General features: G+C 41.3%; 111 protein-coding genes, 3 pseudogenes and 1 CRISPR repeat array (2 of these 115 running past the window's edge). Of the genes and pseudogenes, 60 read left to right on the forward strand and 54 right to left on the reverse strand.

Annotated elements, in window-relative coordinates:
* Together ACQY1Y_RS17555 and ACQY1Y_RS17560 are read right to left on the reverse strand one after the other, a co-directional pair.
* On the reverse strand, window positions 1–480 hold the beginning of the coding sequence (locus ACQY1Y_RS17555) for a TRAP transporter substrate-binding protein (protein WP_430013240.1). 1,098 nt of this gene lie to the left of the window's left edge; only the first 480 of its 1,578 coding nucleotides appear in the window; the start codon lies at window positions 478–480; its stop codon lies off the left edge, out of view.
* Window positions 481–857: 377 nt separating this feature from the next.
* Window positions 858–1,853: an L-lactate dehydrogenase gene (locus ACQY1Y_RS17560; protein ID WP_409795769.1), complete on the reverse strand. Its 996-nt coding sequence runs from the start codon at window positions 1,851–1,853 to the stop codon at window positions 858–860.
* A gap of 235 nt (window positions 1,854–2,088) precedes the next feature.
* Here ACQY1Y_RS17560 and ACQY1Y_RS17565 point away from each other — a divergent pair, with 235 nt between their 5' ends.
* Window positions 2,089–2,430: a DUF952 domain-containing protein gene (locus tag ACQY1Y_RS17565; RefSeq protein WP_194017411.1), complete on the forward strand. Its 342-nt coding sequence runs from the start codon at window positions 2,089–2,091 to the stop codon at window positions 2,428–2,430.
* Here ACQY1Y_RS17565 and ACQY1Y_RS17570 read toward each other — a convergent pair.
* Window positions 2,407–3,720, reverse strand: coding sequence for a cytosine deaminase (locus ACQY1Y_RS17570; protein WP_430013241.1), 1,314 nt, complete (start codon window positions 3,718–3,720; stop codon window positions 2,407–2,409). The two genes, ACQY1Y_RS17565 and ACQY1Y_RS17570, sit on opposite strands and share 24 nt — an antisense overlap.
* Before the next feature lie 187 nt (window positions 3,721–3,907).
* Window positions 3,908–4,795 carry a 7,8-didemethyl-8-hydroxy-5-deazariboflavin synthase subunit CofG gene (cofG, locus tag ACQY1Y_RS17575; RefSeq protein ID WP_002773761.1) on the reverse strand — a complete coding sequence of 296 codons (888 nt, stop codon included), beginning with the start codon at window positions 4,793–4,795 and terminating at the stop codon, window positions 3,908–3,910.
* A 112-nt stretch (window positions 4,796–4,907) separates the two neighbouring features.
* Here cofG and ACQY1Y_RS17580 point away from each other — a divergent pair, with 112 nt between their 5' ends.
* On the forward strand, window positions 4,908–6,572 hold the full coding sequence (locus ACQY1Y_RS17580) for a transglutaminase domain-containing protein (RefSeq protein ID WP_002737025.1): 1,665 nt from the start codon (window positions 4,908–4,910) through the stop codon (window positions 6,570–6,572).
* On the opposite strand, the gene ACQY1Y_RS17585 is transcribed toward ACQY1Y_RS17580, so the two are convergent.
* The 5 genes from ACQY1Y_RS17585 to ACQY1Y_RS17605 all read right to left on the reverse strand — a co-directional run bounded on the left by ACQY1Y_RS17585 (window position 6,569) and on the right by ACQY1Y_RS17605 (window position 8,975).
* Window positions 6,569–6,835: a hypothetical protein gene (locus ACQY1Y_RS17585; RefSeq protein ID WP_002736422.1), complete on the reverse strand. Its 267-nt coding sequence runs from the start codon at window positions 6,833–6,835 to the stop codon at window positions 6,569–6,571. The genes ACQY1Y_RS17580 and ACQY1Y_RS17585 overlap by 4 nt on opposite strands.
* 204 nt (window positions 6,836–7,039) lie before the next feature.
* Window positions 7,040–7,348: a hypothetical protein gene (locus ACQY1Y_RS17590; RefSeq protein ID WP_430013242.1), complete on the reverse strand. Its 309-nt coding sequence runs from the start codon at window positions 7,346–7,348 to the stop codon at window positions 7,040–7,042.
* A gap of 29 nt (window positions 7,349–7,377) precedes the next feature.
* Window positions 7,378–8,376 carry an IS630-like element ISMae24 family transposase gene (locus ACQY1Y_RS17595; RefSeq protein WP_052275630.1) on the reverse strand — a complete coding sequence of 333 codons (999 nt, stop codon included), beginning with the start codon at window positions 8,374–8,376 and terminating at the stop codon, window positions 7,378–7,380.
* Window positions 8,377–8,455: 79 nt separating this feature from the next.
* On the reverse strand, window positions 8,456–8,713 hold the full coding sequence (locus ACQY1Y_RS17600) for a hypothetical protein (RefSeq protein ID WP_430013243.1): 258 nt from the start codon (window positions 8,711–8,713) through the stop codon (window positions 8,456–8,458).
* Window positions 8,703–8,975: a hypothetical protein gene (locus ACQY1Y_RS17605; protein WP_002736556.1), complete on the reverse strand. Its 273-nt coding sequence runs from the start codon at window positions 8,973–8,975 to the stop codon at window positions 8,703–8,705. The genes ACQY1Y_RS17600 and ACQY1Y_RS17605 overlap by 11 nt, the downstream gene beginning before the upstream one ends.
* Before the next feature lie 296 nt (window positions 8,976–9,271).
* Here ACQY1Y_RS17605 and ACQY1Y_RS17610 point away from each other — a divergent pair, with 296 nt between their 5' ends.
* The 5 genes from ACQY1Y_RS17610 to ACQY1Y_RS17630 all read left to right on the forward strand — a co-directional run bounded on the left by ACQY1Y_RS17610 (window position 9,272) and on the right by ACQY1Y_RS17630 (window position 14,658).
* The gene (locus ACQY1Y_RS17610) at window positions 9,272–9,982 is read left to right on the forward strand and encodes a sirohydrochlorin chelatase (protein ID WP_002737106.1); all 711 of its coding nucleotides are present in this window, start codon (window positions 9,272–9,274) and stop codon (window positions 9,980–9,982) included.
* Window positions 9,979–10,443, forward strand: a complete 465-nt coding sequence (folK, locus tag ACQY1Y_RS17615; RefSeq protein ID WP_430014689.1) for a 2-amino-4-hydroxy-6-hydroxymethyldihydropteridine diphosphokinase — start codon at window positions 9,979–9,981, stop codon at window positions 10,441–10,443. The genes ACQY1Y_RS17610 and folK overlap by 4 nt, the downstream gene beginning before the upstream one ends.
* 157 nt (window positions 10,444–10,600) lie before the next feature.
* A complete protein-coding gene (locus tag ACQY1Y_RS17620; protein WP_002736290.1) occupies window positions 10,601–11,965 on the forward strand; it encodes a GTP-binding protein in 1,365 nt (454 codons plus the stop codon).
* A 139-nt stretch (window positions 11,966–12,104) separates the two neighbouring features.
* Window positions 12,105–12,626, forward strand: a complete 522-nt coding sequence (locus ACQY1Y_RS17625; protein WP_271939591.1) for a hypothetical protein — start codon at window positions 12,105–12,107, stop codon at window positions 12,624–12,626.
* 178 nt (window positions 12,627–12,804) lie between these two features.
* A complete protein-coding gene (locus ACQY1Y_RS17630) occupies window positions 12,805–14,658 on the forward strand; it encodes a peptidoglycan D,D-transpeptidase FtsI family protein (protein ID WP_002738069.1) in 1,854 nt (617 codons plus the stop codon).
* 1,057 nt (window positions 14,659–15,715) lie between these two features.
* Here the strand turns inward: ACQY1Y_RS17630 and ACQY1Y_RS17635 are convergent.
* Window positions 15,716–16,471, reverse strand: coding sequence for a PEP-CTERM sorting domain-containing protein (locus tag ACQY1Y_RS17635; RefSeq protein WP_430013244.1), 756 nt, complete (start codon window positions 16,469–16,471; stop codon window positions 15,716–15,718).
* A gap of 743 nt (window positions 16,472–17,214) precedes the next feature.
* Here ACQY1Y_RS17635 and ACQY1Y_RS17640 point away from each other — a divergent pair.
* The 3 genes from ACQY1Y_RS17640 to grrA all read left to right on the forward strand — a co-directional run bounded on the left by ACQY1Y_RS17640 (window position 17,215) and on the right by grrA (window position 19,761).
* A complete protein-coding gene (locus ACQY1Y_RS17640; protein ID WP_430013245.1) occupies window positions 17,215–18,384 on the forward strand; it encodes a PQQ-dependent sugar dehydrogenase in 1,170 nt (389 codons plus the stop codon).
* A gap of 88 nt (window positions 18,385–18,472) precedes the next feature.
* Window positions 18,473–19,372 carry an extracellular substrate binding-like orphan protein GrrP gene (gene grrP / locus ACQY1Y_RS17645; RefSeq protein WP_430013246.1) on the forward strand — a complete coding sequence of 300 codons (900 nt, stop codon included), beginning with the start codon at window positions 18,473–18,475 and terminating at the stop codon, window positions 19,370–19,372.
* Between the two features lie 14 nt (window positions 19,373–19,386).
* A complete protein-coding gene (gene grrA / locus ACQY1Y_RS17650; protein ID WP_002736677.1) occupies window positions 19,387–19,761 on the forward strand; it encodes a GrrA/OscA1 family cyclophane-containing rSAM-modified RiPP in 375 nt (124 codons plus the stop codon).
* Between the two features lie 285 nt (window positions 19,762–20,046).
* Here grrA and ACQY1Y_RS17655 read toward each other — a convergent pair.
* Window positions 20,047–20,543, reverse strand: a pseudogene (locus ACQY1Y_RS17655) (ISL3 family transposase); the annotation flags it as partial.
* A 293-nt stretch (window positions 20,544–20,836) separates the two neighbouring features.
* Between ACQY1Y_RS17655 and ACQY1Y_RS17660 the strand changes: the two are divergent.
* The 3 genes and pseudogenes from ACQY1Y_RS17660 to queC all read left to right on the forward strand — a co-directional run bounded on the left by ACQY1Y_RS17660 (window position 20,837) and on the right by queC (window position 22,190).
* The gene (locus tag ACQY1Y_RS17660; RefSeq protein ID WP_002736011.1) at window positions 20,837–21,154 is read left to right on the forward strand and encodes a hypothetical protein; all 318 of its coding nucleotides are present in this window, start codon (window positions 20,837–20,839) and stop codon (window positions 21,152–21,154) included.
* Window positions 21,151–21,513 (forward strand): annotated as a pseudogene (locus ACQY1Y_RS17665) (aspartyl protease). Before ACQY1Y_RS17660 ends, ACQY1Y_RS17665 begins: the two are co-directional and overlap by 4 nt.
* On the forward strand, window positions 21,513–22,190 hold the full coding sequence (gene queC / locus ACQY1Y_RS17670) for a 7-cyano-7-deazaguanine synthase QueC (RefSeq protein ID WP_002742134.1): 678 nt from the start codon (window positions 21,513–21,515) through the stop codon (window positions 22,188–22,190). The pseudogene ACQY1Y_RS17665 and the gene queC overlap by 1 nt, the downstream one beginning before the upstream one ends.
* 39 nt (window positions 22,191–22,229) lie before the next feature.
* Here the strand turns inward: queC and ACQY1Y_RS17675 are convergent, their stop codons facing one another.
* The gene (locus tag ACQY1Y_RS17675) at window positions 22,230–22,802 is read right to left on the reverse strand and encodes a manganese efflux pump MntP family protein (RefSeq protein WP_430013247.1); all 573 of its coding nucleotides are present in this window, start codon (window positions 22,800–22,802) and stop codon (window positions 22,230–22,232) included.
* 576 nt (window positions 22,803–23,378) lie between these two features.
* On the opposite strand from ACQY1Y_RS17675, the gene ACQY1Y_RS17680 reads away from it, so the two are divergent.
* The 3 genes from ACQY1Y_RS17680 to ACQY1Y_RS17690 all read left to right on the forward strand — a co-directional run bounded on the left by ACQY1Y_RS17680 (window position 23,379) and on the right by ACQY1Y_RS17690 (window position 25,338).
* The gene (locus ACQY1Y_RS17680; RefSeq protein WP_430013248.1) at window positions 23,379–24,335 is read left to right on the forward strand and encodes a branched-chain amino acid ABC transporter permease; all 957 of its coding nucleotides are present in this window, start codon (window positions 23,379–23,381) and stop codon (window positions 24,333–24,335) included.
* A 424-nt stretch (window positions 24,336–24,759) separates the two neighbouring features.
* Window positions 24,760–25,113 carry a hypothetical protein gene (locus tag ACQY1Y_RS17685; protein ID WP_430013249.1) on the forward strand — a complete coding sequence of 118 codons (354 nt, stop codon included), beginning with the start codon at window positions 24,760–24,762 and terminating at the stop codon, window positions 25,111–25,113.
* Window positions 25,114–25,188: 75 nt separating this feature from the next.
* On the forward strand, window positions 25,189–25,338 hold the full coding sequence (locus tag ACQY1Y_RS17690) for a hypothetical protein (protein WP_176721641.1): 150 nt from the start codon (window positions 25,189–25,191) through the stop codon (window positions 25,336–25,338).
* Here ACQY1Y_RS17690 and ACQY1Y_RS17695 read toward each other — a convergent pair.
* From ACQY1Y_RS17695 to ACQY1Y_RS17705, 3 genes and pseudogenes are all read right to left on the reverse strand, one after another.
* Window positions 25,335–26,100, reverse strand: a pseudogene (locus ACQY1Y_RS17695) (IS1 family transposase). The gene ACQY1Y_RS17690 and the pseudogene ACQY1Y_RS17695 overlap by 4 nt on opposite strands.
* Before the next feature lie 156 nt (window positions 26,101–26,256).
* Window positions 26,257–26,475 carry a helix-turn-helix domain-containing protein gene (locus ACQY1Y_RS17700; protein WP_338010218.1) on the reverse strand — a complete coding sequence of 73 codons (219 nt, stop codon included), beginning with the start codon at window positions 26,473–26,475 and terminating at the stop codon, window positions 26,257–26,259.
* 3 nt (window positions 26,476–26,478) lie between these two features.
* Entirely contained in the window at window positions 26,479–26,658 is a 180-nt protein-coding gene (locus tag ACQY1Y_RS17705; protein WP_080601636.1) for a helix-turn-helix domain-containing protein, read from the reverse strand.
* 240 nt (window positions 26,659–26,898) lie between these two features.
* Between ACQY1Y_RS17705 and ACQY1Y_RS17710 the strand changes: the two genes are divergently transcribed.
* From ACQY1Y_RS17710 to ACQY1Y_RS17725, 4 genes are all read left to right on the forward strand, one after another.
* Window positions 26,899–27,342, forward strand: coding sequence for a helix-turn-helix domain-containing protein (locus ACQY1Y_RS17710; RefSeq protein ID WP_430013250.1), 444 nt, complete (start codon window positions 26,899–26,901; stop codon window positions 27,340–27,342).
* A gap of 100 nt (window positions 27,343–27,442) precedes the next feature.
* Window positions 27,443–28,198 (forward strand): dCTP deaminase, encoded by a 756-nt coding sequence (locus tag ACQY1Y_RS17715; protein WP_430013251.1) that lies wholly within the window; start codon window positions 27,443–27,445, stop codon window positions 28,196–28,198.
* A 22-nt stretch (window positions 28,199–28,220) separates the two neighbouring features.
* On the forward strand, window positions 28,221–28,967 hold the full coding sequence (locus ACQY1Y_RS17720) for an HAD family hydrolase (protein WP_002738227.1): 747 nt from the start codon (window positions 28,221–28,223) through the stop codon (window positions 28,965–28,967).
* A gap of 193 nt (window positions 28,968–29,160) precedes the next feature.
* Entirely contained in the window at window positions 29,161–29,811 is a 651-nt protein-coding gene (locus ACQY1Y_RS17725) for a TIGR04282 family arsenosugar biosynthesis glycosyltransferase (protein WP_430013252.1), read from the forward strand.
* Here the strand turns inward: ACQY1Y_RS17725 and ACQY1Y_RS17730 are convergent.
* The 5 genes from ACQY1Y_RS17730 to ACQY1Y_RS17750 form a co-directional block, all read right to left on the reverse strand.
* On the reverse strand, window positions 29,773–30,285 hold the full coding sequence (locus ACQY1Y_RS17730; RefSeq protein ID WP_002735789.1) for a L,D-transpeptidase: 513 nt from the start codon (window positions 30,283–30,285) through the stop codon (window positions 29,773–29,775). The two genes, ACQY1Y_RS17725 and ACQY1Y_RS17730, sit on opposite strands and share 39 nt — an antisense overlap.
* A 78-nt stretch (window positions 30,286–30,363) precedes the next feature.
* Window positions 30,364–30,669: a DUF6464 family protein gene (locus ACQY1Y_RS17735; RefSeq protein ID WP_069474381.1), complete on the reverse strand. Its 306-nt coding sequence runs from the start codon at window positions 30,667–30,669 to the stop codon at window positions 30,364–30,366.
* 59 nt (window positions 30,670–30,728) lie between these two features.
* Window positions 30,729–31,136: an adenosylmethionine decarboxylase gene (gene speD / locus ACQY1Y_RS17740; protein WP_002781248.1), complete on the reverse strand. Its 408-nt coding sequence runs from the start codon at window positions 31,134–31,136 to the stop codon at window positions 30,729–30,731.
* Between the two features lie 184 nt (window positions 31,137–31,320).
* Window positions 31,321–31,974, reverse strand: coding sequence for a DUF4335 domain-containing protein (locus ACQY1Y_RS17745; protein ID WP_036399963.1), 654 nt, complete (start codon window positions 31,972–31,974; stop codon window positions 31,321–31,323).
* Between the two features lie 2 nt (window positions 31,975–31,976).
* Window positions 31,977–32,603: a DUF3038 domain-containing protein gene (locus ACQY1Y_RS17750; RefSeq protein ID WP_430013253.1), complete on the reverse strand. Its 627-nt coding sequence runs from the start codon at window positions 32,601–32,603 to the stop codon at window positions 31,977–31,979.
* A gap of 98 nt (window positions 32,604–32,701) precedes the next feature.
* On the opposite strand from ACQY1Y_RS17750, the gene ACQY1Y_RS17755 reads away from it, so the two are divergent.
* The 5 genes from ACQY1Y_RS17755 (at window position 32,702) to ACQY1Y_RS17775 (ending at window position 36,129) form a co-directional block, all read left to right on the forward strand.
* Window positions 32,702–33,220, forward strand: coding sequence for an adenine phosphoribosyltransferase (locus ACQY1Y_RS17755; protein WP_002737799.1), 519 nt, complete (start codon window positions 32,702–32,704; stop codon window positions 33,218–33,220).
* A 156-nt stretch (window positions 33,221–33,376) separates the two neighbouring features.
* Complete coding sequence (locus ACQY1Y_RS17760) at window positions 33,377–34,438, forward strand: ABC transporter permease (RefSeq protein WP_002736873.1); 1,062 nt, start codon at window positions 33,377–33,379, stop codon at window positions 34,436–34,438.
* Between the two features lie 361 nt (window positions 34,439–34,799).
* Entirely contained in the window at window positions 34,800–35,108 is a 309-nt protein-coding gene (locus tag ACQY1Y_RS17765; RefSeq protein WP_002737657.1) for a hypothetical protein, read from the forward strand.
* 3 nt (window positions 35,109–35,111) lie between these two features.
* Window positions 35,112–35,990, forward strand: a complete 879-nt coding sequence (locus ACQY1Y_RS17770; protein ID WP_016516421.1) for an SDR family oxidoreductase — start codon at window positions 35,112–35,114, stop codon at window positions 35,988–35,990.
* Window positions 35,977–36,129 (forward strand): hypothetical protein, encoded by a 153-nt coding sequence (locus tag ACQY1Y_RS17775; RefSeq protein WP_002737765.1) that lies wholly within the window; start codon window positions 35,977–35,979, stop codon window positions 36,127–36,129. Before ACQY1Y_RS17770 ends, ACQY1Y_RS17775 begins: the two co-directional genes overlap by 14 nt.
* Window positions 36,130–36,334: 205 nt before the next feature.
* Here the strand turns inward: ACQY1Y_RS17775 and ACQY1Y_RS17780 are convergent, their stop codons facing one another.
* Entirely contained in the window at window positions 36,335–36,715 is a 381-nt protein-coding gene (locus ACQY1Y_RS17780; protein WP_430013254.1) for a hypothetical protein, read from the reverse strand.
* A gap of 627 nt (window positions 36,716–37,342) precedes the next feature.
* Between ACQY1Y_RS17780 and ACQY1Y_RS17785 the strand changes: the two genes are divergently transcribed.
* On the forward strand, window positions 37,343–37,933 hold the full coding sequence (locus ACQY1Y_RS17785; RefSeq protein ID WP_430013255.1) for a Uma2 family endonuclease: 591 nt from the start codon (window positions 37,343–37,345) through the stop codon (window positions 37,931–37,933).
* A 173-nt stretch (window positions 37,934–38,106) separates the two neighbouring features.
* Here ACQY1Y_RS17785 and ACQY1Y_RS17790 read toward each other — a convergent pair whose 3' ends face one another.
* From ACQY1Y_RS17790 to ACQY1Y_RS17815, 6 genes are all read right to left on the reverse strand, one after another.
* Window positions 38,107–42,744, reverse strand: a complete 4,638-nt coding sequence (locus ACQY1Y_RS17790) for a sacsin N-terminal ATP-binding-like domain-containing protein (RefSeq protein ID WP_008204589.1) — start codon at window positions 42,742–42,744, stop codon at window positions 38,107–38,109.
* Window positions 42,745–43,218: 474 nt separating this feature from the next.
* Window positions 43,219–43,491: a PIN domain-containing protein gene (locus tag ACQY1Y_RS17795; protein WP_008204591.1), complete on the reverse strand. Its 273-nt coding sequence runs from the start codon at window positions 43,489–43,491 to the stop codon at window positions 43,219–43,221.
* The gene (locus ACQY1Y_RS17800) at window positions 43,484–43,756 is read right to left on the reverse strand and encodes a hypothetical protein (RefSeq protein WP_002737947.1); all 273 of its coding nucleotides are present in this window, start codon (window positions 43,754–43,756) and stop codon (window positions 43,484–43,486) included. The genes ACQY1Y_RS17795 and ACQY1Y_RS17800 overlap by 8 nt, the downstream gene beginning before the upstream one ends.
* A gap of 111 nt (window positions 43,757–43,867) precedes the next feature.
* Window positions 43,868–45,424 (reverse strand): AAA-like domain-containing protein, encoded by a 1,557-nt coding sequence (locus ACQY1Y_RS17805; RefSeq protein WP_430014690.1) that lies wholly within the window; start codon window positions 45,422–45,424, stop codon window positions 43,868–43,870.
* 79 nt (window positions 45,425–45,503) lie between these two features.
* On the reverse strand, window positions 45,504–45,923 hold the full coding sequence (locus tag ACQY1Y_RS17810; RefSeq protein ID WP_002756819.1) for a type II toxin-antitoxin system VapC family toxin: 420 nt from the start codon (window positions 45,921–45,923) through the stop codon (window positions 45,504–45,506).
* The gene (locus ACQY1Y_RS17815) at window positions 45,920–46,204 is read right to left on the reverse strand and encodes a hypothetical protein (protein WP_002755003.1); all 285 of its coding nucleotides are present in this window, start codon (window positions 46,202–46,204) and stop codon (window positions 45,920–45,922) included. The genes ACQY1Y_RS17810 and ACQY1Y_RS17815 overlap by 4 nt, the downstream gene beginning before the upstream one ends.
* Before the next feature lie 76 nt (window positions 46,205–46,280).
* Here ACQY1Y_RS17815 and ACQY1Y_RS17820 point away from each other — a divergent pair, with 76 nt between their 5' ends.
* On the forward strand, window positions 46,281–46,871 hold the full coding sequence (locus ACQY1Y_RS17820; protein WP_430013256.1) for a Uma2 family endonuclease: 591 nt from the start codon (window positions 46,281–46,283) through the stop codon (window positions 46,869–46,871).
* Between the two features lie 259 nt (window positions 46,872–47,130).
* Here ACQY1Y_RS17820 and ACQY1Y_RS17825 read toward each other — a convergent pair whose 3' ends face one another.
* Together ACQY1Y_RS17825 and aroC are read right to left on the reverse strand one after the other, a co-directional pair.
* On the reverse strand, window positions 47,131–48,333 hold the full coding sequence (locus ACQY1Y_RS17825; RefSeq protein WP_430013257.1) for a glycosyltransferase family 4 protein: 1,203 nt from the start codon (window positions 48,331–48,333) through the stop codon (window positions 47,131–47,133).
* 13 nt (window positions 48,334–48,346) lie between these two features.
* On the reverse strand, window positions 48,347–49,447 hold the full coding sequence (aroC, locus tag ACQY1Y_RS17830) for a chorismate synthase (protein ID WP_430013258.1): 1,101 nt from the start codon (window positions 49,445–49,447) through the stop codon (window positions 48,347–48,349).
* A gap of 256 nt (window positions 49,448–49,703) precedes the next feature.
* On the opposite strand from aroC, the gene sfsA reads away from it, so the two are divergent.
* Window positions 49,704–50,423: a DNA/RNA nuclease SfsA gene (gene sfsA, locus ACQY1Y_RS17835; RefSeq protein ID WP_130757550.1), complete on the forward strand. Its 720-nt coding sequence runs from the start codon at window positions 49,704–49,706 to the stop codon at window positions 50,421–50,423.
* Between the two features lie 128 nt (window positions 50,424–50,551).
* Here the strand turns inward: sfsA and ACQY1Y_RS17840 are convergent, their stop codons facing one another.
* The 5 genes from ACQY1Y_RS17840 to ACQY1Y_RS17860 form a co-directional block, all read right to left on the reverse strand.
* Window positions 50,552–51,163, reverse strand: a complete 612-nt coding sequence (locus ACQY1Y_RS17840) for an NYN domain-containing protein (protein WP_016516428.1) — start codon at window positions 51,161–51,163, stop codon at window positions 50,552–50,554.
* A 22-nt stretch (window positions 51,164–51,185) separates the two neighbouring features.
* Entirely contained in the window at window positions 51,186–51,854 is a 669-nt protein-coding gene (locus ACQY1Y_RS17845) for an energy-coupling factor ABC transporter ATP-binding protein (RefSeq protein ID WP_430013259.1), read from the reverse strand.
* Between the two features lie 492 nt (window positions 51,855–52,346).
* Window positions 52,347–52,616, reverse strand: coding sequence for a hypothetical protein (locus ACQY1Y_RS17850; protein ID WP_123229920.1), 270 nt, complete (start codon window positions 52,614–52,616; stop codon window positions 52,347–52,349).
* Between the two features lie 259 nt (window positions 52,617–52,875).
* A complete protein-coding gene (locus ACQY1Y_RS17855; RefSeq protein WP_430013260.1) occupies window positions 52,876–54,489 on the reverse strand; it encodes an HsdM family class I SAM-dependent methyltransferase in 1,614 nt (537 codons plus the stop codon).
* A complete protein-coding gene (locus tag ACQY1Y_RS17860; protein WP_430013261.1) occupies window positions 54,482–55,627 on the reverse strand; it encodes an AccI family restriction endonuclease in 1,146 nt (381 codons plus the stop codon). Before ACQY1Y_RS17860 ends, ACQY1Y_RS17855 begins: the two co-directional genes overlap by 8 nt.
* Window positions 55,628–56,027: 400 nt before the next feature.
* Here ACQY1Y_RS17860 and psbD point away from each other — a divergent pair, with 400 nt between their 5' ends.
* The 4 genes from psbD (at window position 56,028) to ACQY1Y_RS17880 (ending at window position 58,523) form a co-directional block, all read left to right on the forward strand.
* Window positions 56,028–57,083 carry a photosystem II D2 protein (photosystem q(a) protein) gene (psbD, locus tag ACQY1Y_RS17865; RefSeq protein WP_002737445.1) on the forward strand — a complete coding sequence of 352 codons (1,056 nt, stop codon included), beginning with the start codon at window positions 56,028–56,030 and terminating at the stop codon, window positions 57,081–57,083.
* 145 nt (window positions 57,084–57,228) lie between these two features.
* A complete protein-coding gene (locus ACQY1Y_RS17870) occupies window positions 57,229–57,756 on the forward strand; it encodes a DUF3011 domain-containing protein (protein ID WP_430013262.1) in 528 nt (175 codons plus the stop codon).
* A 280-nt stretch (window positions 57,757–58,036) separates the two neighbouring features.
* Window positions 58,037–58,264: a hypothetical protein gene (locus tag ACQY1Y_RS17875; protein WP_430013263.1), complete on the forward strand. Its 228-nt coding sequence runs from the start codon at window positions 58,037–58,039 to the stop codon at window positions 58,262–58,264.
* Entirely contained in the window at window positions 58,245–58,523 is a 279-nt protein-coding gene (locus ACQY1Y_RS17880; RefSeq protein WP_271935460.1) for a type II toxin-antitoxin system RelE family toxin, read from the forward strand. Before ACQY1Y_RS17875 ends, ACQY1Y_RS17880 begins: the two co-directional genes overlap by 20 nt.
* A gap of 334 nt (window positions 58,524–58,857) precedes the next feature.
* On the opposite strand, the gene psaK is transcribed toward ACQY1Y_RS17880, so the two are convergent.
* Window positions 58,858–59,124 (reverse strand): photosystem I reaction center subunit PsaK, encoded by a 267-nt coding sequence (gene psaK, locus ACQY1Y_RS17885; protein ID WP_002736399.1) that lies wholly within the window; start codon window positions 59,122–59,124, stop codon window positions 58,858–58,860.
* 120 nt (window positions 59,125–59,244) lie between these two features.
* Between psaK and ACQY1Y_RS17890 the strand changes: the two genes are divergently transcribed.
* Window positions 59,245–59,883: a phosphoribosylanthranilate isomerase gene (locus ACQY1Y_RS17890; RefSeq protein ID WP_430013264.1), complete on the forward strand. Its 639-nt coding sequence runs from the start codon at window positions 59,245–59,247 to the stop codon at window positions 59,881–59,883.
* Between the two features lie 63 nt (window positions 59,884–59,946).
* Here the strand turns inward: ACQY1Y_RS17890 and folE are convergent, their stop codons facing one another.
* The 3 genes from folE to ACQY1Y_RS17905 all read right to left on the reverse strand — a co-directional run bounded on the left by folE (window position 59,947) and on the right by ACQY1Y_RS17905 (window position 62,665).
* Entirely contained in the window at window positions 59,947–60,645 is a 699-nt protein-coding gene (gene folE, locus ACQY1Y_RS17895) for a GTP cyclohydrolase I FolE (protein ID WP_002751379.1), read from the reverse strand.
* A 49-nt stretch (window positions 60,646–60,694) separates the two neighbouring features.
* Window positions 60,695–61,423 (reverse strand): SDR family oxidoreductase, encoded by a 729-nt coding sequence (locus ACQY1Y_RS17900; protein WP_287700162.1) that lies wholly within the window; start codon window positions 61,421–61,423, stop codon window positions 60,695–60,697.
* 336 nt (window positions 61,424–61,759) lie between these two features.
* A complete protein-coding gene (locus tag ACQY1Y_RS17905) occupies window positions 61,760–62,665 on the reverse strand; it encodes a hypothetical protein (protein WP_430013265.1) in 906 nt (301 codons plus the stop codon).
* A gap of 44 nt (window positions 62,666–62,709) precedes the next feature.
* On the opposite strand from ACQY1Y_RS17905, the gene ACQY1Y_RS17910 reads away from it, so the two are divergent.
* The gene (locus ACQY1Y_RS17910; RefSeq protein ID WP_002737932.1) at window positions 62,710–63,117 is read left to right on the forward strand and encodes a hypothetical protein; all 408 of its coding nucleotides are present in this window, start codon (window positions 62,710–62,712) and stop codon (window positions 63,115–63,117) included.
* Between the two features lie 273 nt (window positions 63,118–63,390).
* Window positions 63,391–63,750, forward strand: coding sequence for a hypothetical protein (locus tag ACQY1Y_RS17915; protein WP_002735775.1), 360 nt, complete (start codon window positions 63,391–63,393; stop codon window positions 63,748–63,750).
* Here ACQY1Y_RS17915 and nblS read toward each other — a convergent pair.
* From nblS to ACQY1Y_RS17930, 3 genes are all read right to left on the reverse strand, one after another.
* The gene (gene nblS / locus ACQY1Y_RS17920) at window positions 63,731–65,722 is read right to left on the reverse strand and encodes a two-component system sensor histidine kinase NblS (protein ID WP_002735697.1); all 1,992 of its coding nucleotides are present in this window, start codon (window positions 65,720–65,722) and stop codon (window positions 63,731–63,733) included. The two genes, ACQY1Y_RS17915 and nblS, sit on opposite strands and share 20 nt — an antisense overlap.
* Window positions 65,723–65,837: 115 nt before the next feature.
* The gene (locus tag ACQY1Y_RS17925) at window positions 65,838–66,185 is read right to left on the reverse strand and encodes a DUF4359 domain-containing protein (RefSeq protein WP_002737573.1); all 348 of its coding nucleotides are present in this window, start codon (window positions 66,183–66,185) and stop codon (window positions 65,838–65,840) included.
* A 75-nt stretch (window positions 66,186–66,260) separates the two neighbouring features.
* Entirely contained in the window at window positions 66,261–66,440 is a 180-nt protein-coding gene (locus ACQY1Y_RS17930; RefSeq protein WP_002738058.1) for a hypothetical protein, read from the reverse strand.
* Between the two features lie 293 nt (window positions 66,441–66,733).
* Here ACQY1Y_RS17930 and ACQY1Y_RS17935 point away from each other — a divergent pair, with 293 nt between their 5' ends.
* The 4 genes from ACQY1Y_RS17935 (at window position 66,734) to ACQY1Y_RS17950 (ending at window position 74,247) form a co-directional block, all read left to right on the forward strand.
* Complete coding sequence (locus ACQY1Y_RS17935; RefSeq protein ID WP_002737899.1) at window positions 66,734–67,867, forward strand: glycosyltransferase; 1,134 nt, start codon at window positions 66,734–66,736, stop codon at window positions 67,865–67,867.
* Window positions 67,868–68,115: 248 nt separating this feature from the next.
* On the forward strand, window positions 68,116–69,315 hold the full coding sequence (locus ACQY1Y_RS17940; protein ID WP_002735644.1) for a proton extrusion protein PcxA: 1,200 nt from the start codon (window positions 68,116–68,118) through the stop codon (window positions 69,313–69,315).
* A 6-nt stretch (window positions 69,316–69,321) separates the two neighbouring features.
* Complete coding sequence (locus ACQY1Y_RS17945) at window positions 69,322–72,624, forward strand: efflux RND transporter permease subunit (RefSeq protein ID WP_430013266.1); 3,303 nt, start codon at window positions 69,322–69,324, stop codon at window positions 72,622–72,624.
* A gap of 57 nt (window positions 72,625–72,681) precedes the next feature.
* Entirely contained in the window at window positions 72,682–74,247 is a 1,566-nt protein-coding gene (locus ACQY1Y_RS17950) for a cation:proton antiporter (protein WP_002751399.1), read from the forward strand.
* 18 nt (window positions 74,248–74,265) lie between these two features.
* Here the strand turns inward: ACQY1Y_RS17950 and ACQY1Y_RS17955 are convergent, their stop codons facing one another.
* Window positions 74,266–75,015 (reverse strand): amino acid ABC transporter ATP-binding protein, encoded by a 750-nt coding sequence (locus tag ACQY1Y_RS17955; RefSeq protein ID WP_002751401.1) that lies wholly within the window; start codon window positions 75,013–75,015, stop codon window positions 74,266–74,268.
* A gap of 12 nt (window positions 75,016–75,027) precedes the next feature.
* The gene (locus ACQY1Y_RS17960; RefSeq protein ID WP_430013267.1) at window positions 75,028–75,483 is read right to left on the reverse strand and encodes a DUF29 domain-containing protein; all 456 of its coding nucleotides are present in this window, start codon (window positions 75,481–75,483) and stop codon (window positions 75,028–75,030) included.
* A 205-nt stretch (window positions 75,484–75,688) separates the two neighbouring features.
* Between ACQY1Y_RS17960 and ACQY1Y_RS17965 the strand changes: the two genes are divergently transcribed.
* The 4 genes from ACQY1Y_RS17965 (at window position 75,689) to ACQY1Y_RS17980 (ending at window position 80,337) form a co-directional block, all read left to right on the forward strand.
* Window positions 75,689–76,828 carry a type I restriction endonuclease gene (locus ACQY1Y_RS17965; RefSeq protein WP_430013268.1) on the forward strand — a complete coding sequence of 380 codons (1,140 nt, stop codon included), beginning with the start codon at window positions 75,689–75,691 and terminating at the stop codon, window positions 76,826–76,828.
* A gap of 244 nt (window positions 76,829–77,072) precedes the next feature.
* A complete protein-coding gene (locus tag ACQY1Y_RS17970; protein WP_430013269.1) occupies window positions 77,073–78,254 on the forward strand; it encodes an AAA family ATPase in 1,182 nt (393 codons plus the stop codon).
* The gene (locus ACQY1Y_RS17975) at window positions 78,251–79,033 is read left to right on the forward strand and encodes a DUF3226 domain-containing protein (RefSeq protein ID WP_130758450.1); all 783 of its coding nucleotides are present in this window, start codon (window positions 78,251–78,253) and stop codon (window positions 79,031–79,033) included. The genes ACQY1Y_RS17970 and ACQY1Y_RS17975 overlap by 4 nt, the downstream gene beginning before the upstream one ends.
* A 239-nt stretch (window positions 79,034–79,272) precedes the next feature.
* Complete coding sequence (locus ACQY1Y_RS17980) at window positions 79,273–80,337, forward strand: sugar transferase (protein ID WP_430013270.1); 1,065 nt, start codon at window positions 79,273–79,275, stop codon at window positions 80,335–80,337.
* A gap of 359 nt (window positions 80,338–80,696) precedes the next feature.
* On the opposite strand, the gene ACQY1Y_RS17985 is transcribed toward ACQY1Y_RS17980, so the two are convergent.
* Complete coding sequence (locus ACQY1Y_RS17985; protein WP_002773425.1) at window positions 80,697–81,530, reverse strand: photosystem II manganese-stabilizing polypeptide; 834 nt, start codon at window positions 81,528–81,530, stop codon at window positions 80,697–80,699.
* A 346-nt stretch (window positions 81,531–81,876) separates the two neighbouring features.
* Between ACQY1Y_RS17985 and ACQY1Y_RS17990 the strand changes: the two genes are divergently transcribed.
* Together ACQY1Y_RS17990 and ACQY1Y_RS17995 are read left to right on the forward strand one after the other, a co-directional pair.
* A complete protein-coding gene (locus ACQY1Y_RS17990; RefSeq protein ID WP_130756285.1) occupies window positions 81,877–82,221 on the forward strand; it encodes a hypothetical protein in 345 nt (114 codons plus the stop codon).
* Window positions 82,222–82,281: 60 nt separating this feature from the next.
* Entirely contained in the window at window positions 82,282–83,715 is a 1,434-nt protein-coding gene (locus tag ACQY1Y_RS17995; protein ID WP_288125754.1) for a phosphoglucomutase/phosphomannomutase family protein, read from the forward strand.
* 44 nt (window positions 83,716–83,759) lie between these two features.
* Here the strand turns inward: ACQY1Y_RS17995 and ACQY1Y_RS18000 are convergent, their stop codons facing one another.
* Window positions 83,760–84,779 carry a methyltransferase gene (locus ACQY1Y_RS18000; RefSeq protein WP_430013271.1) on the reverse strand — a complete coding sequence of 340 codons (1,020 nt, stop codon included), beginning with the start codon at window positions 84,777–84,779 and terminating at the stop codon, window positions 83,760–83,762.
* A 250-nt stretch (window positions 84,780–85,029) separates the two neighbouring features.
* Window positions 85,030–85,952: a CRISPR direct-repeat array (repeat unit 36 nt; unit sequence GTTTCCATTCAATTAATTTCTCTAGCGAGTAGAGAG).
* Window positions 85,953–86,272: 320 nt separating this feature from the next.
* Between ACQY1Y_RS18000 and ACQY1Y_RS18005 the strand changes: the two genes are divergently transcribed.
* The 8 genes from ACQY1Y_RS18005 to ACQY1Y_RS18040 all read left to right on the forward strand — a co-directional run bounded on the left by ACQY1Y_RS18005 (window position 86,273) and on the right by ACQY1Y_RS18040 (window position 97,068).
* Window positions 86,273–87,526 (forward strand): helix-turn-helix transcriptional regulator, encoded by a 1,254-nt coding sequence (locus ACQY1Y_RS18005; protein ID WP_430013272.1) that lies wholly within the window; start codon window positions 86,273–86,275, stop codon window positions 87,524–87,526.
* A gap of 117 nt (window positions 87,527–87,643) precedes the next feature.
* Window positions 87,644–90,655 carry a type III-B CRISPR-associated protein Cas10/Cmr2 gene (gene cas10 / locus ACQY1Y_RS18010; RefSeq protein ID WP_430013273.1) on the forward strand — a complete coding sequence of 1,004 codons (3,012 nt, stop codon included), beginning with the start codon at window positions 87,644–87,646 and terminating at the stop codon, window positions 90,653–90,655.
* Window positions 90,655–91,779: a type III-B CRISPR module-associated Cmr3 family protein gene (locus tag ACQY1Y_RS18015; protein ID WP_430013274.1), complete on the forward strand. Its 1,125-nt coding sequence runs from the start codon at window positions 90,655–90,657 to the stop codon at window positions 91,777–91,779. Before cas10 ends, ACQY1Y_RS18015 begins: the two co-directional genes overlap by 1 nt.
* A gap of 6 nt (window positions 91,780–91,785) precedes the next feature.
* A complete protein-coding gene (gene cmr4, locus ACQY1Y_RS18020; protein WP_002751432.1) occupies window positions 91,786–92,565 on the forward strand; it encodes a type III-B CRISPR module RAMP protein Cmr4 in 780 nt (259 codons plus the stop codon).
* Window positions 92,566–92,574: 9 nt separating this feature from the next.
* Complete coding sequence (locus ACQY1Y_RS18025) at window positions 92,575–93,138, forward strand: Uma2 family endonuclease (RefSeq protein WP_430013275.1); 564 nt, start codon at window positions 92,575–92,577, stop codon at window positions 93,136–93,138.
* A gap of 20 nt (window positions 93,139–93,158) precedes the next feature.
* On the forward strand, window positions 93,159–93,554 hold the full coding sequence (locus tag ACQY1Y_RS18030) for a hypothetical protein (protein ID WP_016515600.1): 396 nt from the start codon (window positions 93,159–93,161) through the stop codon (window positions 93,552–93,554).
* Between the two features lie 63 nt (window positions 93,555–93,617).
* The gene (gene cmr6 / locus ACQY1Y_RS18035; protein WP_430013276.1) at window positions 93,618–95,615 is read left to right on the forward strand and encodes a type III-B CRISPR module RAMP protein Cmr6; all 1,998 of its coding nucleotides are present in this window, start codon (window positions 93,618–93,620) and stop codon (window positions 95,613–95,615) included.
* Between the two features lie 4 nt (window positions 95,616–95,619).
* A complete protein-coding gene (locus ACQY1Y_RS18040) occupies window positions 95,620–97,068 on the forward strand; it encodes a hypothetical protein (RefSeq protein ID WP_430013277.1) in 1,449 nt (482 codons plus the stop codon).
* A 462-nt stretch (window positions 97,069–97,530) separates the two neighbouring features.
* Here ACQY1Y_RS18040 and ACQY1Y_RS18045 read toward each other — a convergent pair whose 3' ends face one another.
* Together ACQY1Y_RS18045 and ACQY1Y_RS18050 are read right to left on the reverse strand one after the other, a co-directional pair.
* On the reverse strand, window positions 97,531–97,803 hold the full coding sequence (locus ACQY1Y_RS18045; protein ID WP_002751442.1) for a lipopolysaccharide assembly protein LapA domain-containing protein: 273 nt from the start codon (window positions 97,801–97,803) through the stop codon (window positions 97,531–97,533).
* Between the two features lie 406 nt (window positions 97,804–98,209).
* Window positions 98,210–98,662 (reverse strand): hypothetical protein, encoded by a 453-nt coding sequence (locus tag ACQY1Y_RS18050; protein WP_002737059.1) that lies wholly within the window; start codon window positions 98,660–98,662, stop codon window positions 98,210–98,212.
* Between the two features lie 231 nt (window positions 98,663–98,893).
* Here ACQY1Y_RS18050 and ACQY1Y_RS18055 point away from each other — a divergent pair, with 231 nt between their 5' ends.
* From ACQY1Y_RS18055 to ACQY1Y_RS18075, 5 genes are all read left to right on the forward strand, one after another.
* A complete protein-coding gene (locus ACQY1Y_RS18055; RefSeq protein WP_002736085.1) occupies window positions 98,894–99,745 on the forward strand; it encodes an alpha/beta fold hydrolase in 852 nt (283 codons plus the stop codon).
* A gap of 337 nt (window positions 99,746–100,082) precedes the next feature.
* Window positions 100,083–100,391, forward strand: coding sequence for a DUF6679 family protein (locus tag ACQY1Y_RS18060; RefSeq protein WP_002735547.1), 309 nt, complete (start codon window positions 100,083–100,085; stop codon window positions 100,389–100,391).
* 159 nt (window positions 100,392–100,550) lie between these two features.
* Window positions 100,551–101,012: a cupredoxin domain-containing protein gene (locus tag ACQY1Y_RS18065; protein WP_002735338.1), complete on the forward strand. Its 462-nt coding sequence runs from the start codon at window positions 100,551–100,553 to the stop codon at window positions 101,010–101,012.
* Window positions 101,009–102,094: a calcium/proton exchanger gene (gene cax / locus ACQY1Y_RS18070; RefSeq protein WP_002735957.1), complete on the forward strand. Its 1,086-nt coding sequence runs from the start codon at window positions 101,009–101,011 to the stop codon at window positions 102,092–102,094. Before ACQY1Y_RS18065 ends, cax begins: the two co-directional genes overlap by 4 nt.
* A gap of 43 nt (window positions 102,095–102,137) precedes the next feature.
* On the forward strand, window positions 102,138–103,757 hold the full coding sequence (locus ACQY1Y_RS18075) for a S8 family serine peptidase (protein ID WP_042790774.1): 1,620 nt from the start codon (window positions 102,138–102,140) through the stop codon (window positions 103,755–103,757).
* A 94-nt stretch (window positions 103,758–103,851) separates the two neighbouring features.
* On the opposite strand, the gene ACQY1Y_RS18080 is transcribed toward ACQY1Y_RS18075, so the two are convergent.
* From ACQY1Y_RS18080 to ACQY1Y_RS18105, 6 genes are all read right to left on the reverse strand, one after another.
* Window positions 103,852–105,114 carry a DNA cytosine methyltransferase gene (locus tag ACQY1Y_RS18080; RefSeq protein WP_002737923.1) on the reverse strand — a complete coding sequence of 421 codons (1,263 nt, stop codon included), beginning with the start codon at window positions 105,112–105,114 and terminating at the stop codon, window positions 103,852–103,854.
* 85 nt (window positions 105,115–105,199) lie between these two features.
* Window positions 105,200–105,838: a HEPN domain-containing protein gene (locus tag ACQY1Y_RS18085; protein WP_430013278.1), complete on the reverse strand. Its 639-nt coding sequence runs from the start codon at window positions 105,836–105,838 to the stop codon at window positions 105,200–105,202.
* A 14-nt stretch (window positions 105,839–105,852) separates the two neighbouring features.
* Window positions 105,853–107,094 (reverse strand): DUF262 domain-containing protein, encoded by a 1,242-nt coding sequence (locus ACQY1Y_RS18090; protein ID WP_430013279.1) that lies wholly within the window; start codon window positions 107,092–107,094, stop codon window positions 105,853–105,855.
* Between the two features lie 88 nt (window positions 107,095–107,182).
* Window positions 107,183–108,808, reverse strand: coding sequence for a glutamine-hydrolyzing GMP synthase (guaA, locus tag ACQY1Y_RS18095; RefSeq protein WP_430013280.1), 1,626 nt, complete (start codon window positions 108,806–108,808; stop codon window positions 107,183–107,185).
* Window positions 108,809–109,166: 358 nt separating this feature from the next.
* Window positions 109,167–110,294, reverse strand: a complete 1,128-nt coding sequence (gene cbiD, locus ACQY1Y_RS18100; protein WP_430013281.1) for a cobalt-precorrin-5B (C(1))-methyltransferase CbiD — start codon at window positions 110,292–110,294, stop codon at window positions 109,167–109,169.
* Window positions 110,295–110,665: 371 nt separating this feature from the next.
* Window positions 110,666–112,903 (reverse strand): sensor histidine kinase, encoded by a 2,238-nt coding sequence (locus ACQY1Y_RS18105; protein WP_002773364.1) that lies wholly within the window; start codon window positions 112,901–112,903, stop codon window positions 110,666–110,668.
* A gap of 296 nt (window positions 112,904–113,199) precedes the next feature.
* Between ACQY1Y_RS18105 and ACQY1Y_RS18110 the strand changes: the two genes are divergently transcribed.
* Both ACQY1Y_RS18110 and ACQY1Y_RS18115 read left to right on the forward strand, forming a co-directional pair.
* Entirely contained in the window at window positions 113,200–113,832 is a 633-nt protein-coding gene (locus ACQY1Y_RS18110) for a response regulator (RefSeq protein WP_002737320.1), read from the forward strand.
* Window positions 113,833–113,951: 119 nt separating this feature from the next.
* Window positions 113,952–114,704, forward strand: a complete 753-nt coding sequence (locus ACQY1Y_RS18115; protein ID WP_430013282.1) for a Uma2 family endonuclease — start codon at window positions 113,952–113,954, stop codon at window positions 114,702–114,704.
* A gap of 78 nt (window positions 114,705–114,782) precedes the next feature.
* Here ACQY1Y_RS18115 and ACQY1Y_RS18120 read toward each other — a convergent pair whose 3' ends face one another.
* Window positions 114,783–115,343: the 3' portion of a pentapeptide repeat-containing protein gene (locus tag ACQY1Y_RS18120; protein WP_430014691.1), read on the reverse strand. The gene runs 504 nt beyond the window's last position; only the last 561 of its 1,065 coding nucleotides appear in the window; its start codon lies beyond the right edge, outside the window — the gene reads right to left on this strand; it ends in the stop codon at window positions 114,783–114,785.

Here is a 115,343-nt window from a genome sequence, read left to right on the forward strand (position 1 = left end):
AGCCGTCCCAGTCGCAATGGCTGTAGCCGTTCCGATAGCTGCATACACAACAGTTCTACGGCTTACAGGTATAGGTTGTTTCGGTTGTTTAACCGGTGGTGGAGCTTCTCCATTTTCTGTAGCAATATTGACTGCAAGTGCTTTAAATCTGCCACCAGTAGTTGCAATTGTTTTAATATCGCTATCGTCTTCAGGAGTATTATTTACAATTGCTTCTAATAGCAAGGATAGCTCTTTTTCTTTATCTTCACCTATAGATTTACTAATGCTTTTGGGAAAATTTCTAGCATATTCCTGAAGTTCGCCCCACCTGCCATGATAGGGGTTGCCATTTCTAAGTTCCTGTTCAATACCCAGAAGGCAATCCCCTACTTGCTCAAAATACTTTATAACCCGTTTTCGATCTTCATCCTCAGATTGCTTCAAGCGATCGCTGACTTCAAATAATTTGGTTACAATTTCAACTAATTCTCCTAGCATTTCTGTATCTCAATATACTTTTTGCACAATTCTGCCGACTGTATAACACTGCTGAGAGTAAAGATAATTGGAAACTCTCGGCATATCACCCCATTTTAGCGCCATCGCCAGAACTTTTCCGCGTATCATAACCAAAAGCGTATTAGCCAGATTAAACAACCTCTTTTAAGTAGATTCCTAACAACAAGCTGAAATAAAATAGACTTTTCGGGAAGTCTAGCACTAATTGCTTAGTCCACCCCACAATTACCTAATTTTCGGGGAAAAAGTGCCTAAATTTTCCCCTCGATCGCTCTTATGTTCGGCACTTTTTCAGGGCAAAAAAATCTAAAAATCTTAGCCAACAATGTTTTTAGATTTATTCAGCCAACCCTAAGTTAAATTTTGAGTTGATCGATTAAATCGCGCATGATTTTGGCCGAATTATGTAACTGTTCCATTTCTCTGGGACTGAGAGCAAGATTCAGAGTTTTAATCACTCCTTTCTCGTTAACCACCGAGGGAATACTTAAACACACATCTTTGAGACCGTATTGACCATCAAGGAGAGTGCTAATAGTGAGAATTCTTTCTTGGGAACGTAAAATCGCTTTAACGATATCTGTGGTAGCTAAACCGATCGCATAGCTAGTATAACCCTTGCGTTTGATAATTTCATAGGCGGCGTTTTTAACCTGAAGAAAAATTTCTGTTAAGCTTTCTTGGTCGGCTGCGCTTAAATCCTGCCAATCTCCTTCGAGTAACCTTGCTCCTCCGATATTGGCCGAACTCCACACAGCAAGCTCACTATCCCCGTGTTCACCGATAATATAAGCGTGGACGTTACGCGCATCTACATGGAGTTGGGTGGATAAAAGAGAGCGTAAACGGGCAGAATCTAGCACCGTACCCGAACCAATCACCCTAGAAGGCGGAAAATGGGTGATTTTAAGGGTAACATAGGTCATGATATCGACGGGATTACTCACCACCAAAATCAAAGCACTGGGGCAGTAAACAGCCACATCCTCCAGAATACGGCGAAAAATCGCCACATTTCGCTCAAGGAGATGTAATCTGGTTTCTCCCTCTTTTTGGGCAGCCCCAGCAGTAATAATCACCACATCGGCATTTTGTCCCACATCGGCCACGGTTCCCATTTTCAAGTCTGTGGGTTCAATAAAAGGCATTCCGTGCCTTAAATCCATCACTTCCCCTTCGACTTTATCCGTGGCGATATCTTGCAGAATTAATTCATCAAAACAGTCTTGAATTAACATCGAGTAAGCGCAGGCCATCCCCACCTGACCAACACCGATAATCACCCCCTTGCGAGGACGCAGAGGAGCGGGTTTTTCAGCGTAGGGATTGGGAGTAAATATTTTATCTAGCATAGATTTTTGCAGTTATTGCCTCGGTAAGCTCATTTTAAGGGGAAAAGGTTAATATCAGGTAAAAAGAGACTATCAAGAGATTTTGAGGCCGTTATCGGCAATTTTGTTCTGGTCAGTGGTCGGACAAATTTCTTGTCTTTATTCCCTGACCCCTAGTTTAAGAGAATTGAGGGACGCTGACAGCTTCAGGCTATATCCTAAAATTAGGAATAAGGTAACAGTAGGAGGCGAACCGATGATCTATCACATCACTACAGAAAGAGGTTGGCAAATAGCTCGTGAAATGGGGGAATATCGGGCGTATTCCCTAAAAAATGAGGGATTTATCCATTGCTCCACCTTAGAACAAATTCCGAAAGTTGTGGCCGCTTTTTATCAAAATCAGCCAGATTTGCTGGTTTTAGCCATTTCTCTCGAACAATTGCAGTCCCCGGTTAAATGGGAGCAGCCCCAACATCCTAACCCAGAAAATGCCACTCTAGAGCTAGAAAAAGAGACCTTTCCCCATATTTACGGTGCTATCAACCTAGAATCGGTGGTTTTTGTCAAACCCTTACAGGAGTTGCTCAATTCCTAGAACTAAATCATCTAACTCTTGGTAATCGGGGAGAGTAGTATCGATGCTCAACCCGCGCCGAATCACAAGGCGATCCCACTGTGGTCGCGATAATAGCTCGCTAAAGTATCGCGCCTTGAAAATTAACAAATTTGCCTCTAGACCCGTCTTAATGCGCCCTAAATGGGGCAATCCGAGCAGATTTGCCGGGGTGAGGGTGACACTATTTACCCAGTCAGCGTAGGGTGTGTCGAGATGGGCAATCCGCACCGCTTGGGTAAAGACTTCTAAACCATCGTGATCCCCAAAACCATAAAAGGGATCGCGACAGTTATCGCTGGCAAAAGCTACCGGAATTCCCGCTTTTTTCATCTCTTTTATCTTAGTTGTCCCGCGCCAAAAAGGGGTTTTTTCCTCTTGACGATCCTGTAGGTAGAGATTGCACATCGGCAAGCTAACGATAGCAATGCCCGCATTTTTGACTAAATTTAGGGTTTCTTGGATTATTTCAGGGGATTGTACTGCTAAACTGCAACAGTGACCACAGATGATTTGTCCGTCAAATTGCTCTTTGATAGCAGTACGCGCGATCGCTGCTAAACAGGTAGAATCGGAATCGCCGTTTTCATCCAGATGAAAATCGAGATTTAAACCCCTTTCTTGGGCTAATTTGAAGGTAATATCAATTTGTGCCTGTAAATCGGGATTTGTGTAGGCTACTCCCCCTAATATGCCCCCAAATTCGGCAATTTTATCGGCTAAGGCCGCTCCCTCGGAGGTTTGATAGTAGTCAAGGGAAACTAGAGAAACCGCTTGCAGGGTGATTTTACCGGCCCATTGTCGTTGCAATTCTCCCAAAGCAGTTAAGCTAATCTGTGCCTGTTGACCAAAAGAGTCGATATGGGTGCGAATAGCGGCGGTTCCGTGAGCATAACTGCATTTAACGCCGAATTCCATGCGACGATACACATCCTCTAAGCGCCACTCCCGTCGGGAATCCTCTAGGGCCATTTTTAAGGCACTGTCAAAAGTGCCATCATGGTTAGGACAACGATGCCAACTATGACCTTTATCGAGATGGGTGTGCATATCGACAAAGCAAGGAAAAACAATCTTTTTTTTGAGGTCAATAACGGGAATATTATCTTCGGGGGGGATGGTTGAGGTGATGCGATTAATGTTACCGTCATTAATTTCCAGATTAACTAAGGTTAATCCCTCGGCGGTTTGGGGAGAAAAACCCTCATTTTCTAGCAGGGAAACGGGAATATGAGCATTTTTGAGCCAGTAGCGCTCGCTTGAGGGAATCATAAGACCTCTGGTAAAAATCAAAAATTGTTGTTAGGGTTAGGAGTCGGTCGTCAGGCGCTAGGAGTCGGTCGTCGGTCGTCGGTCGTCAGGAGAATTAAGAATGAATAATAATCAATTATGCGGTATTAAGTAAGGCGTGTTAAATGGCATTAACAGTGCTATCTTTTCCCTGATTACTGGTCACTGATTACTGATAAACCGGCAGACGCGGCTTTAATTCCCAGCCATAAACTGCTAAAAATTCCTTTAATTTATCGGGGTGTAAATGGAGGTAATCGGGATTAACTTCATCGATCAGGCCAATACCGCCTAAATCCCGCGCTCCTGCCGCTAAACAATCCAAGAGAAAAAGAGGATCAGGGACTAGATTCGGGGGAATTTGAATGACAATATCTGGGGGCAAAATTTCCCTAGCTTGTCTAACCAGATCGGGTAATTTTTGCAGATCAAAAGGGTTATTTTGCCACTGTTCTCTTTTACCCGGATTGTAGGGTTGTAGGATCACTTCTTGAATATGTCCCCAACGTTGATGAATAGTGGCAATAGTTTCTAAGGTCACTAAGCGATCGTATTCTGTTTCACCAATTCCTAATAATAAACCCGTGGTAAAAGGAATTCCTAATTCTCCCGCCCATTGTAACTGTTCTAAACGCAGGGATGGCACTTTACTGGGGGCATGACGATGGACAGTATCTAATAAAGTCACCGTCATTTGTTCTAACATTATGCCCATAGATAGATTGACATTTTTCAGGTTTTCCATCTCAGCAAAAGTTAAAATCCCCGCATTGGTATGGGGATAAAAACCCATATTTAAAGCCAATTCTCCCAAATTATAAATATGCCGAAACCATAACTCTCGATTGGCTGCTAAAGGATGAACTTCGCCGCTAAGAATTAAAATTTCCGTAATTTCCGAACCCTGCAAAGCAGTTAAAATCTCTTTGGCTTTTTCCAAACTTAACCAGCCATCAGTGCCTAAATCCCTGCGAAAATTACAATAACTGCAACGATTGAAACACTCGTAGGTAGGTACAAGGGTATGAGAGGGACTATAGGTGACAATTCTTGACATTTTTTTCGGGATTGCAGTTCATTACGAGCATTCAAGGGCGAGAAAATTTGCTATCGTGGGGAGAATTGCTGTTTTATTCACCTAAAAACGCTCTCCCTTTTCGTTTCCTCCTATGATTTTCGATCCTGCCAGTCTTCCCTCCCATCGTCAAACGATTCGTCCGATTAGCGCCACGGCTCTGCACGGAATTGTATTTCAAGATGACAAATTAATCGCTATCGACGCAAAAAACGGCTATTTATACCAAATTGCCCTCGATACTGGTCATACAAGCGTACTTAATTCCCATCGCTGGCAGGAATTCGTCGGGACGACGGGATTGGCAATCGATGATCAAAATAACCTCTGGTTTACTACTCGCGAAAATCTCTACTGCTGCACTCTCGAAGATTTTACCCCGAAATTTTTTACCCGTCTTCCCTACACCGCTAACGGAGTCGCCGTAACTGGTAACACAATTTATGTCACTTGTCAACGTTCTGGACAAATCTTTATATTTGATCGCCAATCGGGACAGGAAATTACTCGTTTATACGCGCCTGGTATCGGCATCGAAAATATCACCATTCGCGGGGAAGAACTTTGGTTAACGGATACCCTAGAACAAACGGTTTACTGTCTTGATCGCGCCACGGGAGAACAGCTTTTTAGCATGATAACTCCTTTTGAATCGCCGACGGGATTAGCATTTTATCGCGATGCTAACAGTGGCAAGGATATATTATATGTGGCCTATGCTTTCCAAGAACCCTGTATCCGCGATAATCCCAATTCTGAACAAGTTCACGAACTTAGTTATCGTCCGCGTACTTTTGTCCATCCTCTATATTTTCACTACGATCCCGCTAAAAAATACACCCTTTCTAACGGTTATCTGATTGAATTATCCTACGTCGAGGAATTAGAACCCCTCTATAATATCGAACTCAAAAATGTGGAATGGCGCATCGCTTTACCCTTAGAAACACCGCGGCAAAAAATTCGCAGCGTCGAAGCGGTGGGATTGCCTTTTATTGAAGAAATTCAGGACGGGCAGCGGGTAGCAGTATTTAAGTTCGAGCAAATAACCGGCAAACAACGTCATATTTTTGGTTGGAAAGTCGTATTAGAAGTATGGGGTATTAAATACCAAATTACCCCCCAAGATTGCGAAGATTTACCCACCTTACCCGCCGATTTTCCCGATCGCTATTTGATCGATAATGATGATCTGGCCATGAGTACAGAAATTATCCTCAATGCTGCCGAAGAAGCGACCGGTCGGGAAACCAATCTGCTCCGAAAAGTTTATAGTATTCGTAATTACGTCTATGATCAGCTTTCCTACGGTATCAAACCCAACATCGACACCCCTGATATTGCCCTGCGGCGCGGAGTCGGTTCCTGTGGGGAATATGTGGGTTTATTATTGGCTTTGTGTCGTCTCAATGGTATTGCTTGTCGCACGGTAGGACGTTATAAATGCCCACCCCATCCCCTCGAACGTAATTTACCCCTCGAACCAGATTACAATCACGTCTGGATGGAATTTTATCTTCCCTCTATCGGTTGGGTTCCCATGGAGTCCAATCCCGATGATATTTTTGAAGGTGGTCCCTATCCCAATCGTTTCTTTATGGGTTTAGCTTGGTATCACACGGAAATTGCCAAAGATATCCCCTTTGAACGAATGCTCAGTGAAGGACAACCGGTGTTAAAAACCCAAGTTCCCATCGGCGATTTAGCGATTAATCACGTTCAATTCATCATTCTTGAGGAATTAGCCCCAAAAGACTAGAATTCTGACCCATCATCTAGGATGCCCATTTCTCTATCTCTGGCTTCTTTGAGTTCTTTGACCATTTGTAAACCCGCACCCACACAGAAGCCCAGGGCTGCCCCGGCACCGGCAAAATAACGTCTATAGATGATTTGATAGTTATAGGGATTTCTATAGTTGACTTGGCTGGGATTGCGTTCAATGCGGCTAATGCCATAACCGATACCAGCACCAACTAAAGCCGTTACTAGGCCTGAAAATAGAACTAGACGAAGGTTCATGATCTTATCTCCCGATAGACTCTGACTTTAGATTATCGCTGAAAATTAGTTAATGGCAAGCTATCGCAATAATTCGTTATCAAGTGAACCAAATCGCCCACAAAGCTAGAACTGTGGATAGGAAACCATAGGATTTATCGAATCGTCAAAAAACCAATCTTTCCCTATAGGTAGTTATTGGTAAAAGTTAAGGTGATTTATCTATTACCAGACTTTTTTTACTCCTGTAGGTAAACCAACTCGCATAAAAAATCTAGCGAAAGCTTGAGATAAATGTTCACGATAGGGAGGACGTAAACGAAGTCGAGGTTGCTGTTTATTTTGCAAGAAGGATTCCAAAAAAGTCCTCGGTAAAGTGTACACATCATGAAAATCAACTATTCGATGAGTTAATTTTAGGTTGCCGATTTCCCCTTCGTTGAGCATAGAAAGATTCCATATATAACCATTTTTAATATCATCACAATATCTCCCCCACGCCTTGGCCGTAGGATTTTGTTTCATATTGTTCATTGTCTGTTCCCAATATTCTTGATAAGTACCTAGGCAAAATTAATTACATACTCGCCTCCAAAATTGTCCAGCACTTTTTTAACGTAAGCGAGGAGGCTCTTTCGGTCTTTATAGGCGCTAAATTCAATCCATTCATATTTTAAAAATCTCCATAATATTTCAATTAAATTTAAATGAGGTGAATAAGTGGGCAACCAAAATATTTTCAAATTTTTCTTTTCCCATTCCTCAAGTTTCTCCATAAATGCCTCGCTGGTATGAATGGAAGCTTGGTCAATTATTATGACAGTTTTTTTCTGTATATTTTGGCAATATTTATCCAGAAAATTAATAACTATCTCGCTAGTAACCGTTCCGACCTGTGTCTCATAAAATAATTGATTATCTCGTTTCATTATTCCTAAAATATTTAGTCTTTTACCTTCAATTGGTGGTAACTTTATCGTGGTTTTTTCTTCTTGCCAAGCGTAAGGAATACAAGGCTTTGAATCCCATCCCATTTCATCCAAATATCCTATCTCAATCTCTCCTCTTTTTTCCTGTTTTTTTAGTTCTTCTAAAATAGGTAGTTTGACCTCAAGCTCCCACTCATCAGGGGTTTTGGCGACCCCTCTTCTCACCCTTTTCCACCTCATGTTGATTTTTTTTATGAGTCTTTTTATCGTGTCTTTGCTTACGGTTAATTTCCATTCTTCTACAATTTTTATCTGGATTTTTTTTAAGCTTTTCGGTTCTTCTTTTACCCAGTCAATAACTTGTTGACCTTGTGCTTCTGTCAATTTAGGTTTTCTCCCTCTTCCTCGACGATTATAAAAACCAATTAGTTTTCTATCTTCCCAGGCCGTCAACCAATTATAGATGGTCTTTCTCGTAACTCCAAATATTCCGCTCAATTCTTCTATCGTGGTTCCCTGAAAACTTAAGAGTATACATTTCGCTCGCTCTCTTACTTGATGATGTTTACTAGCTCGATAAATTCTCTCTAGCATTTTCTGGCTCTCGGGGTTTAGGTCTCTAATCAATCTCATTGTATTTTCCTGCTGCTTCGTTTTTTTATGTATTATACTTCTTAATTTTTTATTTGGGTAATTAATTTTGCATGACTACTTATTGACTGAGAGCAAAGTGAGGGGAAAGGATGACATTATTGACTTTCTTGTTTTCTAAGTCGCAGCCTTGGGTGATAACAACCAGATCAATCTCAGCTACTTCCACTAAGGATCGAAGGGTTTCAATTTCTGTTTGATTGCTTACCTCAACAGATTTAGAAGCCCAACGAACCACAGGACAATTAAGAATAATATCCCCTTGGGTTAACTCAACATTTGCATCTACCGCCTCATACCAAAGGTCATTAGTTATCATCTTCGATTCGAGACTTATCAATTATAACACAAGGTTTCCAAGTGGATTTTTCCTGAGATTTAATGTTTACTTCTTCGGAAAATAAGATTTTCGGTTGATGAGAAACTACAAAAACTCCCCGACAATCCAGTTCATCATCATCATCTTCTGCTGCGTCTATCCGGCAAGATTCTGATGATAAAACTGTAGGTAATTTTACCACTTCTATTAGGGGTGGTTGTTCGTAGGAGGGTAATTGTTTACTGTCTGTTTCCACTTTCACGTTAACTGCCTCGTTGACTAAGTTGGGCGATTAATTAGGTTATACCTCAATATCTAGGCTAACTCAAGCCAGCGGGCCGATTTGCTCACACTTTACATCGCGTAAAATGGTAGCACTTCCCACCAATGGGGACGTTTTCCCGCTTACCAGCTAAATCGAGAATATCAGGGGCATTTATGCCTAAAGGGAGAGAAAATGTATTAGGCTAAAAACTAAACTATTTTGGCAAGATTTCTTTGAAGACCTCCTCAGCCTATTTATTGGTTTTCCACGGTAGTCGCGATCCGCGTCCAGCCATGGCGGTGACGCAATTAGCAGCCTTAGTTCAAGAAAAAATCAGTCAACCCGCCGAAAGATTAGGGAGTAAATCGGAGTTTAGCCCATCTCTAGCGGTTCTAGAAGCAGATAATCGGGTATTAGTCGGGACTGCCGCCCTAGAATTAGCGATAACACCGCTCCATCAACAAATAGAAGCTTTTGCCCAACAAGCACAAAGCCAAGGATGTAACCGGTTGCAGATTATCCCCCTGTTTCTCCTGTCGGGGGTTCACGTTAAAGAAGATATTCCCGCGGCCGTGGCCAAAGTGCGATCGCCGATCAAGCTAGAGTTAAAGCCCCATTTAGGCAGTTATCAGGGCATAAAATCGCTGTTATCCCGACAATTTGCTGATTTAAGCCCCCAAGACCGCATTTTACTATCCCACGGTAGTCGTCGCTCCGGGGGTAATCGGGAAGTGGAGAATCTAGCGGCGTTTTTTGGAGCAATTACAGCCTATTGGTCGATAGAACCGAGTTTATCCCAACAAATCGAGAGTTTAATCGCTCAAGGTAGCCAAAAAATCGCTATACTGCCCTATTTCCTCTTTGCTGGTGGAATTACGGATGCGATCGAAGCCCAAGTTTTTGAACTATCACAAAAGCATCCAAATGTCAATATATTTTTAGGTAAATCTTTAGGGGCGACGGGGGAATTAGCCGAGATTATTGTTGAGGAAGGATGTGGATGAAGCGGGCAGCGATCGCTCTGGGCAGTAATTTAGGAGATTCAGCGACAATTTTAGGGCAAGCTTTAGGGGAATTAGAGCGAGTCAAAGGAATTAAACTAGAAGCTCATTCCCAATGGTATCAAACCGCGGCCGTCGGCCCTCCTCAGCCCGATTATCTCAACGGTTGCGCCATTGTGCAAGTGGATTTATCGCCCCTAGATTTACTGCATAAATTATTAGAAATCGAGCAGTTATTCGGGAGAGTCCGACGGGAAAGATGGGGACCGCGTACCCTCGATTTAGACTTAATATTTTATGATGACCTGATCTTAGAAACACCCGAATTACAGATACCCCATCCCCGCTGCCGAGAAAGGGCCTTTGTGCTGCTTCCCCTGGCAGAAATTGCCCCCGATTGGCGAGATCCCGTAACCGGAAAAACTATCCTTCAGCTATTGGGTCAATTGGGATTGGCGGAGTAGGATGTTAGGTGTTAGGGTTTTAGTGGAAAACTTCGCTAATTTCTTTTCACTGATTACTGAAAAGTCTTCCCCTGGCCCCAGATAACCTCATCTCAGTTACCGCCCCGAAACTCTACAATAAAGGCAGCAGCATCAATAAACAGTTAAAAAATCAACCGTGACCAAGACCCCATCCCTCGAGGAAACTCATTACAATCAGGCTAAGGCTAGTTTACAACAGGCCTTAACTTGGTATGCCAGTTTTCGCCGCCATTGGAATTATCCCCCCGATCCCCAACTTCAGGCCGCCGTTAAACAGGATTTGCAGTCCTTAAAATCGGCCTTGGATAAACTGGATGAAACGGTGATTCGGGTGGCGGCCTTCGGGTTAGTCAGTCGCGGTAAATCCTCGGTGGTAAACGCTTTAGTCGGTCAAAAAGTCCTGACAACTGGACCCCTGCACGGGGTGACACGCTGGCCGCGATCGGTGCGTTGGACACCAGCCACGGGTAAAATTCAGATAGAATTAATCGATACCCCCGGATTGGATGAGATTGAAGGGGAAGCGCGGGCGAATATGGCCAGGGAAGTCGCTAAAAGTGCCGATTTGATTTTATTTATCGTCGCCGGGGATATTACCCGCACCGAATACGAGGCCTTAGAAGAATTGCGCCAGGCGAAAAAACCGATTATTTTGGTGTTTAATAAGATTGATCTCTATCCAGAAGCTGATCGCCGTCAGATTTTTCAGCAGTTACAGAGATTAGGAACCAATCGAGACGAAAAAACGTTAGAAGATTTGTTAACTAGCGATGAGATAGTTATGGTAGCCGCCGAACCGCAACCGATTCCCGTCCGGGTGGAATACCCCGATGGGAGCGTGGTGACTGAGTGGGAAACCCCTCCCCCCCAAATTGAGGAGCTGCAAGATAAACTCTTAACGATTTTAAATCGGGAAGGGCGATCGCTGCTGGCCTTAAATGCTTTAGTGCAGGGGCAAGAAGCGGAGGAAAATATCGCTAGAAAAACCCTGGAACTCCGGGACAGTCAAGCGGAGGAAATTATCTGGCAATACGCAAAATATAAGGCTTTAGCGATTGCGGCCAATCCGATCGCTATTTTAGACCTACTAGGGGCTTCAATCGTCGATTTGACTCTAGTTCGGGCTTTAGCTCGTTTGTACGGCCTGCCAATTACCAGTCACCAAGCTGGTCAACTCTGGCGGACTCTACTTTTGAGCAGTGGGGGGTTGCTGGTGGGGGAAATCCTCAGCACTGTGATTATCGGTTTGGGCAAAACGGCAGCGGCAGCGGCGAGTATTTTTGAAAATCCCACCTCTTTAACTCTCTACGGTAGCACCGCTCTCCTACAGGGAGCAATTGCTGCTTATGGAACCTATATCATCGGGAAAGCCGCTAAAATCTATCTAGAACGCGGTTGTAGTTGGGGGGCATCTGGACCGAGTACGGTGATTAATCAAATTCTCGCTCAAGTTCATCCGCAAACTATCTTATATCGTTTACGTCTAGAGCTAGAACAGTGATTTTAAGGTAAAAAGAAAAAAGGAAAAAAGGCGACAGTGATCAATTAAATATTTCCGACTGACTACTGATGACCGACTCCTAATTTTAGAAACTTAATTTTTGACAACGACCACTAGCTAGAAATGTTGAGAGAAAATCATGTCTGCTGCCCATAATTCTTATATTCCCCTTCCCGTTTCTCGCCCAAAAAGCCAAGGCAGTCAGCCTCGTCCCCAGTCAGCAGTAAATCAGACGACCCCAACATTAAAACCGACGACTAAATCGGTGGTGAGAGTTCCCGTGGCCCCAACACAAAAACAATTAGCCTCGCGTCAATTACGTTTCCTTTGCCTCCTAGAAAGAATAGTAGCTGTGATTACTTTTTGTCTGTTGGGTTCGACTCTGGGAATATATGCTTGGACGGTATATATTCCCAAGGTTTGGGACAAAGAATTTGGTAAACTGGAAACACTGCAACGTCACGAGCGCAATCTTTTGGCTACCAATGAAACCCTTAAACATCAACTAGCTGAACAAGCAGAAAAACCCGAAACCGGATTAACTCATCCCCAACCCTTCCAAACTATCTTTTTACAGCGTAAATCTGCTCCTAACCTGAAACAGTATCCCGCTTCTCAATCCCAATCTACCGTCAATTCTCAACCCAGAAGTGCCTATTAACAGTTATCAGTTATCAGTTATCAGTGGGTAAGTTAAAAGTTATCAGATGTGAGTTTTTAAGTGTGCAGTATTAAATAGAAGTTTCCTACTGTCTTTTTACCGATCACTGATTACTATTTACTGATCACTGTTTACTGATAACTGATCACTGTTTACTGATAACTGAAAGATACTGCTCATGACTGACACAAAAAGACCCCAATTTAGAAGCAAAGAAACTCGATCGCCCTCGGGCAGGATTCGGGACAGAAAGTCCTATTTAAACGACAAAAAAAGGCAACAACAGTCAAAAAAAATGCCTGTGAGTAACGGGCGATTGATGGCGGTGTGGTTGGTTTTAGTCATGGGTATTGTGGGTTTAGCTTGGCGCTTGTACCAATTGCAAATAGTACAAGCACAGGAATTACAAAAAAGAGCCAGACAACAGCAAACTACCAGTATTAGACCCTATATTCCCCGGCGGGCGATCGTCGATAGTAATGGTAATGTTTTAGCGACTGATCGCTTGATTTATACTCTTTATGTACACCCAAAACTGTTTGCTATTCCCCCGGCAGAAGTGGCTGATAAATTAGCTCCTTTATTAAATATTCCTACTAATCAACTGATTCAAAGATTTAAAGAAAAAGAAACAGGAATTCGTTTAGCCAATCAATTAACCGAATCCGTGGCTAGGGGCTTAAAACAATTATCTCTTGATGGTGTAGAATTAGAGGAAAAATACGCTCGTTATTATCCCCAAGACGATGTGGCAGCCGACGTGATTGGCTATGTAGATAAAGAACATCGTGGCCAGGCAGGATTAGAGAGAGGTTCCAGTCAGTTATTAGAAAGAGATCCTTTTTCTGTCAATACAAGACGCATGGGAGACGGGCGAATTTTACCGGCTTTTGTTCCCGATGGTATCTTTCAATTTGATGAATTACAGTTAGAAGTAACCCTCGATTTAAAACTACAAAGAGCAGCCCGGACGGCCCTACGAGAACAGCTAAAAAAATTTAATGCTAAACGAGGAGCTGTCATCGTCATGGACTCCCTTGATGGTTCTCTTTTAGCCCTAGTTTGTGAGCCAACTTTTAACCCCAATGAATACTATAAAGCCAATGTGGCTCTATTTAAAAATTGGACCGTAGCCGATCAGTACGAACCGGGGTCAACTTTTAAACCAATTATTATCGCCCTGGCCATGGAAGCAGGGGCAGTTAAAGCTAATACGGTAGTCAATGATCCGGGGGCGATTACTGTCGGTCCCTGGACGATTAAAAATGCCTCTAAACAGGGTAATGGGGCGCTAGATATGGCCCAAGTTCTGCAAACCTCTAGTAACGTGGCTATGGTGCAAATTGCCCAAAAAATGAGGCGAGTTGATTTCTATAAAAGTTTATTAGGATTGAAAATAAATCAAAGGGTTGGTGTAGATTTACCCGGAGAAGTGGCAGGATATCTCAAACCCGAACCAGAATTTCTGGATAATGCCATTGAATCGGCCACCGCTTCCTTTGGTCAAGGTTTATCCCTAACGCCTTTAAAATTAGTACAATTGCACGGTGCGCTGGCCAATGGTGGCACCCTGGTGACTCCCCATGTGATCAAAGGATTAGCCGACGACCGCGGCCGTTTGCACTGGCGGCCCGATTATCCCAGCAAAAAAGTCTTTTCTCCCACCGTGGCCCGGCAAGTGGTGGAAATGATGGAAACCGTCGTTAGCAAGGGGACGGGGGTAGCAGCCCAAATCCCTGGTTATCGCATCGGAGGTAAAACGGGAACCGCACAAAAAGCTAGTCCGACGGGGGGTTATCTACCTAACGCCAAAATTACCAGTTTTGTGGCGATTTTACCGATCGAATCGCCCCGTTATGTGGTTTTGGTGGTGGTGGATGAACCCAAGGGTGCGAATACTTTTGGCTCCACTGTGGCCGCTCCCGTGGCAAAAACGGTGATGAATACGCTCATTTCCCTCAAAGGTATCCCCCCCACCTACAAGGTCGTTCCGGCGGGTTCTGCGACCAATAAACCCCCGCGGCACGATTAATTTAAGTCTTGAGGAGAAAAGCCGCTAAATTGTCCGGTAACTCCCATTCTAAATAGGGTCTGCTGAAAAAGTTTTTCGTGGGTGTGGGGTGTAGGGTTTTACCGATTTTGAGGTAGTCAGTTATCTAATTTGGTTCTTCGGTTTGTGTTATGCAATGGACGGGGGTTATAAGGGATGAAACCCTTATAGAAACAGACATTACCGCAATTTTTGTCAATTGTTTGCGATCTGGAGCGAACTAATCAATTAAGTCTCTTGCCAGATAAGGATTTAGTCGATTTATGCCCCCCTATCGAACCATACCAAGTAACGAAGAACCTCTAATTTTCAGGGAAAAAGTGCCTAATTCTCCCCCCCGATCCCTCCCATATCTGGCACTTTTTGATTTCAAAAAAGCCTAAAGATATTATCCAACAAGGTTTTTAGATTTATTCAGCAAACCCTAAATAGGGTTTAACTATTTTGGGTGTTGCCGATTTCAGAGCCAATGGGAGAGTCGGTGGTCGGTCAAAGAGACACGCTCTCACGCGGTAAACAGCCTAAACTCTGGCCAGTATTGGAGCGGGTGTAGGGGTTCCAAGTTCCTAACTCCCGGGAGGAAGGACCACAAAGATAAGAGCACTCTAAATCGCTCAATACCCCGCAGAGCTGCGAACTGTAACTCGACTTTTTCAAGATAAGAGAATCGAGCAATTATTGGGAGAAGAAATAAAAACCGATTATATCATCATTGATATAATCGGGAGAGTCATGGATGACTTCAGAATTGTTGAATGATAGCTTCATAAAGTAAAAAAGCGACTGTCATATCACATTCCAGTCACATCTAACTTAATAATTGCTATTGTCATGATGCTAAACTCCTTTGGGAGGATTGTCAAAACAATCTTAAGAAGTTTGAGAGGGTTAGGGATAGCTCTCCAGAAGATTTAGTGGGGGAATCAGTGGCCGGAAAGCTTCATACCCCTAATTCGGTTAAATTAAGTACCTAAGCAAAATTAATTACAAATCTAAGCCGTCTCCCGTCCTGACTAGGAAATTAATTTTGCACGACTACTTATTGTTTTTGTCGTAACTTTGAAGCGATTCCCAACAGTCCGAAACCTAGCAATCCTAATATAGCGGAAGGTTCGGGAATGTCGGGAGTAGCGTCAAGGGTTATATTATCGAAACCTACCTGGGATCCATTTGAGGTCAGAACAATTCTTAAGTCCCCGGTCGGAAGAGTGCCGATACCTGCAGTGGTATAGCTAAAGCTGACATCTGCGAAGTCTCCAAGATTGGGAATAATATCATTCTTAGAGGCTAGAAGGTTAGCTCCGGCGTAAAGTTGGATATTGTATAAGCCCGAAAAGGTACTGACGATTCTTCTGCGTCCCACAGACGCGCTCAAAGTATATTTCGTGTCCGCTTGCAAAGTTGTTCCGGTAAGTGTCTGGGAGATAGTTCCCCCGTTACTGTAGGCTATTTGATTTCCATTAGGAGCCCCAACCCCTGGATTGTAAAAAGTGTTATTAAGGACAGTACCATTGGTGAAAGCAAAATTCTGAGCTTGGAATGGATTAAGAAGCCCCGCCAGCGCCGAACCTGTTGGGGTTACCACCCAGCCAGTGATGGTATTATCGTTGGTAAACCCCTGTGGGGCAGTGATGATCGGGGCTTCAAAGCTGTTATTCGCTACGGTAAGAAGTGCAGCCTTAACTTGCCCCTGCGGAACAATTACCAAAAAAGAAGATGCGATCGCTATCTTGAATAATCCTAGCTTATTGCTGCCAGCAAAAGACATTAATTTCGCTAATATTTTTTGAGTCATAATGTTGACACTCCAAAGGAAAAATCGGAAATTACTCTCGGCTCATCATAGCAACACCTCAAACTTTTAGCAACACCAAACAGTAGGGTGAGAGCATCTCAAAAGCTATTGACAATTGGCCAATTTTGTGATCCGCTTGCTGTGTGGGCATTTCAGGTGATACCAGTCAATCAGAGTAGTCACGAAATCCTCACATTTGGTCAATTTTTGCTTAACAATTGAGATGGCCAATTCTCCTCAAATATGCCTGAATCGCTCTCTGGGTAAGCAACTCAGATAAAGTTCATTTTGTTAAGGACTGTTAAGATGCGCTTACCCTGCACCCAACAATGATTGATAAGAGTCAATTTTGACTTTCTGTCTAATCTGCCTTTCTTCCTTGTTGTGACTCGCTTATAAGTTTTTGGGGATGTCTATTGATTGACCATAGAAATACTTAAGAATACTAATAGATTGAACGTTTAGGCTCCACACCCATGAGATTATACTAGAAACAAGCCATAGCCTGTGAAGAATAATGTTCCAAGAACTCGAAGCCATATTTGATGGGACAGTGCTTGAACCTGATGTTCCCTTAGAGCTAACGGTGGGTACGAGGGTAGGAATTCTTGTGGAGAGCGCATTGCCCAATCAAGTCAAACCGCCTAAAACGTTTCTTAAAACTGCCCGGTTTCTAAAATTGTAGGGTGAACCTGATTAGTCGGGGAAAATTGACCAATATTTGTCTGGGGAGTTACCAACTAATGCTTACTTCTCTTAATCGCATTTTCTCGCCTATAGTATCTGGCGTTTTGCTTACCATAATTATCTCCAGTTGTCAAGGTGCAAATGTATTAACTTCGGCGAATAATTCCCAGACCAATCAATGGCAAAAAGTGACCGTAATCGAGGGTTTAGAGCATCCTTGGTCGATGGTTTGGCTACCTAACGGGGAAATCCTGATCACAGAGCGTCCAGGTCGTTTAAGGGTGGTTAGAGAGGGCAAATTGCATCCAAAAGCCATCGCTGGAGTTCCCGAAGTTTTTGCCGTTGGACAAGGAGGACTGCTCGATGTGGCAATTCATCCCCAATTTGCCCAAAATCGCTGGATTTATCTAACTTATGCCCACGGAGACCAGGAGGCTAATCGTACCCGCGTCGCTCGTGCGGTTTATGATGGTGCAAGTTTGCGAGATCTGCGGGTTATTTTTGAAGTTTCCCAGACAAAAACCGGCTCTCAACACTTCGGTTCGCGGTTATTATGGCTACCAGATGGCACTTTATTGGTAGCAATTGGGGACGGGGGTAATCCTCCCCTACAATTAGCGGGAGATTTAATTAGAAAACAGGCACAAAATCGGCAAAGTCATTTAGGTAAAATTATCCGCATCAATGACGATGGTTCTATACCGAAAGATAATCCTTTTGGGGGTTCTAAAATTTGGAGTTATGGTCATCGGAATATTCAAGGAATCAGCTTTGATCCGATGACTAAAAGAGTCTGGGCAACCGAACACGGAGCGAAAGGAGGGGATGAATTAAATTTAATTGAAAAAGGTAAAAATTACGGTTGGCCAGTGGTTTCTGCCAGTCAAGAGTACGGCACTAATAACCCAGTTTCCCGCGAAGAATCTCGACTAGGTCTGATCAATCCGAAAACAATTTGGACACCTGCGATCGCTCCTTCGGGATTGGTCTTTTATACCGGTAATCGCTTTCCTAATTGGCAGGGAAATTTATTCGCCGGTGGTTTAGTTTCCAGGGATATTCGCCGTCTGTCAGTGGATAAATCGGGTGAAATTATCAATCAAGAAGCGATTCCCATCGGTCAGAGGGTGCGGGATGTGCGTCAAAGTCCCGACGGATTTTTATACCTGCTCACCGATGAAGGTAACGGTCAATTAATTCGCCTTGAACCGCCATCTAATTTGTAAAAGTTCACAGAAATTATTATGGAAACCTTGAAGATTTTTTAGCGACTTCTAGTATAGTTATGTTTGTACGGGAGTAAGCACTCGATTTATGAAGAAGATTTTACAGTTAGTGGGACTAGGTTGTATATTACCTATGTTCCTCGCCAGTGCAAGTTTAGCGGAAACAGTGGTGGAAAAAGTGGCTCGCACGGGATTTTTGACCGTAGGAACCCGTTTTGATGCGATTCCCTACTCCTACATCAATGATAAGGGGGAATTAGTCGGCTATTCTATGGATGTGTTGGAAAGAATTAGAAAACGACTGGAAACTCGTCTCGGTCGTCCCGTCACCCTGCAAATGATTGAAGCTAATCAACCCGGAGAGAAAATTAATCTCATTCGTAGCGGGGACATCGATATCGCTTGTAGTACGGCTTTTACTTGGGAAAGGGCGAAAGTGGTCGATTTTTCCATCAGTTACAGCATTTCTGGGATTAGGATTTTAGCCAAAAAAGGTAGCAATCTCTCCACTCCTCAATCCCTAATCGGTAAACGCATCGCCTTGGTTCCCACTTCTGCGGCCGTCGATGTGATTAAATTAGTACAACCGCAAGCGACAATTGTTACTACCTACAGCACCATAGAAGAAGCGATCGAAGCTTTAAAAACCGGTAAAATCGACGCAATAGCGGGGGATAGCATCTCTTTAGCGGGAACAATCCTCAGAGATAACCCTAAAATCTACGAAATCGTCCCCGAAGAAGCTCTAGCTAATTTTGGCATTGCTTGCATGGTTCCCGAAAATAACTCTACTTTTTTGGATGATGTCAACTATGCCATTGTTAAAATGATGCAGGATTACATCACCAATGATACGGCCACCGTTAGTCAAATCGATCGCTGGTTCGGTAGTCAAGGACTGGTTCCCATCCCCCCAGAATTATTAAAGGGGTTTTTTGCCTTCAAAGTTATCGAACACGCCCAAATTAATCCCCAAGAAGCCAAATAGGAGCATAAATTCAGGTGAATATCAGCAATAAAACTGGTTTAGTCGGCTTTCTTCTCGCTTTATCTGCCTTCGGTCTGACTAGCACCGCTCAGGCCGCCTCAGACGAGGCTAATCCCATTGAAGCGCGTTTAAGTCGTCTATCTAGCGCTGTACGCGAACGGGTTAACCAACTGCCGGAAGGTACTGCCGATCCTAGTTTACAAGCTTTAGGCTGGGGAGATGGTGGCAATCGCGGTTGGGGGAATAGTCGTGTCGGTGGTTGGGTAGATGGTCGCGGTGGTAGTTTTGTTAATGCGCGGCCCTGGGGCAATGGTTGGTCTGACCGTGGTGGTTTCTTTAATTCCCGACCGCGCTGGGGTAATGGTGGCGGTTTCTTAAATCGTCGGTAAGTAGGTTGGGTGAGGGGATAACTTTATCCTTATTATCCGGGAGCATCTCATTTATGCAAGTGAGTAATTAGGGTTTGCGGCAAAAAGTACGGGCGAAGCATTCGGATAGAAAATCTCCGGTTTCACCGATAGGTTATTGCCCGAATGCTTCGCCCCTACAGGACTCGGGCCGATGAAGACGCAAGGTTTTGAACGACGATTCTCTCAAAATCTTGCACCTGTTTCGCGAGAAAAGCCATAAAACTCTTACCTTGCCTACATTTCACATTTATTCAGCAAGCCCTAATTACAAATACCAGGCAAATGCTTCCGGATCATACTGGCACTACTTTCATATAATATTCCGCTTTTCCAATTTTCTCTCAGCACCTCTGAACGTTCTACAACTTTGATAAGTTTGTCTAATTTCTTTTTTCATTTCCCAGGCTATTCCTAAGCAGGGATGTTCTTTCAGGATAACTTCTAGTTGTTGTTTTTGCTCGTGCTTTAAGTCCTCTTTATTTTTCCATAATAAATGAGGTAATCCTTTTTCATGCACCCCCATTAACTTTCTCAATTTATTAAGCTCGTGATTGATGATAGCCATTACATAAAAACGGTCATAGATGATTTTAGCATTGGGAAATAATTCCTTGATCACTGCTGTAAATCCTGACCACATATCGACGCTCACTTCTTTCACCTTCTCCCGCACTGTTTCTGGCTGTGCTTTTAAGGATTCTCAATTCATCTTGCTTATGTCCTTTAATCACATCTAGTCAAATTTTCTTGTCCAGATCTACGAACATTGACCACTGTTACATTTGGTAAATCGAGGAGTTGATCAAAATTTATCCACATAACCCACCTCCTGTTCCGTGTTACTATTGTACCATGCTCACACAGAACCTAGAAGAGCCAAATGCGGTTGAGGCACTTTTCAACTTGTTAGCCAGCGAGCGTTCTCCACCTCAAAAAGACTTTGTACTATCTATCTAGGGCTTAAGGATTACTTTATTCTCAATAATCCCTGCTTCTTACTGTGACTAATTACGCCTATCCTAACCAAGAAGTTAATTTTGTCCTATTACTTACTATGTCTAACAACAATTCTGAACGAGTAGTGCGTCGTGGTCGAGTTTTTCCGGAGATTCAATCTACAGAGGAAGAAAAGGCCAAACATCGCGCCCGACAATTAGAATTTTATCATCGTTGTTGGCCGATTTTTCAGAGTTTACAGCCCCGGTTAATGAAACATTACTATGGTTGGTACATTGCGATCGAACCCGATAGCGGCGATTATTTTATCGATCCCGATCAAGAAGTGGCCAGTAAAAAAGCAAGGGCAAAATATCCCGACAAAATCCATCATATCTTTGGCATTAATGAAACTGGAGTTAGTGGCAGAATATGATTGCAGGGAGATTTGGAACCAAAGGACAAATTTATTTTGATATTGATTTAGTTGGCGATGATGGATTGATTCTACCCGCAGAAGTTATGCTGGATAAGGGTTTTACCGAGTTTTTAGCCATAAATAGTCAAGATGCTGACAGTCTTGATTGGCATTTTTTGCGACAAAATAAATTGATAACCGCCCAAGGCGAAGCATTTTTTGATATATATTTAGGCAGAGTAAGAATTGATGGTCAGGAATAGGAAATTCCCGTTTTTGCAGGGGAGGCAATTCAGGAGATTTTGTTAGGTTCGCGGTGGCTAAAACAATTTATCTTAGTAGCTAATTATCAACAAACACAGGTGACATTAGGATAATGACAAAAAAGGCGATTATTTTACTTTCCGGGGGATTAGATTCAGCGACAACAGCAGCGATCGCTATAGCAGCTGGTTATCAATTAATTGCCCTTTCTTTTCGTTATGGACAAAGACACGAGCGGGAATTAGCAGCGGCGAAAAAAATTGCTAATTTCCTCAATATTAAAGAACATCATCTGATCGAAGTCAATCTATCTTTGTGGGGAGGTTCCGCTTTAACGGATCAATCTATTGCTATTCCCCAAGAGGGAATTAACCCGAATATTATCCCGATTACCTATGTGCCGGGGAGAAATACAGTTTTTATTTCGATCGCTCTTTCTTTAGCGGAAGCAAGGGCAGCGGAGGCGATATATCTAGGAATTAATGCAGTGGATTATTCTGGTTATCCCGATTGTCGTCCCCAGTATTTAGAGGCCTTTCAAACTTTAGCTAATTTATCATCGAAAGCGGGTTTAGAAGGTAAAGCACCCCAATTAATTGCCCCTTTGGTGATGGATAGTAAGGTAGATATCGTCCGTCGTGCTGTTAGTTTAGGGGTTCCCATTGCTGATACTTGGTCTTGTTATCAAGGTGAAGTTAAACCCTGTGGTTTATGCGATTCCTGTCGTATCAGAGATCAGGCTTTAATTGAGGCTGGTTATCCCGAATTAGCCACTCGCCTATGGAAATAGTCGGGGAAAATAGGGAGGATAGTGAAAAATGGAGATAATCTAGGCAATTAAATGTTCAATAAGGATTTTACTGCCGATTAATATTAAAACTAAACCGCCGAGAATTTCCACCTTTTGACTAAATAAATTACCGAATTTATGACCGATAAAAACAGCTATAAAACATAAAGCAAAGGTAATGAAACCGATAATAGTGCAAGCTAAAAGTAAGGGAGTTTTAATCATCGATAAACCCAAACCAACTACTAAAGCATCGATGCTAGTAGCGATCGCTAATCCGATTAAAGTATAGGAATCTAGAGGATTAAACCTTTTTTCCTCATCATCATTTTGAACAGCTTCGTAGATCATTTTACTGCCGATCACCCCTAAAATAATAAAAGCGATCCAGTGGTCAAAAGAGGCGAAGAAATCCCGACAGGTTAGACCGATACCCCAACCGATCATCGGCATAATCGCTTGAAATCCCCCAAAAAACAAAGCTATTTTCAAAGCCTTATTAACATGAATATGACGAATCATCAGGCCACTGGTCAGAGAAACGGCCACGGCATCGGCGGCTAATCCCACGGCTACAAAAGAAATGGTCAAAAGTTCGAGTGAAGTAAACATCTATAGTTGTTTATCCTTTAATTTCCCCTTATCTTAACTAATTTTTCCTCAGAAAACTTTCATATTTGTCTCATGATCCTCTCATTTATCTATCATTTCTCTAACCTAAAAATTCACTGCTCGATTAGTGAGAGGAGCGAATTGAAAACGTTTAAAAGCACATTACTGGTTCCTCACCGATCGCCTGTACCTGATGGATTGCTTCTGGGGTAAAACTGATGCTATCCTCAGCTTCTAGGACTTTTTCGCCCGTTACTGCGATTTTATCGGGAAATTCAGCCAGAGGAGTCCGAGGAACCAGTTTGAGGAACCAGTTTTCGGAGTTAACTAACCAATGCTGCTGTTTCGTGAATTCCCCTGAATTTTTTCCCAGACAAAGTTAAGAAAGATACTTTTTCCCATCATCGATCATCCCGTCTGCTTTTCAGGTGGCGAATGCTACCCTATAGGAAAAGTACCAAGTAAAAAATTATGATAATTTCGAGAATTACCAGAGAATCAGAGGGGAGAAAACGGTGATAAAATTAGCTAATTGACTCCAGTAACTTAAACACCCAATAACCGCTCACCGAAAATATGGCTGATTTTTTTAACACCTATGGTTTTTTAATTGTTTCCATGATATTTGGAGCCAGCTTAGGCCTTTCAGTTTATCTGCCCTTAATGGCTGGTCAATTATCCTTAGCAACCCCCGGTTTTTACGCTTTAGGTGGTTATGTAGCCGCCATTCTTTCCACGAAAGTTTTTACTAATACCAGTAGCAATTATCCCCTTACTTTGGTCTTTTTAGAAATGTTAGTTGCTGGCATTATTTCAGGAATATTAGCCATAGTTTTAGGTATTCCTGTTCTCCGTTTGCGAGGTATTTATTTAGCTATTGCCACGATCGCCTGGGTAGAAATTTTGAGAATTATTGCCCTTAATCTCGAGATAACTGGTGGTGCAGTCGGTATTTTCGCCATTCCCCAACCTTTCACCACTCAATTAGCCTACCTTTGGCTGGCTTTGCCCCTCTTATTCCTAACTATGCTGTTTCTCTACCGGTTAGAAAACATCAAAATTGGTCGGGCATTTAATGCCATTCGTGCCGATGAATTGGCAGCTGCGGCTATGGGAATTAATCCCACCTATCACAAAGTTTTATCCTTCACTTTCGGGGCAGTTTTAGCGGCAGTTGTGGGGGCGGTAAGCGCCCATTTTCTCAATACTTGGAATTCCCGTCAAGGCACTTTTGATGCCAGTATTATTTTCTTGGCTTTCGTTTTAATTGGTGGTTCAAGAACTTTTATCGGTCCAGTGGTGGGAGGCATTGTTTTAACTGCTTTGCCCGAAGTTTTACGCGCCCTCGGCGGCGTGAATGGTTTACCAATTTGGTTGGGGAATTTCTTGCGCGATGGTCGTTTGATTATTTTTGGAATTTTAATTGTTTTGGGAACCATTTTTTATCCCCAAGGCTTAATCACACCTGAATTAATCAAAAAACTAATTCCTTTTAAAAGAGGTTCCTCTTCTAGTCAAGAAATTGATTCCTAATTACAGCAGATATAATTGTTAATAAATAAGCGGGAAAATCAAAGGTAATTAATTATGGAACTTCAAGATTATTTCTTATTTTTCAAAACTCATAAATATGTACGCGGATGACTCTTCAGGGAGTCAACCTTAATCTCTCCACATTTTCTCAAGCTAGTCAAATCCGAGAAGGAAGCATCTCACCTTTGTAACTCCTAAATTAAGTTTTGTGTCAAGCTATACCAAATAAGCAAGACGGATCACTACTACTAGCGAATCACTACCCAGTGAGAAAAAAAACGATCCGCCTCAAAACTATGGCAAAATTTCACTTTTTTTATTACAATGACTGGAAGTTAATTTACCCCTTGCAGAAAAATGTTAAAAATTCCTAACAAAGCCGCACTCTTAGTTAGCATCTGTAACCTTGCTTTCCTTGCCTAGCTTGTCCATTAAGCCTGTTTTAGCCGAAGCACCCAGTTTAGGAAATGCCATTCTCTGCGTTGCTAAGGGGGAGACAGACAAAGGAACGAAAATCTATTTTTATACCTCTGTCATTGATAACGCATCGATCCAGAGAAAACGGCCCGTTGCCGTAACAATAGTGGAATCAGTGACGGACATTGCCGAAGGAGACGTGGTGATTATCGACAAAGAACATCAATCTATCACGATTGATGCCTTTGGAGCGGCCACTCCCCCACAAATGCAACCCGTGGGACTAGCTCTTATACTGGGGTTTGCCACTAATCTCGACGAAGTACAGACAGCCTGCTTGCAGACACGAGTTCTGGATTGATTCCCCGTCTTCCCTCCTGACAATAAAAAATGGTTGATGCCAGTGTCAGGCAGATACTAATCAACACCCATTAAGATGACCTTCACAGATACTACAGAAAAAGTAATTGTCCAACCGGACATACTTAACGAAACCGCGGCAATTGTCCCCGAAGCTCACAGGTTTTCCCAGGACTATCAACTCCTTCACTCCGGTGGTGATTCGGTAGTAGTGATGGCGGCTTAATCCTTTGCCAGGTGTGCATTGTAGTCATGGATAAAATACCAAAGGGTTCCCCAACATGATTCTCCATTTTTTTAGAGAAAGATAGACTCTCTCTCACCAACCGAGAAATCCTTTGTCGAAAGGTATTATTTAATCTTTCAATAGGATTAGTTTGACCAGTTTCTTTCCCGACTGGTCGATGACGTTTACTGGGAATTACTGTCTTATATGACTCCCAAAAGTCTGTGTAAGCAACTGCACATTGTCGGTAAACGCCTGGTAAACTGGCACCAAAGTTTTTGGGCTGATTGACGACTCCTATCTCCGCGCATAGCAACCAATAATTTCCCTTGTATTTCTATCAATTAACCGCCAAATATAGACCTTTATCGTCTTAGAAAAAACAAAAGACCACATTTCATCACATTCTATAACCAATTTACCTTTTGGTTTGTCCGAAACCTTTATTTGACCAGGGACAGCCGCCAGTTTATTGTTGACATAATTTTGTAACCATGACCAACTTACCCCTGTTACTCTAGCAATTCCTCGTAAGGAAATTCGTTCGAGCAAGAGTTTATCAATTAATTGTTTGGTTTCGTCAGAGACGGTTTTATTAGTGGGATTGATCACAAACTGACGACCACATTCTTTACATTGACGTTTGGGTTTTCCATTATGAATAGAACCATTCTTGATCCTATGGTGAGAACCACAATTAGGACAGGGGAACGGAGGTGAACTAGGGGGGGTACTTTGTTCGGTGCTAGACTGATATTTCAGTAAGCCAGACAGGAGCCAGAAAAAGATATTTATCAGAAAATTCATGATCAAGCTAGAGGTTTAAAGACTGATCGGGTTCCAATTATTTTTATTAATAAATATTTTACACAATTCATACCAGGTAAGCAACAGAGCTACGCCACTACTACCGAATCATTACCTGACTTGAGAACTACTTAATTCTATACCTGTCTGTTCTGTCAGATAAGTGGCTAATCTTTTGGCTGTCCAACGGCCAAACTCATACCCCATTTCTTGAGGCTCTTTGTCAATTGTCTCTAATAATATTTTGATATACTCATCCGTCGCTTTTCGATAATTTCCCTCCATTCTCTTGTCTTTCAAGCTATCTAAATTATTGGCATCTCTAGGAATACATCAATAAGAGACTGTTCGCAGTGAACACCCAATGAGTTTGGAGATTTGGACTTGAGTTTTCCCGTCATTTAACAACAACAATATCAAAACTCTTTCTCTAATGTAAGGATTTTTTTCTTTTTTTATTGCTTTTTGTAACTTTTCTTTTTGTTCGGAATTCAAGTGATTAGGGGCTGGCATAGCTATTGATATTTGAATAGGTTACTGTTTCTATTATACGCTATTTAGATGCTGAACAGCTTATAATGCTCAAAAAGCATGGGCGACATACACCGTGCTAACTGCCCACCATCTGTTCTAAGAGTATGAGGTAATACCCGTGTCTAATTGATTTATCTCGCAAATACGCAACGCCAAATTTTGTTTTGCAAAGATGTCGCAGATTGTCCAAAATCCTCTAATGCTAATGAGTATCAGCTTATGAAATCATCTCAAACTGGTATTAATTTTCCCAATAACTCTGGTCGATTTCTCAGTGCTTTTCAGAGAAAACACTTAGAAAAAAGCCTAGAAAAAGGGTTGTCTAAGCGCCATTTTCAACGAATTCAAATTATGCTGCTGGCAGATGAGGGTAAAACTCAAACCCAAATTTGCCAAGAGTTGGGCTGTTCCCATAGTACAGCACGCCATTGGATAACCCTCGCCAAGTCTGGTCAGGCTCACCAGTGGAATAGTAGCCCAATTGGCAGCCAGAAAATCGGCAATCTGTTCCAGTTGCTCAATTTCTTCGTCCACTTCCCGCTCCCGCCAATCCCAGGCGACGGAATAGTAATCGCCCTTTTCCCCACTGTGCTTGAGGAAGGATCCTTGGAAGATGCCCAGTGCAGGTTCGCTGACTTTTGGTGTAATTCTAACCAAGTGTAGGAACAGCATAATTGCTATAACTACTGATCTGTTTAGCTTTCATCCACTAAATTTAACAGCCCATGAACGGGTAATCACCCATCATTCAGGAGTTTTTGCAATGCCAGGATTTCTTCCTTATCAAAAGATTAAAGAGCGGATCGATCAGAAATTATTAAACATATCAGACTTTGAACCATCTAACTTAGAAGCTTGCAGCTATGATTTGAGAATTGGAACAATTTTTCAACATGGTCAGATAATTAATAAAGCTCATGATAAACACTCTGAGCAGTTTGTAATAAAACCTGGTGAGGTTATTTATTTGTTGACTTGGGAAGAAATTAAGCTTCCAGAAAATATTTGTGCAACTGTTTTTCCACGAAATTTTGATAGTTCTGAAGGTCTTCTTGTTCTCAATCCAGGTCATATAGATGCTGGCTATGAGGGAGCTATTACTGTTACAGCAATTAATTTAAGAAAAACACCATTAGCTATACAAAGAGGACGAAATATTTTGACTATAGTTTTTGAAGAAATGCTATGTAACACATCAAATCCTTATAAAAGAAATATTAGTAGACAAGAGCGAGAAGATCAGTTTAATGCTGCTTTAGTAGCACAAGATACACACAATTTATCTGAAATTATAGCTCAAGGCTCAGATTCACCTTATCCCACTAAACAAGAAGTAGAATTGATGATTGTGAAGCATTGGATAACTGTGTTGACTCTTATTTTAACCGCTGTCGCAGCTTTAACGGGAATTATTGCAGTTTGGATCAGTATGCAACCGAAATCTGAGAATAATAATCAAAATCCAATTCCCTTAGAGAGTCCAAGTCCAACACCATCTCCAAAGGGAACTCAAGGTTAGTAATAATCAAGGTAATATAAAAATGGCTAAAAGTGGTCTGATTGTATTTGATTTAGATGATACTTTGCTAAATACCAGCAATGTTTATTGGCTTGCAAGAAAGCTTTTTGTGGAAAAATTATCTGAAGAATTACAAATTAACGAAGATAAATTAATTGAAGAATTTGAAAAAATTGATCATCTTCAAATGCAACAACTAAAACATTCTCCTTATCGTTATACTCGGAGTATGATAGAAACTTATAAATCTGTTTCTCATAAGATAAATCATCAAATATCCGAGGAAACTTTAAAAGCTATTAAAGATTTTGGCCGTTTAATTTTAAAAAATACACCAAATACTATTAAGGGGGCTAAAGAAATTCTTGATTGGTCATCTCAAAACTATTCTCTTGCATTATTGACAAGAGGTGAAAATTCATTTCAAAAAAAGAAGTTACACAAAAATGAACTGTATAAATACTTTGATTTTATAAGAGTTGTACCTCACAAAAATGCTGAAGTTTTAAAAAAATTTATCCAAGATATAGGCTTTGATTGTCAAGATGTTTGGGTTATTGGTGATTCACTAAAATCAGATATTAATCCAGGCATTGAAATTGGAGCAAAGTGTATCTTGTACGGCTATCATCATCCACATTATCATTGGATACAAGATCATGAAAGTGTTGCATTAGGCTCTTTTTACAAAGTTGATAATTTATCAGATATTAGACAAATTCTTGAGTCAGATTCTAATTCTAATTCCGAATCGAGGTCGATGACCTGAAAAAATCCGATATTTTGCAGGACTGGCACTTGAAGCCATCGTAGGTTGGATTGACCTAAGGAAACCCAACACAGAATTAAATAACCAACTAAAATAATCTATACTAAGCCAATAAAGCCTGTTTTATTGGGTTTCCTGCCTCCTATTAACAGTAGGCTAAAACTAATAATTAATATCATCGTCGCAATCACTCGTGGACTGGAGACAACAACTAATTATTTTTACCCGTTATCCGGAATTGGGGAAAGTAAAAACCCGTATGATTCCAGCTTTGGCAGCCGAGGGAGCCGAAGAATTACACCGCAAACTGGCCGAATATACTCTCAGTAAATTAGCGGGTTTGAGGAATTTTCTCTCTCTGATCATTTACTACCATGGCGGCAGCGGGGAAAAAATGCGTACTTGGTTAGGTGTGCATTATTCCTATCATTCTCAACGGGGAAAAGACTTAGGAGAAAAGATGCAAAATGCTTTTGCTGATGGTTTTGCTCAAGGGATGACAGCGATCGCTATTATTGGCACAGATTGCCCAGAAATCGGGGAAAAAGAGATTTTAGCAGCCTTTGAAGCCCTAAAAACCCACGATATGGTTTTAGGGCCGGCGTTAGATGGAGGATACTACCTAATTGCTTTAAAACAGGTCTTTCCAGAGCTTTTTGACGGTATTCCCTGGGGGACGGGGGAAGTCTTGGCAAAAACTCAGACAATCGCCGCTAAACTGGCCTTAAAGACCGCTTATCTGCCTAAATTAGCGGATATTGATCGCCCGGAAGACCTGCCCATCTTAAAAAAATATCTGCCGGAATTAAGGTTGAACGATGACGGGGGTTCCCATGCGGACTAAATCAAACAACACTTTCACATCCCGATTCCGCATCCGCACACAACCATGGGAAGCGGCGCTACCGAGGGAATTTTCCGCAGGGGTGCCATGAAAACCGATGGAATTTTTGCCGTCACTCCAAAAACCGATCCATCTTTCCCCTAGGGGACTATTGGGACCGGGGGTGCTGACTTTTCCCGTCCAGGGACTTTTCCAGACGGGATTGCGAACTAATTCCCGCACTTCAAATTTACCTGTGGGGGTTTCCCAGCCTTTTTTGCCGACGGCGACGGTAAATTGTGCTAAAACTTGCTTATCTTGATAAACGTAAACTTTTCTCTCTTTCAGTTTTAGGACCAGATGGGTAGCGAGAGTTTGATTAGCTGCGGTATTCGGGGTGACGGTGCTGATTTGGTTAGCTTGGGCCGGATATACGGGTAAACAAGTTAATCCTAATCCGATGATTAAGAGGGTCAAATTTCGTTTGAACGCCATTATTCCCACACTCCTCAATTGCGATAGCGATAATTTTTAAGGATAGCAAATAGGGAACTTTTTGGAAGCTCAAGCCGCTTACACTGTGCCAGTTTTAGCTTCGTACTGCCGACAACCTTCACAGGGACCTGGGGGATTAACCGCACAACGCAAGTGGGGGGAATAGGCATTAAAACGACAACTAAGATCACCTATAAATGCCGGTTTATTTTCTGTCTCTACAGGGATTGACAAAAAATCACTGGCAATCACCGGGCTGTATTCGTGACGATGGCGAATCCCTCTCAAACGGTTGCTTAATCTCTGTTGGGATCGGTTAATTAACCAGAGACTAAGCAGAGAGGGAAAGAGAGCAAGGATAAAAACAAAGGTTATCCTGATCACGATTTTAGTTTAGGCGATCGCCAGTGCTGCTAACTTATTATCGAGGCCGGCGCTAGAAATTAGGCCATAACCAGGGAAGACTTAAGGGGTTCTTCCTTTTTGCTTTCATAAACTGCCGCAGGACCGGGGAATCCTCTGGTTAGTTCCCGCACTTTAATCTCACCTGCTTGCAGGGATTTGGTCAAAATTTCCATGGCAACCACGGGTTTACCGGCACCACAGAAGAATAAATCGGCGGCGAAATAGCCGTGTTCAGGCCAGGTGTGGATCGCGATATGAGATTCAGCTAAAGTCGCCGTCGCGGTAACTCCGTGGGGACTGAACTGGTGGACACACAAATCGATCAGCGTTGCTTCTCCTGCCGTAATTCCATCGAGGATAGCGCGACGAATGCGCTCGGGATCGTTGAGGAGGTCAGCAGGTACTTGCCAAGCATCGACAATCAAATGGGTTCCCAGTTTGGTCATTTTTTTTTCAATACTCCCTATCGAAAAACCTTCACAGAATTACCAGTATAACACAATTTTTCTAACTTGTGCAAAAAAGATCTGGTTTTTCTCGGTTACTTTCTCTAAAAAACTGGGACAGGGTGGGGGAGAAGGGTGTGGGGTGTGGGGTGTGGGGTGTTGGGAAAAGCGCAAAGGCCTAATTTTATCTAGGAGGGGGGACGGGATTAGTGGGGACGGTGGGACTGGGAGAAGCGGCGGGAATGGGTGGATTTTCGGGTTTACGGACTTGGGGGACGGGTAACAGATAGAAAAGTAGGGCGCAAGCGACAAGACTGCCTAATCCCGCCAAAAAAGGCACTGTTCGACTGGCCACCGATTCATTCACCTTATGGTAGCGACGGGAAACTGGCTGTAATTTCAGGGTTAGGTCAGGTAAAGTGCGAGTATCGGCAAAAAATTGGTCAATCGCTTCTATTAAATCGAATAACTGCACGGTACTGATTTCTATGTTGACTGGACTTTCCGGGATATTCAAGTCCGTTGATGGATACCAGACCAGACGATGGAGATTCTGGTCAATCTTTTCTAGGTACACATGATCTGGTTCATGGACGGGGTCTTGGGGATGACGAACACCACTCAAAAATTCTTGGGCATACTGACTGACCGCTTGTACCAAATTTTCCAAGAAAACCCGACCACCTTGCAGGACTTTATTGGCCCCGACTAACCGACATTCTACGTTAGTCAAAATTGAGAGTAAAGGTCGGCTATCCCCGGGGTTAGCCGGGGCGAAATCATCGCCGAAACCATCGAGAATCAGGGTACAATTGGGCAAGCTATACTGTCTTCTCATTTCTACACTATCTCCCCATCAAATAAACTAATCCAAAAGCGCTGCATTCCCGTCGTACCAGTACAAAATAATAACTGATCGAGGAGGGATAAAGCCAGTTCATTTAGGGCATTTTCATCAGCTAGATAAACCGATACTTTGGCCCGACGGGGGTTCATGCGACTGCGAAAATTGGAGCGAAATCTTTCTAGGTATTCTGATAAAAGAAAATTATTATCCACGGGTAAACCCTTTGATTCCATCTGTTGCCGCGCTAACAGTAATTGTCGGATGGATATAGCCAGGGGTTTGGCCCGATAACTGGCAATGATAACTAAAGCTTTTGCTTGGTCAAGGGTGAGACGGTCGAGGGTGTAGGAAATTCGCCAGGGATTAGTACAGCGTAATCGCCAGAAAATAATCCGGTTTCTGACAATTTTATCAAGTCCTAGTTCTTTACAGAGGGCTAACAGGGCCTCCCCGGCACCGACTTCTAAGGATTCCAACGCTAACAGCATTAAATCGATATGCTGTTGGAGATGTAGGGCGCATTGCTGACTTGCAATCGGAAAATCGGGTAAAACGCTTAAAATAACCGGTTTTTCTGGGGCTGATGCTGTAGATTCGGGCGTTAGGCTAGTAGAGGTCATGATATAGGAGAACTAAAACACAAGGGCGATCGAGTCAGGGTATTGTAAATTGTATTGTATAGATAGCTGTCCCCCATTTTACGAGACACGGAAACCGAATGGATCTGAAATCACTGATTCGCGATATTCCTGACTTTCCCAAACCGGGTATTGTCTTCCGCGATATTACTACCCTACTCAATCATCCCCAAGGATTACGTTACACGATCGATACCCTAACGGCAAAGTGTCGCGATTACGGTTTATCCCCCGATTACATTGTCGGTATGGAATCGCGGGGTTTTCTCTTTGGTGTTCCTTTAGCATACCAATTAGAAGCGGGATTTATTCCTGTCCGGAAACCGGGCAAACTACCCGCCGCCGTTCATAGTATCGAGTATGATTTGGAATACGGAAGCGATAGCCTCGAAATTCATCAGGACGCGGTGGCATCCCATCATAAAGTCCTAATTGTCGATGATTTAATCGCGACGGGAGGGACGGCGAAAGCGACGGCCGATTTATTAGAAAAAATTGGTTGTGAGGTGTTAGGATTTGCCTTTATCATCGAGTTAATCGACCTCGGTGGTCGGGAAAAATTACCCGATTTACCGATTATTACCCTCATCGATTATTAGGTTTTTTTAAGTACCTAAGCAGAATTAATTACACATTTCGCTAACACTCTGGCAAGAGTGCCTATCTCAAAAATGGCAATTAATTCTGCGCGACTATTTGTCTCCTGACTCCTGAATTGGAGTCCCCACTAGGAAATTAACTTGGCATGATTACTTATGACGGCGACCGATGATAATTATAAGGCTAAAACCGCTCGATCGAGTGCTAATGGGTTACAATCTCTCCTAACTAGCGAAACTTTTTTGTATATTGTCAAGCGTGTTCTCCAGGGTTTATTAACTCTGTTGTTGGCCTCGGCTTTGAGTTTCGCTATTATCCAATTAACCCCCGGCGGTTTTCTGGCTTTGCTTGACCTTAATCCCAAGATTAGTCAGGAAACTAAAGAACAATATATTGCCCTTTTTGGTTTAAAAGACCCGCCGATTGTCCAGTATTTTAAATGGTTGTGGCAAGTGGTAACTCAGTTTAATTTTGGTCTGAGTTTTACCTATTTTCGTCCCGTGTCTTCCCTATTATTAGAGAGAATTCCAGCGACGTTATTAATGTCTTTGACTTCCATTATTTTAACCTGGGCGATTGCGATTCCCTTGGGCATTCTCAGCGCCGTCAAACAAAACCAATTTATCGATAAATTTTTCCGAGTTATCAGTTATCTTGGTCAAGGTTTTCCCAGTTTTATCACTGCCCTTTTACTGCTAATTCTCGCCCAAAATGTCTCGCCGCTTTTACCGGTGGGTGATATGACCAGTATTAACTATTCGGAATATTCCCCTATCGGTAAAGTTTTAGATATCGCTTGGCACATGATTTTACCAACTATTGCCCTGACAGTTACCAGTTTTGCAGGATTACAAAGATTGATGCGGGGACAATTATTAGATGTTCTGCGACAGGATTATATTCAAACCGCAAGGGCGAAAGGTTTACCGGAAAATAAAGTTATCTATGTCCACGCTTTACGCAATGCTATTAATCCCCTGATAACTCTTTTGGGCTTTGAATTTTCTAGTTTGTTAAGTGGGGCATTTATCGCCGAATTTTTCTTTAATTGGCCAGGATTAGGTCGCTTAATTTTGCAAGCTGTGACGGCTAAAGATTTGTATTTAGTTATGGGCAGTTTAATGATGGGTGCTACTATGTTGATTATCGGTAATCTTCTGGCTGATTTGCTTCTCAAAGCTGTAGATCCTAGAATTAAATTGGAGGATTTAAAGTAGGGTGATAGGGAAATTTCAGCTAAATTTCCCACTACCCAACGGGTGCATCTCACATTTGCAGAAATAGGGACAATCAGCAATTATCAGTGACCCTTAAATTATTACAGATGTATCAGCAGCTGCGTGTAAGCATCCCACCGAAAAACTAATGCGCGGGGGGTTTGGGGGCGGCGCCACGCCCCCAACGGGGGGTTTGGGGGGTAGAACCCCCCAAAAGCTTGGATTGAGTGGTAAAATCGGAAGTAATGACCAATTTTAGAAGATAGTTTCCCTTTAAAAATCCCAACTCAGTAGATTTACAAAAATGGGATGTACCCCCACCCAACCCCTTTTTTCCTTTTCACTTTTCACTTAATAAACTATGTTAGCAACTACACATTATTTACTCAGGTCAAAACAAGACGGACAATACCTAGTAGCGCGTCTGAGAAAAGGTGAAAGCGAAACTCCGGCCAGTTATCTGCTTCTGTTTAAAGAATCCTATGATGCTTTAAGTTATATCAATACCCATGCTCAGGATTTAGCCAATAATTTTTCTGTGGAAACTCTCTCAGGAACACAATTAAAGGGACTGATGCAGCGATGGGGATTTGCAGGAATTGGTTTAGTTAGTGAACCGTTGGAACCACAGGTGCAGTTTTTAGCCTACGAAAAAGGATTTAATCTCTAAACTATGAAAACGCTGTTAATCACTGGAGTTAGTGGGTTTTTAGGTTGGCATATTTACCAAAAAACTCGCTCATCTTGGGCAAGTTTCGGTACATACCTTAATCACAATGTCAATAGTAATGACCCAAATTTAATTAAAATTAATTTAACAGACTTAGCCGCAGTTAAAGAACTTTTTCAACAGATTAAACCCGACGCGGTAATTCATGGGGCTGCCCAATCAAAACCGAATCTCTGTCAAGAATTTCCCCAAGCATCCGAGGCAATTAATCTGACAGCTTCTCTAGAAATTGCCCGTTTATGTAGTCAATATCAAATACCCCTAGTTTTTACCTCTACCGATTTAGTTTTTGATGGTAAAAATGCCCCCTATTCCGAAAATGATCCCGTTTCTCCAGTCAGTGTCTATGGTGAGCAAAAAGTAGCGGCAGAAAAGGGTATTTTAGCAATATATCCTCGGGCGGCTATTTGTCGAATGCCTTTGATGTTTGGTTCCCCTTCTCCCAGTGCTAATAGTTTCCTGCAACCATTTTTAAAAACCCTCCAAGAAGGAAAAGAATTATCTCTATTCACTGATGAATATCGGACGGCTGTTGGGGTTAATAGTGCGGTGAATGGGTTACTTTTGGCATTAGAAAAAGTGCAAGGGATTATTCATCTGGGGGGTAAAGAAAGAGTTTCTCGTTATCAATTTGGTTTACTAATGGCGGCAGTTTTTAAGCTTCCCAGGGAACAAATAAAACCCTGTTTACAGTGCGATGTTCCCATGAGCGCACCGCGTCCGCAGGATGTTTCTCTTGATAGTTCTCTTGCTTTTTCTTTAGGTTATCAACCATTAAGTATTAAAACCGAATTAGAGGCAATTAGAGATGAAATTATCTGAACAAAAGCGGACTATATTAATCATCTTACTCCTTTTTTTTACCGCTATTCTCATGACTAATTATTTCGAGGTAGGGATGACGGGAGTGTTAGCTTTTTTCGTTGCCTATCTTTCTAAAGGATTGCGAAAAGTTAAGTAGGGTATGTTGAAAAAGCCTGAAATACTGATAAGAAAAAGGTAAAATACCCTAAAAGTCCTGCACTTTTTTTATTCAGGACAGATGTATATAATCTCGGCGGCAACTCCATCAGAACCAGAATCATTTGAACTACCCTTTGCAACTTAATTGGCGTATTTACCTACTTATTTTCCCGAATTCTCTCCTATTTTAGTCTTTTCTTAAGTCATTTTTTAAGCATTTGGTTATAAACTTGTCGTGAAAGAATTGGGAAAAACTCTTTGCCTTGATAAAACTTTTTTTCATCTTCAAAGACAACTAAAATATAATGAGCTTTGTTATCAGGACTGACGATAATAGCCGCATCATTTCGATTATTAAATGTCCAGCCTATCTTAGCATAAAATTGAGTGTTAACGGGGGGAGATTGACCTAAAAAGTCTTGGATAGGATTAAAAGGTTTTTCTTTCCACGCTTGAGGATGTAAATCTCGTTTAATCAATTGTTTAATCGCTTGGCTATAAGCTGGTGAAATGGCTTGTTCTTGCTCAATTTCGATTGGAAATTTTCCAATTTTCACTCTCTTTTTTAAACCAATAAATAACATTTTTGGGTCTATTATACTGATCGTGATAAGTTTAACTAATCAATGATTGGCTGCTAACAGCGGTGAGTACAGATGTTGAAAATTTCTTAACCCATAAGTCTGACGCAAAATTACACGAATACGATTATTTAAAACTTATTTAGATGCTGAACAGCTTATTAACAAGTAATTTAGATAAGTCTCTTGCATAATTAATTTTTGAGGGTTCAAAAACGTCAAAAATAAGGATTAAAGGCTCTTCTAGGTTCTGTGTGATAAGTTTAACTTACTATATGATCGATCAATCTTTGTGTCTTTGTGGTTCGTTCCACCCCCTCGCTAGGAGGAATGTATCTTAGAATACATTTTACCCACTAAACCCAAGAGAGCCGATTAAATGGCATAAAATCTGTAAATAGACCATTTAATTGATTATTATTCATTATTAATTCTCCTGACTACTGACTTCTAATCCTAACAACAATTTTTGATTTTTACAAGAAGTCTGATGATTTGGTATTCTCAAAAGGTTTACTGGCTATGGTATGATTAAGGGGGGTTTGTTAGACTATGATATTTTTCATGATCATCTGTTTTTATCTGATATCATGTTTAGAAAAATTCACTCTCTAGATTTGGGTTTAAATTATGATAACTACACTTATCGAACGAGAAGCAGAACCAATTTTAATTAGTGACTTAACCTGGAGAGAATTTAAAGCTGTTGAACAGCTAATCGATCGCCCAGGGTTAAAGTTATCTTTTTTAGATGGAGTTTTGGAGATTAGAAAAATGCCAGGGAAAAAACACGAAACTATCAAAAAACGTATTGCTTCCTTAGTAGAAATTTATTTAGAATTTTTGGGATTAGATTTTACTCCTACTGGTTCTGTCACCTTAGAAAATGAATTTGAAAAGGTTAAAAGAGAAGGTGATGAATCTTATGAATTGGGAGCAAATAGAAAACATCCTGATTTAGTGATTGAGGTGGTTGTTAGTAGTGGAGGAATTAATAAACTGGAAGCATACAAACGGTTACAAATTCCCGAAGTTTGGTTTTGGATGAATGATGAGTTATTGTTTTATAGTTTAGGAAATGATGGTTATGAAGCTGTTAGTAAATCGCAACTTTTACCGAGTTTAGATGTAGATTTATTGATGCGTTGTATTGGTATAGAAAATCATGCTCAAGCGCTGGGAGAATTTAGAGCAGGGATTAAACCGAATTGCTTGGGTTAATATTGATAGAAAACGATTAAGAAATTATTGCTTCAGTTGCTGTGGATTCGTTGAAGCAGCAAATTATCAATCAGATTTTGGTTGAGAGAATTTCAGTATATTAAGGGGAAGAGAAATGTGAGTGACGAGCTTGTAAAATGGATAAAAGAAAGTTAGTGACTTTCTGAAAACATTCACGATCCCTTTGTAACATTAGGTATCCCTTGTGGATATATATTGACATGGGAATGTTGTATTGATTTAAAAAGCCTTTGCCAGTTGATTAAAATTTCATTAGCGTTTCCGTCCTGATTTTTTTGTAACCCAAGTATCACTTCAACAGTTCCTTGATAATTAGCTTGAGATATACTCTGGTGGTTAAGTTTACTTAAAATATTTTTTAAAGTAGCCCAAACTGAACTTACTCTAATAATTTCTATTAATGTATCTCCTTTATGAATTACTATTACAAGTTCATAGTTATCCTTTCGATTTTCTGAGCATAAAGATTCCCACTGGCTTGTTTTTAAGCGAATGATAGGATTGTTATAACTTATAGTTTTGACTTCACTGTAAATATTTTTACCTTTTGAATCTTTACACAAAAAATCATATCCTAAAGCTAAATAATCACTTTGTTTTTCAGCAAAATAACCTAGTAATTTATACATTCTTTTTGCTTTTCTCTCACCCCATTCTCCCCAATACTCTTTATTCTCACCTGTACCACCAGGAGAATAAACAAATCTAGAGTTATTAGATATATTTTTTTGATTTAGTGGTTCTTGGATATTTTCTGGAGGGGGCGTAAATTTTTCTTCTTCAGTAATATCCCCAATATCATAACCATTTTCTAGTAAGTATTCTTTGATGTCTTCAATCTCATCATCTAGTAACTGTAACATTAATTGCTCTGTAATTTTCACTTTATCTAACTTCAAAGCATCAAGTAAATGTTTACCCAAATTAACATTTTTAATACTATTCCACTTCCTTACATAATAAATAGAATTATTATCTTTATCATAGTAATTATGTAAAGACTCTTTATAGTCTATTAAACTACACATCATGAGAATTTTATGAGGATTATAAAATCGAATGTTATCTACTTTCTCTTTAATTTGCTCCTCTATTAAAATATTACGTTTTCCAGTAAGTAATATACCTATGAATATAGACCTTGCTTTAATTAAACCAGGTAGATAGTTATCAATTTCACTTTTATCCAAATTAATATCCATATCCTCAATAGTGATTTTTTTAACTCTTAAAATATCAAGTATTGTTTCAAATTGAGAACAATTTACACCAGAATCAGCAAATTTTACTAAACTAGAGTTGCGCTTAGGAGGTAATTTCAATGATGTACTAAAATAGAATAAATCATTAATAAAACGAAATTTACCATCATAAGTTAGTAATTTTCCACTATTTATCCAAGTTTTAATTTTTTCTTTATCTTCTTCATTTATTCCTTGTATAATACATCTTAAAAAATGTTCAAAGACTTGATTTAGTCGTCTATCATGTTTGTTGGTATGCTCAGTATATTTTTCAGCAATATCATCTAAGATAGTTAAACAACTTTCTACATTAAGCTCTCGCTTCACACCAATAAAATCTTCTACTTCTTCTTTCAAGCTACATATACATACATTGTAGCAATCTCCTACGAGTTCTCTGATTCGATTAGAGTATATACCCTCAGATGACTTATGGCATTTTTCATCAAAGCAAGGAATTGAGTAGTTATGTTTTACTGAAACTTGAAAATAGGAAATTACTTCTACTGGAATATTATTTCTCCATACTTTTGATTGCTGTCCTAAATTTAATCTATCCCAATTATCATTTATATACCTCCATATTTTCTGAGAAAATCTAAAATTATTAAAGTACAGATAATGGGGGTAATAAATAAAATTTTGAAAAAAGTGTTTTTGCTCATTAGAATCAAGTCCAATAACTCCTAAGTATTCTTTTTCAAATTGCGTTGAAAATTGAATTTCTCGCTTATCATTATATATCCAAAATCTGACTTTCTCTTCTACTCCTATATTTATAAAAAATTCCTTCCATTGCTCTTTATTAGATGATTCATGTTCGGAATATTTAGAACTAACAAATTGATAAAAATCAGTATCTTCATAGAAAGTTTCTAAATTTTGCTGGGGATTATAGTAATTTGATAAGTAACACTTTTTAGCTAGTGCTAAATTATTGTTTCTGACCAAAAGTTTTAATCCACATAATTTCTGAAAGTCTTCTTGAGTTAAATAGGTACGATATGTAAATATTTTTCTGCATATATCAACAGCATTTTCAGATGTTATAATCTCTGGGTTATTGAGGACTTGATAAATTTTCTCTCTAATTAAATCAACACCCTTTAAGTCAGATACTCCTAAGACACCAGTAAAAAACCTTTTCCATTCAATAATAGAATCTCCTTCTTGATAATATTTATTACTGATTAAATTAGGTAATGATACCTCTAATAGTGATATATCTTCCAACTCTTCATTTGTATAAAACTCAGATAAGTTACATTGACTTGCTACTTCTAATCCATTGTTAGTTAATAAAGGTAATTTATGAAGTGATTCAATATCCTCATTACTCAATGATAATGTTTTCCAAACATTAAAAATATATCTGGTAATATTAATGGTATTGGAATCATTAATTGCATTATTGGTAATCATAGGAATTATTGTGTTAGATATAATATCTAATCCATTAGGATCTTTAACACCTATAAATAAGAAAAAATCTTTCCAATTACTAACTGTAGCTGGAGTTTCACAATAATTATGAATAACAAACTTAAAATTTTCAATACCAATTAAATTTGCTACTTCCTCTGTTGGATATTGAGGTTTATAAAAATCGGATAAATAAAAATTACAAGCACAATCAAGATAATATTTATTATCCTTTGGATTACGATAAATTAATTGTAATTCATTTAATTTTTGACATTGTTCAGAATTCAGTTGAGAATAATATTTAAAAATAAATCTGACATAATTTATACAGTTATCTAAGGATAATTCTACATCTGGTTTGTATTTAGCTTGATTTATTCTTTCTTTCAATATTTCGTAACCATTAAAAATCTTAATTCTTAAATTATTTTTTGCCCATGCAAAGAGTTCTTGGTCTTGTCTAAGTTTTTCGTCTATATCAGGATGTATAAAATAAAAAATATCGAAATTTAATATTTCTTTTATTTCTTTCTCTGATTCAATAATTTGGAAATATAATAGATCAGGACTAGCCAAATTACTATTTTCATCCAAAATAAATTTTATAGAAAGTAATTCTCTATTAGATAAGTTTTTTGTTTTTAAATGAGCTAATACTTGAAAAATAAGCTGCGGGTTGCTTTTAACAATATTTTGGTAATGTATGGACTTCAAAAAACTACCAAGGGATTTTACATCAAAAATTTTAACACCAAAATTCTTTAGTTTTGTTTTATTGAGTAATGAATTACTTATAAAGTATCGTTTAGAATCAAAAGATGTTCTTACAGTTTCAACTGGTATTATTTTAGTAATTTCTGTCTCATCTAAAATAGAATTATTTACAGTTAATAATTTATTATCTTGTTCTGAAGGAATAAAAGCAATTAATTCTAGAGCTTGATCAAATTCTTGATTAAATGAGATAAAAGTTTCACTTTTAGCTAAGTTCAAAGAAAATTTAGATGGTAAAATATTAGTAACTTGGTTTCTATATTCTGTCTTTTTAGCAACTTCAGCTATCCATGTTAACGAGTAATAAGCTATATTAGCAAAAAGAAATATATTCCAAGGATTATCATGATGAATTTCTTGTCGGTTAGCTGTAGTTAGAAAATCAGCATTAACTAAAAAAGGTAATTTATATTCTTTTACATTGGTTGGTAAATATGTAAATAAAACAGAATCTTCTTCATTGACAGCAACCAGTTTATTATCTATAAGTTGAGCAGCAAAGGTAATTTTCGAGCGTTCAATTAATTTTAGTTTATCAGGTATTTTTTTATCGCTTTCCATTTTGTCTTTAACTTGTTTAGGCACATTAAAATCAAAATCCTGTACTAACCAATAAGTAATTTGGTTATTTCTACATATTTTGTATTTTCCTCCTTGCTTTTCTTTGGTGATGGAGACATCAACTATGTTGATATTATTTAAGCCTATAACATTTATATTTTGAACATGACGTAAAAATAAAATTAATCTAGGATCTTGAAATAATTTTTCTAACTTTGTTTTATATTCTTTAATTTTAGCTTGTCCCACATAAATAGCAGTTGCAACAGGAAAAGTAAAAAATTGTTGATACTGCTGAATTTCTACAGGATATTCTTTTTTATCTATCCAAATAGGTTTGATTTGCCAAGGAGTTTTCTCAAGGTTTTTATGTCTTTTGTCATTTCTATCAAATTTGAATGAAAAATTACCAGAATTAATATATACACATTCTGAATCCGCAAATACAGATTTAAACCCTATACCTTTATAACCTGTTTGCTCAGAATTATTGACTTTTGTACTTTTGGATATACTCGATATAGCGTCTACATTAGTGCTATCAAAAGGCTTACCATTATGCAAAATCAAAAAATGTTCGCGGAGAATGACAAATAGTACGTTTACTTGACCAGTTTCATTAGGTATATCATCAGCATTTTGCAAGAGTTCAAAGATAAATCGTTCTGTTTCTGTATACAAATCACCTGTAAGTCTTGTTAAAGCATTAGCAAGGTTTTCAGCATCTCTTTCAGACTGACCTGTTTCATTGAATATTTTCTCAATTAGTTGTTTAGGATTTTGCATAATTCTTTATTCGCAGGGAAATTTGGTCATTATTGTTACCTAATAAATCCAGTTCTAAGCAATTACCGAGTATATCGGTTACTCATTGATGATTTTATTGGGTAATATTGCCGTATCTATTTAGCATATCACTTTTTTATCAACTAACAACAATCAAAAATCTGACAGGGGGACAAGAAGGCTGAAATCCATATATCATAAGCTTTTCATGGTTTTAGATCGAAAAAGTCCGCCGCACCATCTCTCACTTATTAATAATAATTCCTAGTAAGCTCGCTCCTATTCCTAATTCTTTCGTTAGCTTTTTGCCTAGAATCGCTAGATCTATTTCTAGAATTTCTGGACTATTTTGTAATAATTCCTTGGTTCTTCGGTTTGTGTTATGCAATGGACTGGGATTATAAAGGATGGAACTCTTATGTAGAAAGGCATTTGGCGATTTTTGTCAATTGTTTTTTATCTAGAGCGAACTCATCAATTAAGTCTCTTGCCAGAGAAGGATTTAGTCGATTTATGCCCCCCTATCGAATCATACCAAGTAACGAAGAGCCATAATCCTTCATCTCTCAATCGTTTAATAATTTCCTCTGCGGATTCTCCTAGGTCAACAATTTTCGATAATACCTCTACCCAATTAATAATACTGATATAACACCCATTAATCAAGGCATTTTCTACAATTTCTGCTCCTGGTTCATCTCTAAGATAAGCTAAAAAGGCAGCAGCATCTAACACAGATTTATTCACTTAAATACTCCTGTCTGCGTTCTTGAATAAGTTCATCTACTAAATTTCTATCAGGTGATTTATCTTTTAATAAACCTCTTAATTTTTTAACTTGGTTTTTGAGACTAACTAATTGTAATATACCATTATCTTCCAGAGTTAAAATTAATCTATATCCAGATTCTAAATTAAGAATTTGTTGGATTTCTTGCGGTAAAGTTAAACGTCCTTCTGGTTCAATATCAAGTATGTATTGTTGAGAAAGTGATGAATTAGCAACTGTCATAACTTTATATTTCCTCGTTTTCTACCTATTTCTAGTTTAGCAAAATTCTCAAAGTTAATCCTGTAGGGTGGGTTAATGAAATGTAACGCAAACAGTAAGTTTTTAAAAGACTCACGCCCGAATCACAGTAATTCTATATTGATTTTCCGTCACCACAACTTCAGTTGATAACCTTTCTTCCATTGGTAAGGCATTTTTCCGCCTATCAAAGATAAATAACCAACCAAAATCTAAACCCAAACGCCCTAAATAAGATTCTAATTGTTCAATTTCATCAGCTTGGGGATCGCGTTTTTTATCCCGCCATACTTTTAATTCAATACCTAAAATTACATCTTTATAACGCAGACATAAATCCATTCTATCACTACCAATTGCATATTCCCTTTCTAAAACTCCCCCACCATTAACCACACGATGTAAAAAAGCCATTAATACAATATGGGGGGCAATTTCATGGTAAGCAGCACTACTTAATAATGGTTCGACCTGTTGTCGCCAAAACTTGAGAAATGCTGTTAATAAAGCATCTATATTTAATTCACCTTTTGCTGTCAACCAACTAGGACTAATTAAAGGTAAACTGTCCTGAGTTCCTTGGACTAAAACGCGGGGAATAACTTCACGATATATGGGGTTAGAAATAACTAATCCCCCCATCGGATCACGTCGTAATAATCCTAAATCTATTAAATATTGCCTATCATCTGCCAGGGTATCGGGTAAGGTTTGCCCTGCTAAAATCGGTTGAATAATGTTTTTAACTCGTTTTTCTCTGAGTTTTTCCGCTAAACTATCTAAATGAGTATCCTGACGATTAATTAATATTTCTTTGGCTGTTAAGATATGTTCTTTAGTAATAGTAATACTTCTATCTTTTACCATTTTTTCTACAATTTCTTTAGCTAAAGCATTGACTAGCCAAGGTTGTCCTTGGGTTAAATCATAAGCTGTTTCTATTGCTTCTGATGTGAAAATTTGTCCAGTTGCTGCTGTATGTTGTTGATATAATTCTCCCACTTCTTCGAGATTAAAATTTCTCATAGTCAGAGAAGCAACTTTGATATTAAAAGGACTGGATGTATTTAATCTGTCACTACCTCCCGATGCTACTTTATAATCTCTCACATCTCGTAAACCAATTAATCCTACTGACGAGGGAAAATTTTCTGGACGTTTAGGAAAACCATCTCTTAACTGTCGTAAAATAGAAATTAATGTTTGGTCTTGTAAAGAGTCAATTTCATCTATAAATAATACTATGGGACGATTGATAGCTTTTGCCCAACCTCTTAAAAAAGCCTTAATTCTGCTTCCTGGTTCTTCCTGTTGCCATTGTTTAGCAGGAGGTTGTAATTCGGTCGGTAAACTATCCTCAATTGTATTATACCATGCCCCTAAAATTGCTAATTCTGCGGCAGTAGGATCATGATTAAATGCACTTCCTACTTCTACAGATACCATGACTGCGGCATAATTTCCAGTATCAGTCAATTGTTTTGCTAGGGATAACATAGCGGTGGTTTTCCCCGTTTGTCGTGGTGCGTGAAGAACAAAATAACTACGTTGTTGAATTAGCTCCTCTAAATCTGGTAATCTGACTGTGGGAGAGAGCATATAGTGGATATCGTCTGAACAGGGATCTGCAATATTAAACCAGCGAGTCATAGAATTTTGGTAATAGATGAACTCTTTAAGTTTAGACATTTTTTATGCTCCCGATACATTATTAAAACCACTAAATTTGCTAATGAGAGTTGGTTAATTCGGCAATTAATTGTTCAGGAGTGATAATTCGTGGTGTGACAATGGGGAAATCTTGAGGATTACGGGTAATAATTGCATCCAATTTATTAACTACCGCAGTAGAGTATTGAATAGAATCTTCAAAATCCTGAAAATTGGTTGTGAAAGCCATTATAATTGCAGCCTGATTTACTGTAGCAATTTGACAAAAAGTAATTAACTGCTTTAAATAAGTAAGCGTCCAATCTCGACCTCTTGCCTTACGGATAATATAATACAAATCACTAAAAGTTGAGGCGGAAATATAACCTGCAATTGTGCCTTTTTCAATTAGTGATAAAACTTGTTCACTTGCATTCCAAAAAGGTTCTCTTTCTAAGGCATTATCAATAATGATATTAGTATCTATCAGGATTTTCACAGGTTATATTTCTCCTTTAAATATTCATATTTAGCTTGATCTGGATCAAAGTCTGCCGGAATGGCAGGGGCATTTTCAAATAAACCCTGAAATGCTTTGATCCTAGATTTTCTTTTTGGTGTTTCTGGTGCTGGTTCAGTGGTTGGGGTTGTGGTATGATCAAGGGTATCTGTGGCTGCCCAAACTACAATTTCCACATTTCCGGGGGGTAAATTCAGGGGTTCGGTAATCAGCAAGTTACCAGATTGATCAATTTTTCCTTTGAGTTTGTATGCTTGCATGATGTTTTTTATGATACTCTGTTTTTATATCATATCATAGTCAACAAAATTCACGCTCTAAATTTGGGTTTAAATTATGATAACTACACTCATTGAACGAGAAGCAGAACCAATTTTAATTAGTGACTTAACCTGGAGAGAATTTAAAGCTGTTGAACAGCTAATTGATCGCCCAGGGTTAAGGTTATCTTTTTTAGATGGAGTTTTGGAGATTAGAAAAATGCCAGGGAAAAAACACGAAACTATCAAAGAACGTATTGGTGCTTTACTAGAAATTTATTTAGAATTTTTGGGATTAGATTTTACTCCTACTGGTTCTGTCACCTTAGAAAATGAATTTGAAAAGGTTAAAAGAGAAGGTGATAAATCCTATGAGTTGGGAGCCAATAGAAAACATCCTGATTTAGTGATTGAGGTGGTTGTTAGTAGTGGAGGAATTGATAAACTGGAAGCATACAAACGGTTACAAATTCCTGAAGTTTGGTTTTGGATGAACGACGAGTTATTGTTTTATAGTTTAGGAAATGAGGGATATGAGGCTGTTAGTAAATCGCAACTTTTACCGAGTTTAGATGTAGATTTATTGATGCGTTGTATTGGTATAGAAAATCATGCTCAAGCACTGCGGGAATTTAGAGCAGGGATAAAAATTATTGAATCAACATAACAATATAAAATGGTAATTTTTTCTGCCTATATAAAGATTATGGGTTAACTTAACAGTTGCAGAATGCCGAGAATTAAATTCTCAATATTCCATCACAAGGGAACAAGTTTTTAACCGTTTCATCGCCTCCGTATTATTAGAAGAAAGACGAGCAGGTAATATTCCTGCTTGGGAAGGAATTAGGATTGTAAGAGAAAGAATTTAATAGCGATATGAATCCTTTGAAAGACAGTATTTTTTTGAAAATGCTCTCATTTGATCAACTCAATAACCAATCTAGATGATTCTGTAAACATTGTTTGAGGTCGTAGCGTTGCTTGATAGTTTCCCTGGCATTTAAACGCAGATTTTGCCAACCCTGGGGATAATCTAACACTTCATCCACGCGATCGGCTATTTGTTGGGGAGAAAAGAAATCCACTAATAAACCATTTTCCCCATCAGTAATTAATTCTCGCACGGGGGGAGTATCGGAACCAATCACCACGCAACCCATGGCCATAGCCTCTAACATTGACCAGGACAGCACAAAAGGACGGGTAAGATAGATATGGGCTGCCGATGCCTGTAAAACCTGTTTATATTGACCGTAGGGCAGAGAACCGGTAAAATGCACCCGGGATAAATCCAAAGAAAGGCTTTCTAACATCAATTGTTTATAGGTTTTGCCGTCCGGTAAAGTTTTCCCATAAGCAACCCGATCCTCCCCGACAATCACCACATGACAGTTAGGCCGACGGGCTAAAATTAGGGAAACAGCCGTCATAAATTGGGGAAAACCGCGATAGGGTTCCATTCCCCGGGTTGCATAGGTGACAATCTCCTTAACACCGGATAAATCTAAACCTATCTCTGGAATGACTAACTGCACATCGGGACGGGGACAGAAATAGTCCGTATCGATGCCATCGTGTAAAACCGTCAGTTTCGAGTGAAATTCTGGGGGAAATTGTTGTTTTTGCCAGATAGTCGGCGATAAACCTCGATCGCAACTGACCAGATCGATGAGGATCGTCGCATTTTTAATTCTAATCCGGGCTTCGGCATCAGCATTGAGGGGATCCGCCGGATCAAAATCAGCATCGGAACCATGGGCATGATAAAACCATTCAAAATAGGCTAAAAACTTAGTTTTCGGGAAAATATCCTTGATAAATAGGCCCGGCCCCCAGCCAGAATGTGCATAGACAATATCGGGATAAAATCCTTGATTTTTCAGTTGTTGGCAAACACCATAAACCGCTTGACCTTGTAAAACCGCACTTTCGAGGGGACGGACATAATGATGGGTTTGGGGAGAAACAGCGCGACTTTCCTTGTAAATAAATTTTTTTACCCCCGCTATCTCTCCCTCTTGCCGGGTAGTGCCGAAAATAACTTGATTTCGGGGGTCTTGAGCCAAAACCGTGCTTAAATGGCGAAATTGGGCGGGAAAATTGGAATGAAGGAATAAAAATTTCATCGCGGGTAAAGGTTTAGAAAAAGCGATCGCTAATCGTACATTGTCCCTGAAAACGGAGCAGATGATCGCATAATACCAAAGCCATCATCGCTTCTACCATTGGGACGGCCCGGGGTAAAACGCAAGGATCGTGTCTTCCTTTGGCTGCCAGGGTGGTTTCTTCCCCGCTGCGCGTCACGGTTTTTTGTTCTTTACCGATAGTTGCGGTGGGTTTAAAAGCGATGCGGATAATAATATTTTCACCGTTACTGATTCCCCCTTGGATACCCCCCGAACGATTGCTCGTGGTGCGAATTTCCCCGTTATCATCGATAAAATACTCGTCATTGTGTTCGCTGCCGGTTAAGAAGGTTCCCGCGAATCCCGATCCGATTTCAAATCCCTTACTTGCGGGTAAGGACATCATCCCCTTAGCTAAATCGGCTTCTAGCTTATCAAAAACGGGTTCTCCTAGACCTTTCGGCACATTTCTGGCTACACATTCCACCACACCGCCGATCGAGTCTTTATTCAGGCGAATTTGGTCGATCAGGGCGATCATTTGGTCGGCCGTTTCCCCGTTGGGACAACGCACTATATTACTTTCCACCTCGTCGAGGGTGACGGTGTTGGGGTCGATGATTGCCTCAATATCTTTAATTCGCTTCACATAACCGATAATCTCGACATTATAGACAGATTTAAGGATTTTTTTAGCGATCGCTCCTGCAGCCACCCGGCCGATGGTTTCCCGGGCCGAAGATCTGCCTCCTCCTTTCCAGTTGCGAATGCCGTATTTTGCTTCGTAGGTGGCATCCGCATGGGAAGGTCGGAATTTCTCGGCCATTTCGTTGTAATCTTGCGAGCGAGCATCCTGATTCCGCACTAAAATAGCGATCGGTGTACCGAGGGTTTTGCCCTCAAAAACGCCCGAAATTATCTCACAAATGTCATTTTCCCGACGCGGGGTCACGATTCTGCTTTGTCCCGGTTTGCGACGGTCTAAATCGATTTGAATCTCCTCTTCAGAAATTTCTAAGCGCGGAGGACAACCATCGATAACCACTCCTACCCCACCCCCGTGAGATTCTCCAAAAGTGGAAACCCGAAATAGTCGTCCGAAAGTGTTACCCATAATCTCAATGTCTATTAAGCCTCAAGGTTTTATTGTACCTGAGCGGTTATCAGTTTTTCGGGAATAGGGGTTGGGGGTTGGGAATTATGAATTATGAATTATGAATTATGAATTGGGTGGTGGAGTGGTGGGGTAGTGGGGAATTTAGCCGAAATTTCCCCATCTCCCTATCTCCCTAAATCCCTATCTACTGTCTTCAGGTTAAGATTCCCAAAAAAAGGCTATTCTTTACCTTATATTCCTCGGCAGAAATTTGATGACTCCCTTGTTAGTTCACACTTACCCTTCTCTTGTCAAGGGTATTTTAATTAAACGTTACAAACGCTTTTTTGCCGATATACAATTGGACAACGGAGAATTAATTACGGCCCATTGCGCTAATACCGGACCGATGACCGATGTATGCGTAGAAGGTCAACCGGTTTATCTTTCTCGCAGTGATAACCCGAAGCGAAAATTAGCTTATACCTGGGAGATGATTCAACTGGGGGAAACTTGGGTGGGAGTTAATACCAATCTTCCTAATCAGGTGGTGAAAAATGCCCTGTTGCAGGGAGTTTTTCCCGATTTGGTCAAAAATGACACCGAAGTGCGATCGGAAGTGGCCTACGGTCAAAATAATGGCAGTAGAATTGATTTTCTTTTGACCCATGAGGATAATTCCCTCACCTATATCGAGGTTAAAAATACCACTTGGAATCAGGGAGAAACGGCACTTTTTCCCGATACTGTCACCACGCGGGGACAGAAGCATTTACAGGAATTAATGGCTTTATTGCCGGCAGCGGAGGCGATTATGTTCTACTTTATTAATCGGGGTGATTGTGACCGATTTGCTCCGGGGGATAGTAAGGATGCTAAATACGGGCAATTATTGCGTCAAGCAGTGGCTAAAGGAGTCAAGGTTTTACCCTGTCGCTTCCAAGTGACACCCACGGGAATTTATTATTTAGGTTTAGCAGAATTGCAGCTGTGAAACCAGTGGTTTAGATGGGCCAGCTTTTGACAAAATCCCCTGAACCGCAACTGACCTTGAAAAGCTTAGAGACACAGTTACCTGTGCCTCTACTGGGGATTTTGTCGATACATATTTGGGGTAATTTGTCAAGGTTTTTGATAACTAATTCCGTGGCGCATTTTCTCTAATTTCTGTTGCACCTGAGCATCGAGAGAATGGAATAAAAAACGCCCTTTGGGACTTTGAGAAGAACTCTGGGATTTTCTCAGACGACGACCGGTTAAATCCACCTCGACTTCCAGACGTTGAGCGGAAATCCAGTGGGCCCCATAACCCATAACGGTCATTTTTTGGGCATTATCAGAGGTAGCGACGATAATCCGTCCGATAGCTGGGGCGCGATCGTGCCAAAAATCGGCGCAGGTTTTCTCGATATAGGTGTCGGCGGTTTGAGCGTGAGCGGTAAAATAAACCGATAAATGGTTAGTGTAGCGTTCCTGGCTGCCGGGGGTATCTTGAAGGTAGGAATCGAAGACGATTTGGGTTTGATAACCCTGATGGTGGGTGTAACCGATTAGGGTTTCAATTAACTTGTCTCGCGCCGGTTCGAGACCGTGGCGATCGCTAATTTTTTTCAGGGACGGCCAAGCGCCGATGACGTTGTAGCCGTCAACCAGCAGAAGGGAACGATCAGAAGAATTAACCATGGCTTTGAGAGTAATTGGTGTAGCATTAAGGGCAGTTCTAAAAAACAGCATCCTAATGATATTAACAAAAAATTTAAGATTCAACCGCCACACTTGCCAATAATCTCGCTTTTAAGTCTAGGGGATTTCCCCGATCCGTTACCTTACCCCCCTCTAACAAAAATGCCCCATCGCTGTAATCCAATTCCTCCAGGCGATGCGTCACCCAAAGGGCTGTAATCCCTCGGTTTTTGACCAATTTCTGCACTTGAGAGACTAATTCTATTTGGGTATCCCCATCCAAAAGGGCGGTGGGTTCATCAAAGAGCAAAACCTCGCAATGACGAGCTAAAGCCCCCGCAATGGCGATTCTTTGCTTTTGTCCGCCACTGAGAGCATAGATCGGTCGTTTTTCCATTTCTAATAAATTCACCGCCCCTAGGGATTCCCGCACCCGCGCCCGAATTGCCGGCGTGGATAAACCCTCGGATACCAACCCAAAGGCCACATCTGCTCCCACTGTTGGCATAACTAACTGATGGTCGGGATTTTGAAAAACAAAACCGAGGGGGTTAGGTATCTCTATTTCCCCGCGACTGGGTTTTAATAATCCCGCTAAGAGCCGCAGCAGGGTTGATTTACCGCTGCCATTTGTCCCCAACAACATCCAAAATTCCCCTCTAGGAACTTGTAAAGAGCAGCCATTTAATACTGATTTCCCATTCGGCCAGCTAAAGCAGAGGTCTGTTACTTTTATAGTCATGAATTATCAGTTATCAGTTATCAGTTATCAGTTAAGCTAAGACTTATTTAGGGCTTGCTGAATAAATGTGAAATGTAGGCAAGATAGGGGTTTTGTGGCTTTTCTTGCTCCCACAGGTACAAGATTTTGAGAGAATCGTGCTTCCAAACCTTGCGTCTTCATCGGCCCGAGTCCTGTAGGGGCGAAGCATTCGGGCAATAACCTATCGATGAAACCGTAGATTTTCTATCCGAATGCTTCGCCCGTACTTTTTGCCGCAAACCCTATTTAAACCGCTTATTCTTAATGATCAGCCCAATCTCCTCCAATCCCTTTACTGTTGCCTCTTGCAAGAGTGCCTCTTGACTCGTCTCAACGAGCAATTTAAATTATGAACAGCTTATCAGTTATCAGTTTTGAGTTTTGAGTTTTCAGTGGAAAGTGTTATCTAGGCGGTTGCCGTTTTCTTGTCACTGATTACTGGTTACTGCACACTGATAACTGATGAAAGAACTATTCTGTGGCTAAGGTGACAAACCCCGGCACTCTGCCGGTGGAGGCAGCCCCGGATTTTTGTGACACAATCACCGCACTGATCTGATCGCTCAAAACCGCCACCTTTTTATCGGTTTGTTTTTCGCAGGTTAATTCTAATAATTCTGGATTCGGCGATCGCATGGCGTTAATAATTGTTTGATACAAAGAGTCTGCTCCTGCTTCTTCCTTGCGCTGCACGGAAATGGGGATGGGCGAAAGTTTCAGGGTAATATCGATCGAATACATAGTTTAGCGTTCCCTTCCAAAAAACAAGTCAAAAACCATTGTATAGCAGGGCTTGGGTGTTGGGGTTTTAGGGTATTAGTGATCAGATGTGGGTTTTCAGTTCACTGATTGCTGTTCACTGTGGGGATAACCCTAGCGTCATCACCGATTAACTCTCGGTAGTCGGTGTGCAGAGGCGTTGTTAGCTGGCAATCACTTGCTTCAATGAATGAGCATGATGCGTTCCCCAAAATCTATCGGTGCAGCAGTAGGAGTTGCATCAGGGAACGCACCCTGCATCGATAGCGATCGCACTATGGAGCGCAGCGGAATTGCCGTCCGGTGCAGCGCATTGTTGGGAGTCCATAAGTCTTTTGATCAGAGCATTACTCATGAGAATTGCTTTTTGGTGATCATTTTGTGCAATGCTAATTACTTCTTCAGCATCTTCATCACTGATCATTTCAAATTGTTTCTGGCTTGGACATAAGCTATCATTCAAATCCCTTGGTTCAAACTTGTCTAATTCATCACCATAACTTCGTTTATTGATTTTTATTATTTCCTGTCCAATATCACTGAGCAAATACACAAATAATTTATTAATACATTGTTCTCCGAATTTATTTGGATAAAAGGAATGAAAGCAGGTAAAATTTATTGCTGTTGTGAAATTGCGTATTACTTTTAACCTGCCCCTGCTAAAGACACCGAATAAAATTGGAGCCGGTTTTCTCTTTTCAATTTTGTACCAGGTGTTCCTTGTTTTTGTAAGATACCTCTCATGGTATCCCAATTTTTCGCCTTCTTTTATGTAATTTCGTATTTCAGAGTTGTCGTGATCTTTTACATCTAAACAATGGACTGGCTTATCCTCATTGTATAGTATATTAAAATCATGCTCAGTAAATACTGCTTTGCGGATTTGAGAGCTTTTTGTAATACACTTACAAATATTATTATCACTCAACTTCCGTTGCTCAATTTTTGATTTTTTTAACGCAAAAAATTCATTTGCGCCAGTGGCAATACCTCTCGTAAACGTACCGTATAGGGACAACTTACAGAAGCCATTTGGAGATACTTGTTCAGTGAACAATGATGAAATGATAGGTGTCCACTTTTGGTTGTATGGTAAATTCGATGGTTCGATTTCCCACTGATAGAATTTACTAATATCAGATATTTTATCTATTTCATCACTTTTTTTGATCTGTAAAATTTTAATGGTTTCTTTTTTTCCGTCATTTTTACAAAGAAGCACACAAACGGTTGTCGTTGCCTCTGGGAAAATTTCTTTTTCATTGGCAAAGATTATTATTTGCTTCAATAAATGATTTTCAAGGAGACTTTTTTTGATTTCTTTTCCGTAGCCAGTATTAAAAAACTCAAAAGGCATAATATACGCCAAGTTACCATTGATTTTAAGTTCTCTTAAAGACTTGACAAGGAATACGGAAGAGATATTAGAGTAACCGATAAGTTTCTTACCTATTTTTTCTTCAATTTTTGGTAATATATCATGACGCTTAAGAAATTTCTGAAATCGCATATATGGTGGATTACAGATGATACCGTCAAAATTTTCAGTTTCAGCTTCGAGGTAATCACTATTGATAACTCTCAAATAAGGACTGTCACCATTACGATTGAGAAACTCAAATATATTTCTATCAATCTCATATCCCATGAAATGTACTTGATTACCTGAAGGTGTTTTTATTGCTTCATCATAAAAAACGCCTAAGCCAAACGCTGGGTCTAATACTGTTTCTGGATTATCTTTTAAAACCCACTGTACCATGAGGCGAGCAACGCACATAGGTGTAAAAAACTGACCGTAATCCTTCCTATGATTAAGTGGAGTTTCAGCTATATATTTTAACTCACGCATTAATAACATCCCTTAGAAATATTTTATTATCAAGGTATCCCTTGCCGCCTGCAAAAGTCACATAAAAAAGCAGACGACCCCTATCTAATTCTTTCAGAGCCGATTTATGTTCAGGCATATCAATTTTTCCAAGGACTTCTTTTCCAATTTGCACATTGATCTTGATCGTAGTTTTGCCTTGATTTTTTACATCTCTTTCTATTGAAAAATTATTTCCATCATTGTTATCGTTTGAAACCAGTGCCAAAATATCTTTAAATGATATTATATATGCCTTGTCAAAAAATACTTGTAGATAAAAATGCTTGACATTATATTTCTGAATCCACCTGTTGACCAAGGCAACATCTTCAATTTTTGGGGTAATGCCCAAATAATCGCGTTTGTGCAGTATTTTTATATTTTCTTTGAGATTCTTCAGTAATTCAGTTAGATTTCTTAACTCTTTTGTTGATGACCATGACGGACAACGAAAGTCTAATTCTCTAAAGGTGTCATCTGTAGCATTTAACATTAGATCGTAAATTGTCTGGTTTTTTCGCCTTAATAGATCACCCAGGTCGGTATTGATTATGTCTCGTCTAATTTCGTCGCATTTTTTAATGGCCCGATCTTGTCTGTCCCTCATGAATGCCGCATATTTGTCTGCTAAAAAAGAACTTGATCTTACTTCAATCGCAGCCACAGCCTGTCTTATGTGCTGATCATTTTCAATGTCAATACTTCCATCCGGAAAGTCTCTGACCTTAAATATCAAGATATCTGGCCTCTTACCTATCGCATTAAGTTCACTCTGATATTCCATATAGAAATCAGCAAATCCATCATCACCTGCGGCTATTGATTCGGAACGACCATATTTAACAGCAAAATAATCACCAGAATATTCATTGACTGCCTTAAAGACGATTGTTTCAGCCCAATCACCCTGTTCCTTGTTCGTGAGAAATTCGGAGTTAGCCATTGTTGGGGGCTTTCCAGTCATTTGTATTTCAGTATCAATCTCAAGTGGTGATTGCTTTATCAGGTTCAGAATATCATCTTTGTACATGAATTCTCCTTCTTGTTCAGCCCAGCCATCAATTATACCGCCCCCTGCGGTCGAGCAACCTCCTCTATTATAGTATCCCACTGCCATCGGTCTAACACCCCTTAATAGGACTTAATAGCGCACCGTGCGGTTTAATCACCTCAATTTGGGGAGAATTACCCCACAGAGGTGTCCAGCATTCCACTCAAGACGTGAAGACGACAATACCAAGCAATTGAGGCGGCATATCTCCCCATCTCCCCAAATCCCCCCGCAACGCGCACGAAGTGGTCTCCTCCCGCAACGCCCAGCAAGTGGTCTCCCCGAAAAATTTTAGATTTTCTTAAGATCGACCTAAAAAATATTGGTCATTTTTTCCAATATAGTGTAAGTTAAGAAAAGTAAAGATTTCTCACAATTCTTCCACACATCTGCTCGCCTGCTCGGATAGATGGAGAAGAGAGGGCGGAATCTTAGCAATAATATACATTTTTCGGAGAAAACCCCCATGACCATTGCTGTCGGACGCGCCCCAGAAAGAGGGCTGTTTGATGCTCTCGATGACTGGCTCAAAAGAGACCGTTTCGTCTTCATCGGTTGGTCTGGTTTACTACTCTTCCCCTGCGCCTTCATGGCCCTAGGTGGATGGTTAACCGGCACCACCTTCGTCACCTCCTGGTACACCCACGGGTTAGCCAGTTCCTACTTGGAAGGCGGCAACTTCCTGACTGTAGCCGTCTCCACCCCCGCCGATGCCTTCGGTCACTCCATCCTCTTTCTCTGGGGACCGGAAGCCCAAGGTAACTTCACCCGTTGGTGTCAAATCGGCGGTTTATGGCCCTTTGTCGCCCTGCACGGTGCTTTCGGCCTGATTGGCTTCATGCTACGTCAGTTTGAAATCGCCCGTTTAGTCGGCATTCGTCCCTACAACGCCCTCGCCTTCTCTGGCCCGATTGCGGTGTTCGTCAGTGTCTTCCTGATGTACCCCCTCGGTCAGTCTAGCTGGTTCTTTGCCCCTAGCTTCGGCGTGGCTGGTATCTTCCGTTTCATTCTTTTCTTCCAAGGCTTCCACAACTGGACCCTGAACCCCTTCCACATGATGGGTGTAGCTGGTATCCTCGGTGGTGCGCTTCTCTGTGCTATTCACGGAGCGACCGTAGAAAATACCCTGTTTGAAGACGGTGAAGGTTCCAACACTTTCCGAGCTTTTGAACCCACCCAAGCGGAAGAAACCTACTCCATGGTCACTGCGAACCGTTTCTGGTCGCAAATCTTCGGCATCGCTTTCTCCAACAAACGTTGGTTACACTTCTTCATGCTCTTTGTCCCCGTGACTGGTTTATGGATGAGTGCTGTGGGTGTGGTGGGATTAGCCCTTAACCTCCGGGCCTATGACTTCGTTTCTCAGGAATTGAGAGCGGCCGAAGACCCGGAATTTGAAACCTTCTACACTAAAAATATTCTGCTTAACGAAGGTCTGAGAGCTTGGATGGCTCCCCAAGACCAACCCCACGAAAACTTTATCTTCCCTGAAGAAGTATTACCTCGCGGTAACGCTCTCTAAAGATGGCAAGAAAATTTACCGAATAGGGGGAAGGGTGAAGTTAAATCACCCTTCTTTTTTGTTGATTAAGGCACTTCAAGCACTACTACTCATTTTCTTGATACCCCTGTAAGATAAACTAGAGAATTTCTTGGAGATAAAAACAATGTTTCGCCAAATTTTATTATCTAGTCTCGGTTTGTTGCTAATTTATCCCCTGGGGAGCGAGCCAGCAGCGGCCAGAACCACGAGAATTAATTGTGAAAGTCAAAGCGGTCGCACTACTCGCTGTCCCGTCAACGCTAGACGGGCCCAAGTCAGATTAATCCGCACTCGCTCCGCTGCTCCCTGTGAGGGTAATTGGGATTTCGAAAACGGCAATATTGTGGTGAGAAATGGTTGTCGGGGCGAGTTTGAGGTACGCACCGACAACCATCACGGTAATTCTGGTGGCGGTTGGGAAGATAATCTTTACAAAGAATTTCGCCTCCCCAATATCGGTCGTTTTGTCGTCGATCGCCGCAGTTATTATGATAGTGGCAGAATTAGAGAATTTGATGCGATCGTTAATGGCAGTCGCGAACGTTGGTGGGCCAATTGTCGTGGTGGCGAACTCGGCAGCGGTAGTCGTCGCATCCGCTCATCCCGGGAAATCGATCGAGTAGTGGACTTTGTTTGTGAGGATCGGGGTTAAATATAGAAACCAAAAACCTATCTAAAACCTTTTGAAGTTACTCATTTATATAGCTAGATAGCTAAAATGAGTAACTTTTACTGAAGATAGATTTTAAGAACGTTATCAGGTAAGCTAAGACCCACTTTAACCGCCTATTTTTAGATTACCTGAATCTCTCCCAATCTCTTGACTTGCCTCGAACAGTGGCTTGAGAAAACTAAAATCCTTAAGATAACTGCTGTAAGAAACCCGTTTTCTTGATCTGCTGCTAGAATTCAAGTAGATTGGAGGAAAATATATGGAGCCGGCAAACACCTTAGATGCTCTAATGCTCAAAACTATCATCAAGGAAAGCGTCCGCGAAGTTATGCGGGAAGAATGGTTTAAATTCTTCGAGATGCTGATTCCCTATGTTGATGATATAGAACAAGCTGACATAGAAGCAAACTTTAATCCTGTTGATTACAAAGACGACCGCTTCGTTGATATTACAGACTGGTTTAATCGTGAAGATCAGAATCAGTAGATCAGCCAATAAATTTTTGGAGAAACTAGATGCCAATAGCCGAAAATCTGTTTTGACTAAAATTAGTATTCTCAAAACCTGCCTTGAAACTCAAAACGTTTATCCCCCTGAAGAACTTGATATCAAAAAACTCAAAGGTGAGTTGAAAGGATTCTCCAGAATTCGTGTTGGCAAAATGCGAGTTATTTTTGAAATCGGCAAGGAGACAGACGAAATCTTTATTTATGAGATTAACTTTAGAGGCAATATTTACGATTAATTAAGCGATTGGCAACGTTCGGATTTACCAATTATTTTCGATACTTCTTTCCGCAGCTATCTAACTTTCATGAGTTGATTTAGCAAATACTGCTTCTTCTTCGTCAGCAAAGTATCCAGCTTCGACTTGGGCCACTGCTTTCTTAATTTTCTCGCCAGCAGCCAGAATAATCACCCGATCTGGACGATTACTAGACTTCTGGCATAATTAACTTTTGAGAGTTCAAAAATGGGAAAAATAGGGATGAAGTTGCCTAAAATCTCTTTATGCCTAGTTCTCCTGACTACTGGCTTCTTACTCCTCTCTCTGAGGTTTACTGGTCACTGATTACTGATTAGAGAATACCCGCATTAGAAAGACCGAGAACCAGTCCCGCACCGAGAATATGGCCAAAACTCATGGTAGCCAATAATTCTGGCAGACCGAAGCTTTTTTTCGAGGCTAACTGCGGTAAGGGTAAAGCAGGGCCGGCCCCGGTATTTTGGATGGCAAAATAACCGATAACGAAGGCTACTAGGTTAGCTAAGGTCATGGTAATCCCGACGGATAAATTCCAGGGAATGGTTTGAGCAGTGGCTAAAAGTAAGGTGGAAGGGATCATTGGCACTCCAGTCTTGATAAGATTTTGTTAATCACAGGGCATTATAAAAAGCTCTTGACCCGAAACTGCTTTTTGTTTGAATACTTAACAGTTTTTGTAACGTTTTGTGAATAAGATTAAATGCGAATTAAAATTTGCGGCATTACCCAACCAGACCAAGGACAAGCGATCGCTAATTTAGGAGCTACGGCCTTAGGTTTTATCCTCGTACCAAGTTCGCCTCGTTACGTCAAAATCGAGCAAATTAACGCTATTATCGCCGCTATACCCGAAAAAATTGATTTTATCGGGGTTTTTGCCGACGAGCAACCCGAAATTATTCAGCAAATAATTTTTAAAACCCCCTTGACAAGTGTGCAGTTACATGGTAGGGAATCTCCCGAATATTGCCAAAGGCTGCGGCAATTATTACCCGACCGGGAAATTATCAAGGCTTTGCGGATCAAAGACAGAGAAAGTTGGGAAAAGTCGGCAATTTACTTCAATAGCGTCGATACTTTACTTTTAGATGCCTACCATCCCCAATTACTCGGCGGTACGGGACATACCTTAGACTGGCAAGCCTTAGCCAGTTTTTCGCCCCCCTTGCCCTGGTTTCTCGCCGGAGGACTCAACCCCGATAATATTGGTGAAGCTTTAACCAGGCTGCACCCCCAGGGTATTGATGTGTCTAGCGGCGTTGAGCGATCGCCTGGTGATAAAGATCTCAAAAAAGTCGCCCTCTTGCTAGAGCGACTGCAAAAAATCAGTGATCAGTGATCAGTTAGAAGGTTTTGGGTGTTGGGGTTTTAGTTGAATTCCCCCATTTCCCCATTGCCCTGACTAGAAGAAATTAGGTTTATGACGGATCAGGTTAAGATACTCCTCGCGGGTTTTCTGCTCGTCTTGGAAGACTCCTAACATGGCGCTGGTGACAGTCCAAGATCCCGGTTTCTGCACCCCGCGCATCACCATGCACATATGGGTTGCTTCCATGACTACCGCAACCCCTTGGGGGTCGAGAATTTCTTGAATCGCTTCGGCAATCTGACGGGTGAGGCGCTCTTGGACCTGTAAACGACGGGAATACATTTCCACAATGCGGGCCAATTTACTTAATCCGACCACCTTTTGGTTAGGAATATAGGCAACGTGGGCCCGCCCCATGAAGGGTAACATATGATGTTCACAGAGACTAAAGAAGTCAATATCGCGCACTAATACCATCTCATTATGACCTTCATCGAAGATCGCACCATTAACGAGGGTTTCTAGGGATTGTTGATAGCCCTGGGTGAGAAACTGCATCGCTTCGGCCACCCGTTTGGGGGTTTTTAATAAACCTTCTCTTTCGGGGTCTTCCCCCACCGAGATCAGGATATTTCTGACCGCATCCATCATCTGTTCTTTGTTTTCGTCGCAAGTCGGATGAATTTGGGCGGTTTTGCCATTGTGGGTGTTGCGATCGGGGCGAGTGGTCACGCGTGCTTGGATAGCGTCGGTTAGATTACCGTTTAAACCGTTAGAAGAAGCTATGGTCATAATGAGGATGCCTGTAGGCGAATTGATTGATAAATAGAAGTATTTCGGGTTATAATGCCCCCGCACTGGGCATAATGGTCATCGTTTCCACTACGGCCTGTTTGGGCAGTAACACCGCTTGCAGAATGGCCTGAGCGATGATATCCGGGGTTAACATGGCCGAGCGATCGAAATCTGCTTTGACGCTATCGCTGTCCCAGATGGGAGTATTGACAGCCCCGGGGGTGATAATCGTGACACGAATGGCGTTGGCCCGCTCCTCGATCGCTAAAATGCGAGAAAATGCCACTAATCCAGCTTTGCTGACACTATAGGCCCCCCAATCAGGAAAAAAATTATCGGCGGCGATCGAGGAAACGTTAATGATCGTGCCTCCTCCCTGTTGACGCATAGCAGGTAAAATCCCCTGCACACACTGGTAAACACTGGTTAAATTCAGGTCGATCACCCGCTGCCAGTCTGACAAAGGTGTGTCAGCTAAGGGATTTGTGTAACCCATGCCAGCATTATTGATCAGGATATCGATCGGTCCGGATTCTTGGGCGATTTTAGCGATATTAGGAGCTACTTCCGGGATATCTGCCAAATCTAAGGGGTAAGCTTGGGCTGATACGCCTAAATCTGCCGCCATTGCCGCCACGGTTGCCAATTTTTGCTGATCGCGACCGATTAAAACCAGATTAATTCCCGCCTTGGCGAAAGCGAGGGCGGTTTCTTTGCCGATGCCGCTACTGGCTCCGGTGATCAGCGCTCGCTGTTGACGAATAACAGAGTTCATGGTATAGTTTGAAATCTCTTAATTCTTGGTAGTTAGGGCAAAATTTTGGCGGTTAGGGGGACCCTAGAAAGGTTTAAGGGAGTTGGGTTAGATCGGAGCAATTTTTCTCGTACCAAAAAGGCCGCGTCCACCTGGGACGGGGGGAAGCATTGACTATCGGGTAGGTTCAAGATTAAGAATCGTTACAAAATTTTACCTAGCCAATTATAGCACTGTTAAGTCAGGGATCACTAATCTTTGTGTATATTCAGATATCTAACCAGCGAGGGAAAAAAGCGGACTGGTTGGCAAGAATTGTTGAGGCTGTCTTGAAACTCCCTCCCCCCGCGCTGAAAACTACTCACCGGAGGAGATGGCAGCGGTGGGTTGAGTGCGATTGACAATCACCACTTGATCGCCGACAACGGGACTTCTAGCGAGGAGAATTCCTTCATTATCCTTCATTTCCAAGCGGCGAAAATCGAGACTTTGGCAACGTTGAAAAACCGAATTAGCCAATTTATCCTGTTGTGATGCCTCGAGACTATACCAATTATCGCCCAAAATAACTACTAGACGACTAGCCAAAAAGTCCGCTTCTACGGTAGCAATAATCCCGGTGGGATAACGAGTAGTTAAATCGGTAATTTCCTCTTGAATAGCTGCGACTAAACTTTGTTCGGGAGTTAATCGTGGTTTTGCTTTAGTAATCGGGACGGGAATCGGTGCCTCTGGTGCGGTTAATTCTGGGGGAGTTTCGATAATTTCCCCGGCTGCCGGTGGGAGACTAGGGATAACTTCGGGCATATTTTCGGGAATTTCCGCCGGATTTTTCGGTAAACTGATCACGGCTACTAAGAGGATAGTGACTAAACTTCCTGTTAACAAGCCGGTGATTAACCAATCGGGAATTTTTTCGCTAATTCCTGCCGGTAAAAGTCGGCGAATTTTGTTCAAAATTGCCGTCCACCAACCTTCCACCTGCTCGAAATCTGGTAAAATATCGTCGATTCCCTCGACTGCTTCGATGGGAGAATCTGGGGTTAAACTTTGCTCAACTCCGGCGAATTCGTCTGGTTTTAAAGCAGCGGCTAACTGTTGCGTTGAGTTAAGAAGATTATCAATAGCAACTTTTGGGGGTAACACTATCCCCGTTCCCGTGTTAAGTTGGGAAACGATCGAATTTAACTGCTCGATCGCCTCTTGTAGTCGGATCACCGTTTCTGCTTGGCTGAAATTCTCTCGCTCATTTGGTTGAGTCATAATCTTTCTTAACTCGCTGCCATTCTTTTTCAAAATATCATTCTATGCGCCGTTTTCTCAGTTTTTTAACCAGTATTTTCCTTGTCTTCCTGACTGCTTGTGGTAGTGTCACTCCCCCCCAAGAATTTGCCCCCCCTGGAGAAATCGTCACTAAAGCCCTTTTATTACAATTTCGTCACACATCCGATCGCCTTAGTCAATCTTTACAGATCGATGAGCCGTCGGTAAAAATTGCCAAAATTAATGTCACCAGTCTGGAACCGATTTATGTGGGTAATTTGCCCGCTTATCACTTGCAGGGAGATTACGATCTAACTCTACAATTGCCCCATCAAAAAGATACCAAACAACACAACAATTTTGATCTTTATTTACAAAGACAGATCGAGGGGAAAACTTGGCGTTTACTCGAAGAAGTTGCCTCCCAATGGCGCAGCTATTTAGTGAGATAACCGGAAAAAGCCCGGGGATTTTGCTAAGTAGCTGGTTATAATCAAATTGAAGATAGATTTTGGGTTCGATCCCCCCTGCCCCCCTTGATAAGGGGGGTGCCGATAGGCGGGGGGATCTACCCTTGATAAGGGGGGTGCCGATAGGCGGGGGGATCTACCCTTGATAAGGGGGGTGCCGATAGGCGGGGGGATCTACCCTTGATAAGGGGGGTGCCGATAGGCGGGGGGATCTACCTTAGCAATGACAATCCTCAAAGGGAAAATTTAGCGATCATGATTACCTGTCCTCGTTGTCAGCACAAGGTCGATAGTCAAGCCTTACAATGTCCCTACTGTTCTAATATTTTAAAGGCTTATGGTCATCCCGGCATGACCCTACATCAAGCTGTCACTGGCGAGTTTTTGTGTGAGACTTGTCTGTATCATGGCGATGATAGCTGTAATTTTCCCCAACGTCCCTACGCTACCAGCTGCACTTTATACAAAAATAGCCAAATAATAGCCGAAAAAATTCCTCCTCTCCCTCTTCCTAGGGTTTTTAAAAATTGGTGTCTCAGAAATAAGGGATTATTGCTATTATTAACCATGATTTTGGGCAGTATTACTTTGGCTTTTATAAACTCACGTCGTTAATTTTTTTGCTGGCGATCGAGCCTTGATATGAATCTAGATCGAACCAGAAAGTTGTGCCAATTCCCACTTCACTAATCAAATGAATTTGACTATAGTGTTTTTCGATAATATTTTTGACGATCGATAATCCTAATCCCGTCCCTTCTAGGGTATGAACGCGATTTTCTACCCGATAGAAGCGATCAAATATAGCAATTTGATCCTCGGCATCGATGCCAATACCAGTATCGGATACTTCCACGCGAATTTTGAGAGTTTCTTGGGGATTATCTTTGCTGATTTCATAGGCACGAATCACCACTTTACCGCCAGCAGGAGTAAATTTTAGGGAGTTACCGACTAGATTAGTTAATACCTGTAAGAGTAGATCATAATGACCTAAAATTGGCAGTAAATTGGCTTCAATGTCCGAGCTTAATTCTAGTCCTTTATCCCTAGCATTGAGTTGATAAGTCCTCAGGGTTTGTTCGATTAATTGTCCGATATCGAGCGCATCTAAGTTATAGTTACGCGAGGATTCTAACCGAGAAAGATCGAGAACATCATTAACCAAACGAGTTAAGCGATCGGTTTCATGATTAGCGGTTTCTAAAAACTCTCTTTTTTCTGTATCGCTGAGATCCTCACCAAATTCTGTCAGGGTTTCAATAAAAGATTTGATGTTAAATAAAGGGGTTCTTAACTCATGGGAAACATTGCTGATAAATTGACTTTTTGCCTCATTTAATTCTGTTTCTCTGGTAATATCCTGTAGCGTCACAGCAATTCCCCGGACATTCTCCCGATACTGATCGAATACCTGAGTTAACAAAATGCGAATTGTGCAGGGTTTCGGGTGAGTTAAAGACAATCTAAATTCCGCCGGGGAATAGTTATTATTTTCCTGATAAATAACAGCATTTTTCTGATTTTGATTAGCGGATTCTTCTGGTTGGAGGGTTTCTCCTGCTGCAATTTGATAGAGAGGTTTAGTTAGTTTAACCGTTAACTCCGAAGGAAAAAGATGTAGAACATTTTTACCGATAATTTCCTGATCTTCCCAGCCAAATATTTCCCGAGCTGCGGGATTAATCAATAATAACTGAAAGTTAGTATCTAAGAGAATTGCTCCATCAGCAATAGTGGACATTAACGTATCTAGTTTGGCTTTTTCGGCGGTCATTTCTTCGATATTTTGTTCCTCGTATCGTTCTAACTTTTCCGCCATTTCATTAAAACTGAGAATTAATTCCCCTAACTCTCCTCCTAGTGGTAAATCAACGCGCTGCTTAAAATTTCCCGCTGCAATATTTTTGACCCCGACTAATAACTCCTTGATTGGTTTGGTGATAGTTAAAGCATTAAAAACTGCCCCGAGAATCACCATGGCCCAAATCGAGACAAAAACGGCAATAGTAACATCACGGGTTAGATTAGAAGAAGCCACCACAATAGCGTTAGGATTGATCCCGATCGCCAATACTCCCAAATATTTGCCCTCATGATTCAAGGGAACAAAGACATCGGTTACTTCACCGTCGGGGGTTTTGTGCTGACGGATGAGAGGAGTTTCCCCATTTTCGCCATAATTTTCCGGTAATTGAATGCGACGCTCGATCGTCAGGGAATTTTTAACTTCGGCGGTAGAATAGGGAATGCCGAAAAATATTTCACCCTCCTCGTTAGCGTAGATCAAATAACGAACACTGGAGGTACTACTATAAAAACGGGCTGAAAAACGGGCTAAATCGGTTAAATTGTCCTCAGCAATGAGGGGGGAGACATTCGCGGCTAATAACAGCCCTAGATCCCTGCCAAAACGGGTATCATTGAGACGCACATCCTGCTGGATCGTGTTAACCGCCCAAAAGGTTAAACCACTCATCAACAAAGAAACGGCTAAAGTAGCCGCAGCCATTAATTTAGTTTGGAGAGTGAATTCGGACCACCAACGGGCGATCGCTTTTCGGAGAATGGGCAGAAAATTAAACACGGTTAGGCAGCATTAATCGGTGTTCTTAAGGAGTCTATCGCTCAAATCGCGGGTTAACATGATTATCTTAACTCATTATTAAGCTGGTAGCCGTTAAACCAGCACTAATCAAAGCCTAAGTCTCCGAGAAAGTTAAGAAATGCCCAAAAGCGCCAATAGTTCTAATTTTAGCCACCCCCGGTACTTCTGTGGTGTAAATACTGAACACACCTAAATTTTGCCGTTGACTAGAGGTTTCGATCGCTGGTTTTAAGATTTGATTTTTGATCACATTTCTGGCTGCCACCGGTAAAGAATCGATCGAGTCACAGAGACTGATTTTCTCGCAGGCGATTTTGTCGGCATGAGCGAGAAGTTTTTCGGCGGCGTATTCGCTGTAAAGTTCTTGGGGGGGATTGGTAAATCCCATAATCCCCGCTATTACCCCCAGGGCGATCGCTCCCTTGAAGAAATTACCCCCCATAGCTACTTAGCTCCTTGATTTTGTCTTCTCACTCTAATTTTGACAAGACATTTTCGATCTGGCTAGGGGGCAGTGTTAATTTCTTAAACCAATACCGGGTGCATAGCACTCTAGTACATTTCCCGTGAGACTGCAACTAACTAACAGATAATCACAGTGAGAACAGGCGGTGCTAACGAGATGGTGTTCTAAAATATGCTGTCTTTCGGCAAAATTTCCACAATTAGGACAGCGCACTTGTTGCAGGGTGATCATAGCAAACCTCATTAATTAGTTATCTTTTGTATATAAAGCTAGTTTTTCTTGATCCCAATCGGTTTAAGCCTATTTTCTCCTTGATCCCCATTATGAACTCGATCATCTGATCTGGCTAGTAATTTTTACTAAACTTTGCAATTTTTCTTGAAAAATTTAATAATTTCTTCCTAGGGTTTTTTACCGTGATCAGATATGTGTCGGTAATTTTGGCGAAGAGAAAGCCGGAAAGTAAACTCTTAAACTGCTAATCCCTTACTGCTATAATTACGGCTGAGATTATTGATTATCCTATGAAGTACGCTCTGGTTCACGAGTGGTTAACCCCAAAAGCGACGGGGGGATCGGAATTAGTGGTTAGGGAGATTTTACAATGTCTAGAGGCGGATTTATACGCTTTGATCGATTTTGAGTCCACTAATCCCGATAGTTATCTCTATGGTCGCTCGATCGGGACAACTTTTCTGCAAAATTTCCCGAAAGCGAGAAATGGCGTACAAAAATACTTACCTTTTCTTCCCTTGGCGATCGAGCAGTTAAATTTAGAGGATTATGATGTGATTTTATCCTCTTCCCATTGTGTGGCTAAAGGGGTTTTAATACGACCGGATCAGGTTCACATTTGTTATTGTCACACTCCGATGCGTTATGCTTGGGATTTAACTTTTGACTATCTGGCTAATAGTAAGTTAGGACAGGGATTACCCGGTATTTTCACCCGTTATCTTTTGCATGGTTTGCGTCAGTGGGATGTGATTTCTGCTAATCGTGTGGACTATTTTCTGGCTAATTCCCACCACACCGCTAGACGAATTTGGCGCTGTTATCGACGGGAGGCAAAAGTTATTTATCCTCCCGTACAAATTGAGCGTTTTCCCTACCAAGAGAAAAAAGAAGATTTTTATTTAGTAGTCTCTCGTTTGGTTAGTTATAAAAAAGTCCCTTTAATTGTGGAAGCGTTTAATCAATTGGGATTACCCCTAGTGGTTATTGGAGATGGTCCCCAGATGGCTTTAATTCGACAGTTAGCGAGGGATAATATTCAGATTTTAGGGGCAGTATCCGATCAAATGGTAGCAGAATATATGTCGAAAGCAAAAGCGTTTATTTATGCTGCTTGTGAGGATTTTGGTATTGCTTTAGTGGAAGCGCAAGCTTGTGGTACTCCCGTGATTGCATTTGCTGCCGGAGGTGCTTTAGAAACCGTGCGAGATCTGCGGGAAAATTCTCCCCAGGGAACAGGATTACTTTTTGGGGAACAAAATCCCCAATCCTTGCAGGAAGCGGTTAAATATTTTGTTGATAACGGTGATAAAATTGATCCAGAAAATTGTCGGCAACAGGCTAATAGATTTACTCCAGAGGTTTTTAGAAATGCTTACAGTTTGTTTATAGAGGAACATTCAATATCTAAAAATTATTGCTAAGTTTAATTAGAGCAGTTATCCTAATGGTGAGCTAGGAGGTTTTCGTTTTAGGGAGTCAGTCATCGGTAGTCGATAACAAATTAGGTTACACTTTATTTTGATGAGAAACGTTGTATTTCACCAATGGTGAAGATGCAGCCAAGGCGCCTAAAATGTAATATCATGGATATTTCTCTAAAGTTGAGATCTAGCCAACGCTGATAGCTTACCGTGGTGCTTGTGATGACAAAAAAGCGAGGATTATAGCCGTGCCTTGGAATCGAGTTAATCAATGGGTAGAAAGACGCTCTTTAGTGGCCTTAGAATCAGCTTATCAGAGAGCGCTGAAAATTAAAGCGATCGAAGATCAACATTTTGGGGGACAAAAAATTTCCCCAGCTGCCGTGGGAGGAAAAAGTGTTTATGATTACTTTCAAAGTACCCTAGAGCGAGAATTGTTCCAGATACGTCTCGATTTAACTCAAGTGCGTCTGGGTAATTTTCTTAACCCGCAAACTAACCCAGAAAATAATAACATCCTAGAGACTTTAAAGGTGATCGAGGATATTATCGGTAAATATCGCCTAGATTTAGGGGAATTGCTGCCCCCATTACCGAATAATCAAACCCCAAATCTGCCCAATACCAATCTCACCAGTGATAAACCCAGGGATAAAGATAACCAGATAATTTCTCCTGCAACCAGTAATAAATTTTTTAACTTCCAGCAAGAATTAACCCCCGAATACGAACAAACTGTCATCAAACAACTCCGTACCCTGCGACAACAGCAGCGCATCGCTATCCGTTTTATCCTGATTATTATTTTAGTTCCTCTCTCGGTGCAGGTTATTAGTAGAAACTTTATTTTTAGCCCTGTCTTAAACTATTTTGGTGTGGATAGAGCGAAAATATCAGAAGTTTATATTTCTCAGGAAATTGGCGAAAAATATCTCAGGGAATTTGCTAGACTTCAAGAAATTGAAGAAATCAAGCACGTTTTAGGAGTAGCAAAAGTAGGACATGAATCAGAAGAAACCTTTCGGGAACAGGTCGAGGAATTATTTAAAGAAGCGGGTTATGAAAGTCAAGATGGTTGGAAAAACTTACTCTCCGATATTACTGGATTAATAGCCTTTATTGCCATCTTAATTTTTGGTCGTCAACAATTGGCAATTACGCGAGCTTATGTTAGTCGTTATTTTCTCAGCTTAAATGATATCACCAAAGCCTTTATCTTTATCCTCTTTACCGATATATTTGTCGGGTTTCACTCAGCGGAAGGTTGGACGGTAATCTTAGAAACTTTGTTCCGGCACTTTGGTTGGCGCGAGAATATTACATTTATCAGCTTGTTTGTCGCCACTGTTCCCGTTATCCTAGATACCATCTTTAAACTATTAATATTTAATTATCTGACTCGTAAATCTCCCACTGCCGCAACTATCCTAGAAAAAATGAACCAGTAACGCCCTATGATCCTCAGTATTGCCGATACTTTCATTAAAAGACCCGTTCTGACCACAGTTTGCTCGATTTTAATCGTTTTGATCGGGGCGATCGCTATTCCCTTTTTACCCCTAGAAAAACTGCCGCAGTTGGCATTTATTCAGGTAGCGGTAAATGCCAACTATTTGGGAACCGATGCCAAAACCGTACAGGATAACGTTACCACGGTACTCGATCGCCAGATTAACGGGACAGAACAGATTGTTTATATGCAGTCCCAGAGTACCAACACTGGACAAAGTACGGTGAATGTCTTTTTCCCGGTGGAAATGGATCGTAACATTGCCCAAGTCTTGGTACAAAACCGCGTCAGTACCGCCGCCGCTAGTTTACCGGAAGAAGTGAACCGGCAGGGGGTGACTACCAATACCCAATCCCCCAGCGTTACCCTTGCCTACGGGATTTCCGCCAAACCGGACGAAAAGGGCAATTATCCCTACGATACGGTCTTTTTAAGTAACTTTGTCGATCGAGTCATCGATGCCGAGATTCGCCGGATCGAGGGAGTTGGTAGTACAACCATCATCGGGGAAAGGGAATACGCCCTGCGTTTTTGGCTTAATCCCGATGCTTTAGCCGCTAGGGGTGTGTCGGCGGAACAAGTAGTACAGGCGATCCGAGAACAGAATATTCAGGTGGGTGCGGGGACAATTGGCGGTGATCCCAGTCCCGAAGAGCAGCAATTCCAGATCGCCATTCGCGCCGTTGGTAGGGTTGCCACCGGGGAGGAAGCAGAAAATATCGTCGTCAAAGTCGGGGAAAATGGCGATTTAATCCGCATTAAAGACGTGGGACGGGCAGAAATCGGAGCCGAAAGCTACAGTACCGCCGCCTATTTCGACAAATCCCCCGCCGTCGTCTATATCGTCTATCAGTTGCCCGGTTCCAACGCTTGGAATACCGCCAAACTGGTGAAAGAAAAAATGGCGGAACTAGAACCAAGTTTCCCCCCGGGGTTAAATATCGCCATTACCCTCGATAATACCGCCTTTGTCGCCGCTTCCCTGGAAGAAGCCGTTGGCACTCTGGTGGAGGCGATTTTACTGGTTATTCTAGTCATTTTTATCTTCCTTCAGGATTGGCGCACCACGATCATTCCAGCGATCGCTATTCCCGTATCTTTGATCGGAACCATGGCCGTCGCCCTGGCTTTAGGCTATTCTCTCAATAACCTCTCCTTGTTTGCCGTCATTCTGGCCACTGGGTTAGTGGTGGACGACGGCATCGTGGTTGTAGAGGCGGTATCGGAAAAATTACGACAGGGAATGCGGCCATTTCAAGCTTCCCTCGATGCCATGGGTGAGTTAACCTCGGCGGTAATTGCCAGTTCTCTTGTACTATTTGCGGTTTTTATTCCCGTCACCTTCTTCCCCGGTACGGTGGGGATCGTTTATCGACAATTTGCCGTCATCATCTCCGCTTCAATTCTGATATCCACCTTTAACGCCCTCAGTTTTTCCCCCACCATGTCGGCGATTATCATGAAACCGCCCCAAGGCACCCGCGGACCCTTGGGACTGTTTTTCGAGGGCTTTAATCGGGGTTTCAACGCAGTTAAAGAAGGTTATCGACGCTCGATCGAATTTCTGATCCGAGTTCGGTTTCTGGTCTTACCCTTCTTTATCACCGCCCTCTTTCTCACAGCTTGGAGTTATAGCACCACTCCCCAGGGTTTTATCCCCGAAGAAGACCAAGGTTATGCCTTCGTTTTGGTGCAAGCCCCCCCCGGGGTTTCCCTGCGCTACACCGACCAGATTATCCGTCAGATTAACGAAGAAATTCTCGACGGTATCGAAGAAATCGATCACTTTGTCGGTATGGCGGGCTTTAGTTTTGCCGGAAGTGGCAGCAACCAAGGGCTATTTTTTGTCAAGTTAAAAGAATGGTCGGAACGGCCAGGGGAAGATAAGTCAGTTTTCGGCATTCTCAGGAAAATTAACCAACAATTAGCCACTAAAATCCGAGATGCTCGCGCTTTCGCCGTTAATGCGCCCCCCGTGGATGGATTAAGTTCTACTGGCGGTTTCGAGTTATTTATCCAAAACCGCGCTTCTTTCCCCATGGACGCTTTGATTGCCAACGCTAATAAAGTCATGGCCGAGGCCCGAACAAGACCGGAATTATCGGGAATTTTCACCCAATTTACCACCGACACGCCGATGCTGGAACTTTCCATCAATCGCAACCAGCTACAGGCCCAAAACGTCGATATGCAGGCCGTTTTCGGAACCCTGCAAACCTATCTCGGTTCCAACTTCGTTAACCAATTCGTCTTAGGCGATCGCTTGTATCGAGTCTTTGCCCAAGCAGAAGCGGATTATCGTTCTAATCCCGAAGATATTAACCGTCTTTACGTCCGTTCCCGTACCGGGGCCAATATTCCCCTATCCGGTTTAATTAGCGTCAAACGCTTCACCTATCCACCGATTATCACTAACTTTAACCTCTATCCCTCGATTAACGTTCAGGGTAGTCCCGCTCCCGGTTTTAGTACGGGACAGGCGATCGCAGTGATGGAAGATGTTTGTCGGAAAGTCCTGCAGCCCGGTTTCGGTTACGCTTGGACGGGTACGGCTTTCCAAGAAAAAACTTCCGCTGGGGCTGCCCCAGTTATCTTCGGATTAGCCTTTATCGTGGTTTTCCTCGTACTCGCAGCCCAGTACGAAAGCTATATCGACCCGATTATCATCATGATTACCGTTCCCCTAGCGATTCTAGGTGCCATGGGGGCCTTACTGTTGCGGGCGAATTTCCTACAAGTGGGTAGTCTGTTCCCGGCGGTGAATAATAATATCTATGCTCAGGTGGCTTTGGTCATGTTGATCGGTTTAGCGGCTAAAAATGCCATCTTGATCGTGGAATTCGCTAACCAGTCCCGTACTTTGGGTTTAAGTATTCCCGATGCGGCAGCCCGGGCCTCGACGGAACGCTTAAGACCGATTCTGATGACGGCTATTTCCGGTTTAGTGGGTTTCTTGCCCTTGGTTATCGCTTCCGGCGCCGGAGCGATGAGTCGTTGGTCCCTGGGAACTGCAATCCTAGGCGGTTATCTGATTTCCACGGTGTTGAGTTTATTTCTTGTCCCGGTTTTGTATGTGCTGATCAAACAGTTCGAGGCCCGATTCCTCTCCTCGAAACCCCCGAAAAGTGGCGGTTCTGGCAATAGTAAAACTCCCTCTCTGGGTGGGGAAAGAAATACATCGGAAACCCCCATAGAAGAAGAGTCCATTTCCTCTTTGAAAATCTCTCCTCAGTCCCCGAATGACTAGGGTGTTAGGAGACTTTTTCAGTGATAACTGATAACTGATAACTGATAACTGAAAATAATGAGTCTAGAATCTACAGCTAATGAGGCGATCGCTCACAATTTAGAGCAATTCCTGCTAGTTTTGACCATTTCCTTGAGTGTCGCCACTTTATCGAGAACCGTTGCCTTCCTCCGCAAAATTCCCTACACCCTGCTGTTAGTTATTGTCGGTATGGGTTTAGCTTTTTTAGATTTGCGTCTAGTTAATCTTTCCCCGGAATTAATTCTGGAAATTTTTCTGCCTCCCCTGTTATTTGAAGCCGCTTGGAATATTCCTTGGGCTAAATTAAAGGAATATTGGGTTACTATCGTCCTTTTTGCCGTTATCGGGGTGATTATCTCCGTTTTGGGAGTCGCCTATCCCCTACATATCTTTGCTAATTTACCCCTATCGATCGCTTTTCTGTTGGGTGCTGCCCTAGCTGCCACCGATCCCGTCTCTGTAATTGCCCTATTTAAAGAATTGGGGGCCAGTAAAAAACTGACGATCCTGATGGAAGGGGAAAGTCTCTTTAATGATGGGGTCGCTGTGGTCGCTTTCGTCCTCTTGGTGGGGATTCCCTTGGGAGTCGATACCTTTTCCGTCCCCGTGACGATCGCTCGTTTCTGCACCTTTGTGGGGATTGGCATCGGTGTGGGTTGCGTGATCGGTTTCGGCATTTCCTACCTTACCCAACGCTTCGATCTGCCTTTTGTGGAACAGTCTCTGACTCTAGTTTCTGCATACGGAACCTATCTCGTCACGGAAAAATTAGGCGGATCTGGTGTGATTGGGGTGGTGATTGTCGGGATTATTCTCGGTAATCTCGGTTCGCGCATTGGTATGAGTCCCCGCACGCGCCTGGTAGTTAGCGAATTTTGGGAATTTATCGCCTTTTTTGTCAATTCCATCATCTTTTTACTGATCGGTGATCAAACCCGTTTTGAGAGTCTTGGTAGTCACTTAAGCGGGATTTTAATAGCGATCGCTGCTATGGTGGTTTCCCGTCTGTTCTCAATTTTTGGACTAGGGGGAATTAGTAACCTAATTACGGGTAATAGGATCAGTTTCAAGGAAAGAACGGTGTTATGGTGGGGAGGATTGCGCGGTTCGGTTTCGATCGCCCTAGCGTTAAGTGTTCCCACGTCTATCCCCTACCGTCAAGAAATTATTGACGTGGTTTTTGGGGTGGTTTTATTTACTTTATTGGTGCAAGGATTATCTATACAATGGCTGTTAAATGCCCTCAATCTTATTGGTGATCAACCGATTCGCACCGAATATTCGGCCCTAATTGCTCGTCAAATTGCTTTAACTAGGGTGTCTAATTATCTGCAACAACCAGAACGTTTTCCCGATATCGATCCCGAATTTTATCGCGACAAAAAAACTCTGGTGGAAGGACAATTAAAGTCCTTGCGGGATCAGTTGCAAAAATTACTACAGGAACATCCACAATTAAAAGATGTGGTGGCCGAACAATTTCAAGATACTTTACTCGATATCGAAGCTAATACCTACGCAGAACTAATTCGAGCCGGTCGTTTAAATGAAAATCTCGTTCCCCTTTTAGTGGAGGTAGAAGAAGAAAAAGAGATGGTTTAATGATCAAGTCATGGAAAATCAAAGAATTTTTGCTAAAAATTGCTGAGTTCGATCGGATTGGGGATGATTAAAAAATTCTGCTGGGGGGGCAATTTCCAAAATTAAACCCTGATCCATAAATACCACTCGATCGGCCACTTCTCGCGCGAATCCTACCTCGTGGGTGACACAAACCATGGTCATCCCCGATTTGGCTAAACTTTGCATCGTTTCCAAGACTTCTCGCACCATTTCCGGATCTAAAGCTGAGGTGGGTTCATCGAATAACATCACCTTCGGCTGCATAGCTAAAGCGCGAACGATTGCCACCCGCTGCTGTTGTCCTCCCGATAACTGAGGGGGATATTTAAGTGCTTGTTCGAGAATACCAACTTTTTCGAGGAGTTTTCTCGCTATTTCCTCCGCTTTGGCTTTTTTCCAACCGCGCACCCACATGGGTCCGAGGGTGACATTATCTAATACCGTCAGATGGGGAAAAAGGTTAAATTGTTGAAAAACCATGCCAACTTCCTGACGGATTACCTCGATATTTTTCAGGTTGTGGGACACAGTTATTCCGTCAATAATAATGCGACCTTTTTGATAGGATTCCAAACCGTTAAAAGTGCGAATAAAGGTGGATTTTCCTGAACCGGACGGCCCCATAATCACGACAACTTCCTGTTTATTAACGGTGAGATTCACTCCCCGTAAAGCATGAAAGCGGTTATCATACCATTTTTCCACCGCTTCGGCAATTATAATCGGTTCACTGTTGTGAGATTCCATATTTTTGAGAGTTTATTGATTATCTGTATCGGGAAACCACTGTTTCTCAAGAATTTGTCTCAGAGAGTAGGGACAAATTATCGGTAAATTTTTTAATCCTGTCTTTTTTTCTGCAATTAAGCGAGCGTTTTCATAGATATTTTCTAACTCTAGTTCTAGTTCTAGAAATTTACTTAAATTGGTGGTGAGCTTATATTCTAATTGTACTCGAAAAGTGATAATCTCTGCCGCCCAATGATTACTATTTTTTTCTCTTTCTGTTGTCCAAAATTGATAGAGTAACAGATGGATTATTATTTGTAAACTTAAACTTTTAACAGCAGTTTTTTCGCTTCGTCTCAAAGCTGCCAACTCCTCGATTAAATGTTCGTAATCTACCCGATCGAACTGACGATTTTTTAATAACTCGATCGTCTCGCTTAACCAGCGATCATACTCCCGTTCATAAAGCTGTTCTAAAGCAAGCATTGTCTTTGATCAAATGGGGACATTATTAAAAATAACCCATTCCTAGAAATGATAGCACAAAATATCCAGATGGCACGGGATTAGTGTGAATATTCTTGAATTAATGATGATGACCGTCAAAAATGCTTGACCATGAGGTAAAAAAAAGGTTAAATTATGGTTAGGCTGAGAAGATAACTCACACATCCTAGATAATGAGGCTATCATGGAAATCGATAAACTCAAAGAAATTGCTCAAAAAGTTGAAACCTCTCGTTCTCAAATCCAAAACGAACAGGCAACCAAAACAGCTTTTATTATGCCTTTTTTGCAAGCATGGGGTTACGATGTATTCAATCCCATGGAAGTTCACCCCGAATATAGTGCCGATTTAACTGGATTAAAAGGGGAAAAAGTAGATTATGCTATTTGTTTGGACAATCAACCGATTATTTTGATGGAATGTAAAAGCTGTCATCAAAATCTTGAGCATCCTAAACATAGTTCCCAACTGCATCGATATTTTATCGCAACTGGAGCTAACTTTGGAGTTTTAACTAATGGGATTATCTATCGGTTTTATACGGATACCGTCAAGGATAATATCATGGACGATAAGCCATTTTTTGAGTTTAACATCCTCGACTTTGACGAATCTTCTGTTAACGAATTAAAACGATTTTCTAAATCTAGTACTAGCACATCTGACTTCAATTCTGGCAAAATAAAAGAGGCTGCTCGCAATTTATTGTACACCAAAGAAGTTAAAAAAGTGATTGCCCAGCAATTAAATGATCCTTCCCCCGAATTTGTTAAGTTTTTTGTTAGTCATGTGTATTCTGGGGTGAGAACTGCATCGGTTGTCGAAAAATTCACAGAAATTATTAAGCGTTCTCTCAAAGAGTATATCAATGATATCATCAAAGAAAAATTTGAGGAAGTTTTAGGAAAAGAACCTGAAACAAATCCTCCTGATACATCAGCAGCAGAAGATACTCCACCAGAAGAAACAGGGGAAGATAAAATTAATACGACCCCCGAAGAATTGGAAGGATTTTACATTATTAAATCAATTCTACGGGAAGAAATCAATACCGCACGCATTCAATTCAAAGACACTAGAAGTTATTTTGGTATCAACTTAGATGGAAAAGTAACCAAAACAGTCTGTCGTCTGCGCTTCCATGAAAAAACTGGCAAGAAATCAATCAGTATTCCCGATAATGTCGAAACTGGTAAAGAAGCAACCACGAATATAAACAATCTTGATGAAATTTATGGAGTCGCTGAATTTCTGAAATCTCGTATCCGCTATCTGACTCAAGATATTTATAAAAGCAAGTCAGAAAAAACGGAAAGTATCTAAAATAATTAGCCCCTATCTCTTTAACGACCGATAGGGGTTTTTAATGATATAATTTTTAGTAATCGCTGATTATGGTTGTAAAATTTTATCTAGGTATAGGAAGTTACGGTTAAGTAAGTGGTCATGAAAAGGAGACGGGAAACAGGAGATAGGAAAAAGCTGATAACTAGAAGTTCATTAAAACTTCAACAGATTTGAGTAGATTACTTAGTTTTTTGTTACCCTTTTCAGCTAAACTAAGTTTATGACTAAAAGCCTAGAAAACATTACCATTCACCAGTTTAGAGGACTGCGAGAGCTTGAGCTAAAGAATCTCGGACAGATTAACCTGCTTGTGGGAATTAATAATTCGGGAAAAACCAGCGTTCTCGAAGCGTTATCTATTTACTGTCATCCCTTAGATCTAAAAGTTTGGCTAAATACTGCTAGACAAAGAGAACAAGAGTACAGAGTTTCTCGGACTCCTTATCTAGATTCCCTACAGTGGTTATTTACCCACGATGCAATGATTGAGCAAGAAAAACTTAATCACGGGGTTATATCAATCACAGGAAATGGCTCCTTTAAAGTTCAGAAAATCGAGGCAATTTATGAAGAACTCGAAGGAATTATTTTAATTGACAATCCCGAAGACAAGCTTCATATTAATCAGATAATTAGCGAAGAAAATGAAGATTTAATCGATAATAATGAAGATTTATGGGAAACAAGAAAAGGTATTAACTTATCGATAATAGTATTTCTTGCTGAAGAACAATTAAGTTTAATTAATTATCCCCAAAATCCCCTGAAAGAAAACTATCAACTTTGGGAAAATAGCGCTCTCTCTAGACTATCGGGAAAAAAAGAACCTAGCTTACTAACTTCTCTGGTTAGTCCCGCTTCTCATCGTTCTGATATTGGTCAATTTCGGTTACTTTCAGAAGTGAGATTTGCCAATTTTAAAACAGATGTTATCGATTTACTGCGTCAAATGGACAGTAATATTTCTGACTTAGAAATTCTCTTACCTCCTCATTCTTTATCTGCCAGATTTAATATTTATATTCAACATGAAAAATTGGGACTTGTCCCCGTTAGTACCTTTGGTGATGGGGTGCGTCGCTTACTTCATATCGCCCTCAAACTTGCCAGTGTTAAAGGTGGAATTTTATTCATTGATGAATTAGAATCAGCTATTCATACAGAGGCACTGCAAAGTTCTTTTAATTGGTTAGTTAAATGGTGTCAAAAAATGAATGTACAACTGTTTGCTACTACCCACAGTCTAGAAGCTGTTGATGCTCTTTTAGAAGTCACCGAACCAGAATCAGATTTAGTGCTTTATCGTCTCGAACCAAAGGAAAATTATACTAGAGTAGTTAGACATGATTGGACTCGATTAAAAAGCTTACGAGAAGACTTAGGACAGGAGGTTCGTTGGTGAGTCGAGAACATATATTGATTGGAGTGGAGGGTAATCATGATCAAGCTTTTCTGGTGAAAGTTATGTGTAAACTGCTGGGGTTTTCTAAATGTGAAGAACTCTCAAATCTAGAGCCAATTTGGAAAAAATTTATTCCGAAATATCCTCCTCCTAAAACTGGAAAACTTTACATCAGACTCGATATGCCATCTATTCTTTATACTGAGACTTTATCCGTGGCAATTTATGCCGGGGGTGGCAGTGAATTAATTAAAAATTTAACCAATAAACTTGCCGATATGGATTATAACAATGAATTATCAGCTTTTGCCGTTATTGCCGATGCGGATAAAGATAACCCGGCAGAAGTTGCTCGCAAATATCATCAGGGTTTTCGGGAATATTTTCCCGACTTTCCCAGGGTAGTAGCTGCCACGGGAACTATTCAAGAAAATAGACCAAGAGTCGGATTATATATACTGCCTAATAATGTTGATCAAGGTGTCTTAGATACCCTACTTTGTGATTGTGGAAAAATCGCCTATCCTGAATATATGAACAGAGCAAAATCATATATTCAACAATTTTCCGAGGAAGAAATTAGTCAAATTGGCTGGAAACCTTTTGATAAAGAAAAAGCCACTATTGCCGCAGTTGCTAGTATTCTTAAACCTGGAAAAACCAACACCGCAACTATTTCTGATGATCGGTGGATTAGCGAGCAAACTTTAATGCAAATACCATCACTAGAAAATCTCTTAACTTTTCTAAAACAACTCATCAAAATGGAGTCAATATAATTATATTGATCTGCTGAAAACTTGGAGAGTTACCAACTAGGAAGTTACGGTTAACAAGTGATCATGAAAAGGAGACAGGATATCCGAGCATTATAATAAAAGTTTTCTCTCAAGTTAAGGTCAAAAAATTCTAGCTGGGAGTTATCGAAGTGTGATCAAGCTTGACACAGTCAAATTAAAGTGTTACCATATTGGGCATGATTTGTGCAGATGTTAAAAATTTTGTTTTGCGGTAGTCTATGAATTTAACAAATTTACCAATGTCTCTTGATGAGGTGCCTTTACCTAGTTCTTTGCCGCCAGTTATTTTAATAGTTTTTACTCGTCCCGATCTACTCAAGGAAGTTTTAAAGGGTTTAACCCAACAGACTCTATTTCCTCATCAGATCATTGCCTATGTGGATGGAGCAAGAAATGAACTTGATCTACCCCTGATTGATCAAACAATTGCTTTACTGCAAGAGTTCTCTAGTAAAATTCCAGTAGATATAAGGTTACGGTCACAAAATTTGGGCTGTGATCAAAATGTCATTTTGTCCTTGACAGAAGTCCTATCCACTTATGAATCTGTTGTTTACTTGGAAGATGATAACTTTCCCAATCCATATTTTTATGATAGGATGTGCCGTCTATTAGAGGCATACCGTGAACATAAAAAAATCTTTTCGATTAGCGGATATGCAGCCTTTCCAGAGCAAGCATATCCTCTGCTCGAAGAGGATTTTGCTCTCTCTCGTAGAGTTTTTTCTTGGGGATTCGGTATCTGGGCCGATCGCTGGAATGATATCGCTCTCATCAATCAGCCTAAACAATATAATCCTTTTGGAAAATTCTATAATATACCCGCCACCGTGCAAACAAAAATGACTATAATAAACCAGTTCTGGCTAGAGAGAAATGGTCAAACTGACTGGGTTATTACTCTTACTCTTGCATCTTTGTATCAAGATCGGGTTCATCTTATTCCTAAAACTTCTTTGATCTATAATATTGGTTTCGGACACCCAGAATCTAAAACCTATAAAGGGAAAGAAGCATCATGGGTAAACTCTGCCTATAGTTCCTCATTCTGCCCCAATAGCTTACCTAGCACCCTTGAGTTAATTGACCTTTTAAAAAATGAGATTAGTGGCATAGAATTGGCGCATTACCTGTATCGCAAGGGTGTTTATATTGATTTAGAAGCACTATTTTACTACCTAAAAAAATATCGTGATCTTCAAAGTCGCCTAGAATTTGTGAAGCTATTTATGGCTCACTCCCCCTTTAGTTTCAAAAAAACTCGCCGTCGCCTGGGTTTATAGTTTAGTAGATACTCAATAAAAAATATGAATAGCTCTAGAAAATTTCTGATTTGTCAAGGTTCCTCTGACATATTGAAAAAGTAAAAGCGAAAATTAGAGGTGTTGCCAAATAGTTTGTACGAGCAATTAACCAGAACTAACCTTAATGATGTCTATGTCATGGCAAACCTGGGGAGTTACCAACTAATGCTTAATTCTCTCAATATAACTTTTACCTGTTGCATAAGTGCCTCTCCTCTATAAGTAGCCTATACTCAACGGATTTAGTATTAATTGTGTCAAAGCTTAGAAAAAAGCGAACTTCTCCAGGGAGAAATTCGCCTTAATTTCCAGAAATTCTGAACTTAGCCAAAAATTAATTAGGCACGAGCTTCGAGACGACCGTAGAAAATGCCGCGAATTTTCACTTCTTCAGCATCTTTTGCGCCTAAATCGGTGTCGGAAGGCTGTTCACTTTCAAAAACACCAGCAAACTCGCCAGTAGAAGCGTCAACTTTAGTCACCTGTAAAGACATAGTACCTTTACCCAGTTCCGTCGCTTTGACGTTAGCACGCTGGAAATCTTGACTATCAGCACTAGCGGGTAAAGCGACAGCATTATCATAACCCGTCACCACACCCCGACCTTTGGGATCTAAGAAACCAGCGCCACGATAGGAGGGAACTTTAAAGTCGCCTTCAAAATCCGTGGAACTGTTGATAGAGCTAAATCCAGCTTCGGTTTTGCCGGTGAAACCTTTAATGGTAAAGAAGAGGGGAACTCTTTCACCTCCGGGTAATTGTACGGTAATGGGTTGGAAATCGATACCGTCTTCTTCCTTGAGGGTTAAAACACCGTCTTCGCCTACGGTTAAGGTCGCTGTCATCTGTTCTAAACTGGTGGTATCTCTGGTTAAGAGTTTACCCTGGATAAAAGTGGCTGCTTCCCGCTTATTAATGGGTTCACCCTTGACAAAATATTCTTGGGGTTCCAAGCACAAATCTGTCACTACATAACTTTCGCCGCTTTCTAAGGGGAGAGTCCCCCGGGTAAACTCGGAAATCTGCGGACATTTGTTAGCTAATCCAGTGTTTAAAATTTCATCATAGGTTAGCTCGTTTCTATTCAGGACGGCACTAGGCGCGTCGCTACAAGCTGTCAACACCCCTAAGCACAAGGCTAAAAAGGCAACTAACAAGGCACGAAATCTCATCTATGTCAACCTCTCTTTGTCAATCTTTACAATTACTACCCTTGATCCATAGCCTGATGAATTATCGAATCGGTTGCGCCAATTCACCGAAACTCAGTTTATCAAAGATCAGTGACCATTGAGAAGATGGGAGACAGGGAGAGGAGAGACAGAAGGCAATAGGCAATAGGCAATAGGCAATAGGCAATAGGCAATAGGCAATAGGCAATAGGCAATAGGCAATAGGCAATAGGCAGCTTTGTTCTCCCCACTTCCCCACACCCTCTTTCAAGTCAGGAGGCTCTAAGTAACTGATAGCTGATGACTGATATGATTGGTGTGACTGTTTTCAGATGCAGAAATTCCGATGAATAGCCGATTACCTGGAGATAATAGCCAATTAGATAGCCAACTACATTCCCTTGTAACGACAGTGACAGCGATCGCCGAAGAACAGCAGGGAGATTGTAACGGTTTGTTAAGGTTGCTGCGAACTTTAGAAAATTTACATCGGCAAATTCGCGAGCAGATGTTCGAGCCATCTTTACCCAATACCCGTAAGGATTTATACGGATTACTCCGGGATATCGAGGAAACCGGGGGATGGCCCTATATAGAACGGATGAAGTTACAAATGTTAATGGAAAAATTATTAATCAGTGAAGCCGGTGCGCTCGATTCGGCGGCAAAAACCGATGATCGAGAAAAATGAGTTTCCAGAGGTTACGGAGCGGGTTACAGTATTGAAAAAATGGATATTTAGGGGTAAATCATGACCACCGTGAACCCGATTAAATTTGGAACCGATGGCTGGCGCGGGATTATCGCCGCCGATTTTACTTTCGATCGAGTCGCTCTGCTCGCTCCCTTGGCGGCTCAGGTTTTAGCCGATAATTATGGTCAGATCACGGGTTCGCGGACGATAATCGTCGGCTATGATCGGCGGTTTATGGCGGAGGATTTTGCTCAAACTGCGGCGGAATCGCTGCAAAAAGCCGGTTTTGATGTGCTTCTCTCCCAATCCTACGCTCCCACTCCCGCTTTTAGTTGGGCAGCTCGATCAGAAAATGCTCTCGGTGCGATCGTATTAACCGCCAGTCATAACCCGGCTAAATATCTCGGTTTGAAGGTTAAAGGTTATTTTGGTGGTTCTGTCTCGCCAGAAATTACCCAACAAATTGAAGCTTTATTGTCTAATCCGCCGCAATTTAAGGCAGCTGCCGGTAAATTAAGCACTTTTGAACCCTGGTCGGGTTATTGTCAGGGTTTACGCCAAAAAGTTAATATTGCCGCTATTGCTGAAGCGATCGAATCGGGACAACTAAAAGTTTATTCCGATGTCATGCACGGTGCGGCGGCTACCGGTTTAGAGCGTCTTTTGGGGGTGGGGATCACGGAATTACGCGGCAATCGCGATCCTTTGTTCGGTGGCGGCTCTCCGGAACCTTTACCGAGAAATTTGACGGAAATCATCGATAAACTGGCTCACAGCGCAAATTTAGCCCCTTTGCGAGTAGGTTTGGTCTTCGATGGGGATAGCGATCGAGTGGCGGCGATCGATGGTCAGGGGAATTTTTTAAGCACCCAAAATCTCATCCCGATTTTAATCGAGCATTTAGCCGGCAAAAAGGGAATGAGAGGGGAAATTGTCAAAACGGTGAGCGGTTCCGATTTAATCCCCAAATTAGCCAGTTTATACGGTTTATCGGTCTTTGAAACCCCGATCGGTTATAAGTATATCGCCGATCGAATGTTGACCACTCCTGTGTTAATTGGTGGGGAAGAGTCGGGAGGTGTCGGTTATGGTACTCACATTCCCGAACGGGATGCCTTATTATCAGCTTTATACGTTTTGGAAGCGGTGGTAGAATCGGGCCAAGATTTAAGCGATCTTTACGCGCAATTACAGGATAAAACTGGTTTTTATTCTCAGTATGATCGCATTGATTTACCCCTAGCTAATATGGAAGCTCGCGATCAGTTAATTACTGCTTTGGATCAGGAACCCTTAAGGGAAATTGCCGGTAAACAAGTGACTGATTGTAATCCTATAGACGGTTATAAATTCCGTTTAGAAGATGGCAGTTGGTTGTTAATTCGCTTTAGTGGTACAGAACCGGTTTTGCGTCTCTACTGTGAATCTTCAACCCTCGATCGAGTTCATGAAATTCTCGCCTGGGCAAAATCTTGGGCTACTTATATCTAAACAATAGAAAACGGGTTTTTTGAAGAAACCCTTTTTCTATTCTATTATTTTTTAACGCATTCAATAATGCAAATATCTTCTTGAGTTGGAATAATGCGATTTAATTTTAATCCCGCTTGACTCAACAATTCCTCAAATTCTTCTGCGGTTCTTTCCTTACCTCCCGGACACATAACTAACATATTTAGGTCTAACATTTTAGCGGCCGAAGGATTATTACCCGAAGGAACAACCATTTCCAAGACTAAAACTTTCCCATTGCTATCTAAAGCTTGACAACAGTTTTTCAAAATAGCAATCGCTCGTCGATCATCCCAATCATGAATAATATGTTTTAATAAATAGCCATCTCCTCCCGATGGTACGGATTCAAAAAAATTACCGCCAACGGGTTGACAACGATGGAGAATCCCGTGTTTTTCTAAAGTGGGTTGACAATGGGAAATTACATATTCTTCATCAAAAAGAATCCCTTTGAGGTGGGGATATTGCTCTAGGATTGTCCCCAACATCTCACCGTATCCCCCACCTACATCTACTAGGGTTTGAAATTCCGAGAAATTATACACAGCTAAAATAGCCTTCTCCTCCGAAAAAGAAAAACTATTCATCGACTGTTCAAAAATCTCGGCATCTAGCGGATGGGTTTGAAAATATTCAAAGACCCCCATCCCAAAGACATCATCAAAAGATGGTTGTCCCGTTTTAATACTATGTAACACATTTCCCCAGGCTTGATAATGGGGGGCTTCTCCTAACATAATTGCTGTCGCTTTTACTGACCGGGGATGGTCACTAGATAAATGTTCGGCTAAGGGAGTTAGTATAAACTGTTGAGATTCAGTTTCTTGAAAAATTCCTACACTAGCTAATGCTCGCATCAGTCGATATAAAGCAGCAGGATTAGTCTCAGTTAGGGAGGCCAAATCTTGACAGGATTTCGTTCCTTTGCTTAAATGCTCGGCTAGACTTAATTTAGCCGCAGCATAGATGGCCTGAGATAGCCAGTAACCCGAAACCATTTGGGTTAATTGAAGATGAAGAGGGAGTTCAGGTAAGGACATAAGCAACTTTTGTGGGAATACAATTAAACATTACCATATAGAATAAGCTGCCCGCGCATTTAAATCGTCTGTTGAGATGAGGCACTTTTGCAAGGGTCAACAGGAAAGGGATTGGGGGAGATTCAATTAATTTCTAAGTGCGAGTAGAGAGATAAACACAAAATTTCAATCCAAAATTTAAAGCGTGTTTCCATTCAATTAATTTCTAAGCGCGAGTAGAGAGGTTAATTCATGAATTAACCTGACAAATGTTTCCATTCAATTAATTTCTCTAGCGAGTAGAGAGGTAGTACACCTGCTCAGAAAAATAATTCTCCCAAATAGTTTCCATTCAATTAATTTCTCTAGCGAGTAGAGAGTAAATGGAACGGGAACATTCTCCAGTTCATCCTCACCCCGTTTCCATTCAATTAATTTCTCTAGCGAGTAGAGAGAAGTCAGAAGATTTTAAAGTTTTAAAATCTTCTGTTGTTTCCATTCAATTAATTTCTCTAGCGAGTAGAGAGATATATACCGAAGCTTCTACCCTAAGCGAATTAGTTGAGTTTCCATTCAATTAATTTCTCTAGCGAGTAGAGAGTTTAAAAGAAGAAGCTTTTTTTGTAGGACAACAAGTCGTTTCCATTCAATTAATTTCTCTAGCGAGTAGAGAGCAAGAAATTTGGGATGCTTTCTATTATTGGTGGCAAAAGTTTCCATTCAATTAATTTCTCTAGCGAGTAGAGAGTATTTATCAAGATAGCGATGGGGATTACTGGGTATTTGAGTTTCCATTCAATTAATTTCTCTAGCGAGTAGAGAGTAGATTATGTAGATAAATATTTAGATGTTTATTTATTAAACGGTTTCCATTCAATTAATTTCTCTAGCGAGTAGAGAGTGATAACATTGGTGATTGTATTCTCAACAAATTTACCGTTTCCATTCAATTAATTTCTCTAGCGAGTAGAGAGATTCTTTTCAAGTATTTATCGATAGCGACCTTGAAGTTTCCATTCAATTAATTTCTCTAGCGAGTAGAGAGAGATTTTTTACCTTCCTATTCCGTCAGGCTATCGCACTGTTTCCATTCAATTAATTTCTCTAGCGAGTAGAGAGAACTCGATTAAACGCCCAATTAAAAATCACAAAGGGACGGTTTCCATTCAATTAATTTCTCTAGCGAGTAGAGAGAGCCGGTAGGCAAACGTCCGAACAGGATTGGGGTTCGGAAGCCAGTTGCGACGGATAAGTTAATTATAGCTAGATACGGTCGCACAGTCAACCCCATAAACCACAAAACCCTTATCCTGTGGTAGATCGAGGGATTTTACCGGAAACCGAGGTTATCTGCTCCCACCCCTATCCGTCGCTAGTCGATGATACCCTAAAAAGCCAATAATTTAACCCCTCGATCGAGCGGCTGATTTTTCCAGTCCTGATCGGATTTTCTAGCCCTCGGAGTGAAGTAAATTTATATCGGCTTTCCCCTTGACTGAACCGATTGCATCTGTATGACTCAGCACCCCAAATCCCCTAGGGAAAGAACACTGCGTGAACGAGATAGTCGCGAGTTCCAGCGACTTATGCTCCTGATCGCCACCCTCGTCCGACACCCCGGAGTCGGTTATCAAACCCTCGATCCCTCGGAAAATTACCATTCGGGGAAAGATCACAACGCATTAACGGAAGTACAGGAACGGGTGAGAGAACTCGCCGCCACCCTCGCCCTCGGTTGGCCCGCGGAATATCCCTCCATTGCCACCCTGAGAAAAGACATAACGACCCTACGGGATTACAAAATTCTCGATCGCCACATCTATCGCTGGGGGTATTATCTCGGCACCGGGGTTATGAGTCCCGACGAACTTAAAATCGCCTTTGATGCACTCCGCTCCCGGGCCCTCTATCAGGGTGATCCGAGAATCCGTCAGGTCTATCACCAACTCGATCGCCGTCTTCAAGGGTTTACACTCGGCTCCCGGGCTGACTTTCTCTATCCCGTCTGGGAACAACTCGATCGACCGATCAACTATACCGATCCGGAAGAGATGATGGAACGGGGAAAATATCGCCAAACTTTATACGAGAAAATCGACACCCTAGAACAGGCCATTGTCCGGGGAGAGGTAATCGAGATCGCCCGACCGATCGATCCCTATCAAAAGAAATTTACCGGGCCCTTCCCGATCTATCCCCTCCAGTTAATTTACCGTGACATTGGCTGGTATCTCCTCTATGAAACCTATCCCGATGGCTGTCTGGCGATCGGCCGCCTCAATCGTTTCGCCGGTCATTGTCGAATCCTCCCAGAACCCTCTCGCTCCCTCGAAGAACAGCGCCACAGCCTCAATAATGCCCACAAACTGATTAAAAATGGCTGGGGCTTGAATTTGGGGGATTTAGCAGCGCAAAAATTGGAATTAGCGGCACAATTAACCCTAATTACCGTTAAAGTTCGCTTTTTTCATCCTGTGAGTTACTTTATCCGGGAGGGAGAAGCACGTCACCCCCGGCAGCAGTTGACAAATCCCCAGATCGACCCGCAGACGAAAATCCTTAACTCGATCGATTACCACATCGCTCTCCCGTCCCGTTCCCTGGAAGAATTTCTCTGGTGGGTACAGCGCTATCTCGAACAGGCCCAGATTCTCTCTCCCCCAGAAATGGCGGAAAAACACTGGCGATCGGCGCAAATGTTGGTCGATCGATATTCTCCCCCAACAGACGATAATCATAGTAAAAAATTCATACCACCAGAAACTTAGACAGGATCAGCTTTTGAAGCTTTTTAGAAAAATCTTCAAAATATCGTGTTATCTCTAGAGGTTCCTAAGGCATATTGATATACTGAGAACATCGGTCAGCAAGGAGTTGAGGCGTTTATGGCCCTAGGATACTGGCAAGCGAAAATCTGGGGACTACTACACGATCCCGTCTTCAAAGCCCTACATAGCAACTCAGGACGCGGTGATAACAGCTTCTGGAGAGATTTAGAAGTAATGAAGTTGTGGGGAAAACATAACCCCGAAAAATCGACTAAAACAATTCTCAAACAAATCAAACTAGCTGACTATATCACCTCAGCCAGCGATCGATCGGCGATCGGTAGTTTAACCCAATTCGTTAACTACGATCGAGAAACAGGTCTAGAATTGCGTCACCTCCTCTCCGGAGAACCCTTAGATCTCAAATTAGCCGACACAACCCATAAGAAAATCGCTTCTAACCGCACAGATTACTTAAAAGAACAGGAAAACCAACTATTTAACCAAATTCCCGCCAGATTACGCACAGGAATCTCAGAAAACGAAGCTAAAGAACTATTTTGGTGGTTATGGCGCTGTCTTCCCCAAGCGGCGACGAAATTACTCGATGACGAAAATCTGCTTTTAATGCCCGCCGAAACCAGAATACCGGACGGATCGATCTGGAGTCATGCCAGTTTAACGGCGGCCATCGCCGGGGCCCTAGCGGGATATGATCTCACCTCCGAGGATGTGGTCAATAAATGGCCGACAGGAAAACAATTATCCCACGCTTATCTCGTTAGTTTCACCTTTTCCCCTGTGCAAGAACTAATCAAAGCCAGCCGCAAAATGCGCGATTTTTGGGCAGGTTCTTGGATTCTGCACTATCTATCTGCTCAAGTCTGCTGGCAACTGGCCCAACAATACGGTCCTGATAGTTTGATCTATCCCTCTCTCTACGCACAACCCTTAATCGATCGATGGTTACTAGAGAAATATCCCGATTTTAAACCCTGGATCGACCCACCGAGCGATCGACAATTACTAACCGCCGGATTTCCCAACATTATTATCCTCGTCTTGCCCAAAGATAAGGTGGCAGCGGCCATGCAAACCGCTAAATCTAGTTTATTAAAAGAATGGAAAGAAATTAGTCGGCAAGTTTTCGAGGAATTGGGAGAACGTCACTGGATGCCCAAATTAAAAGAAAATAGTCGTACCTGGGACAGTTGGTTAAATGCCCAATGGCAAACCTATTATGTGGGAGTCCCCATCGGTAGAGAAGACCAACTCCTCACCAGTAGCGAAATTTACCAAGAAAACGAAAATAGTGCCGAAAATCAAGCCGAAGACCCAGAAAAAGCGCAAAGCTGGCGAGACAAACAAAACGAACTTTATAATCTAAGTGGCGACAAGGCTTTATTCTTAACAAAAGAGCAGGAATTTCTGCAAAAAGCTGGAAAACTACGCCTTGAGAAATGGAAAAAACATCCCTTTAGTTCTAATGTTGGTTCTTGGTGGAGTAGTGCTTTCGATCAAAACCGTTCGGCCCTTGCTGCCGTCAAAAACGCCCGCGATTGGCAGATTCCCACCGCTTTCGGCCCCCGTTCCACCATTTCTGGACTTGGCCCCGTCGTCCATCCCGATAGTAACAACGATTGGATTAGCGAAAAAGCAAGCAAAGAATATTGGCAACGAAATGCCGGATTATTCGATGGGATCGAACAACTCAACGCCACCGAAACCGTTAAACGCGGATTACACCTAATCCTGCCAAAACTCTTAAAAAATAGCGACCAAAAGCGTCTAGATGCCGCTTATCCCGATTTAACCGTGGGAGTCGCCGGTTATCTCAAAACAGGCGGTGATCTCGACCATTTTCATCGAGTTTGTCGCACCATCTCGCGTAGGTTAAGAGAAGACGGGAAAAAGATTCCCCCGGCACTTACCCAACCCTGGGGAATCCCCTACATTGACGATCACATCGAACCAGAATATAAACGTTATCACCCTCGATTTCTCAATGCGGGATGGTTAGTAGAAGAACTAGAGATTACCGATGAAGAAATGGCTAATTATCGCCATCAATTAAGCCAATTAATTGACCAAAACTATCCCCACAATAACCCGGCTGATTGGTATGTTATCGCCAGAGGAGACGGTGACGGAATGGGGGAATGGTTAAAAGGCCAAGAAATGAAACCCTATCGAGAATATATCGCTAAGTCACTTCATCAATACGCCGATCATCCCCCGACCGAAACCGATACCCTAGAAAAAGAAGTACAAAAAGCTTTTGGCGATTTTGTCACCCTCGATAAACGCATGGGACCATCTACCCATAGCGCCCTCAGTCGCGCCCTTTTAGACTTCTCTAATCAACTCGTTCCCTACCTCACCGAACAACGCTATGCAGGACGCTTAATCTATGGTGGCGGTGATGATGTTCTCGCCTATACTAATCTCTGGGAATGGGATAAATGGTTATGGGATATCCAGCAATGTTTTAAGGGAGAAAAAGACCCCCATGGGGAATTTAAGAACGCCGGTGACTATTGGCAATGGGAAGGCGAAAAACCTGCCGAAAATCTCTCCAAACGTCCCCTATTTACCATGGGAAAGCGGGCGACTATCAGTTTCGGTATTGTCATCGCTCATCATTCCGTACCCCTTGCTATCGCCCTAGAAAATCTCTGGGAAGCCGAGAAAAAAGCCAAGGAACACGCCTATAAAGGCTTTGACGGCAAAAAAGTCAAAAAAGATGCTGTACAAGTGCGCGTTCTCTACGGTAACGGTAACGTCCTAAAATCTACGGCTAAGTTTGATGTTTTTTATCAATGGCAACAACTTCTCGCCGGTAATTCCGATGCCAGTTTATTCGAGGCAGTGGCCGGCCTTTGGCAACAGCATCCTATACCAATGATAGAAGCGATCGAGGTTTGGGTCAAGGCGTTCTCTAGCCGTCGGGAAAATCTAACAACAGAGAACAGAGAAGCTTTTCAAAAAGACCTAAGCAACTTTCTCAAACATCTTTGGTTAACCACGGAAAATGATCCTAATGATCTTAACGAAGCCGTGCGTAGCTGGATGAAACTAGCGGCTTTTATGACTCGAAAAAGAGAGATTAAGATCGGAGGTTCCATTTAATGTATTGGTACACAATCACTCCCCTAGATGTTCTTCTCCTACGCGATGCCAAACCCTTTAGTCCAGGAGAAAGAGCCTGGGCCGGAAGTACATTTCCCCCCAACGGTCACACGATCGCCGGTGCTTTAAGTGCTTTACTAGATCGCTCTAAAAATAGTTATTTTAAAATCACCGGTCCATTCCTATCTTTTGCTGGAGATACTTTATATCTACCCCGTCCTTTAGGATTCGCCAATTCTGACCCATTAATTCCTGTTTCTTGGAGTGATAATTTAACGATTTCAGAAAACCATATATTTTGGGATCGATCGAAACCTGCCCCCTTAGCTAAGGCTAAACCTAACAAAAATTGCCAAAATCGAGAAAATCAAGAGGAAGAAGAGAACGAAAGTAAATATCGTCAGTATCTACCTTTTGAAGTTATTCTCGATTATTTAAAAACAGGAGCGATCGATCCCTCTCAATGGTTAGTAAAACACAAAGGAGAAGATAAACCCTGGCAAGAAGAAATTCGTTCCCATAATGCCATGAAACCGGGAAGTAAACAGGTAGAAGATGCCGATGGATACTTTGTGGAAAAAGCGATCCGAATGCTACCCGGTTGGAGTATAGCGATCGGAATTGATGTTAATATTCCCACTCCCACAACTTTGCGGTTAGGAGGAGAAGGACACCGAGTTATACTGGAAAAATGCGATAATTTAGGTCAACAATGGCAAGAGTTAAAACAAAAATCCGAGGAGAACTTTAAACAAATAAATAAAGCGATCGCCTATCTCGTTACCCCCGGTATTTTTGAACGCCGTCACGATAATAATCAAGCCATTTGTCGCTCTTGGCCCTGGGAATGGAAACTCGCCCATACTGTTAATAGTAATCAGAAACCGGGCAATCTAGTCAGTGTCGCAACCGATCGAGCTATCCCGATCAGTTGCCGCATTCAATCAAAAGAAAATACTAGCATTCCCGCTCCCCAAGTCTTCGCAGCCCCCGCCGGTAGTCAATACTATTTAAATCAACCCGATCGCCTATTTCAAGAGCAGCCCAATAGTCCCGAATATCACCAACGCTGGCGCAAATTAGGCTACTCAGAATTACTTTGGATCAACTATAAAGGAGAATAATTAATCATGAACTTAATCCACTTTTATCTACTTTCTCCCCTACACACAGGAGGAACCACTCAAGAGGGGAATCTAGTGGGTATTGCTCGTGAATCCCATACCACTTTACCCTATATTCCCTCCAGTACAATTCGCGGGAAAATCCGTTCTTTAGCTACCGAAGAAAACCTAAAATTTAAGTTATTCGGTAATGAAATCGATAAAGGTGCAGAAAACTTGGAACAGGGAGACATCTGGATAGGAGATGGTTCGATTCTCTGGTTGCCCGTCCCTTCCCTTAGTCACGGTGTCGTCTGGATCACTTCTCCTTTACTTCTTCGTCGTTGGACAAGATTAACTAATCCTAGTCTGACAATTCCCCCCGAATATAGCTGTAGTTTTAAAAAGGCCAACACCAACGTTTATCTCAAGGATGCCATTCTCAAGGTCGATGATCTAAAAGACTGGTCAAATTGGCCAAGTTTTATTCCCAAAAACTCTGTCAGCAGTGGCATTAATAAAGTCTTAGTATTACCCGATCAGCATTGCACGACTCTAATTCAAATGAGTTTATGGAGACAAGTTAAAATTAAATTAGATGAGCATAAATCCGTCGATGGAGGATTTCGTTATGAAGAAGCTATTCCCCCCGACACCTTAATGTATTTTCCTTGGGGTATTACCTCTCAAGCTAATGGAACCAGACAACAATCCCAAGCTGATTTTAAACAGTTATTAGCAGATAATGACATTCTACAAATCGGTGGACAGGAAAGTTTAGGACGTGGTTTTGTGCAACAATGGTAGAGGTAATTTATGACAGCTAATCTTGCCTTAGCTAAATGGTCAGTGGTCGATTATCATCGCATGATTGCGGCGGGAATTTTAATCGATCGGCGTGTAGAATTACTGAATGGAGATATTCTCGAAATGAGTCCAGAAGGCCCTTTACATAAAGACAGTGGAGAAGGATTAGCCCACTTTCTCCGTCAACGTCTCAAGGATAAAGCATGGGTAAGAGAAGTTGGACCCATTACCTTAGAAAACTCAGAACCTGAACCCGATATCGCTGTAGTTTTTCCCCCTCGTTCTCGCTATCGAGATCATCATCCCTATGCTGATGAAATTTTTTGGTTAATCGAAATTTCTGACTCAACTCTCAGTAAAGACTTAACCGAAAAAAAACATATCTATGCCCAAGCTGGTATTGCAGAATATTGGGTAGTTGCCATCAAAAATCGAGAGATTTATGTTTTCCGTCAACCGATAAATTCTGATTATCAATATCAAGAAAAATTTAGTACAGGAACTTTATCCGCTGCCGCATTTCCCGATATTGTTATCTCTCTTGATACCCTTTGGTCAGGTAATATTTTTTAACTTTTGGAGCCAAAATAACCATGACATTCGACCCTAGAACGATTAGCAATCCCGTATTCACTGCCTTGCAAAAATTGTCCTCAGCCACTGCTGATAATAGTCGCCGCAAAGAACAAAAAAATCAAGCTATTGAACTTTATACCTATCTTTCTACTTGGGGAATGATGCGCCTAAAAGCCGAAGAAACTGCTATTAGTAAAGACAAAGAAGGCAAGCGAGAAGTTGTTAAAATATACTTTGAGTGTCTTGAAGAAATCTCGAACAACCGGAATATAGCCAACCCACAAGGATTAGACACATTAAAAAAACTTTCCACTGATGATTATCTAGGACTAACGGGTTTAGGCTTGGAAATCGCCCAAGAATTTAGCTTCTGGGCTAATGCCATCTATTCCGATGTGGAAAGTGGGGACTAACTCAGGTAAATTGTCACCACAGTTTTTATAATTCATTGAACTAGAAAGGAAATTATAATTATTATGTCCCATAGCCCCTTACAACGTCCTAATCGCCCTCAAAAACCCACCCTAAAAAATCAAGCTATAAAACCCACAAATAACAACCAACCCTCCAGACAGCCTCCTAGGGGTGGCGGCGGTAATAATAACGGCGGTGGCGGCAATAACAATCCTCCTCCACCCTCACCGTGGTTAGACCCCGAAAACGAACCTCAACCCGACCAATCAGCCAGTTTTGTCGAATATCTCCGTTGGATGCGTGCTGCCGACTATCCACACAAAGATGCGACTAAAACCCAAATTCTGCAAACAGCCCAAGAAAATGCTAACTATACTCAGCGTCTTGAGCAACTCAATCAACGTACCCAACTGTTAGCGAAAGACGGAATCGCTTTTCAAGTCAAATCCACTTGGCGTATTCGTGTCGGTGGTCATCGTGGACCGGAAAGTATTCTTTTACCTGCCTTTGATGCCCTCGGAATGCCCTATATTCCATCTAGTACATTGCGGGGTGTTGCCAGAAACCAAGCCATCCGAGAAATCATGGCGGAAAATAATCTGGAATGGAAAGACGCGGAAAAAGAAATCGCCCCCTATTTTGGTGATATAAACGCCAAAGAGAAAAAAAATAAAACGGGTAAAGTTGTCTTTTTTGATGCCTATCCTTTACCTTCTAAAAACGGGGGGTTAGAAATGGACATGGCTAATAATATTTGGTCATGGAAAGATGATTCTCTAGAATATTCTCCTAACCCTAATGCTTTTTTCTCTCTCAAAGAAACAATTTTTTTAATTGGTTTACGTCCAGCTAGTAACTGTCAAGATGAAAAGATACTTGAACAGGTAAAACAATGGCTGAAAAAAGGTTTACAGCTTGGCATAGGTTCACAAGTCAATACAGGTTATGGACAATTGATCTTATCTGGAAAAAACCCAAGATTAGAATCGGAATTTTATCGATTGGATTTTGAGCTAGAAGGTCAATTAATTCATGGTTATCAACGATTCACCCAATGGCAATGGAATGAGCGACGCAATGAATGGCAAATGCGGAGCGCACCCGTTGCAGAAGTTCGTCCGACAGCCTTTAAATCGATGATGCGATACTGGTTTCGTGTTTTTGCATCTGGAGTTTTACCTATTAACAAAGTTCAAGAGATTGAAGCTAAATTAATTGGAGGTATTAATCCTAAAAAATACGGTGTTCAAGAGATTGAATCTGAATTATTTGGCGGTATTAATCCTAAAAAATACGGTTATCTACAAGTGAATATTCTTGAGGGTAAAGTTACCCAAAAAGAACCTCGAACCAATCCTCAGGGTAAAAATGATCCCTGTGGTGAACAACGGGGAACTTTAGTCTTATCTTTGTCTTCCGAAACTCCAAAAGATAAACAAGAAGCTGTCAAAAAATTAGCTAAATATTTGACTTGGTTTTTAGCTAATATGGGTGGTATTGGTCAAGGTGCGAGAAGACCTAATTATTCTCGCAAAAGTCGTGAAAGCGCCCCATGGTTTCGTGGTTCTACATTTTATATTGACAGTGAAGAAGATTTTTGGGCAATGCCCAATAATGTGCAGGGGTTTAAACAACAATTTCAGCAAAGATTGCGAGATTTTTATAAATCTTTAAATCAAGTTACTGGCACTAATATAAACTCTAATAATTTAAGGATAGCTGGTCAAGTTTCTCAAAGTAATTGGATTGATGCGGCCGATAGTAATTGTCAAATTTTTGTCTGTGCAGGAAATGAACAAAGAGGTAAACCCCATGCTTTAGCAATTCTTCACAGTGATACTTTGAAAATTACCGGTAAAAATGGTCAAAGAGAATGTGATGGTAATCTCTGTGGTAAAGTCAGTGGTGGAGCTAAACCTTCTCCCGTGTGGATTGCTGATTTAGGAGATTACCAGATAGTTACTGTATTTGGTGCTAATCTGAATCCACGTCAAGAGTTTATCAGGCAATTAAGAAGTAATACAAGTCCTCAAAATTTCGCTCAAATATTCCCTTTATAATCTCATGAAATCAATTTTAGTTGCAACGATCGGAACCAGAGATTTAATGTTTCAAGTCACCACTGGTGACTGGTATAATATTGGCGATGATCGCATGAAAGGTGATATTCTCGGAGAACAGATAGAAGTAGTGTCTGATTTAGCTCTGACCGAAAAATCATCTTTTCGAGAAATATCCCAATACCTTTGGGAAAACATTGAATATTATGGCGATCAAGTAAAACCAGTCATTCTGGGTAAACTTTTGGAAGATAAAATCAATGATCTCGAAAAAGTTTATTTAGTAGTAACTGATCAAAATGAAACAGTAAAAGAAAGAGAAAAAGATACTCTTTACTCAGGAGAATTAATTAAGTATTGGCTAAATAAATTAAATTCTGATTTGGTAGTAAATATTCTCTATATAGGTAGAAATGATGAAAACCCTTCTAACTTCGAGAAAATGTTCCGTTGGTGGCAACAAGTATGGAAAGAAAATATAGAACCTCAACCCGATCAACCCATTTTATTGTGCTTAAAAGGTGGGGTGGGGCAAGCTTCAGAAGCGTCGAGAATTTCGGGATTGAGTTTTTATGGAAACGATATTAAATTCTATGAATTTATTCCCACTCCTCATGACAATCAAAAGGGCATTTCTTCAGATTACACAGGGCCTTTTTTAGGGACTAACTATCTTTGGGATCGCACTCGACAACAAGCCCTACAATTATTAGAACGCTATGATTATGCTGGTCTTCAGAACTTAGTTAAACCTTACTATGAACAAAATAAACAAAAATGGAAAGAAACTTATGCTCTAATTAAATCTGGAGTAAGCTGGAATCAAGGACAATTTGAAGATTTTTTTCAATCCGCTTCTTTTAGTTTCAATAATCAACAAAAAGAGCAGCATCAACAATATTGGTGGATGGCCTATGAACAAGCTTATACCGCAGTAGTTAGACTAAAACAAAAAAATACAACCGAGGCTATGCTTCATAGTTTCCGAGCGGTAGAAGGCTTAATTTATGAGTGTTTAAAACATGAATTTAAAGACTATATGGTTAATTCTGAATATACTTATTCATCTTTACAATCTTCGGTCTTAACTAAGTATCCTGATTTGAGCATATTGTTTGTTAATGGGACAAATAAAACTGACATATTATTAGACAGTCGCAATCAACAACGAGTAATTGAGTTGTCTATTAATGTCGATCTAAAGGATTGGGGTTCTGCAGAATTGCGTAATCTTAGAAATCGATTATCTCACAAATTAGGTGGCATTAGTGAGAAGGAATTATATCAAGCTTGGGGAAAAGATACTTACAATCAAAAAGACTGGGAAAAGCGAATTTTAAATTGTCTCAATCTAATCACAGAAAATAAATTTAATTATTTATGGCAAGGAAGTTTATTTGCTTCTATTCATGAGAGAGTCAGAACAGCTATCAAAAATTATAATGTTGTTTAAAGTACAAAATGCAATTAGCTCCTACAATATACACCCGGGATGCTGCCGATAAATGGCTCTCTTGTTCTTGGTGTGATCTCGCGTAGCGAGCGCGTTGCGACCAGTTTAACTTATATAAGACCGATCGATCTTTGTGTCCTTTGTGTCTTTGTGGTTCGTTCCAGTCGCTCGCTGGCAAGACTGTATCTTAGAACACATTTTACCCACCAAACCCTAAGAGAACCGATAAATTAGCCAGTCAAAAGACTATTTAGGGTGTGCTGAATAAATCTAAAAACCTTGTTGGATAAGAATTTTAGACTTTTTTCCCATCAAAAAGTGCCAGACCTTGGGGTGATCGGGGGGGAAATTTAGGCACTTTTTCCCTGAAAATTAGGTAATTGACCCCCTGAAAATCGGTAAAACCCTACACCCCACACCCCACACCCTACCCCCAGGAAAAACTTTTTCAGCAGACCCTATTTAAAAATCAAACTCGTCTAACCCCGATTCTGGGGGAGAAAAGCGACTGCGAGGAGATTTTTTCGACTTTCTGAAAAAAGCGGGAATAACTGCGGCCATAAAAAATCCCATTCCCAAAGAAAAAGCCAATAAAATGCCGATGGGTACTTTAATTGACTCAAATTGTAGAAACTTTAAAGAAACTGGTTGGATATTTTGGATAGCAAAAACTGCCATGGTCATAATCCAACCACCGACAATAGCACTAGCTAAAAAATTAGTGATTGTATTCATGTTTGTCCTCGCTAGGTTTGTAGGAGATTTTTTAACCTTTTGTAGGCTAAGTAGGTAGGCTTGAAAAATTATCAGATGCCCCCCTTATTAAGGGGGGACTAAGGGGGGATCGTCACCCCCCTTATTAAGGGGGATCCCCCCGCCTTCGGCTTCCCCCCTTATCAAGGGGGATCCCCCCGCCTTCGGCTTCCCCCCTTATCAAGGGGGGCTAGGGGGGATCGAACCTAAAATCCATTTTTAATTTAATTATAACCAGCTACTTAATTTGGGAGTTATATCCCTATTAATTTAACTTTCCTGGGGCGGAAATTACCGTTAATTGACTAAAACGTTACAATTGTCGATCGATCTCAAATAAATCTCGATCGCGATAATATAATTGTAGTCTGATCGCCCTCAGCTAGAGCTAGTAAATATAAATAGCACCCTGTTGATTGAGGTTAAAGGTGGTATAACCGGGGGTACTCCCCGGAACTTTGGTAACAGTAATCGTGACTAAATTATCTTTATTGACTTCTACGGCATAGATTAAACTAGAAGAATCGGGATCCGAGGCGGCATTAGCCCGATTAATCAGAATATATGCTGGAATTACGAAACCTTTTAGGGTTGTCTCCGTACCAGGAGATAATAATTGGGGAGAGGAATCAATATTGGCCGATAGGTCATAATTGAGGTCAATATCGGTTTGATTGATGATTTTAATCTCCACAGGACGACTCATATTCACCCTAGCGACAGGCTGCCAAGGACCCGGTTGAAAAGTGGTAGCGGGGGGATTTTGAGCGGGTAAAGAGGGGGGAAAAACTAATCCCAGACTGAAGACGAGGGAAAGAGTTAAAAAGCGATCGCATTTCATAGATAAATCCTGGTCTAGGGTTGTCATCCTATTTTAGGGAGGTATCCCCAGTGTTTTATACTTAAAGTAGAAGCTTTTGAAATTGTCTATAGCATTGATTGATCAGCTATCAGGGAAAATCCTAAGCTTCCCTGATTTTGCTCTATAAACAAGGCTAAATACACCGATTTTTCTCTAGAAGTTTCCCTAGTAACCCCTATCAACGGTTTAACTTAGGTTGAGATTGATTATATGCCTACCATCGACATATCGGGAGTATCCCACAGTTACGAGTTATTTTCGCCCCAAGCGGATAAACCGGTTTTAGTCTTTATACACGGTTGGCTGCTGAGTCGTCACTACTGGCAGCCTTTGGTAGATATTCTTTCCCCAGACTATCCCTGTCTAGTTTATGATCTCCGGGGCTTTGGCGACTCCCAAAAAATCACCTCTAACAGTCCTCCTAGCAGTTATAACCTTGAATCCTACTCCCAAGACGTTATTACCCTTCTTAACCGCTTAAACCTCGATGCTGCTTGGTTAGTCGGTCATTCCCTCGGTGGTAGTGTTGCTTTGTGGGCCGCGGATAGCTGTCCTGAACGCATTAAAGGGGTAATCTGTATGAATGCCGGCGGCGGCATCTATCTAAAGGAGGAATTTGAGCGATTTCGGGAAGCCGGAAGACAGATTTTAGAGAGAAGACCGCCTTGGTTGCCCCGTGTTCCCTTGATTGATGTTTTATTCTCGCGGATGATGGTCAAGCAAACCCTAAGTAAAAAATGGGGCAAACAGCGAGTGATTGATTTTGTCCGGGCCGATTACCAAGCGGCCCTGGGGTCACTTTTGGAAACCACCACTATCAGCGAAGTTCATCTTTTACCCCAGATTGTCTCCCGTCTCCCGCAGCCGGTCTATTTTCTGGCGGGGAAAGAGGATACGATTATGGAAGTTAAGTACGTTAACCATCTGGCCAGTTTTCATCCCTTGTTTGAAACTGGCGGCAACGTGATTGAGTTATCCGATTGTGGTCATTTTGCCATGCTTGAACAAACAGCAGCGGTGGCCGAAAAGATGATGGCTATTTTAAATCAGCATCGGGGTTAGGGGGTTTAAGTGTTGAGGTTTTAGTGGAAATTTCCCTATCTCCCCATTTCCCGATTCCATCCACAGATACTGTTATGAAGTGAAAATTTATGTAACAATGACTCTATAAGGGCGATTTTTTACCGATCGCCGAGGCCGTCTATTAATCGAATCGATGTCTTTGAAGAACGTAGTCCCAAACTGGAAACCTGACTTTCCTTTCCCATTCTTGCCACTACTAGCGGAATTTTTCTCCTTTTTGTGTTACCCACGGGAATTCTTGAGCTATTGCTGAGATTGGCATTTTTTCACTTCCCGTTAGTTGAATTCAACAAAAGAAGCTGTTTAGGAGCAATTTATGTTACACCGCAAGATTTATCAATTCTGTATGGATGGTCAGGAAGTCTGCATTTTCTTGCGCGATCAGCAAAGATGGATTGATAATGCTCGTATTATCGATCTAGAAAGCGATCTCGTCACCATTCGCTACGAAACAGAAGAAGAAGACGAGATTAGTTCTTGGGAAGAAATGGTGCGTTTAGAAAGTATCGGTGCGGTGAGCAGAAAACTGGCCTCCGTGTCGCGGACGAATCCTGATATTAATGTCTCGGAAGATTGTCCAGAAGCAGAACAACTTTATCCCCATTCTCCCGATAGCTTAGATTAATTTTGTCGATTTAACTGACAGTGGCTAGAAGTCCCGAGGTTTGAACAGTGGCCAAGGGACTTTGAGGGAATGGAAGGGAAGAGAGCCGCTAAGAATCGCCACTTGTTCTAAAATTATCGTCAAAGCCGCCAGATTTTCTCTATAAGCTGCAGGAGCAAAATGAATTCTAATCCCTACTTCCCTGTCCAGGATATCTATCAAAAATTTGTGGCAGTAGTAATAGTTTTAATTAGTTGTTGGTTAGTGACTTTTCCCGCCTTCGCTGCATCCGCCCCTCTAGAAGTTAAAATTAGTCTAGGCTCCGGGCAAGGAGAATTAAAATTCTTTCCTAGTCAATTAGACTTTATTGCCGGACAAAAATACAAATTAATCCTCGATAATCCCAGTCCTACTAAACATTATTTTACTGCTAAAGACTTCGCTGATGCTAGTTGGACCCAGAAAGTTGAAGCGGGAAAAGTGGAGATTAAAGGGGCAATTCACGAACTAGAATTAAAACCTAATGCACAGGCGGAATGGGTGATAGTTCCTCTCAAAACTGGTAAGTATAAATTAATCTGTACTATTCCGGGTCATGCCGAAGCGGGAATGGTGGGAGAAATTGCCATTAATAACCCATGAATTTAAGAAAAATTGTCTCCTTTGCTTTCCTATTATTTATTCCCCTATCGGTGGTCGCTAGTCGTCTTAATTGGGGAGATCAAGCTATTTTTATTACTGCCGCTTTATCGATCATTCCCCTGTCAATTTGGTTAAGTACGTCTGTGGAAAGAGTTGCCGTAGTAACCGGGCCAACTTTGGGAGGATTAGTTAATGCTATCTTTGGCAATACTACCACTTTAGTTATTGCCTTAATTGCCCTAAAAAAAGGCTTGGTGGACATCGTACAAGCCAGTATTACTGGCAGTATTCTCAGCGATTTATTATTATTTATGGGCATGGGAATGCTCACGGGAGGAATTCGCTACAAAGAGCAGGAATTTAAACCGATTTTAGCGCGGGTAAATGGTTCTTCCATGACTTTAGCAGTAATAGCGATCGCTTTACCAACTTTGGTAATATATACTTCTAACGTGGTGGAAGTTGCCGATATTCTCAGTCTTTCCCTAGTCACCGCCACGGTTTTATTAATAGTTTACGGGTTAACTTTATTATTTTCCCTGAAAACCCATAGCTATCTCTACGAAGTGGGATTAAGTAACGAAAATACCCCCGACAATCAGGTTAGTGAGGAAGAAAAAGCTCAAGTCTGGATTTGGTTACTTGTGCTGCTTACTTCCACCGTAGCTGTAGCCTATGAGTCGGATTTATTTGTTGATGTAGTGGAATCGGTGATGGAAGGATTTAATCTCACTCCTCTCTTTATCGGGGTGATTTTTATTCCTTTAATTAGCGATGTTTCTGGAATAGTTACCGTCACTCAATTAGCCCTAAAAAATCAGATGGATTTAACGGTTTCCGTGGCTATGGGTGATAGTTTATTGGTGGCTTTATTCGTGGCACCTTTATTAGTTTTTATCGGTCAATTTTGGCAGCAGCCGATGGATTTAAATTTTAATCCCTTTAACGTGGTGGCTTTGATTGTAGCGGTGGTTGTCACTAATTTAATCAGCTTTACCGGTCGTTCCAATTGGTTAGATGGAACCCTATTACTAGCCACCTATTTAATCTTGGCAGTGGCTTTTTATTACCATCCCACCTAGCCAAAAAAGAGATTTGGGTATTTTCTGAGATTTCTGTCTTAGAATGGATCGGTATCACCTTACTGCCGCAGGATTGCTGATGATGAAAAGAGGGTTTTGGTTTGTCGTCGGGTTAGTAGTAACGATAATTCTGCTTCCTTCCCTAGTTCTTTCTAATTCCATCGGTGAACAGGGAATTTATGCCGATCGCCTGCGGGCGGAACCCTATAATTTATTAGGGCGAAAAATTGCCATCGGTCAAGTGGAAATCGGACGACCGGCTCAGTTCGGTTATGATAAAGTGGCGGCTTGGCAGCCTCCCTATAAATTAGCTGGTGTTTTTTTTCGCGATCAAATTGCCAAACCCAACACCTATCTAGATAATCACGCCGCTATGGTGGCAACGGTGATGGTCAGTGATGATAAAAAAATCCCCGGAGTGGCCCCAAAAGCGAGATTATATTCGGGGGCGGTGGGTTCTTTGCGACGCGGCGGACAACCGGAAGAATGTCTTACCAGTCAAAATATTGCCCGACAAAATAGCGGTGATGTGCGAGCAATTAACTTTAGTTTTGGGGAATCTTTGCAAAGAGATCAACGACAGGAACCAAAATTAGATGGTCAAGCTTTATTAACTCAATGTGTTGATTGGTCATCGCGAGTTGAGGATGTTCTTTATGTAATTGCCGGTAATCAAGGTAAGGGAGGAATTCCCATTCCCACCGATCATTTTAACGGCATTACTACCGCTTATACAGCGACAAGAGAAGGAAAATTCACTAAAGTTGATTTTGCTAATATTAGTGCTTTGCCGGTGGGTATTGGTCGCAGTTTAATTAAACGGGAAATTAATGATGGTTCGCGACGGTCAATTAATTTAGTTGCTCCCGGCAATAAAATAGAGCTTTATGACCTCAAAGGTAAATTAAATACTGTTAGTGGCACCAGTTTCGCCGCTCCTCATATTACGGCATCGGTGGCACTTTTACAAGAATACGGCGATCAACAAATTAATCAAAAAAATCCCCATTGGAGTCTCAATTCTCGTCATCATCAAGTGATGAAGGCAGTTATGCTTAATGCTGCCGATAAAATTAAAGATACGGGGGATGGGTTACGGTTAGGTATGAGACGGACAGTCTTAACTAAAGACCAAAAAACTTGGTTAGAGTCCGATGCTTATAAAGATCCGAAAATTCCTTTAGATATGCAGATGGGGACGGGACATCTTAACACTTTTCGCGCCTACCAACAGTTTAGTAATGGTCAATGGTCGGCCGCAGAATCTATTCCTGCTATTGGTTGGGATTACACTACAGTTACCGCTAATGGTTATCAAGATTATGCCCTAGAGAATCCCTTAAAAGCTAATAGTTTTGTTTCGATAACTTTAGCTTGGGATCGTTTGGTAGAATTAATCGATACTAATCGTAATAATCTCTATGATATCGATGAAAGTTTCCAGGATCGCGGCCTGAATAATTTAGATGTTTATCTTTTACCTGCTCAGGAGGATAATAATGCTAAATACACCTGTGCTTCCCTGAGTGATAGTGATAGTTTAGAGCATATTTTTTGTCCTGTCCCCATCTCTGGAAACTATAAAATTCGGGTTCAATATCGTCAACAAGTTAACGAGAAAGAACAAGCTTTTGCTCTCGCTTGGTGGACGGTTCCCGAATAATAAAAATGATAGTAAATTCTGTTTAAAAAGTATAGGAGAGTGAGAAGATGGGAGCGAGTTTGTCAAGTTCGATTGGCAGTTAATCGTACTATCTCTAAGATACACCTCGTTTTCTTTTCGCGATAACATCGTCAGAGATTCCCCAATAGTTTGATGCCTGAGACATATTATATAGCAATAAGTCTTCGGGCATTTTTTCCAAAATAAGCTGGTCGAAATTGGCTGGATTAATATTCATTGCTCCCATCACAGAAGAGCCAAGTTCTTTCGATAATAGCGGAATAACTGCATTACCAATCTCGCGAAAACCATGCCATATTGTGCGGTGAAACTGAAACCAATCGGGGAATGTATGTAATCTGGCGGCTTCTCGTACAGTAATACAACGAGGAATAGAATAGTGAATGGGTCTAGGAGCAGTATAGGCCCCTTTGTCACTATTAGTTCCGGCCCGGAGAGTATTACATAAACCAGTGGGAGAAAGCTTGAAAAAGCGACTTTTTGGTTCCACTGTACCCGGTTCGGTTATGATAAATCTATCAATTGATCTTTGGGTATGAACTGAGCCTATATGTCCATAGATTTTTGTATCTACTGTTCTTTGATGGCAAAGTTTAAAAATATCCCCTGGCTGCACTGAATATTTTTTCCTCTTACCACTATAATCTAATTTTGATGCGGGTATGCCTAAATCAGTATCGATAAAGGCCGGTATTAATTCTAAATCTGAAATCGCATCATAGACGCTGGTAAAAGCTGATTTTTTGGCTGAGTTTAAATCGACGGTCTTTGTCAAAGGATATTTAGCCATCGGCACGTCTTTTCGACTACCAATTAAGATTAATCTTCTGCGCTTTTGTGGTGCGCCATATTCACTGGCATCAAGGATTTTAATTGGCTGATTAATTGTATAGCCAATAGCTTCAAATTCAGAGATTAACTCCTCTAAAAATTGTTTATGTTTACCCGTCGCCATGCCGGGAACATTTTCAAAGATAAAATACTTGGGTTTAATTTCCCCTACAATCCGCAGATATTCAAATACAAGAGAATTTCTAGGATCATCTATTTGTCGTTTACCAATTAATGAAAAACCTTGGCAGGGGGGACCACCAGCAATTAAACTAACATCGGTGGCATAGCCTTTTAGTTTTAATAATTCCCATATTTCTCTACTTGTTACTTTGGCTATATCCCGGCAGATAGTTTGACAATAGGGAAAGTTAAAATGATGAACCAAGGAATGGACTGCATCAAACTCCACCGCTACAGCAATATCAAATCCCGCCGCTTCTAGACCAACGGACATCCCACCGCAGCCAGCAAATAAATCGATCGCAATTGGTCTATGTTTCACTTTGATGATTAGCTCTCTATTGTCTGCCTTTTATTATACTGTATTTCTGATATAATTAACAATTTAAGTTTTATTAAGAGTGGAATTACTTGAGCAAGTTAGTAATCAATTGATCGACTTTCTCTAATTCTTGAATAATTTGTTTAACTCTCTCTAATTCGTCGGCAGGGTTAGGCGTTTTTTTCGTTTTTATTCCCGAAGAATGAGCGATTTCACCGTGTTCTTCTCCAAAAGTATTCATATTGGCTAACCAAACTTTATCTAAGTCATCACTATCGATGCCGATTGGTAAGAGTAATTTTAATAGGTTAGTTTCCTTAATCCCATGATTTTGATCGATAACTGATTTAAAACATCTAATCGCTATGTCAATTTTTTTAGTTATTTTTAGTTTATCTTCAGGCAGATTTTTCTTACCTTTAAGAGGAGTAAGGGTGTCGGGAGGAGCTTCCATTTCTTGACCAGAAAAAGCGATTACACATAACAAAACTCCACTAGCTTTACCTTGATTATCCCAAATTTTTTTTGCTGTCTGTACTGTATCCCAAACTCGATATTCAAGATAAGATTCAATCTCAGCATGAGCAAAAACTCGATAGGCAAAAGTTAAAGCTAATTGTCTTTCAGAATATTCATTTATCTCGCTAAATTTACGAGGTAGTAATTGTTTTTTTAGTCGATTCAACTCTTTGGTTAGTTGTCTAAATCTCAGAGATTTCGGCATAGTAAAAAAACTAACTATCTTAACCCCTTAAAAATAATACGATTGTCTTCCATCTGAGGAATATTGAAGTTAATATCTAATACTTTTGATAAAGCTTGACCCCATAAATGAAAACGATCATAGGTTGATTGTTTAGTATTTGTACTAATTAATACAGCATTTTTAAATCGATCAACGGCAGTACGACATAAACTTTTAAATGCTTCTTCTACCTGTTCTTTGTTTGTCTCGGCAGCTGCTCTCATTAGATCATCGCAAAAGTAAAAAACCATCACATCTAAAATTGCTCGATTGAACTGACTTCGATAAGTTGCCGATTCAGGCAGCCAGAGACGGGAAAAGTTTTTCTCTCCAAAAATATTAATCGTTGTCTGGACAGCTTTTTCAAATTGATCAATAATATTTTTGATTTCTTCTGAGTTTTGATCCCATCGAGCATTAAGCGAAACACAAGCATTATCAAGAAATTTTTTAAGATCACCGCGATAATCGGATAAATAATAATGAAAAGCTACATAACGCAATAATATATCAGTGTCGCGCATCCGGAAATCGGGATAGGAAGATTTAAATATTTTCTTTAATGCTTGACTTTCGATCGCTCGATCATCTAAAAAATTAATAAAACCTCCTGGGTGTAATGCTTGTCTTAATTCTTGAGAAGACAAAGGGGTATTTTCCAGATTGAGACGCAGAAAAATTTTATGGAGGAAACTCTCCGTTTTCCAATTACGGATAACAATCGTGCGGATAGTTTGATTATCCAGTTGGTCTAAGAAATCATTTAAATTGAAGTCATTTTTTAGATCTTGATATTGGCAGCCATTGAGATTATCTAAAAATTCTAAATCTTTTAAAGTAAAACTATTATTAGGTGTGTCACTGTCACCATAAAACTGTAAAATTGTTAGTAGGCGTTGTTTGCCATCAAGAACGATAAATTTCCCTTTTTCCTTGTTATTAGTAGCTAAGACAATCAGTGGGACTGGAAACCCTAGAATTAGGGATTCAATAAATCGACTTTTACGAGTAATATTCCAAGCATCTCGTCTTTGAAAGTGCGGATTGAGTTGAATATTTTCTCGAATTAATTGATCGCGGATCGTTGCGGTAGTCCAATCACTTCCAGCAACAACAGTCTCGGAGATTTCTTTGAGTTGTAGCTTTTTTTGGTTTGCTGATTCTCCTTCAATATCTTCTTCTTCTTCCGCAAAATCCACCGCTTCTATTTCTTCTAAAATCTCTAACTGTGTCATGGTAGTAATTAATCTCCTCAATTGTCTATTCTGCAAAAATCCCGCCCCAATATTTGGACGGGAATAACAATCAATCAATAATTCAATACTACTCCCATTCTATAGTTCCGGGAGGCTTAGAAGTAATATCATAAACCACGCGGTTAACTCCCTTAACTTCATTGACAATACGATTAGAAATTGTCTCCAATAAATCATAGGGAACCCGGGACCAATCGGCAGTCATTCCGTCTTCACTGCTGACTAAACGTAGGACAATAGGATAAGCGTAGGTACGTTGATCTCCCATTACTCCCACACTGCGGACAGGCAATAAAACCGCGAAAGCTTGCCAGAAATCGTGATACATTCCCTGCTTATTAATCTCGTCGCGCACCACCCAATCTGCATCGCGCAAAATATTTAATTTATCTGCGGTGACTTCCCCTAAAATGCGAATCGCTAAACCGGGGCCAGGGAAAGGTTGACGACGAACAATTTCTTCCGGAAGACCGATCGATCGACCTAATTTTCTCACCTCATCCTTAAATAATTTTCGCAGGGGTTCGACTAATTTAAACCGGAGATTTTTCGGCAGTCCACCAACGTTATGATGACTTTTAATTTTAACCGCTACTCTTTCCCCGGTTTTGGGATCCACATTACTATCGGCCGATTCAATCACATCGGGATATAAAGTTCCTTGGGCCAGATAATCAAAGGGTCCCAAACGATTCGATTCTTCTTCAAACACCTGAATAAATTCATGGCCGATACGACGGCGCTTTTCTTCGGGATCGGTGACACCGGCCACTTGCGCTAAAAATCGCTTTCTAGCGTTGACATACTGGACTCTAATATGGAATTGCTCGTTAAATATCTGCATTAATCGTTCTGGTTCACCCTTACGCATGAATCCCTGATCGATAAACATACAGGTTAGTTGATCACCGATCGCTCGATGCAAGAGGAATGCTAAGGTAGAGGAGTCCACACCGCCGGATAAAGCCAATAAAACTCGCTTATCGCCCACTTTTGCCCTAATTTCTCGGATCGATTCCTCGACAAAAGCTTCCGTGGTCCAAGTGGGTTCGCATTTGCAGATATGATAGACGAAATTGCGAATTAAGGCGATTCCTCCCACAGAATGGACAACTTCCGGGTGAAACTGCACTCCAAAGAGTTTTTTCTCGTGATCGGCAATGGCCGCACAATCGGTATTATCGGTATGAGCGAGAATTTCAAAACCCGCAGGCAATTCCACGCAGGAATCCCCGTGACTCATCCAAGCGGTGGAACCGTCCTCGACATTGGTTAATAAATCGGTAGGATCGTTGATAAATAGGGATGCTTTGCCGTATTCGGCCCGTTTTGCCCGTTCTACCCTGCCCCCTAACTGCTGTACCATCAATTGCATCCCGTAGCAAACTCCGAGGATGGGTACACCTAAATTCCAAATTTCGGGATCACAGTGGGGCGCTCCCGGATCATAGACGGAATTGGGACCGCCCGAAAGAATTATTCCTTTCGGGTTGATTTGGGCTAATTGTTCGGCACTGGTACGATAGGAGAGAACTTCGGAGTAAACGTTCGTTTCCCGGATTCTGCGGGCGATTAATTCAGAATACTGGGAGCCAAAGTCAAGAATGATGATTATTTGACGATTAAGGCTATTAGTGAAGGACTCTGAGGGCAAAGTCTCTTGGGGGGTGGGAAGGGGGGTTTGAGTTGTCACTACGATCAAAAAAAGAAACTGGCAGGAAAAGGTTAAAGATTTGTAAACTAAATCGGCTATTGTTCTGAAAATAAGATACGATAGTATGGCCTTATTAGTTTCATTTTTTAAGACTAAATAGGGCTTGCTGAATAAATGTGAAATGTAGGCAAAGTAAGGGTTTTGGGGCTTTACGAGCGAAACAGGTGCAAGATTTTGAGAGAATCGTCGTTCAAAACCTTGCGTCTTCATCGGCCCGCGTCCTGTAGGGGCGAAGCATTCGGGCAATAACCTATCGGTGAAACCGTAGATTTTCTATCCGAATGCTTCGCCCGTACTTTTTCAGCAAGCCCTAAATATTCCCACGATCATAGCACAGTCACTGGGGAGTAACTGGTAGATTTTGCAAAAATTTAAGGCCATTTTCGCTTTTGCTGATCAAAGAACGAGAGCGATCGAATAAAATACAACCGACCCCAAGATGACCGTTACTGTGGTTATAAACGTATTCTTGGCAACGGCGATCGATAGTATTAGCCATTTCTCCATAGATGCGTTCCACCCAATTATCTCCCGTTTGCCGGTCTAATTGACGCAGATATTCCAGACCGTTTTCGCTGGTGCTACTGTCAAAAATTTGCTGGAGATGGGGGGTAGCTAAACCCATTTTAGCGGCGTAGGCGGTGAGAATTTCCCGACGACCATCGGCGAGATGATGGTGAGTCTGAAAGATTCCCCCGGCAAGTTTAATTAATTTACCATGATAACCAAACAAAAGAATTTCAGAGATTCCCTGTAATTGTGCCTCTAATAACATCGGCCCGATCCAATTGGCTGTTTTTACCAAAATATCAGGATTAATACCCATTTGAGGGGCTAAATCTAAGCCATTCTCCCCGATACAAAACACCAAGCGATCGAAACGACGGGATAAAATTTTTAATTGCTCGCGAAAGATTTCCAACTGTCCGGGAGCGCTGAGGGGTTGGGAAATGCCAGTGGTACCCAACAAAGATAATCCCTCTACCACGCCAAAAGCGGCATTAGAAGTCCTTGTGGCTAGTTTTTTGCCTTCTGGAAGTATAATCGTCACTTTGATGCTTTCTTGGGGCAGTAACAGGGGTCTGAGGTTTTCTTGCAGCAGACGCTGGGCATAACTATAAATAGCTGATTTTCCGCCATTATCAATCTGTAGGCCGATTCCTTCGCCGCCTTGAATCTCTATCTCTTGATTACCCGTCTTTATTTCTACTAACGCCCATATAGGGGTATTTCTAGTTAAATCTAAATTGTCCCCCGGATCGCTGCGGGTGATAGCTAGGGCAGCATCGGGGTTAAGTTGGGCAACTTGTTCGATGGCAATTGTAACGGTTTCTGGCGGTTCTAAAAGATTAAAAGTAACGGAATTTAGCTCATTTTCGCCGTGGAGATGCTGGAGAGATGCGATCGCACTGGCACAGGCAAAAACCGGCAAAGTGTAACCGGAACGGGGTGGGGAGATAGACATGAATAGGGTCGATAGCCAATCAAATTAGCCGTGATCTGATTATAGAACTAGGGGGCAACCGCTGCTATTTTTGATGATTGTTTGACATCCTCACCACCGGGGGTGAGCGCATCTCAAACGCTATTGACAATTGGCCAATTTTGTGATCCTTGTGAGAATTTCAAGGGATACTAGCAATCAGAATAGTTACAAACTCGACCTATTTGGTCGATTGTTGCTTAACAATTGAGATGGCAAATTCTCCTCAAATATGCCTTAATTGTCGGTAGGCAACCTACATAAAATGGCTAATTCAAGTCTGAATTGGCGATTCTATATACCCCAGAGTCCCAGAAGAGCGATAAGCAGAATCATCTCGATCCCGTTACAAATCACTGATTACTGTTGACTAACTCCTGCTTAATTACTCTAGAATTTTGATGAGCAAGGGGTAAAGTAAACCAAAACTGTGAACCAACCCGCGGGGTACTTTTTACTCCAATTCTCCCAGAGTGAGCCTCGATAATTTGCCGACATTGGTAGGAACCTAAACCAATCCCCGTTAGGTGTTGATTATGAAGATTTCTTACATATAAATGGAAAAGATGTTGACATTGTTCCTCATCCATGCCAATGCCATTATCGCTTAAAGTGCAGTAGAGCATATCTTGGTCAATACGAGCATCTAAAGCTAATTGAATTGGTGAAGGATTATGTTTCAAGGCATTATTTAATAATTGTTCAAAAACACTTCTTAGCTGATAAGGATCGGCATCAATAGCGGGTAAGTTATCGGGGAGAAGATTAATAAAAGTAGCTTGGTATAAATCAAAATCTTTTTGCCAATCTTTCAGCCAAATTTCCACCTGTTCTTTTAAAAATAGAGGTTGACGATGCAAGATTAAAGGCCGTTCTTCAGCAAAATGATTTTCTGATAAAGCATTAATTAAAGTTAATTGTCGATCGCAACTACGCACCACCTGATCGAGCATTGCTCGCGAGATAGTTACTTTTTCTGTTTGCCGACACTGGAAATTTTTTAATAACATCACTAATCCCATAATCGAAGTGCGTAGATCGTGGGATACTGCCTGTAAAAAAACCGTTTTCATTTCGTATAAACGCTGAATTTCCCGGACTTTTTCTCGCAGTTCCAGGGTTCTAGCTGCCACTTCCTGTTCTAAATTATTATTCAAGCTTTGCACCCTCTGATATAGTTGCGCTTGGCCGATAGCGATACAAACTTGGGTGGCTAACTGTTCTAATAATTTGACCTCGCTTTTTTGCCAATGACGGGGATGGGAATATTGATGGACAACTAAAGCACCTAAATGTTGATTATTAACCGTTAGAGGTAAAACTAAAGAGGATTTAACTTGCAGGTATTCGTAATAACCCTTGAGAGTGGGCAGCGTTTGCACCTTAGCGGTATTATCAGCAATAATTAACTTATCTAAAGAAAATAATTGTCCCAATTCTTCCAGTAATTCTGGTTCGGGAAACCAACCCATCAGCGAGGGAATCTCGGGACGACGGGACTCAGCGATTACCTTAGACCAACCCCGCTCTTGACAGTGACCGATATAGACTTGATCGGCATCGAGAAAATTTCTGATTTCCCCAACAATGGTATTTAAAACTTGATCTATATCTAAAGATTGATGGACTTTTAAAGCAACTTGTGTGACTAAATGTTCTCGTTCTAAAGTTTCATTTAAAGCTCGATCGATCTGTTGTCTTTCGGTAATCGCCGCCGATAAAAACAGAGAAGTTGACATGACAATGACCAAAAAGATTTGTAAGATCAGGACACCTCTGGTATGGTCGGGGGCTTGTAGGATAAAAGGACTGATTCCCCCGACCAATCCCATCAAAGCTAAAATAGATACTAAAAAATTGGCTATTACCGCTCCCCAGGTCTGAAAACGCATAGCAGCCCAAACCACAAAAGGAAAAGGCAGATATTCGAGGTACTGCACCATACTCCAATCGGGGTTAAGAAAATCCTGTTGACCACCAAAAACCACGAAAGTCACCACCGTTAGCAAACTCATACAAAGTAATGCCTCGCCAAGGCGTTGGGGTTGCCGGGGTTCCCGCAGGGAGTGACGATTGAAGCAAAAACGCAACAGCAGCGGCGTGGTCATTAAGATCCCTGTACTATCTCCGAGCCAGATCATGCCCCAAGACTGTCCAAATTGTCGCCAATCCCAAGTATTTAGCCAACTACGAGCAAAAGTATCGATAGTGGCATTAACTGCCGAGGCCAATAAGGCCGCTAAAAATACCAGTAAGAGAATATCGCGAATACGCTGTAAAGTGGCGGAAAATCTCAGATAATGTAGGAATTGCGCCCCTAACAGAGCCGATACACTGCTACCGAGCGCCGAAAATAGAGCTATGGGCCAACTGCCCCCTAAAAAGAAGGTTAGAAGCAAATCTCCGATAAAAACGCCTAAAACTAGCCTTTTTCCCCCTAAAAAAACAGCAGTTAAGCCAATACCAGCACTCATCCAAATTGGGGCAGGTCGCGACCCTAAATTTAAGCAGAGATAGCCTAGCCAACCAACACCCAGATAAGCTAGGGCAACAAGCACAATTTTAGACCGATCTGATGAAATACGCAGCATTTTCAGTTATCAGTTATCAGTTATCAGTTATCAGTTATCAGTTATCAGTTATCAGGTTTAAGTTTTAAGTTTTAAGTTATTAGGTTTAAGTTTTCAATTTTCAATAAATTTAGTATCTTTCACTGGTCACTGGTCACTGGTCACTGGTCACTGGTCACTGGTCACTGGTTACTGGTCACTGGTCACTGAATCACTGAATCACTGTTAATCTCTCTCCAGATTGCCTAAACTAGGAGTAGTTCTGCTTCATGCAGATGGGTGAAAACCGTACATTTTCCCGTTAGGAATCAAAGATTATGCGGATTTTAATTGTTGAAGACGATCCTTTAATGCAGTTAGGTTTAGAACAAGCGCTCGGTGAACAGCCAGATTTTGAGATCGTCGGTCAAGCGAGTGATGGTCTAGCAGGGGTACAATTAGCCCTATCCCTACGGCCGGATTTAGTGGTCATGGACATCGGTTTACCCCGTCTCGATGGCATTGCGGCAACCAAACAGATTAAGGAAGGTTTAGCTAATGTTCATGTGGTTATGCTCACTTCCCACACTCTCCAACAGGAAGTGATCGCAGCTCTGGCCAGTGGCGCTGATGCCTATTGTATCAAGGGAGCGAGTCTCGATCGCCTTTTGGCCGCTATTGAAGCAGCTAAGGACGGGGCCACCTATTTAGACCCTCAAATTGCCCGTTTAGTCATGGATAATCTCAAACCGCCAGCAGTGCAACCTAATCCCAATCTAGCACTTTTATCGGAGCGAGAAATGGAGGTTTTAAAGTTAATTGTTGAAGGCAAAAGTAACGCTGAAATCGCCGAACAACTTTATTTAAGCACCAATACGATTAAAACCCATGTGCGGGGAATTATGAATAAATTGGCCGTGGACGACCGAGTACAAGCGGCCGTAATTGCCCTGCGTTCTGGTATTGTTTAAGGGAAAAATGACGATTTACCCACAGGAATATTCTACCTCAATTGCTACTGCTAAAATTGCCTAAAAAATCCCTTCAATCATTTATAATAACTTATCGACCTATCTCTGTTGGACAAACCATGACTATCGCTCAAAGCTTACCCCTAGTGGAGTCCCATGTCAACCCTGAGATAATCTTCCCAGAAGGCGAATTTTGGAGTGATGAACCACCCTTGGAAAGTAACTTACATCTACAACAAATTATTTTACTAATTCAGTGTTTAGAATGGTGGTGGCGCGAGCGAGAAGATTATTTTGCCGCCGGCAATTTAACCATTTATTACAGTCCCAACCAGAAAAAGTCAGAATTCTTCCGTGGTCCTGATTTTTTCGTCGTTTTGGGGACAAATCCCAACCCCAACCGCAGAAGTTGGGTAATTTGGCGAGAAGAGGGCAAATATCCCAATTTAATTATCGAAATTCTCTCCGATAGTACCGCCAAAGTTGACCGAGAGGAGAAAAAACAAATTTATCAGGATATATTTCGCACTCCCGATTATTTTTGGTTTGACCCAGAAAGCCTAGAATTTGAAGGATTTACCCTAATTAGCGGTCAATATCAACCGATTACCCCCAATGCTCAGGGACGGCTCTGGAGTCAACAATTAGGCTTATATTTGGGTTTATCTGCCAATAAATTGCGCTATTTTACCCCCGAAGGGGAATTAGTACCCACTCCCGCAGAAGCGGCACAACAGGCGGAAAATCGGGCTGTGGAGGCAGAAAACCGGGTTTTAGAGGCAGAAAACCAAGTCGAGCAAGAAAAGCAAAAAGCGGCGAAATTAGCGGCTAAACTGCGGGAATTGGGCATAGATGCCGAGGAAAATCTCTAATCTTCTTTTGTTATTTAATAACGCTATTTTCGGTGAAAGGTGAGGGTATTTGGTGTCATTTAGAGGCTGAATAGTTGATTAATCGCAGAAAGCTCCGCGCAAGCGTAAATTTTCCCGCAATTCCTCGGTCATACCCACGTTATCGGCAAACTTTGCCCCCTTCACTTTTGCCCCGCTAAAATTCGCTTGAGTGATGTTGACTTCAACCAAATTAGCTCCTTCTAAATTGGAGCCAATTAAATTAGCTAAAGCCAAACTAGAACGGTAAAAATCAGCATAACTTAAATCGGCATTAGCTAATAAGGCTCCGCTTAAATCTGCTCCCTTAAAATTAGCATGACTGCCATTAATTTCGCTTAAATCAGCATCGGTTAAATTAGCCCCCCGCAGATTAGCTTGATAGAGATTGGCCATACCTAAAGATATACCACTTAATTCCGCTGCTAGGAGATTTGCCCCAGTAAAATCCGTTAGGGGATTGAGTTCAGCTAATTGGGCTAATTTCAGAAAATCATCACTAACAGTAGCATAAATTCCCTCGATTTGTGTCTGCAATTTCTCTAAATTTTCTGATGCTGCCGGTTGCGGTTCAACTAGAACATTATCTAATTCCACCTGCGATGAACCCAAAGAAATACG

Origin of the sequence: Microcystis ichthyoblabe FBCC-A1114, from assembly GCF_050500245.1 — a bacterium.
Classification (GTDB): domain Bacteria; phylum Cyanobacteriota; class Cyanobacteriia; order Cyanobacteriales; family Microcystaceae; genus Microcystis; species Microcystis ichthyoblabe_A.

Bases quoted from the DNA above. Each gene is read 5' to 3' on its own strand.
- ACQY1Y_RS17770 (WP_016516421.1), top strand. From the start codon at position 35,112: ATGAAAACGCTGTTAATCACTGGAGTTAGTGGGTTTTTAGGTTGGCAT.
- ACQY1Y_RS17765 (WP_002737657.1), top strand. From the start codon at position 34,800: ATGTTAGCAACTACACATTATTTACTCAGGTCAAAACAAGACGGACAA.
- ACQY1Y_RS17565 (WP_194017411.1), top strand. From the start codon at position 2,089: ATGATCTATCACATCACTACAGAAAGAGGTTGGCAAATAGCTCGTGAA.
- ACQY1Y_RS17780 (WP_430013254.1), bottom strand. From the start codon at position 36,715: ATGTTATTTATTGGTTTAAAAAAGAGAGTGAAAATTGGAAAATTTCCA.
- ACQY1Y_RS17600 (WP_430013243.1), bottom strand. From the start codon at position 8,713: ATGATAACTAATGACCTTTGGTATGAGGCGGTAGATGCAAATGTTGAG.
- ACQY1Y_RS17970 (WP_430013269.1), top strand. From the start codon at position 77,073: ATGACTAAAAGCCTAGAAAACATTACCATTCACCAGTTTAGAGGACTG.
- ACQY1Y_RS18000 (WP_430013271.1), bottom strand. From the start codon at position 84,779: ATGTCCTTACCTGAACTCCCTCTTCATCTTCAATTAACCCAAATGGTT.
- ACQY1Y_RS17910 (WP_002737932.1), top strand. From the start codon at position 62,710: ATGCGCCGTTTTCTCAGTTTTTTAACCAGTATTTTCCTTGTCTTCCTG.
- aroC (WP_430013258.1), bottom strand. From the start codon at position 49,447: ATGGGTAACACTTTCGGACGACTATTTCGGGTTTCCACTTTTGGAGAA.
- ACQY1Y_RS18090 (WP_430013279.1), bottom strand. From the start codon at position 107,094: ATGACACAGTTAGAGATTTTAGAAGAAATAGAAGCGGTGGATTTTGCG.
- cofG (WP_002773761.1), bottom strand. From the start codon at position 4,795: ATGTCAAGAATTGTCACCTATAGTCCCTCTCATACCCTTGTACCTACC.
- ACQY1Y_RS17800 (WP_002737947.1), bottom strand. From the start codon at position 43,756: ATGACAGTTGCTAATTCATCACTTTCTCAACAATACATACTTGATATT.
- ACQY1Y_RS17840 (WP_016516428.1), bottom strand. From the start codon at position 51,163: ATGCTGTTTTTTAGAACTGCCCTTAATGCTACACCAATTACTCTCAAA.
- cmr4 (WP_002751432.1), top strand. From the start codon at position 91,786: ATGAACTTAATCCACTTTTATCTACTTTCTCCCCTACACACAGGAGGA.
- ACQY1Y_RS17860 (WP_430013261.1), bottom strand. From the start codon at position 55,627: ATGGCAGTGGGATACTATAATAGAGGAGGTTGCTCGACCGCAGGGGGC.
- ACQY1Y_RS17635 (WP_430013244.1), bottom strand. From the start codon at position 16,471: ATGACTCAAAAAATATTAGCGAAATTAATGTCTTTTGCTGGCAGCAAT.
- ACQY1Y_RS17905 (WP_430013265.1), bottom strand. From the start codon at position 62,665: ATGACTCAACCAAATGAGCGAGAGAATTTCAGCCAAGCAGAAACGGTG.
- ACQY1Y_RS17990 (WP_130756285.1), top strand. From the start codon at position 81,877: ATGAATAGCCGATTACCTGGAGATAATAGCCAATTAGATAGCCAACTA.
- ACQY1Y_RS18060 (WP_002735547.1), top strand. From the start codon at position 100,083: ATGTTACACCGCAAGATTTATCAATTCTGTATGGATGGTCAGGAAGTC.
- ACQY1Y_RS17610 (WP_002737106.1), top strand. From the start codon at position 9,272: ATGGCGGTGACGCAATTAGCAGCCTTAGTTCAAGAAAAAATCAGTCAA.
- ACQY1Y_RS17715 (WP_430013251.1), top strand. From the start codon at position 27,443: ATGCCAGGATTTCTTCCTTATCAAAAGATTAAAGAGCGGATCGATCAG.
- ACQY1Y_RS17985 (WP_002773425.1), bottom strand. From the start codon at position 81,530: ATGAGATTTCGTGCCTTGTTAGTTGCCTTTTTAGCCTTGTGCTTAGGG.
- ACQY1Y_RS17580 (WP_002737025.1), top strand. From the start codon at position 4,908: ATGATTTTCGATCCTGCCAGTCTTCCCTCCCATCGTCAAACGATTCGT.
- ACQY1Y_RS17745 (WP_036399963.1), bottom strand. From the start codon at position 31,974: ATGAGAAGACAGTATAGCTTGCCCAATTGTACCCTGATTCTCGATGGT.
- ACQY1Y_RS17915 (WP_002735775.1), top strand. From the start codon at position 63,391: ATGATTACCTGTCCTCGTTGTCAGCACAAGGTCGATAGTCAAGCCTTA.
- ACQY1Y_RS17710 (WP_430013250.1), top strand. From the start codon at position 26,899: ATGAAATCATCTCAAACTGGTATTAATTTTCCCAATAACTCTGGTCGA.
- ACQY1Y_RS17675 (WP_430013247.1), bottom strand. From the start codon at position 22,802: ATGTTTACTTCACTCGAACTTTTGACCATTTCTTTTGTAGCCGTGGGA.
- ACQY1Y_RS18045 (WP_002751442.1), bottom strand. From the start codon at position 97,803: ATGAATACAATCACTAATTTTTTAGCTAGTGCTATTGTCGGTGGTTGG.
- folK (WP_430014689.1), top strand. From the start codon at position 9,979: ATGAAGCGGGCAGCGATCGCTCTGGGCAGTAATTTAGGAGATTCAGCG.
- ACQY1Y_RS17680 (WP_430013248.1), top strand. From the start codon at position 23,379: ATGGCTGATTTTTTTAACACCTATGGTTTTTTAATTGTTTCCATGATA.
- sfsA (WP_130757550.1), top strand. From the start codon at position 49,704: ATGACTCCCTTGTTAGTTCACACTTACCCTTCTCTTGTCAAGGGTATT.
- ACQY1Y_RS17590 (WP_430013242.1), bottom strand. From the start codon at position 7,348: ATGAACAATATGAAACAAAATCCTACGGCCAAGGCGTGGGGGAGATAT.
- ACQY1Y_RS17870 (WP_430013262.1), top strand. From the start codon at position 57,229: ATGTTTCGCCAAATTTTATTATCTAGTCTCGGTTTGTTGCTAATTTAT.
- ACQY1Y_RS17820 (WP_430013256.1), top strand. From the start codon at position 46,281: ATGATAACTACACTCATTGAACGAGAAGCAGAACCAATTTTAATTAGT.
- cmr6 (WP_430013276.1), top strand. From the start codon at position 93,618: ATGTCCCATAGCCCCTTACAACGTCCTAATCGCCCTCAAAAACCCACC.
- ACQY1Y_RS17855 (WP_430013260.1), bottom strand. From the start codon at position 54,489: ATGCGTGAGTTAAAATATATAGCTGAAACTCCACTTAATCATAGGAAG.
- ACQY1Y_RS17950 (WP_002751399.1), top strand. From the start codon at position 72,682: ATGAGTCTAGAATCTACAGCTAATGAGGCGATCGCTCACAATTTAGAG.
- ACQY1Y_RS17935 (WP_002737899.1), top strand. From the start codon at position 66,734: ATGAAGTACGCTCTGGTTCACGAGTGGTTAACCCCAAAAGCGACGGGG.
- psbD (WP_002737445.1), top strand. From the start codon at position 56,028: ATGACCATTGCTGTCGGACGCGCCCCAGAAAGAGGGCTGTTTGATGCT.
- ACQY1Y_RS17560 (WP_409795769.1), bottom strand. From the start codon at position 1,853: ATGCTAGATAAAATATTTACTCCCAATCCCTACGCTGAAAAACCCGCT.
- ACQY1Y_RS18030 (WP_016515600.1), top strand. From the start codon at position 93,159: ATGACATTCGACCCTAGAACGATTAGCAATCCCGTATTCACTGCCTTG.
- ACQY1Y_RS18085 (WP_430013278.1), bottom strand. From the start codon at position 105,838: ATGCCGAAATCTCTGAGATTTAGACAACTAACCAAAGAGTTGAATCGA.
- speD (WP_002781248.1), bottom strand. From the start codon at position 31,136: ATGACCAAACTGGGAACCCATTTGATTGTCGATGCTTGGCAAGTACCT.
- ACQY1Y_RS17775 (WP_002737765.1), top strand. From the start codon at position 35,977: ATGAAATTATCTGAACAAAAGCGGACTATATTAATCATCTTACTCCTT.
- ACQY1Y_RS18110 (WP_002737320.1), top strand. From the start codon at position 113,200: ATGCGGATTTTAATTGTTGAAGACGATCCTTTAATGCAGTTAGGTTTA.
- ACQY1Y_RS17965 (WP_430013268.1), top strand. From the start codon at position 75,689: ATGGAAATCGATAAACTCAAAGAAATTGCTCAAAAAGTTGAAACCTCT.
- ACQY1Y_RS17705 (WP_080601636.1), bottom strand. From the start codon at position 26,658: ATGCCAGCCCCTAATCACTTGAATTCCGAACAAAAAGAAAAGTTACAA.
- ACQY1Y_RS17845 (WP_430013259.1), bottom strand. From the start codon at position 51,854: ATGACTATAAAAGTAACAGACCTCTGCTTTAGCTGGCCGAATGGGAAA.
- ACQY1Y_RS18040 (WP_430013277.1), top strand. From the start codon at position 95,620: ATGAAATCAATTTTAGTTGCAACGATCGGAACCAGAGATTTAATGTTT.
- ACQY1Y_RS18055 (WP_002736085.1), top strand. From the start codon at position 98,894: ATGCCTACCATCGACATATCGGGAGTATCCCACAGTTACGAGTTATTT.
- ACQY1Y_RS17570 (WP_430013241.1), bottom strand. From the start codon at position 3,720: ATGATTCCCTCAAGCGAGCGCTACTGGCTCAAAAATGCTCATATTCCC.
- ACQY1Y_RS17730 (WP_002735789.1), bottom strand. From the start codon at position 30,285: ATGGCGTTCAAACGAAATTTGACCCTCTTAATCATCGGATTAGGATTA.
- ACQY1Y_RS18115 (WP_430013282.1), top strand. From the start codon at position 113,952: ATGACTATCGCTCAAAGCTTACCCCTAGTGGAGTCCCATGTCAACCCT.
- ACQY1Y_RS18065 (WP_002735338.1), top strand. From the start codon at position 100,551: ATGAATTCTAATCCCTACTTCCCTGTCCAGGATATCTATCAAAAATTT.
- cbiD (WP_430013281.1), bottom strand. From the start codon at position 110,294: ATGTCTATCTCCCCACCCCGTTCCGGTTACACTTTGCCGGTTTTTGCC.
- psaK (WP_002736399.1), bottom strand. From the start codon at position 59,124: ATGATCCCTTCCACCTTACTTTTAGCCACTGCTCAAACCATTCCCTGG.
- cas10 (WP_430013273.1), top strand. From the start codon at position 87,644: ATGGCCCTAGGATACTGGCAAGCGAAAATCTGGGGACTACTACACGAT.
- ACQY1Y_RS17945 (WP_430013266.1), top strand. From the start codon at position 69,322: ATGATCCTCAGTATTGCCGATACTTTCATTAAAAGACCCGTTCTGACC.
- queC (WP_002742134.1), top strand. From the start codon at position 21,513: ATGACAAAAAAGGCGATTATTTTACTTTCCGGGGGATTAGATTCAGCG.
- folE (WP_002751379.1), bottom strand. From the start codon at position 60,645: ATGACCATAGCTTCTTCTAACGGTTTAAACGGTAATCTAACCGACGCT.
- ACQY1Y_RS17690 (WP_176721641.1), top strand. From the start codon at position 25,189: ATGACCTTCACAGATACTACAGAAAAAGTAATTGTCCAACCGGACATA.
- ACQY1Y_RS17875 (WP_430013263.1), top strand. From the start codon at position 58,037: ATGGAGCCGGCAAACACCTTAGATGCTCTAATGCTCAAAACTATCATC.
- ACQY1Y_RS17630 (WP_002738069.1), top strand. From the start codon at position 12,805: ATGACTGACACAAAAAGACCCCAATTTAGAAGCAAAGAAACTCGATCG.
- ACQY1Y_RS17995 (WP_288125754.1), top strand. From the start codon at position 82,282: ATGACCACCGTGAACCCGATTAAATTTGGAACCGATGGCTGGCGCGGG.
- ACQY1Y_RS17585 (WP_002736422.1), bottom strand. From the start codon at position 6,835: ATGAACCTTCGTCTAGTTCTATTTTCAGGCCTAGTAACGGCTTTAGTT.
- ACQY1Y_RS17750 (WP_430013253.1), bottom strand. From the start codon at position 32,603: ATGACCTCTACTAGCCTAACGCCCGAATCTACAGCATCAGCCCCAGAA.
- ACQY1Y_RS17825 (WP_430013257.1), bottom strand. From the start codon at position 48,333: ATGAAATTTTTATTCCTTCATTCCAATTTTCCCGCCCAATTTCGCCAT.
- ACQY1Y_RS18105 (WP_002773364.1), bottom strand. From the start codon at position 112,903: ATGCTGCGTATTTCATCAGATCGGTCTAAAATTGTGCTTGTTGCCCTA.
- ACQY1Y_RS17850 (WP_123229920.1), bottom strand. From the start codon at position 52,616: ATGTATTCGATCGATATTACCCTGAAACTTTCGCCCATCCCCATTTCC.
- ACQY1Y_RS17955 (WP_002751401.1), bottom strand. From the start codon at position 75,015: ATGGAATCTCACAACAGTGAACCGATTATAATTGCCGAAGCGGTGGAA.
- cax (WP_002735957.1), top strand. From the start codon at position 101,009: ATGAATTTAAGAAAAATTGTCTCCTTTGCTTTCCTATTATTTATTCCC.
- ACQY1Y_RS17815 (WP_002755003.1), bottom strand. From the start codon at position 46,204: ATGCAAGCATACAAACTCAAAGGAAAAATTGATCAATCTGGTAACTTG.
- ACQY1Y_RS17785 (WP_430013255.1), top strand. From the start codon at position 37,343: ATGATAACTACACTTATCGAACGAGAAGCAGAACCAATTTTAATTAGT.
- ACQY1Y_RS17900 (WP_287700162.1), bottom strand. From the start codon at position 61,423: ATGAACTCTGTTATTCGTCAACAGCGAGCGCTGATCACCGGAGCCAGT.
- ACQY1Y_RS17925 (WP_002737573.1), bottom strand. From the start codon at position 66,185: ATGGGGGGTAATTTCTTCAAGGGAGCGATCGCCCTGGGGGTAATAGCG.
- ACQY1Y_RS17930 (WP_002738058.1), bottom strand. From the start codon at position 66,440: ATGATCACCCTGCAACAAGTGCGCTGTCCTAATTGTGGAAATTTTGCC.
- grrP (WP_430013246.1), top strand. From the start codon at position 18,473: ATGAAGAAGATTTTACAGTTAGTGGGACTAGGTTGTATATTACCTATG.
- ACQY1Y_RS17760 (WP_002736873.1), top strand. From the start codon at position 33,377: ATGACGGCGACCGATGATAATTATAAGGCTAAAACCGCTCGATCGAGT.
- ACQY1Y_RS17755 (WP_002737799.1), top strand. From the start codon at position 32,702: ATGGATCTGAAATCACTGATTCGCGATATTCCTGACTTTCCCAAACCG.
- ACQY1Y_RS17625 (WP_271939591.1), top strand. From the start codon at position 12,105: ATGTCTGCTGCCCATAATTCTTATATTCCCCTTCCCGTTTCTCGCCCA.
- ACQY1Y_RS17890 (WP_430013264.1), top strand. From the start codon at position 59,245: ATGCGAATTAAAATTTGCGGCATTACCCAACCAGACCAAGGACAAGCG.
- ACQY1Y_RS17960 (WP_430013267.1), bottom strand. From the start codon at position 75,483: ATGCTTGCTTTAGAACAGCTTTATGAACGGGAGTATGATCGCTGGTTA.
- ACQY1Y_RS17660 (WP_002736011.1), top strand. From the start codon at position 20,837: ATGTCTAACAACAATTCTGAACGAGTAGTGCGTCGTGGTCGAGTTTTT.
- ACQY1Y_RS18005 (WP_430013272.1), top strand. From the start codon at position 86,273: ATGACTCAGCACCCCAAATCCCCTAGGGAAAGAACACTGCGTGAACGA.
- ACQY1Y_RS17790 (WP_008204589.1), bottom strand. From the start codon at position 42,744: ATGCAAAATCCTAAACAACTAATTGAGAAAATATTCAATGAAACAGGT.
- ACQY1Y_RS17640 (WP_430013245.1), top strand. From the start codon at position 17,215: ATGCTTACTTCTCTTAATCGCATTTTCTCGCCTATAGTATCTGGCGTT.
- ACQY1Y_RS18075 (WP_042790774.1), top strand. From the start codon at position 102,138: ATGGATCGGTATCACCTTACTGCCGCAGGATTGCTGATGATGAAAAGA.
- ACQY1Y_RS17595 (WP_052275630.1), bottom strand. From the start codon at position 8,376: ATGAGATTGATTAGAGACCTAAACCCCGAGAGCCAGAAAATGCTAGAG.
- ACQY1Y_RS17805 (WP_430014690.1), bottom strand. From the start codon at position 45,424: ATGACTCGCTGGTTTAATATTGCAGATCCCTGTTCAGACGATATCCAC.
- ACQY1Y_RS18025 (WP_430013275.1), top strand. From the start codon at position 92,575: ATGACAGCTAATCTTGCCTTAGCTAAATGGTCAGTGGTCGATTATCAT.
- ACQY1Y_RS18050 (WP_002737059.1), bottom strand. From the start codon at position 98,662: ATGAAATGCGATCGCTTTTTAACTCTTTCCCTCGTCTTCAGTCTGGGA.
- ACQY1Y_RS17720 (WP_002738227.1), top strand. From the start codon at position 28,221: ATGGCTAAAAGTGGTCTGATTGTATTTGATTTAGATGATACTTTGCTA.
- ACQY1Y_RS18015 (WP_430013274.1), top strand. From the start codon at position 90,655: ATGTATTGGTACACAATCACTCCCCTAGATGTTCTTCTCCTACGCGAT.
- ACQY1Y_RS17980 (WP_430013270.1), top strand. From the start codon at position 79,273: ATGAATTTAACAAATTTACCAATGTCTCTTGATGAGGTGCCTTTACCT.